The sequence below is a fragment of the Pseudomonas sp. FeN3W genome, from assembly GCA_030263805.2.
Classification (GTDB): domain Bacteria; phylum Pseudomonadota; class Gammaproteobacteria; order Pseudomonadales; family Pseudomonadaceae; genus Stutzerimonas; species Stutzerimonas stutzeri_G.
In genome coordinates this window covers 804,327-919,125 of record CP136010.1, presented here as the reverse complement: position 1 = coordinate 919,125, position 114,799 = coordinate 804,327, and the positions used below count along the sequence as shown (strand labels likewise).

At 62.3% G+C, this 114,799-nt stretch carries 107 protein-coding genes and 4 tRNA genes (2 of these 111 only partly in view); 66 read left to right on the top strand and 45 right to left on the bottom strand.

Translation table 11 applies throughout. The features are described from left to right. The 5 genes from P5704_004115 to P5704_004095 form a co-directional block, all read left to right on the top strand. Positions 1-809, top strand: partial view of a CaiB/BaiF CoA-transferase family protein gene (locus P5704_004115; GenBank protein ID WOF79693.1) — the 3' portion only. It extends 397 nt beyond the left edge of the window; the window shows 809 of its 1,206 coding nt (coding positions 398-1,206); its start codon lies off the left edge, out of view; the stop codon is at positions 807-809. A gap of 20 nt (positions 810-829) precedes the next feature. Further along, entirely contained in the window at positions 830-1,657 is an 828-nt protein-coding gene (locus P5704_004110) for a CoA ester lyase (GenBank protein WOF79692.1), read from the top strand. 53 nt (positions 1,658-1,710) lie between these two features. Further along, positions 1,711-2,715: a TRAP transporter substrate-binding protein gene (locus P5704_004105; GenBank protein ID WOF79691.1), complete on the top strand. Its 1,005-nt coding sequence runs from the start codon at positions 1,711-1,713 to the stop codon at positions 2,713-2,715. A 118-nt stretch (positions 2,716-2,833) separates the two neighbouring features. After that, positions 2,834-3,724 carry an alpha/beta hydrolase gene (locus tag P5704_004100; protein ID WOF79690.1) on the top strand — a complete coding sequence of 297 codons (891 nt, stop codon included), beginning with the start codon at positions 2,834-2,836 and terminating at the stop codon, positions 3,722-3,724. A gap of 1,793 nt (positions 3,725-5,517) precedes the next feature. Then, complete coding sequence (locus tag P5704_004095; GenBank protein ID WOF79689.1) at positions 5,518-6,102, top strand: hypothetical protein; 585 nt, start codon at positions 5,518-5,520, stop codon at positions 6,100-6,102. Between the two features lie 223 nt (positions 6,103-6,325). On the opposite strand, the gene P5704_004090 is transcribed toward P5704_004095, so the two are convergent. Then, positions 6,326-7,261 carry a hydroxymethylglutaryl-CoA lyase gene (locus P5704_004090; GenBank protein WOF79688.1) on the bottom strand — a complete coding sequence of 312 codons (936 nt, stop codon included), beginning with the start codon at positions 7,259-7,261 and terminating at the stop codon, positions 6,326-6,328. Between the two features lie 186 nt (positions 7,262-7,447). Continuing rightward, positions 7,448-8,650, bottom strand: coding sequence for a CaiB/BaiF CoA-transferase family protein (locus P5704_004085; protein WOF79687.1), 1,203 nt, complete (start codon positions 8,648-8,650; stop codon positions 7,448-7,450). Positions 8,651-8,826: 176 nt separating this feature from the next. Here P5704_004085 and P5704_004080 point away from each other — a divergent pair, with 176 nt between their 5' ends. The 3 genes from P5704_004080 to acs all read left to right on the top strand — a co-directional run bounded on the left by P5704_004080 (position 8,827) and on the right by acs (position 13,209). Then, positions 8,827-9,726, top strand: coding sequence for a LysR family transcriptional regulator (locus P5704_004080; GenBank protein ID WOF79686.1), 900 nt, complete (start codon positions 8,827-8,829; stop codon positions 9,724-9,726). Between the two features lie 145 nt (positions 9,727-9,871). Beyond that, entirely contained in the window at positions 9,872-10,870 is a 999-nt protein-coding gene (locus P5704_004075) for a TRAP transporter substrate-binding protein (GenBank protein ID WOF79685.1), read from the top strand. A 383-nt stretch (positions 10,871-11,253) separates the two neighbouring features. Further along, complete coding sequence (gene acs, locus P5704_004070) at positions 11,254-13,209, top strand: acetate--CoA ligase (protein WOF79684.1); 1,956 nt, start codon at positions 11,254-11,256, stop codon at positions 13,207-13,209. A 163-nt stretch (positions 13,210-13,372) separates the two neighbouring features. On the opposite strand, the gene P5704_004065 is transcribed toward acs, so the two are convergent. Beyond that, the gene (locus P5704_004065; protein ID WOF79683.1) at positions 13,373-13,735 is read right to left on the bottom strand and encodes a DUF2892 domain-containing protein; all 363 of its coding nucleotides are present in this window, start codon (positions 13,733-13,735) and stop codon (positions 13,373-13,375) included. A 295-nt stretch (positions 13,736-14,030) separates the two neighbouring features. Continuing rightward, positions 14,031-16,064: a S9 family peptidase gene (locus tag P5704_004060; protein ID WOF79682.1), complete on the bottom strand. Its 2,034-nt coding sequence runs from the start codon at positions 16,062-16,064 to the stop codon at positions 14,031-14,033. Positions 16,065-16,501: 437 nt separating this feature from the next. On the opposite strand from P5704_004060, the gene fadB reads away from it, so the two are divergent. The 5 genes from fadB to P5704_004035 all read left to right on the top strand — a co-directional run bounded on the left by fadB (position 16,502) and on the right by P5704_004035 (position 23,760). Then, the gene (fadB, locus tag P5704_004055; GenBank protein WOF79681.1) at positions 16,502-18,649 is read left to right on the top strand and encodes a fatty acid oxidation complex subunit alpha FadB; all 2,148 of its coding nucleotides are present in this window, start codon (positions 16,502-16,504) and stop codon (positions 18,647-18,649) included. A gap of 18 nt (positions 18,650-18,667) precedes the next feature. Then, positions 18,668-19,843, top strand: a complete 1,176-nt coding sequence (gene fadA / locus P5704_004050; GenBank protein WOF79680.1) for an acetyl-CoA C-acyltransferase FadA — start codon at positions 18,668-18,670, stop codon at positions 19,841-19,843. Positions 19,844-19,977: 134 nt separating this feature from the next. Further along, complete coding sequence (locus P5704_004045; GenBank protein ID WOF79679.1) at positions 19,978-20,211, top strand: DUF1653 domain-containing protein; 234 nt, start codon at positions 19,978-19,980, stop codon at positions 20,209-20,211. A 288-nt stretch (positions 20,212-20,499) separates the two neighbouring features. Further along, complete coding sequence (gene topA / locus P5704_004040) at positions 20,500-23,103, top strand: type I DNA topoisomerase (protein WOF79678.1); 2,604 nt, start codon at positions 20,500-20,502, stop codon at positions 23,101-23,103. Between the two features lie 138 nt (positions 23,104-23,241). Next, on the top strand, positions 23,242-23,760 hold the full coding sequence (locus P5704_004035) for a DUF6586 family protein (GenBank protein WOF79677.1): 519 nt from the start codon (positions 23,242-23,244) through the stop codon (positions 23,758-23,760). Positions 23,761-23,777: 17 nt separating this feature from the next. Here the strand turns inward: P5704_004035 and P5704_004030 are convergent, their stop codons facing one another. Beyond that, the gene (locus P5704_004030) at positions 23,778-24,617 is read right to left on the bottom strand and encodes a DMT family transporter (GenBank protein WOF79676.1); all 840 of its coding nucleotides are present in this window, start codon (positions 24,615-24,617) and stop codon (positions 23,778-23,780) included. A 208-nt stretch (positions 24,618-24,825) separates the two neighbouring features. Between P5704_004030 and P5704_004025 the strand changes: the two genes are divergently transcribed. Further along, positions 24,826-25,062 (top strand): hypothetical protein, encoded by a 237-nt coding sequence (locus P5704_004025; protein WOF79675.1) that lies wholly within the window; start codon positions 24,826-24,828, stop codon positions 25,060-25,062. A 74-nt stretch (positions 25,063-25,136) separates the two neighbouring features. Here P5704_004025 and sulA read toward each other — a convergent pair whose 3' ends face one another. Both sulA and lexA read right to left on the bottom strand, forming a co-directional pair. Then, a complete protein-coding gene (sulA, locus tag P5704_004020; protein WOF79674.1) occupies positions 25,137-25,613 on the bottom strand; it encodes an SOS-induced cell division inhibitor SulA in 477 nt (158 codons plus the stop codon). Positions 25,614-25,624: 11 nt separating this feature from the next. Further along, a complete protein-coding gene (gene lexA / locus P5704_004015) occupies positions 25,625-26,233 on the bottom strand; it encodes a transcriptional repressor LexA (protein ID WOF79673.1) in 609 nt (202 codons plus the stop codon). Between the two features lie 208 nt (positions 26,234-26,441). Between lexA and P5704_004010 the strand changes: the two genes are divergently transcribed. From P5704_004010 to P5704_003975, 8 genes are all read left to right on the top strand, one after another. After that, entirely contained in the window at positions 26,442-27,149 is a 708-nt protein-coding gene (locus P5704_004010) for a TetR family transcriptional regulator (protein ID WOF79672.1), read from the top strand. 39 nt (positions 27,150-27,188) lie between these two features. Beyond that, complete coding sequence (locus P5704_004005) at positions 27,189-27,713, top strand: L,D-transpeptidase (protein ID WOF79671.1); 525 nt, start codon at positions 27,189-27,191, stop codon at positions 27,711-27,713. Positions 27,714-27,728: 15 nt separating this feature from the next. Next, positions 27,729-28,727: a beta-N-acetylhexosaminidase gene (gene nagZ, locus P5704_004000; protein WOF79670.1), complete on the top strand. Its 999-nt coding sequence runs from the start codon at positions 27,729-27,731 to the stop codon at positions 28,725-28,727. A gap of 24 nt (positions 28,728-28,751) precedes the next feature. Continuing rightward, positions 28,752-29,489 (top strand): S-methyl-5'-thioinosine phosphorylase, encoded by a 738-nt coding sequence (locus P5704_003995; protein WOF79669.1) that lies wholly within the window; start codon positions 28,752-28,754, stop codon positions 29,487-29,489. Between the two features lie 175 nt (positions 29,490-29,664). Further along, positions 29,665-30,120, top strand: coding sequence for an LEA type 2 family protein (locus P5704_003990; GenBank protein ID WOF79668.1), 456 nt, complete (start codon positions 29,665-29,667; stop codon positions 30,118-30,120). A gap of 7 nt (positions 30,121-30,127) precedes the next feature. Then, positions 30,128-30,316: an SEC-C metal-binding domain-containing protein gene (locus P5704_003985; protein WOF79667.1), complete on the top strand. Its 189-nt coding sequence runs from the start codon at positions 30,128-30,130 to the stop codon at positions 30,314-30,316. Positions 30,317-30,323: 7 nt separating this feature from the next. Then, complete coding sequence (locus P5704_003980) at positions 30,324-30,785, top strand: DUF2489 domain-containing protein (protein ID WOF79666.1); 462 nt, start codon at positions 30,324-30,326, stop codon at positions 30,783-30,785. Between the two features lie 75 nt (positions 30,786-30,860). After that, the gene (locus P5704_003975; GenBank protein WOF79665.1) at positions 30,861-33,398 is read left to right on the top strand and encodes a penicillin acylase family protein; all 2,538 of its coding nucleotides are present in this window, start codon (positions 30,861-30,863) and stop codon (positions 33,396-33,398) included. A gap of 19 nt (positions 33,399-33,417) precedes the next feature. Here the strand turns inward: P5704_003975 and tsaA are convergent, their stop codons facing one another. After that, positions 33,418-34,125 carry a tRNA (N6-threonylcarbamoyladenosine(37)-N6)-methyltransferase TrmO gene (gene tsaA / locus P5704_003970; GenBank protein WOF79664.1) on the bottom strand — a complete coding sequence of 236 codons (708 nt, stop codon included), beginning with the start codon at positions 34,123-34,125 and terminating at the stop codon, positions 33,418-33,420. A gap of 111 nt (positions 34,126-34,236) precedes the next feature. Further along, entirely contained in the window at positions 34,237-35,445 is a 1,209-nt protein-coding gene (trpB, locus tag P5704_003965; GenBank protein ID WOF79663.1) for a tryptophan synthase subunit beta, read from the bottom strand. Between the two features lie 454 nt (positions 35,446-35,899). Here trpB and P5704_003960 point away from each other — a divergent pair, with 454 nt between their 5' ends. Continuing rightward, positions 35,900-36,022: a hypothetical protein gene (locus P5704_003960; GenBank protein WOF79662.1), complete on the top strand. Its 123-nt coding sequence runs from the start codon at positions 35,900-35,902 to the stop codon at positions 36,020-36,022. A gap of 108 nt (positions 36,023-36,130) precedes the next feature. On the opposite strand, the gene rimO is transcribed toward P5704_003960, so the two are convergent. Then, positions 36,131-37,456, bottom strand: a complete 1,326-nt coding sequence (gene rimO / locus P5704_003955; protein WOF79661.1) for a 30S ribosomal protein S12 methylthiotransferase RimO — start codon at positions 37,454-37,456, stop codon at positions 36,131-36,133. A gap of 384 nt (positions 37,457-37,840) precedes the next feature. Between rimO and P5704_003950 the strand changes: the two genes are divergently transcribed. From P5704_003950 to P5704_003940, 3 genes are all read left to right on the top strand, one after another. Beyond that, on the top strand, positions 37,841-38,176 hold the full coding sequence (locus P5704_003950; GenBank protein WOF79660.1) for a hypothetical protein: 336 nt from the start codon (positions 37,841-37,843) through the stop codon (positions 38,174-38,176). A gap of 10 nt (positions 38,177-38,186) precedes the next feature. Then, positions 38,187-38,429, top strand: a complete 243-nt coding sequence (locus P5704_003945) for a hypothetical protein (GenBank protein ID WOF79659.1) — start codon at positions 38,187-38,189, stop codon at positions 38,427-38,429. A 68-nt stretch (positions 38,430-38,497) separates the two neighbouring features. Next, entirely contained in the window at positions 38,498-38,728 is a 231-nt protein-coding gene (locus P5704_003940) for a hypothetical protein (protein ID WOF79658.1), read from the top strand. 47 nt (positions 38,729-38,775) lie between these two features. Here the strand turns inward: P5704_003940 and P5704_003935 are convergent, their stop codons facing one another. The 21 genes from P5704_003935 to P5704_003835 form a co-directional block, all read right to left on the bottom strand. Continuing rightward, on the bottom strand, positions 38,776-39,051 hold the full coding sequence (locus P5704_003935; GenBank protein ID WOF79657.1) for a hypothetical protein: 276 nt from the start codon (positions 39,049-39,051) through the stop codon (positions 38,776-38,778). A gap of 584 nt (positions 39,052-39,635) precedes the next feature. Further along, positions 39,636-40,706, bottom strand: coding sequence for an acyltransferase (locus P5704_003930; protein ID WOF79656.1), 1,071 nt, complete (start codon positions 40,704-40,706; stop codon positions 39,636-39,638). Positions 40,707-40,727: 21 nt separating this feature from the next. Beyond that, positions 40,728-41,801 carry a glycosyltransferase gene (locus P5704_003925; GenBank protein WOF79655.1) on the bottom strand — a complete coding sequence of 358 codons (1,074 nt, stop codon included), beginning with the start codon at positions 41,799-41,801 and terminating at the stop codon, positions 40,728-40,730. Positions 41,802-41,812: 11 nt separating this feature from the next. Then, the gene (locus P5704_003920; protein ID WOF79654.1) at positions 41,813-42,025 is read right to left on the bottom strand and encodes a hypothetical protein; all 213 of its coding nucleotides are present in this window, start codon (positions 42,023-42,025) and stop codon (positions 41,813-41,815) included. Positions 42,026-42,063: 38 nt separating this feature from the next. After that, positions 42,064-42,393: a hypothetical protein gene (locus P5704_003915; protein ID WOF79653.1), complete on the bottom strand. Its 330-nt coding sequence runs from the start codon at positions 42,391-42,393 to the stop codon at positions 42,064-42,066. A gap of 41 nt (positions 42,394-42,434) precedes the next feature. Continuing rightward, positions 42,435-43,643: a glycosyltransferase family 4 protein gene (locus P5704_003910; GenBank protein WOF79652.1), complete on the bottom strand. Its 1,209-nt coding sequence runs from the start codon at positions 43,641-43,643 to the stop codon at positions 42,435-42,437. A 48-nt stretch (positions 43,644-43,691) separates the two neighbouring features. Next, positions 43,692-44,726 carry an acyltransferase gene (locus P5704_003905; protein ID WOF79651.1) on the bottom strand — a complete coding sequence of 345 codons (1,035 nt, stop codon included), beginning with the start codon at positions 44,724-44,726 and terminating at the stop codon, positions 43,692-43,694. A 54-nt stretch (positions 44,727-44,780) separates the two neighbouring features. After that, complete coding sequence (locus P5704_003900; protein ID WOF79650.1) at positions 44,781-45,887, bottom strand: glycosyltransferase family 1 protein; 1,107 nt, start codon at positions 45,885-45,887, stop codon at positions 44,781-44,783. 178 nt (positions 45,888-46,065) lie between these two features. After that, positions 46,066-47,379: a hypothetical protein gene (locus P5704_003895; GenBank protein WOF79649.1), complete on the bottom strand. Its 1,314-nt coding sequence runs from the start codon at positions 47,377-47,379 to the stop codon at positions 46,066-46,068. A 24-nt stretch (positions 47,380-47,403) separates the two neighbouring features. Beyond that, on the bottom strand, positions 47,404-48,702 hold the full coding sequence (locus P5704_003890; protein WOF79648.1) for a hypothetical protein: 1,299 nt from the start codon (positions 48,700-48,702) through the stop codon (positions 47,404-47,406). Continuing rightward, positions 48,596-49,906, bottom strand: a complete 1,311-nt coding sequence (locus P5704_003885; GenBank protein WOF79647.1) for a glycosyltransferase family 4 protein — start codon at positions 49,904-49,906, stop codon at positions 48,596-48,598. Before P5704_003885 ends, P5704_003890 begins: the two co-directional genes overlap by 107 nt. A gap of 62 nt (positions 49,907-49,968) precedes the next feature. Continuing rightward, a complete protein-coding gene (gene rfaH / locus P5704_003880) occupies positions 49,969-50,478 on the bottom strand; it encodes a transcription/translation regulatory transformer protein RfaH (protein ID WOF79646.1) in 510 nt (169 codons plus the stop codon). 55 nt (positions 50,479-50,533) lie between these two features. Continuing rightward, positions 50,534-51,277, bottom strand: a complete 744-nt coding sequence (locus P5704_003875; protein ID WOF79645.1) for a WbqC family protein — start codon at positions 51,275-51,277, stop codon at positions 50,534-50,536. A 22-nt stretch (positions 51,278-51,299) separates the two neighbouring features. Continuing rightward, positions 51,300-53,510 (bottom strand): polysaccharide biosynthesis tyrosine autokinase, encoded by a 2,211-nt coding sequence (locus P5704_003870; protein WOF79644.1) that lies wholly within the window; start codon positions 53,508-53,510, stop codon positions 51,300-51,302. Positions 53,511-53,561: 51 nt separating this feature from the next. Then, positions 53,562-54,494 carry a glycosyltransferase gene (locus tag P5704_003865; protein ID WOF79643.1) on the bottom strand — a complete coding sequence of 311 codons (933 nt, stop codon included), beginning with the start codon at positions 54,492-54,494 and terminating at the stop codon, positions 53,562-53,564. Next, positions 54,463-56,025, bottom strand: a complete 1,563-nt coding sequence (locus P5704_003860) for an oligosaccharide flippase family protein (GenBank protein ID WOF79642.1) — start codon at positions 56,023-56,025, stop codon at positions 54,463-54,465. Before P5704_003860 ends, P5704_003865 begins: the two co-directional genes overlap by 32 nt. 3 nt (positions 56,026-56,028) lie before the next feature. Continuing rightward, positions 56,029-57,231, bottom strand: a complete 1,203-nt coding sequence (locus tag P5704_003855; protein WOF79641.1) for a DegT/DnrJ/EryC1/StrS family aminotransferase — start codon at positions 57,229-57,231, stop codon at positions 56,029-56,031. Positions 57,232-57,305: 74 nt separating this feature from the next. Then, entirely contained in the window at positions 57,306-58,079 is a 774-nt protein-coding gene (locus P5704_003850) for a hypothetical protein (GenBank protein ID WOF79640.1), read from the bottom strand. A 774-nt stretch (positions 58,080-58,853) separates the two neighbouring features. After that, a tRNA-Met gene (locus P5704_003845) sits at positions 58,854-58,930 on the bottom strand. Positions 58,931-59,099: 169 nt separating this feature from the next. Beyond that, positions 59,100-59,176 (bottom strand) — tRNA-Met (locus P5704_003840). A 65-nt stretch (positions 59,177-59,241) separates the two neighbouring features. Continuing rightward, a complete protein-coding gene (locus P5704_003835; GenBank protein ID WOF79639.1) occupies positions 59,242-59,424 on the bottom strand; it encodes a hypothetical protein in 183 nt (60 codons plus the stop codon). A 100-nt stretch (positions 59,425-59,524) separates the two neighbouring features. Here P5704_003835 and P5704_003830 point away from each other — a divergent pair, with 100 nt between their 5' ends. From P5704_003830 to P5704_003820, 3 genes are all read left to right on the top strand, one after another. Further along, the gene (locus P5704_003830) at positions 59,525-59,896 is read left to right on the top strand and encodes a hypothetical protein (GenBank protein WOF79638.1); all 372 of its coding nucleotides are present in this window, start codon (positions 59,525-59,527) and stop codon (positions 59,894-59,896) included. Between the two features lie 28 nt (positions 59,897-59,924). Beyond that, positions 59,925-60,224 (top strand): hypothetical protein, encoded by a 300-nt coding sequence (locus tag P5704_003825; protein ID WOF79637.1) that lies wholly within the window; start codon positions 59,925-59,927, stop codon positions 60,222-60,224. Positions 60,225-60,304: 80 nt separating this feature from the next. Beyond that, positions 60,305-61,279, top strand: coding sequence for a tRNA-dihydrouridine synthase (locus P5704_003820; protein ID WOF79636.1), 975 nt, complete (start codon positions 60,305-60,307; stop codon positions 61,277-61,279). Positions 61,280-61,284: 5 nt separating this feature from the next. On the opposite strand, the gene P5704_003815 is transcribed toward P5704_003820, so the two are convergent. Continuing rightward, positions 61,285-62,031, bottom strand: a complete 747-nt coding sequence (locus P5704_003815) for an SDR family oxidoreductase (protein ID WOF79635.1) — start codon at positions 62,029-62,031, stop codon at positions 61,285-61,287. A gap of 127 nt (positions 62,032-62,158) precedes the next feature. Between P5704_003815 and P5704_003810 the strand changes: the two genes are divergently transcribed. After that, complete coding sequence (locus P5704_003810) at positions 62,159-62,608, top strand: Hsp20 family protein (protein ID WOF81166.1); 450 nt, start codon at positions 62,159-62,161, stop codon at positions 62,606-62,608. Positions 62,609-62,665: 57 nt separating this feature from the next. Here P5704_003810 and P5704_003805 read toward each other — a convergent pair whose 3' ends face one another. After that, positions 62,666-63,541 (bottom strand): LysR family transcriptional regulator, encoded by an 876-nt coding sequence (locus tag P5704_003805; protein WOF79634.1) that lies wholly within the window; start codon positions 63,539-63,541, stop codon positions 62,666-62,668. Positions 63,542-63,694: 153 nt separating this feature from the next. Between P5704_003805 and leuC the strand changes: the two genes are divergently transcribed. The 14 genes from leuC (at position 63,695) to P5704_003735 (ending at position 80,229) form a co-directional block, all read left to right on the top strand. Further along, positions 63,695-65,122: a 3-isopropylmalate dehydratase large subunit gene (gene leuC, locus P5704_003800; protein WOF79633.1), complete on the top strand. Its 1,428-nt coding sequence runs from the start codon at positions 63,695-63,697 to the stop codon at positions 65,120-65,122. Between the two features lie 11 nt (positions 65,123-65,133). Continuing rightward, positions 65,134-65,781, top strand: coding sequence for a 3-isopropylmalate dehydratase small subunit (gene leuD / locus P5704_003795; protein WOF79632.1), 648 nt, complete (start codon positions 65,134-65,136; stop codon positions 65,779-65,781). A gap of 94 nt (positions 65,782-65,875) precedes the next feature. Continuing rightward, positions 65,876-66,958 carry a 3-isopropylmalate dehydrogenase gene (leuB, locus tag P5704_003790; protein WOF79631.1) on the top strand — a complete coding sequence of 361 codons (1,083 nt, stop codon included), beginning with the start codon at positions 65,876-65,878 and terminating at the stop codon, positions 66,956-66,958. Between the two features lie 54 nt (positions 66,959-67,012). Next, positions 67,013-68,125 (top strand): aspartate-semialdehyde dehydrogenase, encoded by a 1,113-nt coding sequence (asd, locus tag P5704_003785; GenBank protein WOF79630.1) that lies wholly within the window; start codon positions 67,013-67,015, stop codon positions 68,123-68,125. Between the two features lie 135 nt (positions 68,126-68,260). Beyond that, positions 68,261-69,271: an aspartate-semialdehyde dehydrogenase gene (locus P5704_003780; GenBank protein ID WOF79629.1), complete on the top strand. Its 1,011-nt coding sequence runs from the start codon at positions 68,261-68,263 to the stop codon at positions 69,269-69,271. 144 nt (positions 69,272-69,415) lie between these two features. Next, positions 69,416-72,166 carry a FimV/HubP family polar landmark protein gene (locus tag P5704_003775; protein ID WOF79628.1) on the top strand — a complete coding sequence of 917 codons (2,751 nt, stop codon included), beginning with the start codon at positions 69,416-69,418 and terminating at the stop codon, positions 72,164-72,166. Positions 72,167-72,168: 2 nt separating this feature from the next. After that, entirely contained in the window at positions 72,169-73,029 is an 861-nt protein-coding gene (gene truA / locus P5704_003770; GenBank protein ID WOF79627.1) for a tRNA pseudouridine(38-40) synthase TruA, read from the top strand. A gap of 89 nt (positions 73,030-73,118) precedes the next feature. After that, positions 73,119-73,742 carry a phosphoribosylanthranilate isomerase gene (locus P5704_003765; protein ID WOF79626.1) on the top strand — a complete coding sequence of 208 codons (624 nt, stop codon included), beginning with the start codon at positions 73,119-73,121 and terminating at the stop codon, positions 73,740-73,742. Positions 73,743-73,945: 203 nt separating this feature from the next. Then, positions 73,946-74,839 carry an acetyl-CoA carboxylase, carboxyltransferase subunit beta gene (gene accD / locus P5704_003760; protein ID WOF79625.1) on the top strand — a complete coding sequence of 298 codons (894 nt, stop codon included), beginning with the start codon at positions 73,946-73,948 and terminating at the stop codon, positions 74,837-74,839. Beyond that, complete coding sequence (gene folC, locus P5704_003755; protein ID WOF79624.1) at positions 74,836-76,140, top strand: bifunctional tetrahydrofolate synthase/dihydrofolate synthase; 1,305 nt, start codon at positions 74,836-74,838, stop codon at positions 76,138-76,140. The genes accD and folC overlap by 4 nt, the downstream gene beginning before the upstream one ends. Beyond that, positions 76,124-76,753, top strand: a complete 630-nt coding sequence (locus P5704_003750) for an SPOR domain-containing protein (protein ID WOF79623.1) — start codon at positions 76,124-76,126, stop codon at positions 76,751-76,753. Before folC ends, P5704_003750 begins: the two co-directional genes overlap by 17 nt. A 128-nt stretch (positions 76,754-76,881) precedes the next feature. Continuing rightward, positions 76,882-77,394, top strand: coding sequence for a CvpA family protein (locus tag P5704_003745; GenBank protein ID WOF81165.1), 513 nt, complete (start codon positions 76,882-76,884; stop codon positions 77,392-77,394). Between the two features lie 69 nt (positions 77,395-77,463). Beyond that, the gene (gene purF, locus P5704_003740; GenBank protein ID WOF79622.1) at positions 77,464-78,969 is read left to right on the top strand and encodes an amidophosphoribosyltransferase; all 1,506 of its coding nucleotides are present in this window, start codon (positions 77,464-77,466) and stop codon (positions 78,967-78,969) included. Positions 78,970-79,017: 48 nt separating this feature from the next. Further along, entirely contained in the window at positions 79,018-80,229 is a 1,212-nt protein-coding gene (locus tag P5704_003735; GenBank protein WOF79621.1) for an O-succinylhomoserine sulfhydrylase, read from the top strand. A gap of 68 nt (positions 80,230-80,297) precedes the next feature. Here the strand turns inward: P5704_003735 and gspD are convergent, their stop codons facing one another. Together gspD and P5704_003725 are read right to left on the bottom strand one after the other, a co-directional pair. Next, positions 80,298-82,235, bottom strand: coding sequence for a type II secretion system secretin GspD (gene gspD, locus P5704_003730; protein WOF79620.1), 1,938 nt, complete (start codon positions 82,233-82,235; stop codon positions 80,298-80,300). Between the two features lie 3 nt (positions 82,236-82,238). After that, positions 82,239-82,883 (bottom strand): type II secretion system protein N, encoded by a 645-nt coding sequence (locus tag P5704_003725; GenBank protein WOF79619.1) that lies wholly within the window; start codon positions 82,881-82,883, stop codon positions 82,239-82,241. A 257-nt stretch (positions 82,884-83,140) separates the two neighbouring features. On the opposite strand from P5704_003725, the gene P5704_003720 reads away from it, so the two are divergent. Next, a tRNA-Val gene (locus P5704_003720) sits at positions 83,141-83,216 on the top strand. A gap of 37 nt (positions 83,217-83,253) precedes the next feature. After that, positions 83,254-83,330 (top strand) — tRNA-Asp (locus P5704_003715). A gap of 162 nt (positions 83,331-83,492) precedes the next feature. On the opposite strand, the gene P5704_003710 is transcribed toward P5704_003715, so the two are convergent. Continuing rightward, positions 83,493-83,726 carry a hypothetical protein gene (locus tag P5704_003710; protein WOF79618.1) on the bottom strand — a complete coding sequence of 78 codons (234 nt, stop codon included), beginning with the start codon at positions 83,724-83,726 and terminating at the stop codon, positions 83,493-83,495. Positions 83,727-83,802: 76 nt separating this feature from the next. Then, positions 83,803-84,639 (bottom strand): isocitrate lyase/phosphoenolpyruvate mutase family protein, encoded by an 837-nt coding sequence (locus P5704_003705; protein WOF79617.1) that lies wholly within the window; start codon positions 84,637-84,639, stop codon positions 83,803-83,805. 352 nt (positions 84,640-84,991) lie between these two features. Here P5704_003705 and P5704_003700 point away from each other — a divergent pair, with 352 nt between their 5' ends. After that, positions 84,992-86,038: a low specificity L-threonine aldolase gene (locus P5704_003700; protein WOF79616.1), complete on the top strand. Its 1,047-nt coding sequence runs from the start codon at positions 84,992-84,994 to the stop codon at positions 86,036-86,038. Positions 86,039-86,142: 104 nt separating this feature from the next. On the opposite strand, the gene P5704_003695 is transcribed toward P5704_003700, so the two are convergent. After that, entirely contained in the window at positions 86,143-87,051 is a 909-nt protein-coding gene (locus tag P5704_003695) for a LysR family transcriptional regulator (GenBank protein WOF79615.1), read from the bottom strand. 101 nt (positions 87,052-87,152) lie between these two features. Between P5704_003695 and wrbA the strand changes: the two genes are divergently transcribed. From wrbA to P5704_003680, 3 genes are all read left to right on the top strand, one after another. Next, positions 87,153-87,779, top strand: a complete 627-nt coding sequence (wrbA, locus tag P5704_003690) for an NAD(P)H:quinone oxidoreductase (GenBank protein ID WOF79614.1) — start codon at positions 87,153-87,155, stop codon at positions 87,777-87,779. After that, a complete protein-coding gene (locus P5704_003685; GenBank protein WOF79613.1) occupies positions 87,776-89,005 on the top strand; it encodes an MFS transporter in 1,230 nt (409 codons plus the stop codon). Before wrbA ends, P5704_003685 begins: the two co-directional genes overlap by 4 nt. 271 nt (positions 89,006-89,276) lie before the next feature. Continuing rightward, entirely contained in the window at positions 89,277-91,412 is a 2,136-nt protein-coding gene (locus P5704_003680) for an EAL domain-containing protein (GenBank protein ID WOF79612.1), read from the top strand. Here the strand turns inward: P5704_003680 and P5704_003675 are convergent. Together P5704_003675 and P5704_003670 are read right to left on the bottom strand one after the other, a co-directional pair. Next, positions 91,409-91,738, bottom strand: coding sequence for a protealysin inhibitor emfourin (locus P5704_003675; protein ID WOF79611.1), 330 nt, complete (start codon positions 91,736-91,738; stop codon positions 91,409-91,411). The genes P5704_003680 and P5704_003675 overlap by 4 nt on opposite strands. A 9-nt stretch (positions 91,739-91,747) precedes the next feature. Next, on the bottom strand, positions 91,748-92,791 hold the full coding sequence (locus P5704_003670; protein WOF79610.1) for a M4 family metallopeptidase: 1,044 nt from the start codon (positions 92,789-92,791) through the stop codon (positions 91,748-91,750). 200 nt (positions 92,792-92,991) lie between these two features. On the opposite strand from P5704_003670, the gene P5704_003665 reads away from it, so the two are divergent. Genes P5704_003665 through P5704_003655 form a run of 3 tightly spaced genes read left to right on the top strand, consistent with a single transcriptional unit; the run spans position 92,992 to position 95,607 of the window. Then, entirely contained in the window at positions 92,992-94,431 is a 1,440-nt protein-coding gene (locus P5704_003665; protein ID WOF79609.1) for a cytochrome ubiquinol oxidase subunit I, read from the top strand. Between the two features lie 4 nt (positions 94,432-94,435). After that, positions 94,436-95,443 carry a cytochrome d ubiquinol oxidase subunit II gene (cydB, locus tag P5704_003660; protein WOF79608.1) on the top strand — a complete coding sequence of 336 codons (1,008 nt, stop codon included), beginning with the start codon at positions 94,436-94,438 and terminating at the stop codon, positions 95,441-95,443. After that, positions 95,443-95,607, top strand: coding sequence for a DUF2474 domain-containing protein (locus P5704_003655; GenBank protein ID WOF79607.1), 165 nt, complete (start codon positions 95,443-95,445; stop codon positions 95,605-95,607). The genes cydB and P5704_003655 overlap by 1 nt, the downstream gene beginning before the upstream one ends. Positions 95,608-95,891: 284 nt before the next feature. Here P5704_003655 and P5704_003650 read toward each other — a convergent pair whose 3' ends face one another. Beyond that, positions 95,892-96,929 carry an AraC family transcriptional regulator gene (locus P5704_003650; GenBank protein ID WOF79606.1) on the bottom strand — a complete coding sequence of 346 codons (1,038 nt, stop codon included), beginning with the start codon at positions 96,927-96,929 and terminating at the stop codon, positions 95,892-95,894. Continuing rightward, positions 96,926-97,939: a carbon-nitrogen hydrolase gene (locus P5704_003645; GenBank protein ID WOF79605.1), complete on the bottom strand. Its 1,014-nt coding sequence runs from the start codon at positions 97,937-97,939 to the stop codon at positions 96,926-96,928. The genes P5704_003650 and P5704_003645 overlap by 4 nt, the downstream gene beginning before the upstream one ends. A gap of 187 nt (positions 97,940-98,126) precedes the next feature. Between P5704_003645 and P5704_003640 the strand changes: the two genes are divergently transcribed. From P5704_003640 to P5704_003620, 5 genes are all read left to right on the top strand, one after another. Continuing rightward, positions 98,127-100,157: an NADPH-dependent 2,4-dienoyl-CoA reductase gene (locus tag P5704_003640; GenBank protein ID WOF79604.1), complete on the top strand. Its 2,031-nt coding sequence runs from the start codon at positions 98,127-98,129 to the stop codon at positions 100,155-100,157. Between the two features lie 115 nt (positions 100,158-100,272). Then, positions 100,273-100,695: a nuclear transport factor 2 family protein gene (locus P5704_003635; GenBank protein ID WOF79603.1), complete on the top strand. Its 423-nt coding sequence runs from the start codon at positions 100,273-100,275 to the stop codon at positions 100,693-100,695. Between the two features lie 196 nt (positions 100,696-100,891). Further along, entirely contained in the window at positions 100,892-102,250 is a 1,359-nt protein-coding gene (locus tag P5704_003630; protein ID WOF79602.1) for a chromosome partitioning protein ParA, read from the top strand. A 5-nt stretch (positions 102,251-102,255) separates the two neighbouring features. Further along, positions 102,256-103,206, top strand: coding sequence for a pyridoxal-phosphate dependent enzyme (locus P5704_003625; GenBank protein ID WOF79601.1), 951 nt, complete (start codon positions 102,256-102,258; stop codon positions 103,204-103,206). Between the two features lie 18 nt (positions 103,207-103,224). Further along, on the top strand, positions 103,225-104,328 hold the full coding sequence (locus tag P5704_003620; GenBank protein ID WOF79600.1) for a cyclic nucleotide-binding domain-containing protein: 1,104 nt from the start codon (positions 103,225-103,227) through the stop codon (positions 104,326-104,328). 27 nt (positions 104,329-104,355) lie between these two features. On the opposite strand, the gene P5704_003615 is transcribed toward P5704_003620, so the two are convergent. Next, positions 104,356-105,750, bottom strand: coding sequence for an MATE family efflux transporter (locus P5704_003615; GenBank protein WOF79599.1), 1,395 nt, complete (start codon positions 105,748-105,750; stop codon positions 104,356-104,358). 122 nt (positions 105,751-105,872) lie between these two features. On the opposite strand from P5704_003615, the gene pdxB reads away from it, so the two are divergent. The 8 genes from pdxB to P5704_003575 all read left to right on the top strand — a co-directional run bounded on the left by pdxB (position 105,873) and on the right by P5704_003575 (position 113,693). Continuing rightward, positions 105,873-107,018, top strand: coding sequence for a 4-phosphoerythronate dehydrogenase PdxB (gene pdxB, locus P5704_003610; GenBank protein WOF79598.1), 1,146 nt, complete (start codon positions 105,873-105,875; stop codon positions 107,016-107,018). A gap of 88 nt (positions 107,019-107,106) precedes the next feature. Further along, complete coding sequence (dnaX, locus tag P5704_003605) at positions 107,107-109,119, top strand: DNA polymerase III subunit gamma/tau (GenBank protein ID WOF79597.1); 2,013 nt, start codon at positions 107,107-107,109, stop codon at positions 109,117-109,119. Between the two features lie 19 nt (positions 109,120-109,138). Then, positions 109,139-109,465 carry a YbaB/EbfC family nucleoid-associated protein gene (locus P5704_003600; GenBank protein WOF79596.1) on the top strand — a complete coding sequence of 109 codons (327 nt, stop codon included), beginning with the start codon at positions 109,139-109,141 and terminating at the stop codon, positions 109,463-109,465. A gap of 164 nt (positions 109,466-109,629) precedes the next feature. Further along, complete coding sequence (gene recR, locus P5704_003595; GenBank protein ID WOF81164.1) at positions 109,630-110,229, top strand: recombination mediator RecR; 600 nt, start codon at positions 109,630-109,632, stop codon at positions 110,227-110,229. Positions 110,230-110,373: 144 nt separating this feature from the next. Further along, the gene (locus P5704_003590) at positions 110,374-111,363 is read left to right on the top strand and encodes an ABC transporter substrate-binding protein (GenBank protein WOF79595.1); all 990 of its coding nucleotides are present in this window, start codon (positions 110,374-110,376) and stop codon (positions 111,361-111,363) included. Between the two features lie 102 nt (positions 111,364-111,465). Next, on the top strand, positions 111,466-112,212 hold the full coding sequence (locus P5704_003585; GenBank protein WOF79594.1) for an ABC transporter ATP-binding protein: 747 nt from the start codon (positions 111,466-111,468) through the stop codon (positions 112,210-112,212). After that, complete coding sequence (locus tag P5704_003580; GenBank protein ID WOF79593.1) at positions 112,209-112,982, top strand: ABC transporter permease; 774 nt, start codon at positions 112,209-112,211, stop codon at positions 112,980-112,982. Before P5704_003585 ends, P5704_003580 begins: the two co-directional genes overlap by 4 nt. Positions 112,983-112,991: 9 nt before the next feature. After that, positions 112,992-113,693 (top strand): transporter substrate-binding domain-containing protein, encoded by a 702-nt coding sequence (locus tag P5704_003575; GenBank protein WOF79592.1) that lies wholly within the window; start codon positions 112,992-112,994, stop codon positions 113,691-113,693. A 28-nt stretch (positions 113,694-113,721) separates the two neighbouring features. Here the strand turns inward: P5704_003575 and P5704_003570 are convergent, their stop codons facing one another. Next, the gene (locus tag P5704_003570; GenBank protein ID WOF81163.1) at positions 113,722-114,330 is read right to left on the bottom strand and encodes an SCO family protein; all 609 of its coding nucleotides are present in this window, start codon (positions 114,328-114,330) and stop codon (positions 113,722-113,724) included. Positions 114,331-114,372: 42 nt separating this feature from the next. Then, positions 114,373-114,799 carry the 3' portion of an adenine phosphoribosyltransferase gene (locus P5704_003565; protein ID WOF79591.1) on the bottom strand. Its footprint extends 122 nt past the window's final position, so 427 of the gene's 549 nt are visible here — the last part of the coding sequence; its start codon lies beyond the right edge, outside the window — the gene reads right to left on this strand; its stop codon occupies positions 114,373-114,375.

Genomic DNA, 114,799 nt, shown 5'->3' with positions numbered 1-114,799 from the left:
GCGAGGGCGGCCCCTATGAACAGAAAAAGGCCTACGACCTGCTGATCCAGAGCGAGGGCGGCTTTCTCTCCGTCACCGGCGGGCCGGGCGAGACCGAGATGGCCAAGGCTGGCTGCTCCATCGCCGACATCGCCGCGGGCATGTACGCCTACACTGGCGTGCTCTCGGCGCTGATGCTGCGCGACAAGACGGGCGAGGGCAGCCGCGTCGACGTTTCCATGCTGGAAAGCCTGGTGGAGTGGATGGGCTACCCGTTGTACTACGCCTACAAGGGCGCGACGCCGCCGCCGCGTGCCGGCGCCGCGCACGCCACCATCTACCCTTACGGCCCGTTCCCTACCGGCGACGGCGGCACGGTGATGCTCGGCCTGCAGAACGAGCGCGAGTGGTTGGCGTTTTGCGACAAGGTGCTGCTGCAGCCGGGGCTGGCGCAGGACGAGCGCTTCTCGAGCAACGCCCGGCGTTCGGAGCATCGCACCGAATTGCGTGCGCTCATCGTCGAGGCGTTCAGCCACCTTAGCGCCGAGGAGGTGATCGCCCGGCTGGATGCCGCGCCTATTGCCAATGCGCATGTCAACGACATGGCCGGTGTCTGGGCGCATCCGCAGCTCAAGGCCCGCCAGCGCTGGAGCGAGGTGGACAGCCCGGCCGGTCGCCTGCCTGCGCTGCTGCCGCCGGGACGCAACAGCGCCTTCGCCCCGCGTATGGACCCGATCCCCGCGCTGGGCCAGCACACCGATAGCCTGCTGGCCGAACTGGGCTACGCCCCTGGTGACATTCAGCGCTTGCACGAGCAGGGCGCGGTATGAGCGCGCCGAGGAGTCAGCCCATGAACTCATCGATCATCCGCAGCGCACTGTTCGTCCCGGCGACCCGCCCGGAGCGCATTCCCAAGGCGCTGGCGAGCGGTGCCGACGCGGTCATCGTCGACCTCGAGGATGCGGTCGCGGAGAACCTCAAGGCTGAGGCGCGGGGCAACCTCGATGCCTTCCTCGCTGCCAACTCGGACGCGCGCGTGCTGGTGCGCATCAACGCGCCAACCCATGCCGAGCAGGCCGCGGACCTGGCGCTCTGTGCCCGTCATGCCGGCGTCGCCGGCGTGCTGCTGCCGAAGGTCGAAAGCGCGGTGCAGGTTGCGCTGGCGGCCAGCTGCGGCAAGCCGGTCTGGCCAATCGTCGAAAGTGCCCGCGGGCTGGCCAATCTGGCGGAAATCGCCCATGCCCAGGGTGTCGAGCGGCTGTCCTTCGGCGCGCTGGACCTGGGCCTCGATCTCGGCCTGGCCAATGGCACCGCCGGCGCCGAGCGCATGCTTGACCAGGCACGCTATGCGCTGCTGCTGCAGTCGCGATTGGTCGGGCTGGCAGCACCGCTGGACAGCGTCTTCCCCGACATCAAGAACCTCGAAGGCCTCGCCCGTGCCGCTGCCGACGCGCGTGACATGGGTTTTGGCGGCCTGCTGTGCATCCATCCGAGCCAGGTCGCCGTGGTGCACGAAACCCTGATGCCCAGTGCTGCGGAACTGGACTGGGCGCAACGTATCCTCGCCGCCGGAGCTTCCGGCGATGGGGTTTTCGTAGTGGACGGACAGATGGTCGATGCACCGGTCATCGGCCGTGCCCGTCGCCTGCTGCAACGTGCCGGGCAAGCGGTGCCCTGACCGCAACGCGTGCCCGCGAAACGTACCAACCGACAAAAACAAGAGGTACTTCCATGCTGAGTAACAAGCTCAAGGCACTCGCCTGCGCGCTTTCTTTCACCGTTGCCGGGCTGGTGCATGCCGCCGAGACGGCGTCCGCCCCCGTAACTATCAAATTCGCCCACGTGGTGGCGGACAACACACCGAAGGGGCAGGGCGCCCTGCTGTTCAAGAAACTCGCCGAGGAACGCCTGCCGGGCAAGGTGAAGGTCGAGGTCTACCCCAACTCCTCGCTGTTCGGCGACGGTAAGGAAATGGAGGCGCTGCTGCTCGGCGATGTGCACATGCTGGCGCCGTCGCTGGCCAAGTTCGAGCATTACGCCAAGGCCATCCAGATCTATGACCTGCCGTTCCTGTTCGATGACCTGGCGGCTGCCGATCGTTTCCAGAGCGGCCCGCAGGGCAAGGCGCTATTGCGCGCTATGGAGGACAAGAACATCACCGGCCTGGCCTACTGGCACAACGGGATGAAGCAGCTCTCGGCGAACAAGCCGCTGCGCGAGCCGAAGGATGCCCGTGGGCTGAAGTTCCGCGTGCAGGCTTCCGCCGTGCTCGACGAGCAGTTCAAGGCGGTGCGCGCCAACCCGCGCAAGATGAGCTTCGCCGAGGTCTACCAGGGCCTGCAGACCGGCGTGGTCAACGGCACCGAGAACACCTGGTCGAACTACGAAAGCCAGAAGGTGCACGAGGTTCAGCCCTACATGACCGCGTCCGACCACGGCCTGATCGACTACATGGTGATCACCAACACCGAGTTCTGGAACGGCCTGCCGGATGACGTGCGCGGCGAGCTGGAAACGATCATGGATGAGGTTACTGCCGAGGTGAACCGCCAGGCCGACGACCTCAACCAGCAGGCACGCCAGGCCATCGCGGCCTCCGGCAAGACCGAGATCATCGAACTGACCCCCGAGCAGCGCGCGATGTGGCGCGAGGCGATGAAACCGGTATGGAAGAAATTCGAGAGCGACATCGGCGCCGAACTGATCGAAGCGGCGCAGGCGGCCAACCGCTCCTGACACCTTGAAGGCGCCAAGCGCCGGAAAACAAACGGGCCTGTCCAATGCGACCGGCCCGTTTTTTATGCCTGGCACAGGCTTTATGCTGTCCGGCCAGAATGCGCAAGGAGACGCCGGCATGAGTCGTTACGCCATGGTCAGCACACCGGTGCTGGATATCGCTTATCTCGAATGGAACCCCCGTGGCCAGCAAGTGGCCGTGCTTGTACACGGCTGGCCGGATTGTGCCGAGAGCTGGACCGAAGTCGCCGAGCGCCTGGCCGCGGCCGGCTACCGGGTGCTCTGCCCGACGCTGCGCGGCTTTGGCCAGACACGCTTTCGCGACCCGCTGACCCCACGCAGCGGCCAACTGGCCGCACTGGGGCGCGATCTGCTGGATTTCATCGATGCGCTGCGCCTCGGCCAACCGGTGCTGGTCGGCCATGACTGGGGCGCACGGGCGGTGGCGAATGCCTGCGGACTGCGCCATCACGCCGCCGCACGACTGGTGATGCTCGCGGTGGGCTACGGCACCAATGACCCGAACCAGCACATCTCGCTGAGTCAGGCGCGCAACTACTGGTACCACTGGTACATGGCCACCCCGCGCGGCGAGCAGACGGTAATCGAGGATCGTGCGGCCTTGACTCGTTTGCTGTGGGATACCTGGTCACCGGCCGGCTGGTACAGCGAGGCGGATTTCATCCAGGCGCTGGACGCGTTCGACAACCCGGACTGGGCCGCCGTGGTATTGCATTCCTATCGCCACCGCTGGGGCTTCGTCGATGGCGATCCTGCCTATGCATCGGACGAGGCCCTGCTGCAACCGCCACCCGTGCTCGCCGTGCCGACGCTGGTGCTGCACGGCGAGGCGGATACCTGCAACGCACCGGAAACCTCGGCCGGGCGTGAGGTCTTGTTCAGCGGCCCATACCACCGACAGCTATTGCCACACGTCGGCCATTTTCCCCAGCGCGAAGCGCCGCAGGCAGTGGCCGAGGCGATTCTGCAGTTCTGTCAGGGGGATTGAGCCCGTTGCTATATGCTGCGGGCGGCGAGACCTAACTGTTTCTCTGGCCTGCAGTGGTTGGTTTTTCTTCGGCTCTGCTAGGCCTGCCGCTTGTGCTGGCCAGCTTTCGTTTGCCTGGTAGACGTTCGGCGATCTCGACAACTCATCGACGCAGCAATGGTGGAGCGTGTGCGGAAGGTCGCAGGCGAGGCAAGGTTTGATCACATCAATTACATGCCTCCCGGAGCTGGTGTATAAACACCCGGCATCCCTGAGAAGCGCGAGCTAGAAGCTCGGAGGGAAAAGCGAGCGAAATGTTAGGCACCGATCCCGTTCAGCGTCTTATATATCACTTGGTATCTAAATATAGTTAGGCCTCATGTCGAAAATATCTCTCAACTCGCAGCTCAAGAAAATATTGGAGCCGGCATATGCTCCATGCCCGGGCTTTTCTGATACGTGCTTTGATATGCGGTGGGACCCCAAGACTGGCCATGTACCACGAGGATTTCGCGGTGCAACTGGAACTATTGCCGAGATTGAGCTCGTATTGGTGTATGCGGAGCCAGGCGATCCTCAGCCTGGAGAAACGCACGAAGGCCTCGCATCAGCTTACGATTTCGCGAACCGTTCTTTCGCTGCAGGTACAGATCTCTTTCATCGCAACGTAACCTTCATTCTAGATTCGTGCTGGCCAGAATTGTCCCTCGAAGAGCAGCTCCGGAAGGTCTGGATGACTGAGTCAGTGCTGTGTTCTGCGGCTAAGGAAGGCGGGCACGTGAGAGGTCAGGTGGCAAAGGAATGTGGCAAGCGCTATCTACTGAAACAGCTAGAGCTAGTCCCAGATGCTCTCGTTGTAGCTCTGGGTAACAAGGCCCGTAATCGACTTGTCGCACTTGGGTTCTTCAATTTTCTAGCGGTCAAATCCGTTGCTCCACCCGGCTGTAACTTTCGTGGTGCACGCGAGTCTTGGGCACAGATAGCTGAACGATTGAAAGCCCGAGATAAGGCCTAACAATGCGTTCAAGCCGAAACCGCTTCCTTCCACCAACATAGGGCAGAAAAATCTTGCCCTATGTTTGGCTCCATTACACAGTTCGGCTTAAATTTAGGCGTTAGGTGTCTCAATGCCCACAACACCAAAAAATTGGAATTATTTCTTGGCCGTTGAGGCGGAATTACTTGCATGCGCAAGGTATGTTGAGTTTTCACATGCAAATTACCAATCGTACTCTAACGAATTTTCAAAGCTAATTGTGCTTGCAGCATCCGAGGTAGACTCAATATTTAATGAGCTTTGCAAACTTATTGATCCATTGTCACGGGCCGCAAAAATCACCGAGTATCACCCAATACTATTAGCAAAATTCCCCCTCTTATCTCGGTGCGAGGTTGCCATTCCTCGTTATCAGTTAATTCTCCAGCCTTGGAAGGAGTGGACGGAGGAGAAAAGGCCCGACTGGTGGAGCAAGAGCTACAACAAACTAAAGCATCAACGCCATGAGCATTTTTCTAGAGCGACACTAGAGGCCGTGTTAAACGCTGTTGGGGCCCAATTCTTAGCTTTACAGCTTTATCACTATGTGGCCACTGGCGAGCATGTCTCCGTAGACCTCTCAATGCGAAGTTCTTTGTTTAATCCACGACTGCCAGACACATACAAAGGAGGGGCGTTTTGGTGTTATGGAGACCCTTTCACCAACCTTCAACCGAGCACACCTAACTAGTGGTTCAAATCGTTCGCTTCGCTCACTGGAGCGGGCTAAAGCCCGCCCCTTAACCAAACGTTAGAAAGCGCAAAGGGAGTGGTCGCCATGCCAAACCTCACGGAGTTCCAGCAACGGCTCGAAACTATCATCGGTCGACCAACCGATCAGCGGCCTTTCGTCTGCGATGGCTCGCCCCTTGATTGTCGAGTTTTCATCGTCGGGCTGAACCCGGCGTCTGCTAGTGAGAGAGACTTTTGGGAGTTCTGGGATTGCGAGGCCGGCTTCAACAAGCGTGCCTGGTTTGAGAGCTATCTCGCCGAGCGAGCGAAACGCCCGCTTAAACCTGGCAAAACCCGTAGGAACCCCATCAGCAATACTCGTCGAGTCCTTGAGTGGGTCATATCCTCAGCGGGCGATACCCATATTCTCGAGACGAACATCTACGCATCGGCCACGGAAGACGCGAAGGATCTTGCTGGTAGCATGAGGCACTCGCGAGCATTCGATTTCTTGGTTGAAGCGCTCAAGCCGAGGCTAGTTGTGGCGCACGGTAACGATGCAGTTGAATATATGCGCACTAGGTATCCGACGGTGCAGACCATTGCTGTAAAGCACTTTTCACGGCGGTGGTCCCAGCAGGCTGCTCGGGATCTTGGGTTATCCATTACTCATGAGGCAGGCGCTTTCTAACAAATGCTTCAAATCGTTCGCTTCGCTCACTGGCACCGGCTAAAGCCCGCCCCTTAACCAAGCGTTCCGCAGCAGGATGCGTTTGTTCCGGCAGTCTCGCCTCTCACCACAAGCACTGGTCCACCTCATTGCTCATTCCCGCCGTAGGGCGGGCTTTGCGTTGTGCCTGTCGCCGCTGAACCGCCGCTCACGGCGCCACCATCCCGTAGAGCTCCGCACGCGGTCAAAGGCCAGCTTCCTCCATCCACTTCGGTTTCGGATGACGACGGTCGGCCTTGCCGGCCTTGAGTACCGCGCCCGGCACGTCGTGGCCGACCAGTTGGGGCAGGTCGGCGGCGCATTGCAGCAGGCGGTCGAGATCGACGCCGGTGTCTAGGCCCATGCGCTGGAACATATGCACGAGATCTTCCGTGCAGATATTGCCGCTGGCGCCTGGCGCGTAAGGGCAGCCGCCGAGTCCGCCGAGAGAGGCGTCGAAGCGGTCGATGCCGGCGTTCAGCGCTGCCAGCGCGTTGGCCAGGCCCATGCCGCGGGTGTTGTGGAAGTGTGCGGTGAATATTGCCTGTGGCCAGCTGTTCAGCGCTTCGCGGCAGATACGCTCGACCTGCGCCGGGTCGGCCATGCCGGTGGTGTCGCAGAGGGTGATGCCCTGCACGCCGATCTCCAGCAGGCGTTGCACCAGCTCATAGATGCGCCGCTCGGGCACGTCGCCCTCGAAGGGGCAGCCGAAGGTGGTCGACAGCGAGGCGTTGATGAACACGCCACTGCCGCGAGTGACTTCGATGATTTCGCGGAACTGCACCAGCGACTGTTCGGGCGTCATGCGCAGGTTGGCCAGGCCGTGGGTGTCGCTGGCCGACATCACCAGGTTGATCTCGTCCACCTCACAGGCCAGCGCGCGCTCGCAGCCCTTCACGTTGGGCACCAGCACGGTGTACTCGACGCCTTCCGCACGGCGGATGCCGCGCATCACGTCCTCGGCGTCGCGCAGGTTGGGGATAGCCTTGGGCGAGGTGAAGGAGGTGACCTCGATCTTCGCCAGCCCGGTCTGCGAGAGGCGGTCGATCAGGGCGATCTTGGCTTCGGTCGGCACGAAGGCCGCTTCGATCTGGAAGCCGTCGCGGGTGGCGACTTCCTGGATATGCAGGCGTTTGCTCATGGGGAGTCCTGGGGTTTCGTAGGGTGGATGACGCTTCATCCATCCACCTTTTCGGTTGCTTCGGAGGTGGACAAGCTTCGCGTTGTCCACCCTACGTATGGGCGTAGGGTGGATGAGCTCCATCCATCCACCGTTTCGGGAATGTCGTGGTGGATGAAAAAGGCGTCATCCACCCTACGAGAAGTGTCAGATGATCCCGCGCTCGCGCAGGCCCTGGCGTTGTTCATCGGTGAGGCCGAGGCCGGCCAGCACGTCGTCGGTGTGCTCGCCCAGTTGCGGGCCGCCCTCGCCGATGCGTCCCGGGGTGCGCGACAGCTTGGGCAGCACGCCCGGCACCTTGAGTGGGCCGGCGAAGGTCTCGACCCGCTCGATCATCTGCCGCGCCAGGTAGTGCGGGTCCTTGACGATATCGGCGGCGGTGTAGGGATAGCCGGCCGGCACGCGGGCGCCCTTGAGTGCTTCGATCACCGCGTCGCGGTCGTGGCGGAGGGTCCACTCGCCGATGGCCGCGTCGATCAGTTCGGCGTGCTGCGCGCGGCCGTCGTTGTGGGCGAAGCGCGGGTCGTCGGCCAGGTCCTGGCGGCCCATCAGGATCATCAGGCGCTTGTAGATGCTGTCGCCATTGCCGGCGATCAGCACGTAGGCGCCGTCGTTGCACAAATAGGAATTGGACGGGGTGATGCCGGGCAGGGCGCTGCCAGCCGGCTCGCGTACGTAGCCGAAGGCGTCGTATTCGGGCACGAGGCTTTCCATCATGGCGAACACCGACTCGTACAGCGCCACGTCGATCTCCTGGCCCTGGCCGCTGCGGTTGCGCTCCTGCAGGGCGAGCAATACACCGATCACGCCGTACAGCGAGGACAGCGAATCGCCGATGCTGACGCCAACCCGCACCGGCGGCTGGCCCGGATAGCCGGACAGGTGGCGCAGGCCACCCATGGCTTCGCCGATCACGCCGAAGCCCGGCAGGTCGCGATAGGGGCCGGTCTGGCCATATCCGGAAATGCGCAGCATGATCAGCCGCGGGTTCAGCTTCGACAGCTCATCCCAGCCCAGGCCCCATTCTTCCAGCGTGCCAGGGCGGAAGTTCTCCACCAGAATGTCGGCTTCGGCCACCAGCTGGCGGACGATTTCCTGGCCTTCCGCGGCCTTGAGATCGAGCGTCACCGAGCGCTTGTTGCGTGACTGCACATGCCACCAGAGCGAGGTGCCGTCCTTGAGCTTGCGCCACTTGCGCAGCGGGTCGCCGACCTTGGGCGGCTCGATCTTGATCACATCGGCGCCGAATTCGCCGAGCAGCTTGCTGGCGAAAGGGCCGGCGATCAGCTGGCCCATCTCGATCACCTTGAGGCCCTGCAGCGGCAGGTTCTTGTCTGTCTGTTCGCTCATCACGACACCTGTGCCGGTTGATTCATGGTGCCGAGCATGACCGACGCATCGGCAGCGGACAATTGGCCGTTGGCCAAGTAAGGTTTCGCGCCTCACGAAGGCTAAGACGAAAGGAGCTTTGAAAAGCTCAGGTCGGGCAGCGCATGCTTCGTCTACCGCGAATACGGGAATCCAATATGCGTCGCATCGATTTCGTCACCCTTCGGCTGTTCGTCGCCATCGCCGAGACCCGCAGTCTGACCCGCGCCGCCGAGCGCGAGCACCTCGCCCTGGCGGCGGTGAGCAAGCGCGTCAGCGATCTGGAAGGGCAGCTCGGTGTCAGCCTGCTCTATCGCCAACCCAAGGGCGTCGAGCTGACACCGGCCGGCCACGCGCTGCTGCACCATGCGCGCAACCTGTTGGACAATCTGCAACAGCTGGACGCCGATTTGAGCGAGTTCAGCCAGGGCGTGAAGGGCCATGTGCGCATCCACGCCAACACCTCAGCGGTGATCGAGTTCCTGCCCGAGGACCTGAGCGCCTTTGCCCACCAGCATCCGGAGGTGAAGATCGACCTGGAGGAGCGGGTCAGCAGTGACACCCTGCGTGCGCTGCGCGAGGGGCTGACCGATATCGGCATCTTCGCCGGGCACATGCCGGCCGAGGACCTGCAGGTGTTTCCCTACCGCGAGGATCGGCTGGTGCTGGTCACGCCACGCGAGCATCCGCTGGCCGGCCGCGAATGCATTGCATTGCGCGAGGCGGCAGGCTTCGACTTCATCGGCCTGCAGCAGGACGCCTCGCTGCATGCCCTGCTGCAGCAGTCGGCACAGCAGATGGGTACACCGCTGCGCCTGCGCATCCAGGTGCGCAGCTTCGAGGCGATCTGCCGGATGATCCATACCGGCATGGGCATCGGCGTGCTGCCCGAGCAAGTGGTGCGCAACTACCTGCCGGCGCTGGACGTGGCCATCGTGCCGTTGAGCGATGCCTGGGCGCGACGGGAGCTGAAGCTGGGCGTGCGCAATCTGGAAAGCCTGTCGGTGACTGCCCGGCAGATGCTCGAGCACCTCACCGCTCGCGAAGGCAATGGCTGAAGACGCGCGTCTCGCCGTGTGATTGCGCTGCTGCCTTCGTCAGGCACGAAGTCTCGCTTGGTCAAATAGCAATTCAGCGCGTGGCGATGCCGGGGTAGAGTCGGGTCAGCAATATGGCTCACACAACTACAAAACGGAGCTCCCCATGGCACGACTCACCCGTGGCATCACCCGCCTGCTCGCCGCTTCGGCACTGTTCACCGTGCTCGGCGCCCAGGCCGATCCGATCCTGATCAAGTTCTCCCACATCACCGCCGACAGCACGCCGAAAGGCCAGGGTGCGCTGATGTTCAAGAAGCTCGTGGAAGAGCGCCTGCCCGGTCAGGTGGAAGTGCAGGTGTTCGCCAACTCCTCGCTGTATGGCGACGGCAAGGAGATGGAGGCGCTGCTGATGAACGAGGTGCAGCTGCTGGCGCCGGCACCGTCGAAGCTCGAGCAGTACACCAAGCAGCTGCAGCTGTTCGACCTGATGTTCCTGTTCGACGACATGGCCGCGGCGCAGCGCTTCCAGCAGTCGGACAAGGGCCGCGCGATGCTCAAGTCCATGGAGGACAAGGGCATCACCGGCCTGGCCTACTGGCTCAACGGCATGCGCCACTTCACTGCCAACAAGCCGCTGCGCGAGCCGGCCGATGCCCGCGGGTTGAAATTCCGTGTGCAGCCGTCGGACCTGCAGGCCGCGCAGTACACCGCCCTGCGTGCCGTGCCGCGCAAGATGGCCTTCGCTGAGATATACCAGGGCCTGCAGACCGGCGTGGTCAATGCCCAGGACAATCCCTGGTCGAACATCTACAGCCAGAAGTACCACGAGGTGCAGAAGTACATCACCGAATCCGGCCACGGCATCGGCAACTACCTGCTGATCACCAACACCAGGTTCTGGAACGGCCTGCCCGCGGATGTGCGCGGCGAGCTGGAGACGATCATCGATGAGGTTACCGTGGAGGTGAATCGCCAGGCCGAAGCGCTGAACGAGAAGGCCAAGCAGGGCGTCATCGACTCGGGCAAGAGCGAGATTCTGGTGCTCACCGACGAGCAGCGCGCCCGCTGGCGCGAGGCGGTGCAGCCAGCCTGGAACAAGTTCGAGGACGAGATCGGCAAGGAGCTGATCGAGGCGGCCCAGGCGGCCAACGATGCGTCCTGAGGCAAGCCCGCCAATAGTCTGTTAGACCAATGTGCAGTTTCGGCCAGTGTGCCTGCTGCACAGAATGGCGGGGTCTATCTGCGTGATCGGACACGTGTGTATTCCAACCGGATGGTTGACCGAGCGGCCCCTGAGGCCGCTTTTTTTTGTCCGCAAAACGCATCCGCTGGTGTCGGGACTGAAGCATTCAGCTACGTGAAAGCTCTGGCGAATGGCGGCAGCGCGCACGCATGCGACGAGGCGCGGTCTATGCTTGAGCAAAGCCGATACGCCATGGGTGGCGTGCTTGGCTGGATTGCACCGTCTGACAGGCGCTGGGTTGGTTATTGGGTTCGCCTGCTGGACAGGGTTCTGCATACCAACAAGACAGACGAGGAACTGCCATGAGCGCTGCGTCCGTATATCCGGTTCGGCCCGAGGTGGCCGCTCAGTCACTGACCAACGAAGCCAGTTACAAGGCCATGTACCAGCAGTCGGTGATCAACCCTGAAGGATTCTGGCGCGAGCAGGCGGCGCGGCTGGACTGGATCCGGCCTTTCACCGAGGTCAAGCGTACCTCCTTCGACGATCACCACGTGGACATCAAATGGTTCGCCGACGGTACGCTCAATGTCTCGGCCAATTGTCTGGATCGGCACCTGGCCGAGCGCGGCGATCAGGTGGCAATCATCTGGGAGGGCGATGATCCTTCCGAGCATCGCGAGATCACCTATCGCGAGCTGCACCAGGAAGTCAGCAAGTTCGCCAATGCCCTGCGCGGGCAGGATGTTCACCGCGGCGACGTGGTGACCCTCTACATGCCGATGATTCCCGAGGCGGCGGTGGCGATGCTGGCGTGCGCGCGCATCGGCGCGATCCACTCGGTGGTGTTCGGTGGCTTCTCCCCGGAAGCGCTGGCCGGGCGCATCATCGATGGTCAGTCGAAGATCGTGATCACCGCCGACGAAGGCATTCGCGGCGGCAAACCGGTGCCGCTCAAGGAGAACGTCGACGAGGCGCTGACCAACCCGCAGACCAGCTGCGTGCAGAAGATCATCGTCGTGCGCCGCACGGGGGCCGACATCCGCTGGCACTCGCATCGCGACATCTGCTACGACGATCTGATGCACGTGGCCGGTGAGGTCTGCGCACCGAAGGAGATGGGGGCCGAGGAGCCGCTGTTCATCCTTTATACCTCAGGCTCCACGGGCAAGCCGAAGGGTGTTCTGCATACCTGCGGCGGCTATCTGCTCTATGCCGCGCTGACCCATGAGCGGGTGTTCGACTACCGCCCCGGGGAGGTCTATTGGTGCACGGCCGATATCGGCTGGATCACCGGGCACAGCTACCTGATCTACGGCCCGCTGGCCAACGGTGCGACGACGCTGATGTACGAAGGCGTGCCGAATCATCCGGACGTTACGCGCATCGCCCGGATCATCGACAAGCACAAGGTGAACATCCTCTACACGGCGCCCACGGCGATCCGCGCCATGATGGCCGAGGGGGCCGCGGCGGTGGAGGGGGGCGACGGCTCCAGCCTGCGCCTGCTCGGCACGGTGGGCGAACCGATCAATCCCGAGGCGTGGCACTGGTATTACGAAACGGTCGGACAATCGCGCTGCCCCATCGTCGATACTTGGTGGCAGACCGAGACCGGCGGCATCCTGATCAGCCCGCTACCGGGGGCTACTGCGCTCAAGCCGGGCTCCGCCACGCGCCCGCTGTTCGGCGTGGTGCCGGGGTTGGTGGACAACCTCGGCAATCTGCTCGAAGGCCCTGCCGAGGGCAATCTGGTGATCCTCGACTCCTGGCCGGGACAGATGCGCACCATCTACAAGGACCACGACCGCTTCGTCGACACCTACTTCAAGACCTTCCGCGGCATGTACTTCACCGGCGACGGCGCGCGCCGCGACGAGGATGGCTATTACTGGATCACCGGAAGGGTGGATGACGTGCTCAATGTGTCCGGGCACCGCATGGGCACCGCGGAGATCGAAAGCGCCATGGTCGCCCATGCCAGGGTGGCCGAAGCTGCAGCGGTGGGCGTTCCGCATGCGCTGAAGGGGCAGGCGATATACGTGTATGTGACCTTGGTCAGCGGTGTGGAGCCCACGGATGCGTTGCGTCAGGAGTTGCAGCAATGGGTGCGCAAGGAGATCGGGCCGATCGCCGTGCCGGATGTGATCCAGTGGGCCCCTGGGCTGCCGAAGACGCGCTCCGGCAAGATCATGCGCCGGCTGCTGCGCAAGATCGCCGCGGACGACTATGACGCGCTGGGCGACACCTCGACCCTGGCCGATCCTGGTGTGGTCGATCAGCTGATCGAGGCCCATGAGGCGGTGAAGATGCGCTGAAGGCAGAGGGCGACCGGAGCGAAGTCACGCATCCGGTCGCCTCCACCCCGCGAGCTTTGCCCTGCGGTAAAGGCTCGACTCGCCGGCACTAATTTCTCCGCGACATGGTGGGCCAGCCGCATTCGCGGACAAGTCTGCTCCCACAGGCCTGCCCGCGGCGCAATCAGACGCCGGCGGGCGGACTTTTCAGGCTGTCATTGCCGGTTACGCTGGTGCCGTTGGTGGCAGCCGCGGCATTGGCCTGCAGTTGCTGACTATCCTTTTCCGAGCGTTCGAACGGCATCTGGTGCGAGCGGCCTTCGGCCATGCCGGCCTGTTCGTTGATTTCATTGAACACGCGCTTGGCTTCGCAGTGCCCGGTTATGCCGCGCGACAGCGCCAGCCCGCCGATGCCCAGCTGCAGTAGTCCGCCCAGGCCGCCGCGGCTGAGGCCCTTGGCAAGGAAATACAGCCCGCCGGCCAGGGACATGGCGCGCTCCCAGCCGTGGACGTTCTGATTCTGGTGGTTCGAGGACTTGTTGTTCATGGGTGGCTCCGACGAGGACATTCTCAATGAATGACTCTCGCCGGCGCAGGCTGTTCGGTGCCGCAGGTCGGCATCTGGCGGCAACGCCGGTGAAATCGGCGTTGTAGGAAGCCAGGGGAATGTGATGGGGAGAAATCCAGGGGCTCGGTAATTCGTCGGAGTGACCGCGAATCGTAAAGCGCGACGGACGAACTTCGCGGCCAAGTCCGGAAGACCGACGTGACGCAGTCATGCTTCGCGGCTGGCCCCGAGGATGAATGTCTCGCGCAACCCGACCCGACAGGCCGCGCGCGCGTTAAGCGGCCATGCCGAATACCTTGAGCACGAAGGCGTACTCCAGCGCCACGTCCTTGAGTGCCTGGTAGCGACCGCTCATGCCACCGTGGCCGGCGCCGAATTCGGTCTTGAGCAGCAGCAGGTTGTCGTCGGTGCGGGTGGCGCGCAGCTTGGCGACCCATTTGGCGGCTTCCCAGTACTGCACGCGGCTGTCGTTGTAGCCGGCCACGGCGAGCAGCGCGGGGTAGGCCTGGGCGCGAATATTTTCGTAGGGCGCGTAGGCCTTGATCCGCTCATGCACCTCCGGCTGATTCGGATCGCCCCATTCGTCGTACTCGGTCACGGTCAGCGGCAGGTCGGCGTTGAGCATGGTGTTCAGCACGTCGACGAAGGGCACCTCGGCGACGGCTGCGCCGAACAGCTCCGGGCGCAGGTTGAGCACTGCGCCGATCAGCAGGCCGCCGGCGCTGCCGCCGCTGATGGCCAGGCGTGCTGAGGTGGTGTAGCCATCGGCCAACAGCTGCTCGGCGCAGGCGATGAAATCGCTGAAAGTATTCGGCTTGTGTTCCAGCTTGCCGGCGCGATACCAGGCTTCGCCGAGATCGCCGCCGCCACGCACATGAGCGATGGCGAAGACGAAACCGCGGTCGAGCAGCGACAGGCGCGCATGGGAGAACCATGGATCGAGGCTGTGCCCATAGGCGCCGTAACCATAGAGATAGAGCGGGGCCGGCTTGCCGAAGCTGTCACGCCGGCCGACCAGGCTGATGGGGATCTGCGTGCCGTCCTGCGCGGTCGCCCAGATGCGTCGACTTTCATAGACGTCCGCATCGAAGGGGCCTTCCACCGGGGTTTCCTTGAGCACTTCCTGCGTGCCGTCGGCCAGCGTCAGCTGACGGACTTGTGCCGGGCGATTCAGCGCTTCATAGCGCAGGCGAATCACCGTGCTGGTGTATTCCAGCGAATTCTGCACGTGCAGGCTGTAGGCCGCATCGGGCAGCTGCAGGCGATAGGGCTGCACGCCCTGCGGCCGCACCTCGATCACCGGCAGGCCGCTTTCGCGCAGGGTCAGGGTGATCGCCTCGGCGTTGAGGCTGACATCCTCGAGCATCACTGCGTCGTCATGGGCAACCAGTTCCTGCCAGCGCTCCCGCTCGGGCTGCGCCTCGCTGGCGTGATAGAGGGCGAAGTTGATGCCCGCCTGGTTGCTGCGGATCAGCCAGCTCCACTGACCCTCGTGAAGGCCATGATCGGGAAAGTACTCGTGGTCTTCCTGGCGTGGTGCCAGGCACGTCCACCGACCTTCCGGCTCGTCCGCCGACAGCACCCAGGCTTCGCTGGTGGTCTTGCTGTGGGAAAGAATCACCAGCTGGCGCTCGGAGCTGGTGCGGTAGCAATGCACGAAGAAGCGCCCGTCCGGGTCGTGATAAACCTCGCTGCTGCCCGTTTCCCCGAGGCGATGGCGGTAGATCTTATGTGGGCGGTGGGTGTCGTCCAGCTCACCGTAGAACAGCGTCCGGCTGTCGTTGGCCCAGGTCATGCTGCCGTCGCAATCGTCGAAGGGCAGGGCGGTCACGTCGCCGCTGGCGAGGTCCTTGACGAACAGGCGGTAGATCTCGTCGCCTTCGCGATCGAGGCTGTAGGCCAGCTTGGCGTGATCCTGGCTGACGCTGAACGCGCCCAAGGATAGAAAGCCGCCGCCCGCCAGCTCGTTGGGGTCGAGCAGCAGCTGTTCGGCGTTCTCGTCTACGGTGAGCGAGCCATCGACCGGGCGCGGGCAGCGATAGTGCCGCGGGTATTCGTCGCCAGCCGTGGTGCGCTGGTAATACAGCCACGGCCCCCAGGGCGACGGCAGGGACAGGTCGGTTTCGCGGATGCGGCCCTTGATTTCCTGGAACAGCGTCTCGCGCAGCCCAGCCTGGTCGGCGAGCTGTTCTTCGAGATAGGCGTTCTCCGCTTTGAGGTACGCCAGCACATCGTCGGCGTCGCGATTCTCCAGCCAGCGATAGGGATCGGTGCCAGTGTCGGCGCGGGCGATTGGGGCGTTGGGCATGCAGTAACTCCGGATTCTGTGGTGCGTTGGCCGCACATGGCGTGCAACGAAATGCGGCAGTGTACCTGCTCGACTGCGTCTAGGATTGACCCGGTTGGTGCAGTCCGGTTTCAGCCCGCCCGCCCACCGGGCAATGCGGCCATGGGCGCGGTGAATGGCGGCGAATCGGCGTTGTCGATGATGACTGGGTGGTCGCGAAATGTCCGCTTGCAGGTGGGCTTTCGGTTAGGCGAACCAGCTGATTGACAATGCTGAGCTTTTCCCCGAAGGTGTGCCGACCCAAATCAAACGGGCGTATGAATCGAGCGTTTGCCAGAGCAGACGCCGGTCACCCCGGATTATCGTGTCGGTGGGTGTCGTTCGCCGCAAGGCTCGGCCGAGTAGGGCCGAAGACGTGAGACACGTAACGTTCAGCTTCCATACCTGGAGATCAGTTGATGATTTACGAAGGTAAAGCCATCACGGTTAAGGCTCTTGAGAGCGGCATCGTCGAATTGAATTTCGACCTCAAGGGTGAGTCCGTCAACAAGTTCAATCGCCTCACTCTCAACGATCTGCGCCAGGCCGTCGATGCCATCAAGGCTGACGCGTCGGTGAAAGGCGTCATCGTAACCAGCGGCAAGGACGTATTCATCGTCGGCGCCGACATCACCGAATTCGTCGACAACTTCAAGATGGCCGACGAGGAACTGGTCGCCGGCAACCTCGAAGCGAACAAGATCTTCAGCGATTTCGAAGACCTGGGCGTGCCCACCGTGGCTGCCATCAACGGCATCGCCCTGGGTGGCGGCTTCGAGATGTGCATGGCCGCTGATTATCGTGTCATGTCCACCGCCGCCAAGGTCGGCCTGCCGGAAGTCAAGCTGGGCATCTACCCGGGCTTCGGCGGTACCGTGCGCCTGCCGCGTCTGATCGGTGTGGATAACGCCGTCGAGTGGATCGCATCGGGCAAGGAAAATCGCGCCGAAGACGCGCTCAAGGTGCATGCAGTCGATGCCGTGGTCGTCCCGGAAAAGCTGCAGGCCGCCGCACTGGATCTGGTCAAGCGCGCCATCTCCGGCGAGCTGGACTACAAGGCCAAGCGCCAGCCGAAGCTGGACAAGCTCAAGCTCAACGCCATCGAGCAGATGATGGCCTTCGAAACCAGCAAGGCGTTCGTGGCTGGCCAGGCCGGCCCGAACTATCCGGCCCCGGTCGAAGCCATCAAGACCATTCAGAAAGCCGCCAACTTCGGTCGTGACAAGGCGCTGGAAGTCGAGGCCGCCGGCTTCGTCAAACTGGCCAAGACCTCGGTTGCCGAAAGCCTGGTCGGCCTGTTCCTCAGCGATCAGGAACTGAAGAAGAAAGCCAAGGCCTACGACAAGCAGGCGCGTGACGTGAAACTGGCTGCCGTGCTCGGCGCTGGCATCATGGGCGGCGGCATCGCCTACCAGTCGGCCGTCAAGGGCACGCCGATCCTGATGAAGGATATCCGCGAAGAGGGTATCCAGATGGGTCTGGACGAGGCCTCCAAGCTGCTCGGCAAGCGTGTCGAAAAAGGTCGTCTGACCGCCGACAAGATGGCGCAGGCGCTCAACGCGATCCGTCCGACCATGTCCTATGGCGATTTCGGCAACGTCGATATCGTCGTCGAGGCCGTGGTCGAGAACCCGAAGGTCAAGCACGCCGTGCTGGCCGAGGTGGAAGGCCACGTTCGCGAAGACGCGATCATCGCCTCCAACACCTCCACCATCTCCATCAGTTACCTGGCCCAGGCGCTCAAGCGTCCGGAAAACTTCTGCGGCATGCACTTCTTCAACCCGGTACACATGATGCCGCTGGTAGAAGTGATCCGTGGCGAGAAGACCAGCGAAACCGCTATCGCTACCACCGTCGCCTACGCCAAGAAGATGGGCAAGAGCCCGGTCGTGGTCAACGATTGCCCGGGCTTCCTGGTCAACCGCGTGCTGTTCCCGTACTTCGGCGGCTTCGCCCGCGCCATCGCTCATGGTGTCGACTTCGTTCGCGCCGACAAGGTGATGGAGAAGTTCGGCTGGCCCATGGGCCCGGCCTATCTGATGGACGTGGTCGGCATGGACACCGGCCACCACGGCCGTGACGTGATGGCTGAAGGCTTCCCGGATCGCATGAAGGACGACACCCGTACCGCCGTCGACGTCATGTACGAGGCCAACCGCCTCGGCCAGAAGAACGGCAAGGGCTTCTATGCCTACGAGATGGACAAGAAGGGCAAGCCGAAGAAGGTCGTCGATGCCCAGGCCTATGAGCTGCTCAAGCCGGTCGTTGCCGAGACGCGCGAGCTGTCCGACGAGGACATCATCAACTACATGATGATCCCGCTGTGCCTGGAAACCGTGCGCTGCCTGGAAGACGGCATCGTCGAAACCGCTGCCGAAGCCGACATGGGCCTGATCTATGGCATTGGCTTCCCACCCTTCCGCGGTGGTGCGCTGCGCTACATCGATTCGATCGGCGTCGCCGAGTTCGTCGCGATGGCCGACAAGTACGCCGACCTGGGCCCGCTGTACCACCCGACCGCGAAGCTGCGTGAGATGGCTGCCAACGGCCAGCGCTTCTACGGTTAATCGAGGGAGAGAGAATTCATGAGCCTGAATCCAAGAGATGCAGTCATCGTCGACTTCGGTCGCACCCCGATGGGGCGCTCCAAGGGCGGCATGCACCGTAATACCCGCGCCGAAACCATGTCCGCACACCTGATCGACGGCGTGCTGGCACGCAACCCGAAGATCGACCCGGCCGAAGTCGAGGACGTGATCTGGGGCTGCGTGAACCAGACCCTCGAGCAGGGCTGGAACATCGCCCGCATGGCTTCGCTGATGACGCGTATCCCGCACACCAGTGCCGGCCAGACCGTGAGCCGCCTCTGCGGTTCGTCCATGAGCGCCTTGCACACTGCCGTGCAGGCCATCCAGACCAACAACGGCGACGTATTCGTCATCGGTGGTGTGGAGCACATGGGCCACGTCAGCATGATGCACGGCGTCGACCCGAATCCGCAGCTGTCGCTGTACGCTGCCAAGGCGTCCGGCATGATGGGCCTGACCGCTGAAATGCTCGGCAAGATGCACGGCATCACCCGCGAGCAGCAGGATGCCTTCGGTGAGCGTTCGCACCGCCTGGCGCACAAGGCCACGGTGGAAGGCAACTTCAAGGATGAAATCATCCCGATGGAAGGCTACGACGAGGACGGTTTCCTCAAGGTCTTCGATTACGACGAAACCATCCGTCCGGACACCACCCTGGAAAGCCTGGCTGCACTGAAGCCGGCGTTCAACCCGAAGGGCGGCACCGTGACTGCAGGTACTTCCTCGCAGATCACCGACGGCGCATCCTGCATGATCGTCATGTCCGCGCAGCGTGCCAAGGACCTCGGCATTCAGCCGCTGGCCGTGGTTCGCGCCATGGCGCTGGCTGGCGTTGACCCGGCAATCATGGGTTACGGCCCGGTGCCGTCCACCCAGAAGGTGCTCAAGCGCGCCGGTCTGACCATGGACGACATCAGCCACGTCGAGCTGAACGAAGCCTTCGCTGCACAGGCGCTGCCGGTGCTCAAGGACCTCAAGCTGCTCGACAAGATGGAAGAGAAGGTCAACCTGCATGGCGGTGCGATCGCCCTGGGTCACCCGTTCGGCTGCTCCGGTGCGCGTATCTCCGGCACCCTGCTGAACGTGATGAAGCAGAACAACGGTACGCTCGGTGTCGCCACCATGTGTATCGGTCTGGGCCAGGGGATCAGTACGGTCTTCGAGCGCGTCTGACAGACAGATGCAAATGACTGCGCTAGGCTGACAGCCAATCTCGCGACTGAGCGGGAATATGATTGTCAGCCGGTGCATGGAAGCCGGGGCCTGGTGCCCCGGTTTTTCTTTTTTGTATTTGTGTGGAGGTAGGCATGCAGTTGCAGCCGGGGCGTTATCGCCATTACAAGGGGCCGGAATATCGCGTATTCGCTGTTGCGCGGCACTCCGAGACGGAGGAGCCGGTAGTGTTCTACCAGGCGCTGTATGGGGAACGCGGACTCTGGGTGCGCCCGCTGTCGATGTTCACCGAGAGCGTCGAAGTCAACGGCGAAACGGTCCCGCGTTTCGCATTGATCGAAGTCGAAACGAGCGTTTTCGGAGGTTGAGCTGGCCAGCGGCCACCAGGTCCGCGCTTGACCTCACCTCCATCGCCACTATATATAGCGGTGCTTTTCGGACAGAGCTTAAACCTTGCTGTTCGCTGGATGGCATCGAGTGGCTGCTCTGATTCGCACCAGGCGGAGCCGGGCAGGGCGATTTCTCTGTCAGGTCGGCCCGTTCGCAAAACGCGCACTAACGTACGCTGATGCCTTGCCGTTTAGTGTCGGTGCGGGTATTCAAACTGTCGGAGGCGCCGCCTCTGTTCACCTCTAGATTCAGGAACTCTCCTCTCCATGGGTAAATCGCTGGTCATCGTGGAATCACCGGCCAAGGCCAAGACAATCAACAAGTATTTGGGCAACCAGTACGTGGTGAAGTCGAGTATCGGCCATATCCGCGACCTTCCTACCAGCGGCTCTGCCAACAAGGAGCCGGTCAAGCGCGGCAAGGCTGCGGCCGCCGAAGCGCCAGCGCTGTCTCCGAAGGAGAAGGCCAAGCGTCAACTCATCACCCGCATGGGCGTCGACCCGGAGCACGGCTGGAAGGCCAAGTACGAGATTCTGCCCGGCAAGGAAAAGGTCATCGAGGAACTGCGCCGCCTGGCCAAGGAAGCCGACACCATCTATCTCGCGACCGACTTGGATAGAGAGGGGGAGGCCATCGCCTGGCATCTGCGCGAGTCCATCGGCGGCGACGACAGCCGCTACAAGCGCGTGGTGTTCAACGAGATCACCAAGAAGGCGATCCAGGAAGCCTTCGCCGAACCTGGCGAGCTGGACCTGAACCGGGTCAACGCGCAGCAGGCGCGGCGTTTTCTCGACCGTGTGGTCGGCTACATGGTCTCGCCGCTGCTCTGGCAGAAGATCGCCCGCGGGCTGTCCGCCGGTCGCGTGCAATCGGTAGCGGTGAAGCTGGTGGTCGAGCGCGAGCGCGAGATCCGCGCCTTCGTCCCGGAAGAATACTGGGAAGTGCATGCCGACCTGGCGACGGCTCAGCAGGCCAAGGTGCGCTTCGAAGTCGCGCGTGAGAACGGCGAAGCCTTCAAGCCGCTGAACGAGGCGCAGGCCAACGCCGCGCTGGAGAAGCTCAAGGGCGCGCAGTACAGCGTCAGCAAGCGCGAGGACAAGCCGACCAGCAGCAAGCCCTCGGCACCCTTCATCACCTCGACGCTGCAGCAGGCGGCGAGCAATCGCCTGGGCTTCGGCGTGAAGAAGACCATGATGATGGCCCAGCGTCTCTACGAGGCGGGCTACATCACCTACATGCGTACCGACTCGACCAACCTCTCGGCCGATGCCATCGCCATGGTGCGCGGCTTCATCGAGGACGAGTTCGGCAACAAGTACCTACCCGAGAAGCCCAACGTCTATTCGAGCAAGGAGGGCGCGCAGGAGGCGCACGAGGCGATTCGCCCGTCCGACGTCAATCTGCGTCCGACTCAGCTTTCAGGCATGGAGCGCGACGCCGAGCGTCTGTATGAGCTGATCTGGCGCCAGTTCGTGGCCTGCCAGATGCCGCCGGCACAGTACCTGTCCACCAGCGTGACCGTCGCTGCCGGCAATTTCGAGCTGCGCGCCAAGGGCCGCATCCTCAAGTTCGACGGTTACACCAAGGTCATGCCGCAACAGAGCAAGGCCGGTGAGGATGACGTGTTGCCGGAGATGAACAAGGGCGACGACATGCAGCTGCTCAAGCTCGACCCGAGCCAGCATTTCACCAAGCCGCCGGCGCGCTACTCCGAAGCCAGCCTGGTCAAGGAAATGGAGAAGCGCGGCATCGGCCGACCGTCGACCTACGCCGCGATCATCTCGACCATCCAGGATCGCGGCTACGTCTCGCTGCACAACCGCCGTTTCTACTCGGAGAAGATGGGCGACATCGTCACCGAGCGCCTCTCCGAGAGTTTCAACAACCTGATGGACTACGGCTTCACCGCCGGCATGGAAGAGCACCTGGACGACGTGGCCCAGGGCGAGCGCGACTGGAAGCACGTGCTCGACGAGTTCTACGGCGATTTCAGGAAGAAGCTGGAAGTCGCCGAGGCCAGCGAGAACGGCATGCGCGCCAACCAGCCGACGCTGACCGACATCCCGTGCAAGGTCTGTGGCCGGCCGATGATGATCCGCACCGCCTCGACCGGCGTGTTCCTCGGCTGCTCCGGCTACAGCCTGCCGCCGAAGGAGCGCTGCAAGTCCACGGTCAACCTGATCCCCGGCGACGAGATCGCCGCCGACGACGAGGGCGAATCCGAGTCCCGCGTGCTGCTGGGCAAGCGCCGCTGCCCGATCTGCAGCACCGCGATGGATGCCTATCTGCTCGACGAGACGCAGAAGCTGCATATCTGCGGCAATAACCCGGATTGCTCCGGTTACGAGATCGAGAAGGGCCAGTACCGCATCAAGGGCTATGAAGGTCCGAGCCTGGAATGCGACAAGTGTGGCAGCGAGATGCAGCTCAAGACCGGCCGTTTCGGCAAGTTCTTCGGCTGCACCAATGCCGAATGCAAGAACACCCGCAAGCTGCTGAAGAACGGTGAGGCCGCGCCGCCGAAGATGGATGCGGTGAAGATGCCCGAGCTCAAGTGCGAGAAGGTCGATGACACCTACGTGCTGCGTGACGGCGCTTCCGGCCTGTTCCTGGCGGCCAGTCAGTTCCCTAAGAATCGCGAAACCCGCGCGCCGCTGGTGCGTGAGCTGATCCCGCACAAGGACGAGATCGATCCCAAGTACCACTTCCTGCTCGATGCACCGCAGAAAGATCCGGAAGGTCGCTTCGCGGTCATCCGCTTCAGCCGCAAGACCAAGGAGCAGTACGTGCAGACCGAAGTGGACGGCAAGCCGACCGGCTGGAAGGCGTTCTACGACGGCGGCAAGTGGAAGGTCGAAGACAAGCGCTGATTTCGTTGCGGTCGACCGCTCAGCGGATCGGTCGGATCGAGCGCATTCCCCCCAGACCGGCTGACGCTTCGTCAGCCGGTCTGGTGCGGCAACCTGGGAAGGTCCATTCTCTGTCCATCTTCTTTCGGAGAGCATGCCATGGCTCACGAGCTCTACACGCGCACCAACCAGAAGATCTTCTTCGCCGGCTTGTCACTGGAAAGCTGGCGCAAGGCCGAAGAGTCTGCCTCGATGAACTCACAAGGCTTGATCCAGGCTGAGCGCGAGGCTTGCCTGTTCCACCTTTACGGCGCCTTGCTTGGGCTGTGTCATGAGATCGCCGGTTACTACCGATCGCCCGGTGCGGATGCGCCGGTAGTCGAGGCATTTCTGACCCGCAGCGTGCTCGAGGCTGCGCCGAGCCCGGAACTCGCCGAACTGCTGGAGTTGTCCGAGCAGCCAAGTACCTGGCTCGGAGAGTTGCTTGCCGCCTACAAGCAGCTGTTCCAGCCGCCACGCGCTCCTGCCAAGACCAAGACCGATCCGCGGCAGCCGCTGATCGAGGCAGTCAGTGTCGAGGATGAGGTGCCGCCGCTGTCGCGCGTCGAGCTGGAAGCCTGGCGGCAGAACCTCAAAGGCCTGGCGTTACGTTTTCGTGAGTCGCTCACCGAGTGGTGACAGCGGGTGCCGTGGCGTCAGCTGCGGTGCCTGATGCTCAGGACCATGGCAATGCCGCCGAGAATCGCTGCGCCGGAGACGGTCAGCGTTGCCGTCAGCGCTTCACCCAGCAGAACAGCCCCAGCGATGGCTGTGAGTAGCGGAACGCTGAGCTGCACGCTCGCTGCCTGTATGGCCGCAAGACCGGGTAACGCCGTGTACCAGATGGCATAGCCGACGCCAGAGGTCAGCGCCCCGGAGAGCAGGGCGTACACGACTCCTGGCGCATCCCATCGTTGCTGGCCAAGCGTCACCAGACAAAGCACAGCGGCCAACGGCACGGCCTTGATGAAGTTGCCCGCGGTTGCTGCCAGCGGATTGCTCGCGCCCCGTCCGTGCAGCGAATAGATGCCCCAGGTGACACCGGACAGCAGCATGAGCAACGCGCCATCCAGTGCTGGCGTGCTGCTTCCCGGCAGTAGCAGGATCAACAATCCACTCAATGCCAGCAGCAGGCCGGCAATCTGTCCGCCGCTGAAGCGTTCGCCGCGCAGCAAGCCCCAGGTGAGCATGCTCAACTGCACTGCGCCGAATAGCAGTAGAGCGCCGGCTCCGGCATCCAGGCTGATATAGGCGTAGGAAAAACTGGCGGCGTAGCCGAACAGTGCCAGGGCGCTGAGCCAATCTCCGCCTGCCGATTGTCTGGACTTTCCGAATCGCAACAGCAGCCAGAGCGTGAGCGCTCCAGCAAGGATCCGCAGTCCGGTAAAGCTGGCGGGATCGATGGCGGTGTCACGCAAGGCGACACGGCAGAGTAACGAGTTGCCGGCAAACGCCAGCATGGCCAGCGCGGTTAGCAGCAGGGTACGGGCGGTCATACGCAGTCCTTATGGCGCACTGGCGCGCTTTTTTCGGCGCATGCTACGTGTCGGTTTCCTTGGGTGCATCGTTTTCTTTTCTGGCCGCGGATGCTGCTCGGCATCCTTGTCTACCTTCGTCCTGAGCCTGCTAGAGCACTGGGGCCGGCAAAGGCTGCCCTGAGGCTGGTCGGCTGTTACAATGGCCACCTTTCACGCGGAGCTGATCATGCCTACATCTTTTCTGGAAATCGTCGAGCTACCGGACGGGCGCATCGTGCTTCGTCGTGCCGAGGACGAAGAGGTGTTGGTCACGCTGGATTTTTCGGATGATGCCAAATTGTTCCTGCAGGGGCAGCACGTCGAGATTGCCAAGGCGATGTTCAATGTCGGCGTTCAGATGGCCGGGCGCATGTCAGAAGGTGATTTCGAGCGTGACGATGACGAACCGCGTGTTTTGCACTGACCGCGCCGTTACTCGAAGGCGGTAATTTCAGGATTACATCCGTGACCTGGCAGCACATCCCTGTGCTTCATCGCTCAACATCCCAGACGAATATTCAGGCTCTGAGCTTCGCCCAGACTGGCGGCGGCACGGAGTTTGTCGCGCGTTGCGCTCTCGAGCTGGCCAAACCAGCTGACCACGGTATGGCTGCAGCCTGAGGCCAGGGCCTTGCAGGTGAGCTCCAGTGCGCCCTCGGCGTCGCGTGGTTGCAGCAGGATGATGCGTTCGCGATTAAGGCCGCACGTGCGCAGCCAGTTCTGCGAGAGGAAGGCAGGAGGGGCGATCAGCGTCAGCCAGCGGCTGTCAGCTGCGTCGCCAAGTTCACGCAGGACCGGGGCGAGCAACAGGTGGCAGTGCTCGCTGCTGCCGCTCAGGCTCAACTCGCTCAGATACTCCTTGTCCTGCTCGGGTTTGCTGCGTGGTTTCAGGCTGCCAAACGGTGCCAGGCTTTGCGCAATGACGCCGTCGAACAACGAAAGTTGGGGCCGGGAAGTGCTGGTCTGGTACTGCATGAACCTTCTCCTTAGCGGCGGATGACGCCGACACTCAAGCCTTCTATCACCAGTTCCTGCTGTTCGAGATCGACCTCGATGGGCGCAAACTCGGGGTTTTCAGCCAATAGCCAAACCTTCTTGCCGTCACGCTTGAAACGCTTCACCGTGACTTCGTCACCCACGCGAGCCACCACGATCTGGCCGTTGCGGGCCTCGCGAGTGGTGTGCACGGCCAGCAGGTCGCCATCGAAAATGCCGATGTCCTTCATGCTCATGCCGTGGACACGGAGCAGATAATCGGCGCGTGGATGGAAAAAAGCGGGGCTGATCTGGCAGGATTCTTCGACATGTTGCTGCGCCAGAATCGGCGCGCCGGCGGCGACGCGGCCAATGATCGGCAGGCCATTTTCGGACGCGGCGGGTTCGAAATCCGGGATACGTATCCCGCGGGACGCGCCGGGCGTCATCTCGATAGCGCCTTTGCGGGCAAGTGCCTTGAGATGTTCTTCGGCAGCGTTGGGCGACTTGAAGCCGAGCTCCTGAGCGATCTCTGCACGAGTGGGCGGATACCCATTGTCTTCCAGGCAGCGCTTGATGAACGCGAGGATTTCCGTCTGGCGAGGCGTCAGCTTGATCATGTCGGTCTCTGTTCTTTTGTACAGTGACTGGGATTATATACAGTGATCCGGCCTTGGCAACGAATGATTAAGATGGGCTAGCAACCACATCCGGTTTGCCGCGTGGTCTGTCTGCGACAATGACGCTAGTGCCACCAGGCGTTTCGTGGTTGACTTGCCGGTCGGTGAAACGTAAGTTTCAAACAGTTGTTTGTCTTTCGGAGGGGGCATGGCGCAGTCGGAAACAGTTGAGCGCATTCTTGATGCAGCGGAACAGCTGTTCGCGGAAAAAGGCTTCGCCGAAACCTCGCTTCGTTTGATCACCAGCAAGGCTGGGGTCAATCTCGCGGCGGTCAACTATCACTTCGGTTCGAAGAAGGCGCTCATCCAGGCGGTGTTCTCGCGATTCCTCGGGCCGTTCTGTGCCAGCCTGGAGCGTGAGCTGGATCGACGCGAGGCGTTGACCGACAAGCAGGACACGCTCGAGGAACTGCTGGAAATCCTCGTCGAGCAGGCCTTGGCGGTCAAACCGCGCAGTGGCGATGATCTGTCCATCTTCATGCGTCTGCTGGGCTTGTCCTTCAGTCAGAGCCAGGGCCACTTGCGCCGCTATCTGGAAGACATGTACGGCAAGGTGTTTCGCCGCTACATGCTCAAGGTGCACGACGCGGCGCCGGCCATTCCACCTATCGAGCTGTTCTGGCGCGTGCATTTCATGCTGGGAGCCGCGGCATTCAGCATGTCGGGCATCAAGGCACTGCGCGCTATTTCCGAGAACGACTTCGGGGTCCGGACTTCGATCGAACAGGTGATGCGCATGATGGTGCCGTTCCTGGCAGCCGGCATGCGTGCCGACAGCGGCATCGACGACACGACGCTGGCCGGCGCACAGCCGATCGCGCGGCGCAACGCGGCTGCCATTCCGGCGAAGGCTTGAGCTACAAGCCCGCCGGACGATCGGCTAAGCTAGCCGCCCATGGCATCTCTCGATCTTCTGCATATTTCCATCGCTGACCAGCAACTCTACGGTTTTGCCCGCGGGCGGCTGTGTCTGCGTCTCCCGGTTTCTACCGCACGTAATGGTGCTGGCGAGCTCAATGGCTCCGGTTGTACGCCGCGCGGCCTGCACCAGGTGCGTGCGCGTATCGGTGAGGCTTTGCCTAAGGGGGCGGTGCTGCGCGGGCGGCGCTGGACTGGCGAGGTCTGGTCCGCTGAGCTCCACGAGGCTTTCCCCGGGCGCGACTGGATCCTGACCCGCATCCTCTGGCTCAGCGGCTGCGAGCCGGACGTCAACCGAATGGGGCGGGTCGATACCTTCCGCCGTTACATCTACATTCACGGTACTCCCGATTGTGAGCCGATGGGCGTGCCGCTTTCCCACGGTTGCATTCGCATGCGCAATGCCGACCTGCTCGAACTCTTTCCATTGGTGCCGCCCCACTGTGCGGTGCGTATCGACGAGGCGCCCTGTCCCGACTGGGCTGCCGCTGAACTCGAATAAGGATTCACTCTACATATGCACGGTTCACTGATGCTGGACATTGCCGGTACCTGGCTGACGGCCGAGGATCGGCACCTGCTGCGCCAACCCGAGGTCGGCGGGCTCATTCTGTTTGCGCGCAACATTGAGCACCCGCGCCAGGTCGACGAGCTATGCCGCTCTATTCGTGCCGTGCGACCAGACCTGCTTTTGGCGGTGGACCAGGAAGGTGGCCGCGTGCAGCGGCTGCGCCAGGGTTTCGTCAGGCTTCCGGCGATGCGGGAGCTGGCGCGCTGCGCCGATGCGCCGCGGTTGGCCGAGGCCTGTGGCTGGGTGATGGCGACCGAGGTGCTCGCCGTGGGCCTGGATTTCAGCTTCGCGCCGGTTCTCGACCTCGACCACCAGCGCAGTGCCGTGGTGGGAACGCGTGCGTTCGAAGGCGATCCACAGGCTGCTGTGGTGCTGATCGACGCGTTCATTAGAGGAATGCATGCAGCAGGGATGGCGGCCACTGGCAAGCACTTTCCCGGGCATGGCTGGGCCGAGGCGGACTCGCATGTCACGATCCCGGTCGATGAGCGAAGCCTTGAAGAACTGCGCCGCTGTGATCTGATTCCTTTCCAGGCGCTCAGCAATACGCTCGATGCGATCATGCCGGCGCATGTGATCTATCCTCAGGTCGATGAGCAGCCCGCGGGCTTTTCGCGGCGCTGGTTACAGGACATCCTGCGTAACGAACTGCGCTTCAAGGGTGTGATCTTCAGTGACGATCTGTCGATGGCGGGCGCTCACGTCGCCGGCGATGCGGCCGATCGCATCCAGGCTGCCCTGGTTGCCGGCTGCGACATGGGGTTGGTATGCAATGATCGGGCAGCAGCGGAACTGGCGCTGACTGCGCTGCAGCGTCTCGGCGTGACAGCGCCGCCTGTGCTTTCACGCATGCGCGCTCGTGAGGCATGCGTCGCTGAGTACAAGCAGGATCCGCGTTGGCTTGACGCCATTGGCGCGCTCAAGGCCGCCGACCTGATTGGCTGACCTTTCTTCTTTCAAGGAATACCCATGACTGTCCATGCCATCATCGGCGGCACCGGCCTGACCCAGTTGAGCGGCTTCAAGATGCAGCGCGCGCAGGTCATCGACACGCCCTACGGACGCCCGTCCGGGGAGATCCTGCGTGGCGAATACAGCGGCCGAGAGGTGCTGTTCCTTGCAAGACATGGCCATCCGCACCGTATCCCCCCACACCAGGTGAATTACCGAGCCAACCTATGGGCGCTGAAGCAGGCGGGGGCGGAGGCGATTCTTGCGATTAATGCGGTAGGCGGCATTCATTCGGCCATGGGCTCCGGGCACTTCTGCGTCCCCCATCAGATCATCGATTACACCTATGGCCGTGAACACACCTTCTTCGAAGGCGATATCGATCACGTGACCCATATCGACTTCAGCTTCCCCTATGACGAAACGCTGCGTGAACGCCTGATCGGCGCACTCGCGGCCGAGGGATATGCGTTCAGCGGCCATGGCGTATATGGCTGCACGCAGGGGCCGCGGCTGGAGACCGTGGCGGAGATCATCCGGATGGAGCGAGATGGTTGCGACATCGTCGGCATGACCGGTATGCCAGAGGCCGCGCTGGCTCGTGAACTCGACTTGCCTTATGCCTGTCTGGCATTGGTGGTCAATCCGGCGGCCGGCAAGGCGAGTGGAGTGATCACCATGACCGAGATCGAGGCGGCACTGGCTGCCGGTATAGGTAAGGCGCGGCAGGTGCTCGCAAAAGTGCTGGCGGCCTGACCGATCTGCAACGCGCTGCGCTTTGTCTGAAGCGTCGTTGTCATATTGCGGCCTGAGACTGGTATTTTTGTGGTGGCCCCCGTTGCGGCAAGCATGCTGCTTGCTACACTTGGCCGTCCTTTGGAGTACCGGAATGTTTTGCCAGGCACACACAATAAGAATTCTTAGAACCGTCGTGTTGCTCTGCCTGCTTGGCGGCATGGCCGGATGCTCGACCTGGTTTTCGGGCGATTTCAAGGACCCTACGGTCGAACTCACCAAGGTCGATATCATCAAGGCGCGGCTGCTGGAACAGCAATTCATGCTGCGCTTTCGTATCGACAACCCCAACGATCATAGCCTGCCGGTGCGCGGGCTGATCTACAAAGTCCATCTCAATGATGTGGAGCTGGCTAGCGGCGAATCCAGTGGCTGGCTGACGGTGCCCGCCAACAGCTTCGAGTACTACGAGGTGCCGGTTCACACCAACCTTTGGCGCCATATGAAGTACATCGTGCGCCTGCTTGAGAAGCCTGATCGCCCGATCGCCTACCGCCTGGCCGGTGAACTCAAGACCGGCCTGATGATGGGCCGGCGCGTGCACATTTCCAACAATGGCGAGATAATCCCGGGCAACTTTATTCCGGAGTAGTACCTAGATGAGTCAAGAACCGCACGTGCATGGCCCCGACTGCAACCACGATCATGACCATGATCATCACCACGTTCATGGCCCGCATTGCAATCACAGCCACGAACCTGTGCGCAATCCGCTGAAGGACGTTGGCCGCAATGACCCGTGCCCTTGTGGCAGCCAGCAGAAATACAAGAAATGCCACGGCGCCTGAGCCTGTCATGACCCTGGCAATCGGTCTGTTCGTCATCGCCGCGCTGCTGATTGCTGCGCTGGGCGGTTATGCGCTGTATCTCTGGCGCCGTGTCTGGCGCAACGAGCGTTTGCAGGCAGAGGCGCGGACGCAGCAACAGACCGCGCTGGCGGAGGATCTGCGAATCCTCGCCAGCTGCCTGCTGGAGGAGCAAGTCCCGCTTATCGAGGGGGCGATCCGTATCAAGGTGCTGCTCGACAACTATGATGTGGCGTTGGGGCAGCATCCTCGTTGTCAGGTGTTCCAGCAGCTGTTCGAAGCCACCGAGCAAGTGCCGACCCATGCGGCCTGGAAGGCGCTGGACAAGCAGGAGCGGCGCCGACATGAAGCGCAGTTCAGTGCGCTTGAGCTGCAACACAAGGCCGAGGCTCGGCGTTCGGCCCGTTGGCTGCTCGACGAAGCTCTGCCAAAATCCCGCGACGCGGCCTGATCGACCGATCTTCTTCGCCGCGCGCCCTCTAATCTGTCAGTACCATCCCTTGCCAAGCTCGCTCAGGAGTCTTCGATGTCTCTGCGTCTGCCGTTCGCCCTGGTTCGCCTGACGCTGGGGGCCGCGCTCGGCCTGGCCGGCCTTGGCGGTTGTCAGGCCTATCTCGACAATCGCTACAGCGCCAGCTTGCCGCCGTCACAGGGCATTCAGCCGCTGACCGGGCTGGCAGGCAGTGCGAGCATCCGGCGCAATTCGCTGGGCATGCCGCTGATCGAGACCTCGTCGTTTCACGATGCGCTGTTCGCCATGGGTTACGTCCACGCCACCGACCGGCTGAGCCAGATGGTCAGCCTGCGGCTGATGGCTCAGGGTAGATTGGCGGAGATGGTCGGCCCCGGGGTGCTGGAGACCGACCGCTTCATGCGCGCGGTGAATCTGCGCCAGAGCGCCGAGCTGCTCTATCGTGAATCCTCGCCGCGGATGAAGAAGTTCTTCGAGGTCTACGCCCGCGGCGTCAACGCGTACCTGTATCGTCATCAGGACAAGCTGCCAATGGACCTTGCCGAGTCCGGCTACAAGCCTGAGTACTGGAAACCCGAGGATTCGGTGCTGGTGTTCTGCCTGCTCAACTTCGGGCTGTCGCAGAACCTGCAGGAAGAGGTTGCCGCACTGCTGCTGGCGCAGAAGGTGGGCAGCGACAAGCTGGCCTGGCTTCTGCCGATCTATCCCGACGAGGCATTGCCGTTCGATGAGGCAGACAAGCTCAAGGGCCTGAAACTGGGGGGTAATTTGCCTGGGCTGGCGGCACTCGAACGTGCTACGCAGCCGCTGGCGGCACTGACGCCCTCTGGCATGGCCGCCTCCAACAACTGGGCTATCGCCGGTAGCAACAGTCGCAGCGGCAAGCCGATCCTGGCCAACGACACGCACCTGCCGTTGTCCATGCCTTCGTACTGGAATTTCATGCAGGTTCGCGCACCGAAGTTCCAGGCCGCGGGCGTCACCATCGCCGGGGTACCCGCGGTGGTGGCCGGTTTCAACGGCAAGCTCGGCTGGGGCATGACGATGGTCATGGGCGATAATCAGGACCTCTATCTCGAGCAGGTGCGCCGCGAAGGCTCGCGGCTGATGTACCTGGCCGATGGCAAGTGGCTGCCGGCCCGCGAGCGCCACGAGACCTACTTCGTCAAGGGCGAGCGGCCGATTCGCGAAACCATTTATGAAACCCGCAACGGCCCGCTGCTGAACACGGCGCTGGGCGAGCGCAAACATCCCTTGCAGCCGCTGCAGCTCACCAGCGGCTATGGCCTGGCGCTGAAAACCACGCAACTGGAGGCCGATCGCACGCTGGACGCGTTTTTCGATCTATCCCGCGCGCAATCGGTGGATCAAGCCTTCGAGGCGACCCGTGAAATTCGTGCAACCGCACTGAATCTGGTCTTTGCCGACCAGCAGGGGATCGGCTGGCAGGTTACTGGGCGCTTCCCAAATCGTCGCGAGGGGCTGGGCTTGGTGCCGTCGCCGGGATGGGACAATCGTTACGAATGGGACGGCTTCGCCGATCCGATGCTGCATCCCTACGATCAGGACCCCGTGCAGGGCTGGCTCGGCACCGCCAATCAGCGCAGCGTGCCGCGCGGTTACGGGATGCAGCTTTCCAGCTCCTGGTATGGCCCCGAGCGTTACGAGCGCCTGGCGGAGCTGGCGGGGCACGGCAAGCACGACACCCGCAGTACCATCGCGATGCAGTACGACCAGGTCACGCCGTTCGCCGCCAAGCTCAAGGCAATGTTCGAGGCGCCGGGCATGGCCGAGCCGTTGCGCAAGGCGATCGATGCACTGCCGGCCGCCGAACGCAGCAAGGCGCGAGAAGCGCTGGACCGGTTGATGGCCTTCGACGGCAAGCTCGCTGCGGATTCGGCCGATGCCGCGCTGTATGGCGCTTTCCTGCACGAAAGCGCGCAGCAGATCTTTCTAGATGAGCTGGGGCCGGAAGATACGCCGGCGTGGCGAGCGCTGGTGCAAACGGCCAACACCTCCTACTCGGCCCAGGCCGACCATCTGCTCGGGCGCGAGGACAGCCCGTTCTGGAATGACCAGCGCACCGCGCAAGCCGAAGACAAGCCAGCAATCCTCGCGCGCAGCCTGGCAGCAGCGGTGACCTTGCTGGAAAGCCGGCTGGGCAACGAGCGCAGCGCCTGGCAGTGGGGCAAGTTGCACACTGCCAGCTGGACCTCCGGCGCGACGCAGTTGGCGCCGCATATGCCGGCCAGCCAACGGAGCAAGATCAACGCTATCGGCAGCTACCTGGACCGCGGCCCATACGCCATGGGCGGCGATCACAGCACGCTGAACGCTTCGGCCTATCACCTGGGGACGGACTTCGAGACCTGGCTGATCCCGGCGATGCGCATCATCGTCGACTTCGGCCGTGATGAGCCGATGATCGGCCTCAACAGTTCAGGCCAGTCGGGCAATCCGGCCAGCCCGCACTACGCCGATGGCATCGACGCGTGGATGAAGGCGAATTACCTGAGTTTCCCGTTCAAAACGGAGAATCTCGACAAGGTCTATGGCAACCAGCGTCTGTTGCTGACGCCCGCCGGCAAGTGAGGGGCGCGTCGCGCCGGCATCAGGCCGGTTGCGGCGCTGCTGGCGCGACTTCCAGAACACGGATCACGCCTGGCGTCGGGTAATGCCAGCGCACGTCCACATCCCAGAACTGCGCGCCGTACCGTCGTTCCGGTTCGGGTTTCTGATAGGCCGGGCGTGGGTCCTGCGCCAGGCATTGCTCGATCAGTTCCACCAGCGGTTCGCCGAGGCGCGCCGCTTGGCTGCGAGCTTGTAGCAAGCCGGAGTCCGACCACTGAACTCCGATGGCTATCGGTGCTTCGGCGGCCATGTCGTTGCGCGCATCCGGTAGTGAGTCGGCGTAGGGCACGTAGGGTTTGATATCCAACACCGGAGTGCCGTCCAGCAGGTCGATGCCGGAGATGAACAGCCGATCCGCTTCGACGCGATCCAGCCTAACGACCGATTGACCGATGCCGTTGGGTCTGTGGGTCGCGCGGGTGGCGAACACGCCGACCATGCGATTGCCGCCGAGGCGAGGCGGGCGAACCCTGAGGCGCGGTTTGTTTTCCAGGGCCTGGTGGAACAGAAACAGCAGCCATACGTGGCTGACCTGCTCGAGTCCGGCCACTGCATCAGCACTGTCGAACGGCGGCAGCAGTTCCACCACGCCGCGTGCGGCTGGCGCCAGGCTGGGCTGGCGGGGGATGGCGAACTTCTCCTTGAAGCAGGAGCGGACGTAGCCGATAGGCGAGACGCTGTGATCCATGAAAGCGGCCTGGGAAGCAGTCGGGCGGCTGCGCATCTTACTCGCTATGGCGGTCGGTTGCGCTTGCGGCAGGCCGACGCGCATATGCGCTGCCGGGCCGCCGCCGATGTGTTACAGGCCGAGCAGGTTGGCGACGTAATCGGCATCCTTGTCGCCGCGGCCGGAGAGATTGACGAGGATGTGGCTGTCCTTGCCCAGTGTCGGTGCGCTGCGAATCGCCCAGGCCACGGCATGGGCACTTTCCAGCGCGGGGATGATGCCTTCCACACGCGACAGGGTCATGAAGGCGTCGAGGCATTCCTGGTCGGTCGCAGTCTGGTAGTTCACCCGGCCTAGATCCTTCAGGTAGCTGTGCTGTGGGCCGACGCCTGGATAGTCCAGGCCGGATGCGATCGAATGCACCGCAGACGGATTGCCATCGGCATCCTCCAGCACGTAGCAGGCCATGCCATGCAGTTGGCCTGGCTTGCCCTTGGACAGCGTCGCCGAGTGGCGGCCGGGCTTGTCCAGGCTCTCGCCGGCTGGCTCGATACCGACCAGCTCGACCGCGGCATCTTCGAGGAAGGCGGTGAACATGCCCATCGCATTCGAGCCGCCACCGACGCAGGCAACCACGTGATCGGGCAGGCGGCCGTGTTTGGCGAGGAACTGCTCACGGGCCTCGGTGCCGATGATCGACTGGAAGTCGCGGACCATCTTCGGGAACGGGTGCGGGCCGACCACCGAGCCGATGGCGTAGATGTAGCTGTGCGGGTCCTTCAGGTATTCCTCGAAGGCGCTATCCACCGCTTCCTTGAGCGTCGCCGCACCGCGGGTGACGGCTACCAGCTTGCAGCCGAGGATCTTCATCTTGGTGACGTTGGGGTGTTCCTTCTCGATGTCCACCTGGCCCATGTGAATCTCGCAGGGAATACCCACCAGTGCGCAGGCGGTAGCCAGGGCGACACCGTGCTGGCCGGCGCCAGTCTCGGCGATCACCTTCTTCTTGCCCATGAACTTGGCCAGCAGCGCCTCGCCCAGGCAGTGATTGATCTTGTGTGCGCCGGTGTGGTTCAGGTCTTCGCGCTTCAGATGGATCTGCGCGCCGCCGAGCTGCTCGGACAGACGTCGTGCATGGAAGATCGGACTTGGCCGACCCACATAGTCGGCGAACAGTGCTGCCAGCTCCTGCTGGAAGTCATCGCGCTGGCGAATTTCCTCGTAGGCGAGGTTGATGTCATCCATCGCTTGCTTGAGGTGCGGTGGGACCAGCTGGCCGCCATAGGGGCCGAAATATCCGTTGGTGTCGGGCATGGCGGTGAAGCGAGGATCGGACGACATGGCTCATCTCTGCAGGTGAAATGGGGGCTGCTACGCGGGGCCGATCATAAGTCAGCGCAGAACCGCTGAAAACGGCGAGCGGGGCGGGGACGCTTGGCCGCTCGTGGCGAAGCGATTTGCATGACCGATGGATCGAATCAATGCTTCCGGAAAGGCCCCGGTTCCGAAGCGATTCGAAGAATCGCCATTTATCGAGCAGGATGCGCGCCGACTTAGGCATTATGGGAGCATGATTCAACTTTTTTTTCGGCAGCAGCTCGCCGACGGGCATGGCTGTCATCAGTACGGTTGCTATGCATGCCCATCCCGCTCTTGGTGCGCAGCCATTTCAAGAGATTTGCCCGCCACCTGCCGCAATACGTCGCACCTTGATGTCGTCTCGGTATCGGCCTCGTCACATCTTCGGCATACCGGAAGGAGTCTTCACCCAGGCGGTGCTGTAGAGGGCACGGTAGTGATCATGGGGCTGCCGTTCTCCATCGTGCTGCTGTGCATGATGTACGGGCTGTTCAAGGCATTGACGGGCCGACAGCTACCGGAGCCTGTCGGGCGCGCCACGCTGGGCACACGCAGTTGAACCGGAGTCAGCGCCTTTCGCGGGCGATGACCTCCCGCTGCCGAGGACTCGTCGCGCAGAAATGAAAACGCCCCGCAGAAGCGGGGCGTTTTCGTGTAGCGGATCAGCTCAGATCACTTCGGCCCAGAGGTCGTACTCGTCGGCGTTGGTAACGCGTACGCGAACCTTGTCGCCCGGCTGCAGCGGTTGCTCGCTGTCGATATAGACCATGCCGTCGATCTCTGGAGCGTCGGCCCAGGAGCGGCCGATGGCGCCGTCCTCGTCCACTTCATCGATCAGCACGTCCAGTTCCTTGCCGACCTTCAGCTGCAGACGCGCGGCGCTGATGGCCTGCTGGTGCGCCATGAAGCGGTCCCAGCGTTCCTGCTTGATCTCGTCCGGAACCGGCTCCAGGCCCATCGTTTCGGCGGGCGCACCGTCGACTGGCGAATACTGGAAGCAACCAACGCGGTCGAGCTGGGCTTCGGTGAGCCAGTCCAGGAGGTACTGGAAGTCTTCTTCGGTCTCGCCAGGGAAACCGACGATGAACGTCGAACGGATGGTCAGCTCTGGGCAGATCTCGCGCCACTGCTTGATGCGCGCCAGGGTCTTGTCTTCGAAGGCCGGGCGCTTCATGGTCTTGAGCACCTTCGGGCTGGCGTGCTGGAAGGGGATGTCCAGGTACGGCAGGATCTTGCCGGCGGCCATCAGCGGGATCACGTCGTCGACGTTCGGGTACGGATAGACATAGTGCAGGCGCACCCAGACGCCCATCCTGCCCAGCTCCTCGCACAGCTCGAGCATGCGCGTCTTGACTGGCTGGCCGTTCCAGAAGTCCAGCTTGTACTTGAGGTCGACGCCATAGGCGCTGGTGTCCTGGCTGATCACCAGAACCTCCTTCACACCGGCCTTGACCAGGCGCTCGGCTTCGCTGAGCACATCGCCCACCGGACGGCTGACCAGCTTGCCGCGCATCGACGGGATGATGCAGAAGCTGCAGGTATGGTTGCAGCCTTCGGAAATCTTCAGATAGGCGTAGTGGCGCGGGGTGAGCTTGATGCCCTGCGGCGGCACCAGATCGACGAAGGGATCGTGCTCGATGCTCGGCGGCACCACTTCATGCACCGCGTTGACCACCTGCTCGTACTGCTGCGGGCCGGTGACGGCCAGCACGCTGGGGTGCACGCCACGGATGTTGTTCTCGTCCACGCCCATGCAGCCGGTGACGATCACCTTGCCATTCTCGGCGATCGCCTCGCCGATGGCGTCCAGCGATTCGGCCTTGGCGCTGTCGATGAAACCGCAGGTGTTGACCACCACCACATCGGCGTCCTCATAGGACGGCACGATCTGGTAACCCTCCATGCGCAGCTGGGTGAGGATGCGTTCAGAATCGACCGTTGCCTTGGGGCATCCTAACGAAATAAATCCTATACTTCCGACTTTCTTCGACATTGCGGGCCGCCTCGGCACTACGACATGAAAAAAATAGCGCGCGAGTATACAGCTATCTGAGGTTTTCCGATCCCCGGCAAGCGACTGGCAGCGGCGCCGATCGTCAGCTGCTCTACGCGCAGAAGTGGGCCGCGGAGCGGGGGCTTGTGTTGGATGAATCGCTGTCCATGCGTGATGAAGGGTTGGCGTGGGCATCGGGCCTACGAAGACCTTGGCCAAGCTGGCCAACTGGACGGCGAAGACGTGGAGAAAGTCCGGCGGGGTGATCGACCTGCGCGACCCGGACCGTCGCGACAAACTCTTGCAGATGACCGAGGTAGGCGAGGTGTGGGGTGTCGGCCGGCGGCTGACTGCTCGCCTGCGACCGCTGGGCATCCAGACCGCTTGGGACTTAGCGCAGTACGATTCCGCAACGCTGCGCCGCCAGTCAGCGTGGTGCTGGAGAAAACCGCGCTCGAGCTGCGCGGCATCTCCTGTCTCGAGCTCGAGGAGGCGGTACCGCCGCGGCAGATGATCTGCTCGTCCAAGATGTTTGGCAGCCGCGTGCGTGATATCGCCCCCATCCGCGAAACGGTTGTGGCCTACGTCACCAAGGCCGCCGAGAAGCTCCGTGCGCGGCAGAGCCTGGCCGGCGCGCTGCAGGTGGCTATCCGCACCGGCATGCACAACCCCAACCAGCCGCGCTACGCCAATGCCATCAGCTGCCCGCTGCTGTGCTGAGGATACTCGCGTGCTGGCCTCTGCGGCCGTGCGCGGGCTTGAGGCTATCTACCGGCAGGGTTACGCCTACAGCAAGGCGGAGGTGCTGCTGATGGATCTGCGACAGCGAGGCGAATTTACTGGAGACCTGTTTGCCGCAGCCCCACGGCCTGATGCCGATCGGCTGATGGCCGTGGTGGATCAAATTAACGCGCGTGAGGCAGGGGAACGGTACGGCTTGGACGCATTCCCGCCACAGCGGAGTGGTCGATGAAGCGGGAAATGATGAGCCAGCGATATACGACGCGGTGGGATGAGTTGATGGTGGTGCGGTAGGGGCCGGTGGCGGGAGGTGCGGGCGATCCGGTTGAGCCAGAGCCGCGCATTGTTCAGGTCGAGGTGCCGGTACAGGTGCCGTGCCGTGCCGTACCGGTGGCGGTGCCGCCCTGGGCAGCGGAGGGGTTGCGCAAGTCGGACAGCCTGGAGCTGAAGGCGAGGGCGCTGCTTGCGGAGAGACGCCAGCGGATCGGCTATGAGCGCAAGCTGCTGGCGGCCAATGAGGTCTGTCGGTAGGAAATTACATTCCACAGCCAAGCCTCTGTGGGTCCACGCGCGAGGTATTAGAAAACCTTCCTTCCCATGCAGGCATTGCCGAAGGCCTTGGCATAAGCCTCTATCTCTTTTTGTGCAAGCTCAGGACGACTTTCATCTTCTGCCGCCATGCCAACGGCACAGAATGCTGCATCTACTTTTATACCGTTGTTCCGCCCGTCCTGAGCGTAGCGTTTGCCATCTCGCTCACCCTCCTTCTGAAGCGCTTCAAGACTTGGAGCAGCAAGTACTGCTGTACAAAAAAGCACACTGCTTGCAACGGAGAGGATTTTGATCAGGCTCATTTTTCTTCCTTGATTTGGCTGTATGAGGTTTGTGTAAAGGAAGTCAAATTTATGCAAACTCTCTAGCCACGTCCAATTATATTGAACTGACAGATTGTCAGGCCGCGGCTCGGATCATGATGGAAAGTGGCCATAGGCCCAGCGGGCCACTACGGCAGCTTACAACGCTATGATGGGCTGTAAGCCGCGCCGTCGATCGCCTCGACTCCAGTCACGACAAAGCCATTCGGTGCCATTGAATGAACGTCCGCATCGTACAGCTTGGGCAAAGGGTCATTGACCGGGGATGGACTGTTGACGAAAACGATCCTGGTGGGTCTTCCCATTTCAGGTGATGGTTGATGCTCAATACGCAGGTCTTCTCCAGTCGGCGTGGCGCGTTTCAGGCCTTCCTTGTCCGCCGCCTGCCTCTCTCTCGGAGCGGGGTGATCAGGAAGTACATGGCTATATCACCGGATCGCTAATCGGCTGTATCAGATGGGCACCATCGTTGCGCACTATGTCGAGTGAGGATCTAGACCTGCCACCGGCAGCCCTGTGGTATACGCTGAGACTCCATGCCGGGCGAGTGGTGACGTGACCGTTCAGCGGTTCGCTGAAGCCACGCTTATGGCGTTGCGGCTTTGGCTGCGTGGCAGGTAGCGCTTGAGCCGAAGCGCTGGCGATTCGACGAGGTGCCAGGACAGCACCGCGAGCGCCAGGCTGGCAGCGAAGCCAAGGAGCATGAAGGGAATCAGTGGCAACTGGCCGTCGGTCCAGTGCATCAGAAGCTGCTGGACCGGGAAGCTGAAGATGTACAGGCCGTAGGAGAAGTCGCCGGCCTTGCCAAAGCCGGCCAGCTTCGGAATGCGCAGCTGTGCGAGGTAGAGCGTCAGGTAGGGCAGGGTCAGCACGTGCACCAGCTCCCAGTGATTGGTGCGGGCACTCACCAGGTTGGCCGCAACCAGCAGCGCTGCGATTTTCCAGTTCCAGCGAACAAGGTGCCGATACAGATACAGCAGCACGCCGGCGTAGAAGAACATCCCCAGGCGAGTGGCCTTGCGCAGCAGGTCGCTCTGCATCTCGTAGATCGGCATCAGGTGGAGGTGCACGCCCACCATCAGAATCAGGCCGATTAGCGCGCTGCTGCGGCCGAATACCTTGACGACTCCGAGCGTCAGCACGGTGGCGTACATCAGCACTTCGTAAGGCAGTGTCCAGAGCGAACCGTTGACGCTGTGGGGAAACGGGTTGGCCTCGAATACGCCGGGCAGGCGGAACTCGGTGATCAGCGCGGCATTGGCCAGGTAGGCGAGCGTGCCGGGGGCGGTGAAGTAATCGCCAAGCGGCAGCTCGGTGGCCAGCGGGCCGATCAGCAGGACCACGAACAGCACCGAGACGATCAGTGCCGGCATGATGCGCAGGGCTCGCTTGGCGGCAAAATCCAGCACGCTGCGGCTGTTCAGCCAGGACGCCGCAATGAGGAAACCGCTCATCACGAAGAACACGTGTACGGCGATATCCGCCGAGTCGTAGCTGCCGCTGAACAGGCGCAGAGGTTCCCGGTCCGCCTGACCGGATAGGCCGTAGCTGTGGCCGAACACGACCATCGAGGCGGCAAAGAAGCGCAGGAAATCGAAGTTGTTGTCTCTTGGCGCAGTGGTTGGCGCGTGCATCGGCTCCTCCTTGGAATGGGTTCAGCGCAACGGAAAGGTCTGATGCATCCCCAGCGAACGGTTCTCGCCGTCACGGATGGCCTGCTCGATCAGTTGCAGCCGTTCCGGAACCTGCTGTCGCCGGGCCACGTGCCGCAGCAGGCCGAGGAAGATGCTTCGGTTCAGCCGATACAGCCAGGGTGAGGCAGCCCAGACGTAGGTGTCGAACCAGGCCTGGTTGCGGGCGGTGTAGTACGCACGGAAGTCGGAATCACCGAGCAGGAAGGCTTCGTAGATGTTGCGGGTGTGCGCCTTGATGTTCCAGGACAGCTCCAGCTCGTCGATCAGCGCATCGGTCACCAGACGCAGACGGCCACCTTTGGCGGTGATGCGACGGGTGTACTCGGTGTCGTCGGCGTAGAGCACCAGCTCGCGCAATGGCACCCCGATCGCCTGGTACAGGCTGCGATGGGCGAGCATGCCGCCATAGGGAGCGAACGGCAGGTCGATGGCCCGCGGCGGCGTGCCTTTTGGCCGGCCCCAGGGCAGACGGCGCCAGACCTTGTACGGTAGCTGCGCGACGTGAAAGCCGAAGTAGCTGGAGCGCGGCTGGATGGCGAAACGGCTCGGTACGCCGCGGGCGATGTCTTCCTGCTGACTGGGGCGAAAGCCCAGCACGGCGGCACGATGCAGCCCTACCTCGTCGGCCATTCGCGCAAGTTCTTCATGCAGCAGGCGCACCGCGGCCGCGGTGGGGGCGTTGTCGTCATCCATCATCCAGATGTACTGCGCGCCTTCGGCCAGCGCCGCTTCCAGCCCCACGGCATAGCCGTTGGCCGAGCCGGTGTTTTGCGCCAGCGGAATGATGCGCACCTGACCGGGCCAGCGGCTGGTCAGTTGTTCGAGTGGTGCGGTCGAGGCATTGCTGACCACCAGTACGCGGGTGATCTGTTCGAAGGCGAAGGCCTGCTCGATCAGTCGGCGCAGGTAAACCAGGCGGTCGCCGTAGGTCACTGTGACGATGGTGGTTTGCCGTCGCACCGGCATCTCGCCGGCGCTGGCGGCGGCTGCCTGTGCACTCTGCTTGCAGGGTTCGACGCGCGCGGTGTTCTGCACGGAATATCTCCTCAGCTCTGTTCCGGGGCGGCCAGCGGCAGGCAGTTAGGCTGCTGCACGTCGACCGTCGAGTCTTCTTCATTGGGGCTGAAGAAGGCGTGGAAGATGCGGATGAATCCATTGCCCGACGGTCCGTCAGGCGCGTCGGGCGCGGGAATGAGTTCGGTGTAGGAATAGCCATCGGCCAAAATCAGCGAAATTCTGGATGTTTCTTCTGTGCTCATGTCTGTGCTCCTGCATGACCCGGTGCTGCGACGCCGGATCAGAATGAATAGCGCCTGCTGTCTGCCGGCGGACTCCAGAACGAACCGGACGCCGGTTCCGCGAATCGATACGGTTGATGACCGGATGGGCTTTCCTGCTGACCGCCGCCATTGGAGCCACAGCGTGGCGTGGCGTCGGTTGACGAGTCGCTGTAGGCGATGACGCTCGCACTGCCGGCGCTGGTGCAGGCAGGCAACTGGCTGGACGGGTTGGTCGGTTCGGTGATCAGCGTGTCGGCGTTCACCGCAGCGCTGGCTGGCTCGATCACTACAACGAGAGCGAACCCGAGCGCTCGGGTCACTCTCATCCACTTCTTTACTGTGTTCATCCTTGAAACCTCGTAAGTGAATGGGTTGATGGGTAAACGCATCAGGCGTGCTTGATCGGCACCACGGCTGCCGGGTAGAGCGGCGTGCTGGGGGCCGGCAAGGGCGCCGAGCTCTGCTGAAGGTCGAGCGCCCTGGCTTCGCGCAGGCGCGCGTCGACGAAGGCGCGGATTTCCTGCTGGAAGCGTTCGCTGGAGAAGCGCTCGGCATTGCGTCGGCAGTTTTCCGGTGTGATGCGCGAGCACTGGGCCTCGAACTCGCCGATGGCGGCGATGAGCGAGGCGGTGGTCTGCTCCGGGTAGAACACGCCGGTGGGTTCGGCATGTTCGAGCCCGCGCACGGTTTCCAGTACGCCGCCGCGCCCGTAGGCGACCACCGGCGTGCCACAGGCCTGGGCCTCGATGGGCGCGATGCCGAAATCTTCTTCGGCGGCGAAGACGAACGCTTTGGCGCGCTGCATGTGTTGCAGCAGCACCTCAAAACTCTGGTAGCCGAGCAGGGTGACATTGGGCCCGGCCGCTTCACGGGCCTTTTCCATTTCCGGGCCGGTGCCGATGACGATCAGGCGCTTGTCCGGCATGGCCGCGAACGCCTCGATGATCATCGGCATCTTCTTGTAGGGCACCATCCGCGAAGCGGTGAGATAGAAGTCTTCCTTGGCCTCGTGCAGGGTGAACTGGCGGGTGTCGACCGGCGGGTAGATCACCGTGGATTGGCGCCGGTAGCTCTTGTTGATGCGCCGGCCGATGAAGTGCGAATTGGCGATGAACTCGTCGACGCCGCTGGCGGTGCGCTGGTCCCACATGCGCATGTAGTGCAGCAGCATGCGCGCCAGCTTGGCCTTGATGCCGCGCTCCAGGCTGGCTTCGTGCAGGTACTGGTGCTGCAGGTCCCAGGCGTAGCGGATGGGCGAATGCACGTAGCTGATGTGCAGCTGGTTGGGCCCGGTCAGCACGCCCTTGGCCACTGCGTGACTGCTGGAAATGATCAGGTCATACGAGGACATGTCGAGCTGCTCGATGGCCAGCGGCATCAGCGGCAGGTACTTCTGGTAATGGGTGCGCGCCTTCGGCAGTTGCTGGATGAAGGTGGTGGTGGCGCGCTTGCCGCCGAGGTGGGCACGGTCGGCGTCGGAGAGAAAATCGATGACGGCGAACAGATCGGCGTCCGGCCAGACGGCGCACAGCCCGGCGAGCACGCGCTCGGCGCCGGCATACGTCACCAGCCAGTCGTGAACGATGGCAACTTTCATGGCATGACATCCTTGATTGAGAAAGAGTGAGCAGCGAGGCGGTGAGCCTCAGCGGCTGTGCAGGCGTGCCAGTGGCATCAGGTCGTGTTGTCTGGTCAGGCGCCTGCCGGCGTGAGCCAGCGGTAGATCCAGCAACTGTCGGCAGAGCTGGGCGCTGCCGAGGGCCAGCAGCAGGCCGAACACAGCGCCAGCCAGGCTGGCGGTCGGGCCGGTCAGGCCGAGCGCCTGGGTCAGCAGTTCGCTCAGGCGCTGCATCGCTGGCAGCAACAGATAGAGCGAGTAGCTGAGGCTTCCAAGCCAGACGAGCGGCGGTGCCCGTAGCGGTAGCCGGCTGGTGACCAGCAGGAAGGTCACGATGGCCAGGGCATAGGTGAGCAGGTCCCGGGGCCAGGCGGTTGCGTCCGCAGACCAGCCGGCGAGGAAGATGATCGGCAGCACCAGCAGGTAGATTCGCAGCGTGTAGCGCGCATATTCACGGGCTCGTCTGCGGGCGTAGCTGCTGCTTTCATGCTTGGCCTCGTACCTGAGTGACGCGAAAAACATCAGTGATAGCGCCAGCGGCAGCGTGACCGGTAGCTCTGTGCCCAGCAGCTGCCGCGCCAGGGCGAGCAGCAGCGCCACCGCCAGCAGCACGAGCGCGCAGCTGGTCCGCAGACTGACGCTGTGCAAAAGGCCGAGCACCTGCAGCAGCAGGCAGAACCCGTAGAACAGCAGGATTGGCGGCAGCGCTCCGTAAGCGCCGATGACCTCGAACGCCATAGCGCTGCCTGGAGCGGCCACACCCGGCAGCCAGGCCGGTGCCGTCGGCAACAGAATGGCGGTCAGCAGCACCGCCAGCAGGTAGACCGGCAGCAGGCGCAGCAGGCGGCGGACGACGAAGCCTCGCCCGCCGTCGACGCTGGCGTGCAGGCTGGCCGGCACGATGAAACCGCAGCACAGCAGGAACCAGAGCACCGCCAGCAGTCCGGGGTCCAGGGCGTGCTGCAGTGCCCAGCCGTCTGACAGTGGCAGCAGCAGGGTCTGGAAAATCAGGAGTAGGGCTGCGCTGCCGCGTAGCGCGTCGATATGCGCCAACCGTTCCATGGTCTGCCTCGCTTGATTGATGGAGTTGAATGTCGGGACTGCATTCGTCGGGCATCAGGGGCGGTCCGATGACCAGGCGATAAAGGACGGCGGGCTGGGCTTGCCCATCAGTGCCTTGTCGATCAGCTGCGACACGGTTTGCGCCGAGCGCTTCCAGGAGTAGCGCTCGACGTTGGCCAGGCCGAGGGTGCGCAGGTCATCGCGCAGGCGCGCGTCCTGCAGCACGTGGCGCATGCAGCGGGCAATGTCCTCGATGTTCAGGGGCTCGAAATAGAGCACGCTCTCGCCGAGCACTTCGGGTATCGACGCGGCCCGGGCGGCGATCACCGGACACCCGCAGGCCTGGGCCTCCAGCGGCGGAATGCCGAAGCCTTCGTAGAGCGAAGGGAACACGAAGGCGGTGGCGCCCTGGTATTCGCGCACCAGCTGATCGTCGTTCAGCCGGCCGAGAATGCGTACGCGTGGATTGCCATCAATGCTGGAAGTGGAGCCTGAGAAGACCGAGTGCGAGTCGCCGACGATGTGCAGTTCCACGTCATCGAAGCCTTCCAGGCTGAGGAAGGCCGCGACCATCCGCGCGAAGTTCTTGTGCGCGTTCGGGGAGGACACCGCCAGCACGTATGGCCTGGCATTGCCGCTGCGATCCGCGCCACTCGGCGGATGGAACTTGGCCGCCACCGCATTGGGGACGACGCAGATCTTCTCGCTCGGGTAGCCGTAGTAGCGGGCGATTTCCTTGCGTGAGAAGTCGCTGACGGTGATCAGTGCCTTGATGCGCTTGAGCAGCAGCGGCGTGAGCCCCTTGTAGACGCTGCGGAAGGCGCGCGAATAGCTCTCCGGATGGCGCACGTAGGTGATGTCGTGATGGGTGGCGATCTGGTTGCGGTAGATCAGCGGTGCCGTGTTGCACAGTGATACCAGCGGCGGATAGCCATGGCGCGCCAGCCACAGAGGCAGGTCCAGCTGTTCCCACAGATGCCCGTGGTTGCGGCCGATGCGCCGCACCTGCAGGCGCTCGGCGCTGGCGTGCATGCGGATGTCGTCCGGCGCAATGAATGTCAGGTCCTTGCGCATGGCGGCAAGCTCCAGGCAGACCTGTTCGGCAAAACGTTGCACACCGCGGGTTTCCTGAGTCAGGAAACGGGCGTTGATGGCGATCATGTAGGGCTCTCCTTGCGGGGATGGTGTGCGCCGCCGACCGCTGGCAAGCGGTGACGGTCTGTCGGTGGCGGCTCGCGAAGCGGTGCGTCGGTTCAGTCGGGCTCGCCGGCGAGTGCTGCTGCGGTTGCGTTGCGCCTGGACGTTCGGGGCGTGCGGTCAGCGCATGTCACGACAGGGCTCAACCGTCGTTCTGTACCGCGCGCATGCTGATGATTTTCGGAAATCCATCGAGCTCCACCCTGGTGCTGCAGGCTTGGCCTTTGCCGGAGCATCTCCACTCGGTGCTGGTGACCACCCGCCCGTGCTGGGGCTGGGCGGTATCGATCATCGCCACCTGGCCTGCCGAGCCATTGGCATTCTGCAGTTCCACGGTCCTCGGCTTGCCGGTGCTCCAGGCCACCATCAACTCATCGTCGTCGCGGGCGAATCGCAGCATCACCACGTCGCTCGGGGTTTTTTCTTCGCGGTTCGTAAAGTTGTACTGGCTGACGATCTGGCTGATGGAGGCGAGCACCGAATAGGCCGGCTTGAGGGTGAAGTCCTGCCGCACCAGGCCGAAGTTGTGCTCGCGTTCGGTCTTGTCGGTGCCATCGTTGCGGAAGTCGTACCACCACATGCCCTTGATGCTGGGCAGCGTCTTGGCCAGGAAGAAAGCGCGGGCAAGGTAGGCCGCCTGCAGGCTTTCATCGATGCCGCATGCGCCCTGATGGGCGGGCCAGGCCATCTCCGTCAGGTAGAGCGGTACTGGACGTCCGGCGGCGCGGGTCAGGTCCTTGTCGACCTCGCTCATCCATTCGATCCAGGCCTCCGGTGTGTTGCGTCGCCAGCCACGGCAGTGCACGTAGGGGTGCAACGACAGGCCGTCGACCGATTGCATCAGGCCGTTCTCCAGCAGACGCAGGGCGAAACCTGAGTCGATGCCCTGGCTGGTCACGGCGCCGGCGAGCACCTTGGCGTTGGGCGCGCGCTGGCGGATGATCCCGGATGCATCGGCGATCAGCCGTGCGTAATCCTGGGTGAACTTGGGGTCGCGCGGGTCCTCGACGTCCCATTCGTTCCAGATCTCGTAATAGGCGACCTGGCCTTTCAGTTCTTCGGTGATGAACTCGACATAGCGGTTGAACGCCGCCCTGACCGGCTCGCTGCGGGGCTTTTCACCTCCGCCGTAGTGCGAGTTGCCGTAGCCGAGGATGAACTGGGTGCTCAGTCCGTGAGCGGCGGTCGCCTTCAGGTACCGGTGCCAGGATGGCTCGATCTTCAATTGTCCGGGCCGGCGCTCGACATAGGCCCAGTGGGCGTCGGTACGCACGGACGTGATGCCGGCATCGCGCATCATCGCGTAGGCGCGGCCGCTGGGATCGCCCTTGTGCAGTTCATGGGCACAGACGCCGACCACGAAAGGCTCCTCGGTGGTCTGGGCCGACGCAAACGGGGCAAGGCCAAGCAAGCCGCCCAGCAGCAGGGCGTTGAGCGGGGTAGAGCGCTTCGTCATGTGGATCATCCGTGAAGGTAGGTCTCAGGTCAGGTGCCGCAACTCGGGCAGCCGTTGCGCCGCCAGGTTGCTGCTCGGGGCGCGGGCCGGGGTCAGCACATGGGAGATCGCCAGGCCCAGGAACAGCGTGGCGATGGACACCTCCAGAACATCCGTGGCCCAGGCCACCAGGCACATGCAGAAGACGATCGGCAGCAGCGCGCTACGCAGTCGCGAGCCCCGTTCATGCAGGCGCAGCATGAGCGGAAAGATCAGCAGATAGAGCAGCACACCGAACACGCCAAGCATCCCCCACAGGTACAGCGCGGTATTGTCGGCAACGCTCAGCAGCTCGAGGCCCGGTACGGGATAGACCTGTCCTGCGCTGCCCACCGCACCGAATCCTGCGCCCCACCAGCCCCATCCCTCACGGGTGATGACCTCGATGAAGTTCGGCCAGCTGTTGATCAGGCGGTCGGCGAACGAGGCCAGCAGCGAGCCGTTGTTGGCGGCGTTGGGGTCCAGGCTGAGCACCAGACTGAGCATCGGCAGCATCAGGCCGACCAGCACGGCGACGAGAAAGGCCGTGGCGCTGGCGAAGCGGTAGGCCGTGACGATCAGCATCAGCAGGGTCAGCACATAGGCCGCCGCGGTGGATTTGTTGGTGGTCAGCACGATGCCGACCAGCGCGGCGATGTAGAGCAGTACCCGCAGCAGTCGCGAGCGTGTGAATGCGGCGAGGAACAGGCTGTAGATGGCGATCATCACCGACAGCGCGGTGGACATACGGGCGAAGCCGCCGATGCGGTCGATGTCGTCGAACGCCCAGGAGCGGTTGGCGCTCAGTTCCACCTCGCCGACCATGTAGCTGTAGCCCTTCCACGGCACGCTGGTCATCAGATCCAGGGCGATGCCGACGAATGAGGCGATCAGGCAGAAGCCGATGATTCGCCGCAGCAGCCCTAGGCGCAGTTCCACATGCCGGCCGCAGATCAGGCCGAACAGCAGTGGAATGTAGATGAACAGGCTGAAACCGATGTTGGCCAGCTCCGCGCCATGCATCAGCGCCAGCTGGGTGGACGTGACAAGTCCCAGCAGCACCAGCCAGAACGCCGGCCAGCCACGGTATCGCAACAGCTCCAGGCCCAGTGCGATCAGGCAGGCAACCTTGGGCAGGTACAGCAGCCAGGAGACTCCGGCCATGTCGAAGTAGTAGCGCAGGGCGCCGGAGAAGGTTTCAGTCAGCAGCAGCGAGGCGACGACCAGCGTCAACAATGTCGGCTTGTCGAAGGCCAACGGATTCGAGTCGCGTCGCCGCGGGGTAATCAGCAGGCTCTGGTTCATGGTGGATTCTCGTTCCCTGAAGTGTTTCACGCAGGATGGTCTGGTATTGATCCAGCATGCGTTCCATATCCAGCAGCGGCAGCACGCTGGCCCGTGCCTGGCTGGCGAGCCGCTGCCGCAGTGCGCCGTCGATGTAGAGCCAGAGCATGGCGATGCCGAGTGAGTCGGGATCATCGGGCGAGCAGAGCAGGCCGTTGCATTCATCGCGGATGATCTCCGGCAGCCCGCCCATGTTGCTGGCGATCACCGGCAGGTTGTTGGCGCAACCTTCGACGGCCACCAGGCCGAACGGCTCGCCCCACAGCGACGGCACCACCAGCACGTCGATGCTCTGCATGAACTCGTCGCTGTCGCAGTAGCCGAGAAAGCTGACCTTTTTCGGATCGGCCATGGCCTTCAGCCTGGCTTCGTAGTCCAGCTTGCCGCGCCCGGCGATATCCAGCCGCGCATCGATGTCCAGCCGCTGGAACTGCTCGATCAGCCAGCCGACGCCCTTGTTCTCCGACAGCGTGCCGATATAGCCGAAGCGCAGTGGATGGTTGCTGCGCTGCCTGGGCTTGCTGCCCTGACCGGGGTTGGCCGGCGTGCAGTTGTGCACTACATGCTGGCGCGCGCCACTGAAATAGCCCTGTGCGGTGATGCGTTCGAGCACGAAGTGGCTGACGCCGATCACTGTGGTCACCTGCGCTGAGGCGCCGGCGTGGCGGAGACGGAACACCGAACACATACCGCACTGGCGCTGGCAGCTCTTGCCGTGGTTGAACATGGTGTCCTTCGGGCAGAGCAGGTACAGGTCGTGCAGCACCTGGACGATCGGCAAGCCGGCGGCGGTGATTTCGTCCCAGGCGGAAATCGACCAGCCGGTGAGGTTGTTGCAGACCACGATATCCGGCTGCTCCCGCGCGATCACCTCGCACACGTGACAGCGCATGTCGCGGTTGTAGCGGTCGCGGTAGTGCCAGCCGAGGCGGGCGACGCGACTCGGGCGCTGCTGGGTGTAATGCCAGTAGCTGTTCGCCAGGTTGGCGCGATAGACCCGCACACCGTCCTGAATCTGCATGTTCAGCCCGGCATCCGGGCCGGTCGCCAGCACTGCCACCTCACAACCACGCCGCTGCAACCCTTCGGCCAGGTGCCGGAGGATGACTTCTGCGCCGCCGCCGACATGCGGGGTGTAGAACGCATTGAGGAATAGGATCTTCATCGGTTGGCTCGCTGATTGAACCTGTCAGGCTGCTCGCATGGCCCTACGGGCACTCGCCTGGCTCAGGGGTAGCACTGGAGATAACGGGTGGGTACCCGGACCTTCTGCTCACGCTGCAGCAGGTTGAGCAGGATGACGGAGCGTTCTTCGCCATCGCTGCTGACGAAGATCGCCTCGATGTCGCTGAAACTGCCCCCGCTGACCTGGACCCGTTCGCCGGGTGAGAACGGCGCCGCCGCCATGGTCTGCGGCTGGGCCAGGCGCTGTCGCAACTGTTCGATCAGCTCGTCGCGTACCGGCGTCGGCTGGCCGCCGAAGCTAACTACGCGGCTGACACCACGGGTGGAGCGGATCGGGTACCAGTTGTCGTGAATGCAATCGAGGCGGATGAACAGGTAGCCCGGAAACAGCGCCTCGCCGGACTTGGTCCCCTGTGAGCCGCGCAGGGGCGCAGGCGCCTTGAGCGGGCGGTAGCACTCGAAGTGCTGGCGCAGCAGGTGCTCCTCGGCGCGGGCTTCCTGGCGTGGCTTGGTCTGTATCAGGTACCAGCGTGCGGTAATGCTCGGTGTCATGGGGATGTCCTTCCCTGATTGGCCTGCCCGAATCCCGATGGCAGGCGGAATGTCGTCACGCCAGTGTCAGCGTTGCCCTTTTTTCCTGTCCCTCGACCACGCTGACGCGCTGCAGCAATTCCTTGATCTCTTCGCGGCTGTTGAACATCAGCACGTCGATGATCGACAGCGACGGCACGAACGGATGCTTGAGCTGCGTGTAGGTGACCTCATCCATGCGCAGGAAGCGCAACAGCAGGCCGTCGGCGCGGAAGCGGGCAGGGCAGTACAGCTCCATGCCGCCGATGGGGTTGAGGTAGAGCTCGCCGTCCATCCGGTGGGTGATCTGGATGACCCGGTCCTGCATGTCCATCTTCGCTGGCAAATCGAGGCTGGAGCCGCGGTAGATCGGTGTGCGGATGTTCAGGTAAGCACAGAGGCAGCGCAGGGAGTTTTCGGTGAACAGCGCCAGATTGCGCTCCGGGCATTGCAGGATGCTGCGGATCAGCGGCAGCACCGCATCGCGCTGGGGTGCCTTGGCGTAGCAACGCTCGAGGGTCAGCATCAACCCCGCGGCTTCCTTGTCGAAGTCGTCGCAGAGCCAGCGCTGGTTGATGCGCTCGGTCTGATGGCCCTTCTTCAGCGGAAAGCTGATGAGCTTGGGTTGGCCATTGACGAGAATCCGGTTGCGGTTCATCCAGGAGCCCCTGACGAATTGCAGGTCGTCACCCAGCACGAATACGTCGCTGAGCGCGATCAACTGAAAGTAGCCCAGGTACGGAAATAGGTAGGGCTGCATCATCGAGACGGTTCTGAGCACGGTGCACCTCCTTGTCTGGCGATCAGGCTTGCTGGGTGTAGGTGTAATAACCGTAGGCGCCGCTGTCGTACGGCGAGGTCGAGGCCTTGCGCTTCACGGCATTGAGGATCACGCCCTTGAGCAGCACGCCGTTTTGCGCGAGCCGCCGCTTGGATGCATCGATCTGCGAGCTGGTGCTGAGGCCGAAGCGGGCCACCAACAGGTTGGTGCCCGACTGCTGGGCGACCAGTACGGCGTCGGTCACCGCGAGCACCGGCGGCGTATCGATGATGATGAAGTCGTAGAGCTTTTCCGCTTCACGCAGCAGGCGGGAGAAGTTGTCGTGCATCAGCAGTTCGGACGGATTCGGCGCGGAGAACCCGGCGGAGATGAAGTGCAGGTTTTTCTGCTCGGTGCGGTTGGTGATTTCCGCCAGGTTCAGGCCACTGGCCAGCGCGTCCGACAGCCCGTGACGCGGTGCCATGCCGAACAGGGTATGCAGGTAGCCGCGGCGCATGTCGGCATCGATCAGCAGCACGCGCTGGCCGGTCTGCGCGATCACCGCAGCAAGGTTGCTGGACACGAACGACTTGCCAACCGAAGGGGTCGGGCTGGTGATCATCAGCACCTTGTTGCGCGCCTCGAGCATGGCGAACTTGAGGCTGGTACGCAGGCTGCGTAGCGATTCGACCGCCAGATCGGTCGGTTCGGTGAGGCTGAGCAGTCGGGTCTTGCCGTCGCGGCTCTTGCGGCTGCGATTGAGCTGATCCTGAGAGGCGCTGTAGGGCAGGCCGGCATAGACCGGTACGCCAAGCTTCTCGATCACGTCCGGGCTTTCCACACCGCGGTAGAAGGCCTGGCGCAGCAGGATGACTGCCGCCGAGACGAGCAGGCCGACGAAGATTGCGATGGCCACCACCAGCGGTTTGACCGGTTTCGACGGCTTCTCGATCATCGAGTAGGCGTTGTCGATGATGCGCACGTTGCCGATGGTGCCGGCGCGAAGGATGTCTTGCTCCTGTGCCTGGTTCATCAGCAGCGTGTAGGTCTGGGTCGTGACTTCCATGTCACGTTGGAGGCGCAGCAACTCCTGCTGCGTCATGGGGAGGGCGTCGACCTTCTTCAGTAGCTGCGCCTTTTGCGCCTGCAGCTCGTTCATCTGGGTGATCAGCGTGCGATAGGTCGGGTGCTCGCGGGTATAGAGGCGGTCGTACTCCACGCGCTTGAGCGACAGTTCGGATATCTGCGTTTCCAGCGCGACGATCTGGTCGAGCACGCCCTTGGTCTCGATGCTGATATCCACCGACTTGGAGCTGGTCTGGTAGGCATTCAGCGCGGCTTCGGCCTTCTCCAGCTCCTTGCGCACCTGAGGTAGTTGCGAGCGCAGGAAGTCCAGGCGCTGGGCCGCTTCTGCCGAGCTGCGCTGGATGTTCTGGCTGACGTACAGCCGGCTGATCTCGTCCAGCACATGGCTGGCCAGCTGCGGGTCCGGGTCTTCCAGGGACATGTAGATGATCCCGGAATCCTTACCGGCCTCGCCGACCTTCAAGCGGTTCTGGTAATCCAGCGCGGTGGTCTGCGGGCGGTTCCTGACTAGTTGGAATTCGGTGCCAGGACGCGCTTCCAGCTGGGCGATCTGCACCTTGAAGCCCTGGTTCTCCACAGCTTCATTGACCTGGCCGCGCAGAATCAGCTGCTGCTCGTCGTCATGCAGCGTGAAGCTGCCGGCCGTGCCGGCGATCAACGTCAGCTCCACGCCCAGATACGCTTCGGGCACATCGAGCTGGAATACTTCGAGCTTTTCCCCACCCCACGCATAGCCGGTCAAGCCGAACAGCGGGGTGGCCAGCGCGCCATCAGTCGCCGGGTCATGCTTGCGCGCCATGAAGGCGCCGAACACCGGGAAGTGATGGGGTTTGGCGACGATGTAGAGCTTTAGCTCCTCGACGGCTCTGCCGAGCACGGCGCGGGATTTGAGCAGGGAGATTTCAGTGACCGCCTGGGACACCGAATCCGGCCGGGCCGATATTTCCGGCACGCCGGTGATCGCGGCTTTTTTCGGTTCGATCTGGATCATCGCGGTCGCCTGGTAGATCGGCGTGGCGATCAGGGCATAGAGCACGCCCAGTGCAGCGAAAAAGCCGGTAATGGTGATGATCAGCGCCTTGTGATCGTAGGCGGTGCGCATTATTCCGGCGAGGTCGATGCGGTTGTCCGCGTCATATTCCAGCGAAGAGCGGGTCAAGGCAGTCATTGGGAATCCTTCCTCATGGTGCGTTTTTGCAAAGAAGCGGGGTCGGGCTGATCAGCTCCTGGCCAGCCGTGGGCTCAACCGGCGCAGCAGGTTGAGGCTGATGTTCTGGGCGATGGTTGAAAGCGCCTGAATCTTGCTGAACGGCGAGATCAGCGACAGGCACTCGCCGAACACCTGGATCAGGAAGTACTCGTAGAGCGCGTTGTTGCCGATGCGGTTGTAATAGCTTGCCAGCGAATAGTGGGCGTGCATGGCCATCTGGATGCGCTGCCGGCTCGGCTGCATGGAGAAGATGCCACCCTCGTGCACCCGGTAGGCGGCGGGGCTGATGCCTTCCATGAACTTGCCTTTGCCGTAGGCGCCGAGCAGCGACCACCAGCAGATATCCAGCACTTTCACGCCGAGCAGTTCCGGCGGAAGTTCCTGAATCAGGTTGCGAAAGCACACCGTCAGCGTCGACAGCGGACGGCCCTGCATCAGTTCCAGCGCAGTGGCGTCCTTGCGCAGCTTTCCGGTCAGCTGCGGGCTCTGGATGATGCCCTGGCTGTTGAACATGAACGCATCGTGATAGGTGATCACGTAGTCACGATGCTGCTCGAGAAAGTCCACCTGCTGCTGCAGCTTGGTCGGATCGGTCCAGTAGTCGTCGCCTTCGCAATAGGCGATGTATTTGCCCCCCGCACGGGCGAACAGCCGCGTGCTGAATGGCACGCCGAGGCTGAACTGATTCTGCGTCTGGTAGATCGGCTTGATGATGCTGGGGTAGCGCGCCGCGTAGTCGGCGATGATCGCGGCGGTGGTGTCAGTCGAGGCGTCGTCGTGGACGATCACCTCGAAAGGGAAATCCGTTTCCTGCTGGAGGAAGCTCTCCAGCGCCTTCCTTATAAAAGATGCGTGGTTGTAGGCCAGGCAGACGACGCTCAGCAGCGGTTCGGTCTTGCCGCCCCAACGTTCAATCAAGGCTTGCTCGCTCTTCAATTCCATTTTTGGATGCTCGCTTGGTGATGAGTAGATGAAGCTTGAGTAGCAGTGATTTCGAGGTCGCCGCGACCAGCAGCAGGCAGATGAACCCGCTTACGGCCAGCGCGATCAGAATGTCGAAGCGGTTGTCGCTGACGATCAGCAGGAACAGCGGCTCGCCCAGTGCCACGCCGATCACGGTCGCGGCGGTAATCCGCAACATGTCTCGTGCCCAGACGCCCTGCAGGCCCGGAGCAAAGCGCCGGTGCACCACCGGTGGCCAGATCACGAAGGTCGCCAGGCGCAGGAAGAACCACGCCAGTGCGGCACCGTAGGCACCGTGGGCAAGCGCTGCGTAGATCACGATCGGCATGCTGATGGCGGTGGAAACCACGCTGTACCAGATGTGCAGGCGCAGCTGGCCGTAGGCGTACTGCAGGTAGAACTGGAAGGCACCGACCGCCATCAGTGCGCTGCCCGGCACGTACCAGAACAGCATTCGTTCGCTCCATTGGGCAGCGGCAGCATCGCCAGTCCAGGCGTAGATCAGCGCCTGACCGTGCCAGGCGATCACCGCAGCGATGGGAAACAGCACGCTGCAGACGAAGCGGGTGGCGTTCAGGTACAGCCGCTCCATCTCGGCGATTCGCCCTTCGGCCACGAGCATGGTCATGCGCGGCAACAGCGTCTGCACCAAGGGGTTGGTCAGAGTCATGATGCCGGTGGTGATCAGCGCCACCAGCGAGAAGTAGCCGTACTCCTTGAGCAGCAGCACCTTGGAAAGCAGCACTTTGTCCAGCTGGGTCAGCACGATCCACAGCAGCGAGGTGAAGAACATGCCGCCGGCAAATGGCAGCACCGGCTTGACCACGCGCCAGTCGATGCCGGTGAGCAAACGTGGGCTGGCCAGTTGCACATAAGCCTTGCTGGCGAAGGCGAGCGTTTCCACCAGGGCGACGGCCGTCTGGAACAGGAAGAAGTCCAGCGGATCTTGCGACACGAGGGCGACCAGAATCAGGCCACCGAAGTAACGCAGGGTAGCGATCAGTACGTTCGCTGCGTTCAGCCAGCCGTGCAGCTCGACGCCCTGCAGTCCGCTTTTGTACAGGGTTGCATAGAGCCTCAGCCCGACCATCAGGCCCATCAGGCTGATGCATTGCATGATGGTGCCGGTACCCAATTCGCGGGCCTGCAGCCAGGTTCCAGCGATCCAGCCGCTGCTCAGGTAGATCGCCACGCAGGTCGCCAGCGCAATCGGTAGCAACAGCAGCTCGAACGAGCGCAGAAGGCGCCCGGCGGGGCCGGGCGCGGCGGACAGGTCGCCCTGCCCGCGGTACTGCGCGACCTGTCGGACCAGTGCAGGCGACATCCCGGCATCGAGTAACTGCAACCAGGCCTGGAGCACCGCGAAGAAACCAATCAGGCCGTAGGCTTCGGCGCCGAGGTGCTTCAGGTAGAACGGCAGGATCATAATGCCGACAAGCAGGGCATACGCCTGCCCGAGGTAGTTCAGGCTGGTGTTGCGGATCACCGATAACCGCTTGGGATCTGACATGGGTTATTGCTGGCCTCCGGATGTCAGGGGCATGCGCGGGTAGTCGGCGCCCGGCAGGCGCTCCGCGGCGTTGAACAGCCCGAACGCTTCGGCAAGGGGCTGGAACAGCGTGCGGCTCGACTGCTCGCTGTGGATTGCCTCCTGGATCAACGTCTGCATGACCTTCTCCTGCACCTTGCGCGGCAGCCCGGGATAGATCGGCAGGCACAGGACCTTGCGACTCAACGCTCGCGAGCGTGGTTGTGGTACCTGCGGCTGCAGATGGTCGAGCGTGTCCAGCGAGGGGTAGAAGTAGCGGCGGGGGTTGATGCCGTTCTCGTTCAGTTGCGAGCGGCAGCGCAGCAGCTGGCTTTCGTCGGCAAGGGCAACAGGAAAATAGCTGTAGTTGCACTGGGATTCGGGCTGCGGTCGTTGCAGCTCGAAATGCTCGCCGAGGCGCCGCTCGTAGCGATGGCCGATCTCCGCCCGGCATTCGAAAATCAGCTCGATGTCGTCGAGTACGCACATGCCCATCGCGGCAGAGAACTCGTTGAGCTTGGCGTTGATGCCGATGCCTTCGATCTGGTCGGTGTCGACGATGCCGAAGTTGCAGAGCAGACGGATGCGATCGGCCAGCGCGTCGTCGTTGGTGACGATGGCGCCACCCTCGATGGTGTGAAACAGCTTGGTCGCATGGAAGCTCAGCGTGCTGATATCGCCCCAGTCGTAGACCGACCGCCCCTTGTGACGAACGCCGAACGCATGGGCGCCGTCGTAGACGACCCTCAGATTGTTCTTGCGCGCGATCTGCTCGATGCGTTCGACATCGCAAGGATTGCCGAATACGTGCGTCGCGACGATGGCGGAGGTGTTGGGCTGGATATTTCGCTCGATCTTTTCCGGGTCCAGATTCCAGGTCGCCGGATCGATGTCGGCGAAGATCGGCTTGATGCCTTCCCATTGCAGCGAGCTGGTGGTGGCAACGAAGCTGAAGGGGGTGGTGATGGCGCTGCCGGTCAATCCCAGCGCTCGATAGGCAATCTGCAGCGCGATGGTGCCGTTGTTGGTGAGGATGATGTTCCTCACCCCGAGGTAGTCCTTCAGCCGTTGCTCGAGCGCAGTCACTAACGGTCCGTTGTTGGTGAGCCAGCCGGTGTTGTAGATCCTGTCGATGTAAGCCTTGAACTTGTTTTTGCTGCCCATGTACGACTTGGTCACGTTGATCATGGTGATTTCCTTATCGAAGCTCAGCCGCCCCCGAATGCATTCGGGGGTTATCGCTGGGTGCTACAGATGGGCGCTCAGACAGGTTGATGCGCGCCGATCGCGCTAGCCCGCCGTGCCCTGCGTTGGTTGTGTCTGAGGATCATTCGGGTCATCAGGCTGCCGGCGTGGGGATCGCCGTAGTGGAAGATCGCGGTAGCGCGCAGCTGCGCCGGATCACAAGGTTCGTTGGCATGCAGGGATCGGTAGCCCCAGAACAGGTAGAGATTGCCTGGAACCAGCTGCAGGCGCTGCGGCTTTAGCAGCCCGAGGCCTATCGCGCGGCTAATCAGTTTGCGGCTCAACTTGTTCTGCAGCAGTGCTTTCTCCACCACGTTGACCAGCACGTACTTGCGAAGCTTGCGCAGGTTGGGAAACACCAGCAGGTCGCCGCGCTGGTCGCCGTCCTGCGGGATTTCCACCGGCAGCAGTGCCGTAACCAGCGAAGCGTCGTAGTGGAAGCAGTTCGACTCCTTGCGTCCTGTCTGCCCCTGCACGCATCGCATCACCAGGTAGATGCGCTTGCTTGGCGCCGCCTTGCCCGCGCCGAGCTGGTAAACGTCGTCCAGCAGCGACTGGAACTCCGGCGCGCTACTCAACGTGGCAAGTAACGAGCCCGCTACCTGTTCACCGTCATGATGAGCAAAATATTCACCATGATGCTGTCGAGCCTGCTCGTGAACCTGCTCGCGCAGTTGAGTTAGTTGCAGATTGTTCAAGTAGCCGGGTATGCAGGCGTAGCCATTCTGATTGATATCCCGCGCAATCAATGCCTTGTCCTGATCTTCCGTTCCATAAAAGATTGTTGACACTGTAGTTCTCCCTGCGCAAAGGCGAGGCGAAACGGTTTGTCGAACCGCAGCTACTGCGCGCCGCTGCTGGTCGGCGTTCTGAGTGGAAATAAAGAATTACGGCGTAATGCCTGGGCAGTAGGTTTTAGCCTGTGGCAAAAGTTAATACCGATCTAGAATATTTTTTATTAGACAAAGCTACCGCCATCGACTTGTTTATATGTCGAGTTGAATAACTTATACGTAATTCCCCGTCATCTGCGATCGGTAGCGTCCGCGTGCGGCTTTGAAAGAATCGGGCATGGCTACCGCACTCCGGGCACTCTGCGAGCCCCGATTCTCTCAATGCTTGTGGCGAACGAGCCTGCATCGCTTTACTAAAAGCGATACTAATCAGGCAGGGGATTTAACTCTTGCGCCGCAAAACTTGACCTGTCCAGTTGGTCTTAAACTGGTCTGCAACGTATTGCTCCCTGTTGCGACTACATATCCGTCATAACGTGAACCAAGTCAAGCCAGGGAGCCAAAAAAAAGTTGCGGATGGGGGTCGCGAGGTGTTTAGGAGAGCCAACTTATTGAGTTGAAAAGAGTTTTGTTTTTGACGCGGGCTGGCCTAGGGCTATCATGAATGGTTATAGCGAATGTGGTAATTAGCTTCGGATAAAGAGTTAATTCTACGGACCCGTTGTTACAAGACGCGGCTGACTGGCCGAAAGAGGGGGGCGCTTGTCTGTACGTGACAGAAAAGACGCGCAAACGAAAAAGGCCACTCGTCTGAGTGGCCTTTTCGTGATTTGGTTGCGGGAGCCGGATTTGAACCGACGACCTTCGGGTTATGAGCCCGACGAGCTACCAGACTGCTCCATCCCGCGTCTGTGGGGCGCATTCTACAGCCCGATTACTCGATGTCAATCAAAAGGAAGGAAAAAAGCGTATTTCATTCAAAAGGTTAGCGATTCATGCGAGGTCTGGTGCCAACACGAGCGCCTCAGAGTTTTGCGCGCACAAAAAAAGGCCACTCATCTGAGTGGCCTTTTAAATTGGTTGCGGGAGCCGGATTTGAACCGACGACCTTCGGGTTATGAGCCCGACGAGCTACCAGACTGCTCCATCCCGCGACGCGCATTCTACAGCTTTAAACGCGGCTGTCACGGGTTTATTTGAAATCAAATGGAAATACCGGTCAGGCGTGCCATGAGGGCAGGGTGCCGGGAGCTGCTGGCTGGTGTGGCAGACACTGTTTGATTGCCGGGCGAGCCTGCGGCGGGTGATGGCGACGAGCGATCCTCGTCATGCCCCAGAGCATGGAGAGCGCTACCGACAGCCAACCCAGGATCATCATCAGGAGTATCAGCGCAGGTTCCATCTGGAGCTTCCTCTTTGAATCCAATATTCGTCCTTGTGGTTGTTACCCCGCTCGCTGAAAGCGGTTCCGGCATGCCATCGGTCGCTCGCCGGCGCACTCGTTGGAATCGCCGCTGCCCAAGTATCAAGTGGATGATGCGGAGGTGTCGGACATGCGTATTCAGCTTGGTGTGCTGGTTGCAGCGCTTGCTTCAACAGTCAGCGCGCAGGATCTGGAATTACCGTTCGCTGATATCCCGTTGGCTCAGAACACGGGCGCGGCGGATCGCGGCGCCGCCGGCAATGGCTCGATGGGCATTGGCGACGGTATCGACTATCTGGAGGATGACCAGGGTCAGTCTGAGGCAGGTGACGCATCCTCCAAGAAGCCAGCGGCGGAGCAGTACGACGACACGGCCGAACCCGGCCATGGTGGCAATGAGACTGACATGGAGCACCGTCGCCGTCCCAAATTGGAAAGACGTAGTGATTAACGCAGTCGTTCATCGATAGGAGGTAGCCATGAATCGGGCACTCACAGCGGTAACAGTATTGCTTCTGGCGGGTTCTGCGGGGGCGTACGCCGGTTCGGCGGAGAACGCCGATGACACTCGTCGTCCGGGAGCTGCAAACGAAAGCTCAGTTGAATCGAGCGAGCGTTCCGACCAGCACAGGGAAAAGTCGGAAGGCCACGACAGTCGGGACCACAAGGCGCAGCAGGGCAGTGACCTGGGTACCATGGGAACGGGTAATACCGGAACCACAGGCGGCATGGGTGCTACCACGGGCACCGACACCATTGGTGGGACCATCGAAGAATAGCCCGCTACCGGCCACGCAACATTCATAAAGCGGTCGGGCATCCGTACAATGCCCAACCTTTCAACATCTATTGGCCTGGTATGCAGATCGCTTTGGCGCCCATGGAGGGGCTGGTCGACGAAATCCTTCGCGACGTTCTGACTCGGATGGGTGGGGTGGACTGGTGCGTCACCGAGTTCATCCGAGTCTCTGATCGTCTGCTGCCGCAAAGCAGCTTTCGCAAACTTGCACCCGAATTGCAGACTGGCGCCATTACTCGCGCCGGAACCGCTGTGCGCGTTCAATTACTGGGCTCCGATCCTGCCTGTCTGGCTGATAACGCTGCCTATGCCTGCTCACTGGGTGCGCCTGCTATCGATCTGAATTTCGGCTGCCCGGCCAAGACGGTAAATAAATCGCGCGGTGGGGCCATCCTGCTCAGGGAGCCTGATTTGCTGCACGCCATCCTCTGTGAGGTACGGCGAACTGTGCCGGCGCACATCCCGGTCACCGCCAAGATGCGCCTGGGTTTCGACAGCCCGGACGGTGCACTCGATTGCGCTCGGGCGCTGGTGGACGGCGGGGCGGGTCAGTTGGTGGTGCATGCGCGAACGAAGGTCGAAGGCTACAAGCCGCCGGCGCATTGGGAATGGGTGGCTCGCGTGCAGGAAGTGGTCGCGGTGCCGGTGTACGCCAATGGCGATATCTGGTCGCTGGAAGACTGGCGTCGCTGTCGAGAAGTCAGCGGTGCGGAGAATATTATGCTGGGCCGCGGCCTGGTTTCGCGGCCAGACCTGGCACGGCAGATCGCCGCCGCTGAACAGGGGCAAGGCATCGCCGAGATGAGCTGGGCAGAGTTTCAACCCACGCTGGTGGACTTCTGGCAGCAGGCGCGGGGCAAGATCGCACCACGCTATGCGCCCGGCAGACTGAAGCAGTGGCTGGCCTTGCTTACGCGCAACTACCCCGAGGCGGTGGCGCTGTTCGCCGCACTGCGCCGGGAGAATGATTGCGCGCGGATCGACGCGATGCTCGGCGTCGATACCGTCGGAATTCCGGTGGCGGCGCTGGGTTAGGCCGATCAGCGTCCGCCGCTGACGTCTAGCAACGCGCCGGTGGTATAGCTGGCGTGCTCACTGGCGAGCCAGAGTATGGCTTCGGCAACTTCCTCGGCTTTCCCGCCGCGCCCCATGGGCACGCTTGCCTTGACCCGCTCGATGCGATCCGGCTCGCCACCGCTGGCGTGAATCTCGGTATCGATCACGCCGGGTCGTACCGCATTGACCCGAATGCCTTCGCCGGCGACTTCCTTGGCCAGCCCGACAGTCATGCTGTCAATGGCGCCCTTGGCCGCGGCATAGTCGATGTATTCCCCCGGCGCGCCTAGCCGCGCGGCGATCGAGGACAGGTTGATGATCGAACCACCCTGGCCGCCATGCTGATTGGACATGCGCTTGATCGCCTCGCGGGCGCATAGAAAGCTGCCGATGACGTTGGTGCCGAGCACGCGCATCCAGCGAGCGGCATCCATCTGCTCCAGACGCATCTGTTGTTCGAGCATGCCGGCGTTGTTGACCAGCACATCGAGGCGGCCGAACTCGCGATCAATCATCTCGAACATCTGCAGCACCTGACCCTCGTCGGCGACATCAGCCTTGACCGTAATTGCCGATACGCCCGCAGTGCGGACCTGTTCGAGCACCTGTTTCACCGCGTCTTCGCGTTGGTGATAGTTGAGGCACAGTGCGTAGCCCTGGTGGGCGGCCAGCCGCGCAGTGGCAGCGCCGATACCGCGACTGGCACCTGTGATCAGCATGACTCTGGACATGGTGTTACCTCTTGTCGGCAGGCTTGTTTCATACGCCTTGAAATCTGCAGAACGGTTCCTATCTAAGGCTCAGCGGGATGCCGAAGGCGGGTCCCGCCTGTTTCAACTCGCTGATTTCAGGAGGTTTATCATGAGTTCGTTCCCCATGGCCCCTCTGTTCCGGCAATCCGTGGGCTTCGATCGTTTCAATGACCTGTTCGAGTCCGCCCTGCGCAACGAAACCGGCAGCTCTTATCCACCCTATAACATCGAGAAGCACGGTGACGACCAGTATCGAATCGTGGTCGCAGCCGCCGGCTTCGAGGAGTCCGACCTCGATCTGCAGGTCGAGCGCAGCGTGCTGACCATCAGTGGCGGGCCGCGCGAAAGCGAGGCCGAGAATGTCACCTATCTGCATCAGGGCATCGCTCAGCGGGCGTTCAAGTTGTCGTTCCGGCTAGCCGACCACATCGAGGTGAAAGGCGCTGCGCTGAACAGTGGCCTGCTCAACATCGACCTGGTGCGCGTGGTGCCGGAAGAGGCCAAGCCCAAGCGCATCCCCATCAATGCCGATCAACGGCCCGCGCTGGAGGGTTGATCTGCAAGGAAGAGAAGGGCGCCATAGGGCGCCCTTTCTTGTAGTTGTCTCGTCTGGTCAGTCACCGCGTTCAGCATCCAGTAGCGCCATGAAAGCCCTGGCCGCATTGGACAGGGTGCGTTCCCTGTGCACGATGTAGCCAAGTTGCCGGGTCAGCTGAATGCCCGGCAGAGGCAGGCTGACCACCTGTTCGTCGAGCATGCTGCGCGGCAGTACGCTCCAGGCGATCCCGATGGAGACCATCATCTTGATGGTTTCCATATAGTTGGTGCTCATGGTGATATTGGGCGTCAGGCCCTCACGCTCGAACAGTCGCTGGGCGATGTGGTGAGTGAAGGTGTTGCCGCCGGGAAAGACGGCAGGGTGGCCGGCGACATCGGCCAGACGAATATCCGCCTTGCCCGCCAGCGGGTGTTCGGGCGCGACAACGAAATCCAGCGGGTCGTCCCATACCTTCATTGCCCGGACCGGCTCGGCAGTCTGCGGCGCCAGGGTGATGACCGCCAGTTCGGCGCGGCCATGCAGCACTTCGTCGTAGGCGACTTCCGAATCGAGAAAACGAATATCCAGGCTGACCTGCGGATAAGCGCGGGTGAACGCGCGTAGCAAGGGCGGTAGGCGGTGCAGGCCGATGTGATGGCTGGTCGCCAGGCTCAGCCGGCCGCCAATGTCGCCGTTGAGGTTGGTCAAGGCGCGGCGGGTGTCGTCCAGTACATTCAAAATCTGATAGGCCCGCGGCAGCAGGGCTCTTCCTGCCTCTGTCAGGCCAATCTCGCGGCCGAGCCGGTCGAACAGGCGCACGTCCAGCTGCGATTCCAATGCGGCGATGCGCTTGCTGACTGCAGGCTGGGTCAGATGCAGGCGCTCCGCGGCCAAGGAAAAGCTGCCCGTTTCCGCGATGGCGATAAAGGCATTGAGGTTGGCCAGGTCCATGAACGATCTCTATCCGGTGATGATCCGGATTCCTGTAGGGAATGCTTGGGATGAAAAATATGAATTTGAGTAATTGAATGCAAGTCCTTAGCATCGTCCCCATAAGCGCAAGGGCTATTCGCCCCGCATAGAAAGCAGATGAGGAAAAGTCCGATGGCCGGCAAGACGCTCTACGACAAGCTCTGGGAAATGCACGAGGTGAAACGTCGCGACGATGGTTCGTCGCTGATCTACATCGACCGCCACATCCTGCATGAAGTGACTTCGCCACAAGCGTTCGAAGGTCTGCGTCTGGCCAATCGCAAGCCATGGCGTATCGACGCCAATATCGCCACGCCGGACCACAACGTGCCGACCACCAAGGGCGAGCGTCAGGGCGGCCTGGAAGCCATCGCTGACGAGGTCTCGCGCATCCAGGTGCAGACGCTGGACGAGAACTGCGACGATTTCGGCATCCTCGAATTCAAGATGAACGACGTGCGTCAGGGCATCGTCCACGTCATCGGCCCGGAGCAGGGCGCGACACTGCCCGGCATGACCGTGGTTTGCGGTGATTCGCATACCTCCACCCACGGCGCCTTCGGCGCGCTGGCCCACGGCATCGGCACCTCCGAGGTCGAGCATGTGCTCGCCACCCAGTGCCTGGTCGCCAAGAAGATGAAGAACATGCAGGTGCGCGTCGAAGGCAAGTTGCCGTTCGGCGTCACCGCGAAGGACATCGTGCTGGCTGTGATCGGCAAGATCGGCACCGCTGGCGGTAACGGCCATGCCCTGGAATTCGCCGGCAGCGCGATTCGCGATCTGTCCATGGAAGGGCGCATGACCATCTGCAACATGTCCATCGAAGCCGGTGCCCGCGTAGGCATGGTGGCGGTGGATGAAAAAACCATCGCGTACGTCGAAGGGCGTCCGTTCGCGCCGAAGGGCGACGACTGGGACAAGGCGGTCGAGCTGTGGAAAGGTCTGGTCTCCGATGGCGACGCGGTGTTCGACACCGTCGTCGAGCTCAAAGCCGAGGACATCAAGCCGCAGGTCAGCTGGGGCACTTCGCCGGAAATGGTGCTGGCTGTCGATCAGAGCGTGCCGGACCCCGCCGCCGAAGCCGACCCGGTCAAGCGCGATTCCATCGTTCGTGCGCTGAAGTACATGGGCCTGGCGGCCAACCAGCCGATCACCAATATCAAGCTGGATCGCGTGTTCATTGGTTCCTGCACCAACTCGCGGATCGAGGACCTGCGTGCCGCGGCTGAAGTCGCCAAAGGGCGCAAGGTGGCGGCGAACGTGAAGCAGGCGATGGTTGTGCCGGGCTCCGGCCTGGTGAAGCAGCAGGCCGAGGCTGAAGGGTTGGACAAGATCTTCGTCGAGGCTGGCTTCGAGTGGCGCGAGCCGGGTTGCTCCATGTGTCTGGCGATGAACCCCGACAAGCTGGGCAGCGGCGAGCATTGCGCCTCGACTTCCAACCGCAACTTCGAGGGGCGTCAGGGCGCTGGTGGACGCACACACCTGGTCAGCCCGGCCATGGCCGCCGCTGCGGCGGTAACCGGCCATTTCATCGATGTACGCGAACTGGTCCAGGCCTGAGGAGATAACGGATGAAAGCCTTTACCCAACACACCGGCCTGGTCTGTCCGCTGGATCGTGCCAACGTCGATACCGATCAGATCATTCCGAAGCAGTTTCTCAAGTCCATCAAGCGCACCGGCTTTGGCCCTAATCTGTTCGATGAGTGGCGCTACCTGGACGTCGGTCAGCCGAATCAGGATTGCTCGCAGCGTCCGGTGAACAAGGACTTCGTGCTGAACTTCCCGCGCTACCAGGGCGCCAGCGTGCTGCTGGCGCGTGAGAACTTCGGCTGCGGCTCCTCCCGCGAGCACGCGCCGTGGGCCCTGGAGGAGTACGGTTTCCGTACGATCATCGCGCCGAGCTTTGCCGACATTTTCTACAACAACAGCTTCAAGAACGGCCTGCTGCCGATCGTGCTGAAGGAAGAGGAAGTCGATGAGCTGTTCGCACAGGCCGAAGCCAACGAAGGCTACCAGCTGACCGTGGACCTCGCTGCGCAGGTCGTGACACGCCCGGACGGCAAGCAGTACGACTTTGAAGTCGATGCCTTCCGCAAGCACTGCCTGCTCAACGGTCTCGACGATATCGGCCTGACGCTGCAAGACGCGGACGCGATCAAGGCGTTCGAGACCCGTCACCAGCAGAGCCAGCCATGGCTGTTCGGCGCGATCAAATGACACGAGCTTGAAGCCGGAAGCCGAAAGCTGGAAGTAACAGCGCTCGGCTTCCAGCTTCTGGCTTTCAGCTTCAAGCTTTTCCGAAGGAAACGTTATGTCCAAAAATATTCTGGTATTGCCCGGTGACGGTATCGGCCCGGAGATCATGGCCGAGGCGGTCAAGGTTTTGCAGCTGGCCAATGACAGGTTCCAGCTGGACTTCGAGCTGAGCTATGACGAGCTGGGTGGTGCAGCGGTCGACAAGTATGGCGTGCCGCTGGCGGACGAAACCCTTGCGCGTGCACGTGCTGCCGATGCCATTCTGCTTGGCGCGGTGGGAGGCCCGAAGTGGGACAAGATCGATCCAGCCATTCGTCCCGAGCGCGGTCTGCTGAAGATTCGCTCCGAGCTGGGGCTGTTCGGTAACCTGCGTCCGGCACTGCTCTACCCGCAACTGGCCGATGCGTCGTCGCTGAAGCCTGAGATCGTGGCTGGTCTGGATATCCTCATCGTTCGCGAGTTGACCGGCGGCATTTATTTCGGCAAGCCGCGCGAAAGCAAGGTGCTGGAGAACGGTGAGCGCATGGCGTACGACACGCTGCCGTACAGTGAAAGCGAAATCCGTCGCATCGCCAAGGTCGGCTTCGACATGGCGATGGTGCGCAACAAGAAGCTCTGCTCGGTGGACAAGGCCAACGTACTGGCGTCCAGTCAGCTGTGGCGCGCCGTGGTCGAGGAAGTGGCCAAGGACTATCCCGAGGTTGAGCTCAGCCACATGTACGTTGACAATGCGGCGATGCAGCTGGTGCGTGCACCGAAGCAGTTCGACGTGATAGTCACTGACAACATGTTCGGCGACATCCTCTCCGACGAGGCATCGATGCTGACTGGTTCCATCGGCATGCTGCCGTCCGCCTCGCTGGATGCGGACAACAAGGGCATGTACGAGCCATGCCACGGTTCAGCGCCGGATATCGCTGGCCAGGGCATCGCCAATCCGTTGGCGACCATCCTGTCCGTTTCGATGATGCTGCGTTACAGCTTCAATCAGGTGGCGGCAGCCGACGCCATCGAGCAGGCGGTCAGCGATGTGCTGGATCAGGGCCTGCGTACCGGTGACATCTGGTCCGAAGGCTGTACCAGAGTCGGCACTCAGGCGATGGGCGACGCAGTAGTCGCGGCCCTCGCGAAGTTGTAATCTTCTGGCCCGCCTTAATCTGCGCGGGCCACTTTTTCTATAGGTGTAGTTGCGATGAAACGTGTAGGTCTGATCGGTTGGCGCGGTATGGTCGGTTCCGTGCTCATGCAGCGGATGCTGGAAGAGCGGGATTTCGACCTCATCGAGCCCGTGTTCTTCACCACTTCCAACGTTGGCGGCCAAGGCCCCGATATTGGCAAGGAAACCGCTGCGCTGAAGGACGCCTACAGCATCGACGAGTTGAAAGGCCTCGATGTGATCCTGACCTGTCAGGGTGGCGACTACACCAATGAAGTGTTCCCCAAGCTGCGTGAAGCTGGCTGGCAGGGCTACTGGATCGATGCGGCTTCCTCTCTGCGCATGCAGGACGATGCGGTGATCGTGCTCGATCCGGTGAACCGTCGCGTGATCGACCAGCAACTGGATGCCGGCACCAAGAACTACATCGGCGGCAATTGCACGGTCAGCCTGGCGCTGATGGGCCTTGGCGGGCTGTTCGAGGCTGGTCTGGTGGAATGGATGAGCGCGATGACCTATCAGGCAGCCTCCGGCGCCGGCGCGCAGAACATGCGCGAGCTGATCAAGCAGATGGGTGCCATCAATGCGGCTGTAGCCGATGACCTGGCCAATCCCGCCAGCGCCATCCTGGATATCGACCGAAAAGTCGCTGAAACCCAGCGCAGTGAGGCTTTTCCTGTCGACAATTTCGGCGTGCCGCTGGCCGGCAGTCTGATTCCTTACATCGACAAGGAGCTGCCGAACGGACAGAGCCGCGAAGAATGGAAGGCGCAGGCTGAGACCAATAAGATCCTCGGTCGCTTCAAGAGCCCGATCCCGGTTGACGGCATCTGTGTGCGCGTCGGCGCCATGCGTTGCCACAGCCAGGCGCTGACCATCAAGCTGAACAAGGATGTGCCGATTTCCGATATCGAAGGGCTGATCAGCCAGCACAATCCCTGGGTCAAGCTGGTGCCGAATCATCGTGATGCCAGCATGCAGGAGCTGAGTCCGGCCGCAGTCACCGGAACACTGAGCGTGCCGGTCGGCCGCCTGCGCAAGCTCAACATGGGCTCGCACTACCTGGGCGCGTTCACCGTGGGTGACCAGCTTCTGTGGGGCGCCGCGGAGCCGCTGCGGCGCATGCTGCGTATCCTTCTAGAGCGTTGATGCGCTCTCGATGAAGTGCCAGACGCCGCGACTTGTTCGCGGCGTTTTCGTTTGTGCGATATGCCGCTCGGCGGCGCTGGTTGCAGTGGTCTGCCATTTCGCTACAGTGCCGGTCCTTAATGCGTGGAGGTGACGATGCCTACAGGTGTCGGTGTTGCGGTCGTAGGTGCGGTCAGCCTGGTAGGCGAAGCACTGATCGAGGTGCTCGAGGAGCGGGCGTTTCCGGTTACCGAGCTGCATCTGTTGGATGACAGCGAGGGTGTCGGGCATACGGTGCCATTCAATGGCCGGAATCTGCGTGTAGGCGAGGCAGATCGCTTCGACTTCAGTCGAGTGCAGCTGGTGTTTCTGGTCGCTGCCTCGGCATTGCTGAGCGAGTGCCGCATCAAGGCATTAGCAGCTGGCTGTCGAATTGTCGATCTATCCGCCTCGATACCCGTCGAGCAGCAGCTGTGCATGGTGCCAGAGGTTAACGGCGTGCTGCTCGACTCGTTACCCGAGCCGCGCGCCATTGCCAGTCCACTGCCTGAATCGGTCGCGCTGGCCATTGCTTTGACGCCGATCCGGCAACAGCTGGATTTGCATCGAGTGACTGTTACGGCCTGTCTGCCAGTGTCCAGCCGTGGTTCGGCAGGCGTGAAGGAGCTTGCCCGGCAGACATCCGAATTGCTCAATGCACGACCTTTGGAGCCTCGAGTATTCGGTCGACAGATGGCATTCAATATGCTCGCGCAAGCGGAGGCGGTCGACGCACAAGGATATGGAGTGCAGGAGCGGCGTCTGGTTGAAGAGCTTCGTCAGCTCCTGGATATGCCGGAACTCGCCGTCTCTGTTACGTTCGTTCAGGCTCCGGTGTTCTTCGGGGAGAGCCTCATCGTCTCGTTGCAGGGGGGCGTCGAGGCGGATATGCAAGCGCTGTCTGCGGCTCTTGAAGCGGCGCAAGGGGTTGAGCTGGTGGAGCCGGACGACTATCCGACAGCGGTTGGTGACGCGCTCGGGCAGGATGTGATCTATGTCGGAAGGCTTCGTCGAGGCATCTGCGATCCACGGGAAGTCAATTTGTGGATTGTGTCTGATAACGTGCGAAAAGGCGCGGCACTAAACGCTGTGCAGTCTGGTGAGTTGTTGATAAAAGACTATCTGTAAAAGATACTTACTGGTAATTCGAAGAATATTTCTAGCCGATGCGCTGAACGGCTTATCGCTGATGGGGAGCCACCGCCAGGTGGCGCGGGCAGTGACATAAGACCCTCTCGTAGTTCGAGAAAAAGATAAACAAGGGATTAAATAATGGTTCGGGTTCGCAATCTGGTGCTGGCAATCGCGGCTGCTACCGCGCTGACTACAGAAATGGCCCACGCGCTTGGGTTGGGAGAGGTCACGCTTCAGTCGTCATTGAATCAACCGCTGATCGCGGAAATCGAGCTGCTGGATGCAAACAGCCTGGCCCCGGGGGAGGTGATTCCGGTACTGGCCTCGCTCGAAGAGTTCAATCGCGCCGGTATCGATCGCCAGTACTTTCTGACGGACCTGAAATTCACTCCAGTACTGCGTCCGAACGGAAAGAGCGTCATTCAGGTTTCGTCCAGCAAGCCGGTACGCGAGCCCTATCTCAATTTTCTCGTAGAAGTCCTCTGGCCCAGTGGTCGCCTGCTTCGTGAATACACTCTGCTGCTCGATCCGCCACTCTATTCACCGGAAACCGCAGCGGCCGCAGCACCGCAGTTGCCCATTTCCGCTCCGTCCCGAACAGTAGAACCAGTGCGTTCTGCGCCAGCTCGTCCGTCTGCAACGCGCTCGACCGCAGTTCAGTCGGTAAGCGCCCCGCAGAGCGGCGGTAGCGAATACAGGACTTCCGCGCGCGACACCCTGTGGGAGGTCGCGGAGCGCAATCGTCGCAATGGGACGGTTCACCAGACGATGCTGGCAATTCAGGATCTCAACCCTGATGCCTTCATTGGCGGCAATATCAACCGGATGAAGAGCGGTCAGGTACTTCGTCTGCCGGATGCCGAGCAGATATCTACTCGCTCTCAGGCCGAGGCGATCGCTCAGGTCGCGGAGCAGAATGCGGCATGGCGTCAGGGTAGTGGTGGCGCGGTTGCAGGCGCTCGCCAGCTGGATGCAACCCGTCGTACCGAGGCTGGAGCAGCACCGTCGCGTAGCGAGTCCCGTGACAGCCTTCGTCTGGTCGCGGCCGATGCGGGCAAGGAAACTGCCGGCTCCGACACCGGTTCTGCCGAAGGCGGCCAGGCCTTGCGCGACAAGCTTGCGGTGACTCAGGAGAGCCTTGACTCCAGCCGTCGTGAGAACGACGAGCTCAAGGATCGTCTGAATGATCTCCAAGGGCAGCTGGAAAAGCTGCAACGGCTTATGCAGCTCAAGGATGACCAGCTTGCCAAGCTGCAGGCCCAGGTCGGCGCAGAAGGTCAGGCACCGGCTCTGGATGAGAACGTCGCCAGTCAGCCTACAGCTGCAACAGAACCCCAGGTAACTGAAGGTAATGCGCAGGAGTCGGCCCGCGCTGACGGGGACGCCCAGACCGATTCTGCTGTCGAGACCCCGCAGGAGCCTGCGCCAGTCGCTGCTCCGGCACCGGCCGAGCAGCCCGCGGCGTCCAGGCCTGCTGCAAAACCAGCCAGCCCAGCGAAACCGGTCGCGCCTGTTGTCGAGCCCGAGCCCAAAAGCCTGATTGATGATCTACTGTCCAACACCTTGCTGCTCGGTGTCGTCGGTGGCAGTGCTCTGTTGCTGTTACTGCTGGGGCTGATGGCTCTTTCCCGTCGCAATGCGATGAAAGAGGCAGAGCTGCAAGAAAGCCTGATGGCGGATGACACGGTTGACGATCTGCGAGTTGGATCGCCAGCGTACGTTGATTTGGGCCAGGAGCATCAACCGGAGTCGACTTCCTTCCATGCCGATACTCCGGCTGCGGCGGATGAACTGACCTCTACTACAGGTGATGCGTTGGCCGAGGCGGACATCTACATCGCATATGGCCGCTTTAATCAGGCTGCAGAACTGCTGCAGAACGCTCTCAATGACGAGCCTCAGCGGAGCGACCTGCGGCTGAAACTGATGGAAGTGTATGCGGAGCTAGGCAATCGTGATGGCTTCGCCCGTGAAGAGGCTGAACTACGTGAAATTGGTGGTGCTACCACCGAAGTCGAGCAGCTCAAGTACAAGTATCCCGCCATGGCTGCGGCGCTCGGAGGTTCGGCAGCTGTCGCCGCCACTCATGTGGACATGGATAGCCTAGATCTTGATGACCTGCAGCTCGATGAGCCGGCAGCCCCGGCCGCAGGGCAGGATCTGGACGATGCGTTCGATCTCAGCCTGGATGACCTGGATATCGATCTGAACGAAGAGCGTCCGGCTGCATCTGCGGACGACTCTTTGGACTTCGCCGACCTGACATTGGATGAGCCGGTCACCGAGCGCGATGCCTCGCCTGCAGCCAGCGATTTCTCCTTCGATCTCGAAGAAGATAAGGCCGCGCAAGAGGCCGAGTCGGACGACCTTTCCGATTTCTCGTTCGATCTGGACGGCGACAAAGGAACGGAGCAAGCCCCCACAGAGTTTTCGCTCAATCTCGACGAAGAGCCGGTTGAAGGTCCTGCCACGTTTGAAAGTGATGATCTCGATTTCGAACTGTCGGAGCCTGTAGCGAGTCCGAGCGACGATTTGCCTGAAGGGTTCGATATTTCGCTGGATGAGCCCGAGTTCGAGGCGCAACCGGAAACCTTTGCCGACAAGCTGAATGAGGTGGAGGCTGATCTGGAGGATCTGTCCAAGGAACTGGAGGAGCCGACCATTGCTTCTGCTGACGCCCTGGCTGAGACTGACGCCGACGGCGGTACGGACGACGACTTCGATTTCTTCTCCGACACCGACGAAACCACCACCAAGCTGGATCTCGCCAGAGCCTATATCGACATGGGCGACGCTGAAGGTGCACGCGACATCCTGGATGAAGTGATCTCCGAGGGTAGCGATGTCCAGCAGCAAGAGGCGCGAGAGATGCTCGCCAAACTAGCCTGATCATGACCCAAGCAGTACCCCAAACGGCAGCCGAAATGGCTGCCGTCGGCGTTTCCAGGATCGCACTCGGTGTTGAATACAAGGGATCCCGCTATCGCGGATTTCAGCGCCAGCGTGCCGGTGTGCCATCCATCCAGGAATCACTCGAGACCGCGCTGACCAAAGTGGCGGGTGGCCACTCCGTCACGCTTAGCTGCGCCGGTCGCACAGATGCGTTGGTCCATGCCAGTGGACAGGTCGTGCACTTCGATACGCCGGTCTCGCGAACCATGCATGCATGGGTGATGGGCGCAAACATGAATCTGCCATCGGACATCAGCGTCACCTGGGCGAAGGAGATGCCGCGTCATTTCGATGCGCGCTTCAGTGCGATGGCTCGCCGTTATCGCTATGTGATCTACAACGATCAGATTCGGCCAGCGCACATGGCCGAAGAGGTTACCTGGAACCACCGCCCACTCGACATCGAACGTATGCGTTCCGCTGCCGCGGCGTTTGTGGGAACACATGATTTCAGTGCTTTCCGGGCCAGGCAGTGTCAGGCCAAGTCGCCGATTAAAACCATTCATCACCTGGAGTTGCTCGAACACGGCCGGCTGATCGTCATCGATGTTCGGGCCAATGCCTTTCTGCATCATATGGTGCGCAATTTCGCCGGCGTTCTGATGACCATCGGTGCAGGCGAGCGACCGGTGGAGTGGGCTGCGCAAGTGCTGGAGTCTCGTGTACGCCGAACGGGCGGAGTGACGGCGCATCCGTACGGGCTCTATCTCATCGAAGTCGATTATCCCGAGGAGTTCGAGTTACCCGAGCGCTATCTCGGTCCGCACTTTCTGTCAGGTTTACCGGATGTTCGTCGCTGACGCATTCGGCAGGTGCCATTTGCCTATTCGCTTGCAGCCAGCAGGTCTTTTGTTACCATCCGGTTTCCCTTTTGACAGGTAAGCATCCGTTGTCAGTCGTTCGCAGCAAGATATGCGGAATCACTCGCGTCGAGGATGCCTTGACGGCAGCCAAGGCGGGTGCCGATGCCATTGGTTTGGTCTTCTATGCCAAGAGCCCACGTGCGGTCGGCGTGCGGCAGGCGCGCGAGATCGTTGCGGCATTGCCGCCGTTTGTCACGACGGTAGGCCTGTTCGTCAACGCCAGTCGCTGCGAGGTCAACGAGATTCTCGACGCCGTTCCGTTGGATATGCTGCAGTTTCATGGCGACGAAACGCCGGCGCAGTGCGAGGGTTTTCATCGGCCATGGTTCAAGGCGCTACGTGTAGGGAACGGCGAGGATATCGAGGCTCAAGTCGCGGGCTATGCAAATGCCAGCGGCATCCTTCTGGATACCTTCGTGGCGGGCGTGCCGGGCGGAACGGGCGAGCGCTTCGATTGGTCGCTGATCCCACCGACGCTGACCAAACCACTGATTCTCGCGGGCGGACTGACCGCTGAGAACGTTCAACAAGCCATTGCTCAGGTTCGGCCGTATGCAGTGGATGTCAGCGGTGGGGTGGAGGCGAGCAAGGGCATCAAAGATGCTTCCAAGGTGATGGCCTTTGTCGATCACGTTCGATCGGCCATGTGACGCCTGGACAGCCTTTGCCGTCCAGTAACGAGTCGCTGGTGTTACCAGCCGCGTGATTCCTCGCCTGAAGGAGTCGGAGTTTCGCGAGTGCGCCTTTTGGCGCATCGCTCACGCGACCAAGAGTGCCTGATACGTCTGGTCGCAACGATGAATCTGCCTGCAGCGCGAGTGCGCTCGGGACTGAAGCTTTGGAGAACAAGAGCATGAGCAACTGGCTGGTAGACAAACTGATCCCTTCGATCATGCGGTCGGAGACGCAAAAGAGCTCGGTCCCCGAAGGCCTGTGGCATAAGTGCCCCTCTTGCGAGGCGGTTCTGTACCGCCCCGAGCTGGAAAAGACGCTCGATGTTTGCCCCAAGTGCCAGCATCACATGCGTATCGATGCCCGTAGCCGGCTCGACATCTTCCTCGATGCCGAGGGCCGCGAAGAGATCGCTGCCGAGCTGGAGCCGGTCGATCGCCTGAAGTTCCGCGATAGCAAGAAGTACAAGGATCGTCTCTCCGCTGCACAGAAGCAGACCGGCGAGAAAGACGCACTGATCGCAATGAGCGGAAAGGTCGTCAACATCCCGGTCGTGGCTTGTGCCTTCGAGTTCTCGTTCATGGGGGGCTCCATGGGTGCGATCGTTGGCGAACGTTTCGTGCGGGCCGCCAATGTTGCTCTGGAAAAGCGTTGCCCGCTGGTGTGTTTCTCCGCGTCGGGCGGTGCCCGGATGCAGGAGGCGCTGATCTCCCTGATGCAGATGGCAAAGACTTCAGCGGTGCTGGCCCGCATGCGTGAAGAGGGCTTGCCGTTCATCTCCGTGCTGACCGATCCGGTCTACGGTGGCGTGTCTGCGAGTCTGGCGATGCTTGGTGATGTGATCGTCGCCGAGCCTAAGGCATTGATCGGCTTTGCCGGTCCGCGAGTGATCGAGCAGACCGTACGAGAAAAACTGCCGGAAGGCTTCCAGCGCAGCGAGTTCCTGCTGGACCATGGTGCTATCGATCTGATCATCCCTCGCTCCGAACTGCGTACTCGCTTGTCGCGCTTGCTGGCCCAGATGCAGAAATTGCCAAGCCCGGTGGAGCCTGCCCAGGTCACGGCTACTGCATGACCGCTTGGAGTCTGGCCGACTGGCTCGCCTATCTCGAGCAACTGCATCCCACTGCCATAGACATGGGCCTGGACAGGGTCCGGGCGGTGGTGGGGCGGCTTGGTCTGACACGGCCGGCTCCGCTGGTGATCACCGTCACGGGTACGAATGGCAAAGGCTCTACCTGCGCATTCATTGCTGCGCTGCTGAGTAGTCGGGGATACAAGGTCGGTAGCTATAGCTCGCCGCATCTTCTGCGTTACAACGAGCGCGTTCAGTTCGACGGCCGCGAGGCCAGCGATGATCAGCTCTGCCAGGCCTTTTCTGCGGTGGAGGCGGCGCGAGGCGAAGTTTCGCTGACCTATTTCGAAATGGGCACTCTTGCAGCCTTCTGGCTTTTCGAGCGGAGCGGGCTCGACGCCGTGGTGCTGGAAGTCGGTCTTGGTGGTCGTCTCGATGCCGTCAACGTCATCGACGCGGATCTAGCGGTGATCACCAATATCGGGCTCGATCATGCCGATTGGCTGGGCGATACCCGCGACAGTGTTGCGTATGAAAAGGCCGGGATCATGCGCGACGGCATCCCCGCGCTTTGTGGCGATCTGGATGTTCCGATGCCATTGCTCGAACACGCAGAGTCGCTGAAATCACCGCTGTTGCTGCGCGGAAGGGATTTCGACGTGGCGCTTGATCCTCACGCCTGGCATTGGCGGGGCGTCGGGCCTGGCGGTGAGCCGTTGGAGCTGCATGACCTGCCGCTGCTGTCATTGCCAATGGAGAACGCTGCCCTTGCTCTACAAGCCTATGCCACGCTTGGCTTGCCATGGGAGCCGGCAGCTTTGACTGCGGCACTTCAGCGGACACGCGTCGTAGGGCGTCTCGATAGGCGGCAGGTCTGCTGGCGCGACCGCGAAATCGCGCTGCTGCTGGACGTTGGACATAATCCTCATGCCGCAAGCTACCTCGCGCAACGTCTTGAGCAGCGGTCAGTAGATGGTCGTCGTCTGGCTGTTTTTGGTCTGCTGGCGGATAAGGATCTCAACGGTGTGCTCGAAGCGATGTCCTCCAGCATCGCCGATTGGGCCGTCGCTCCGCTGCCTACGCCGCGAACGCAATCCGCTACACAATTGGCTGCAGCACTGCTTGAGCGGGGCGCGTCGGTCAGCCAGTATGCGAGCTTCGAGCAGGCGCTCGATGCTCAATGCGCGAAGGCCGAAGCCGGTGATGAAGTAGTGGTTTTCGGATCGTTCTATTGCGTGGCGGCTGCGCTTGACTGGCTGGAACAACGGGCGGGGGATAGTTGGAATGGCGATGCTGGATAAGGGATTGCTGCAGCGCATGGTTGGCGCTCTGGTGTTGATTGCGCTGGCGGTCATATTCGTGCCGATGCTGTTCAATCGTGAGGACGATCTGCGCCACGTCACCGTCGATGCGCCCACCATCCCTGCAGCACCGGCTCCGGCTGAAATCGAGATGCAGCAGGTCGAGGTGCCGGAGCCGGCGTCGGTGCCTGAGGGTTTCGAGATCATCGAGGAAGGTGCCGAGGCAGAGGCGGCATCAACAACCGATGAGCAGGCTCCGGCGCCGATCGAGCCCATCGAGCCGGTCGCTCCGAGCGAGCCAGCGCCAGTTGCGCAGCCGCCGGTGGAGCAACCGCAGCCAGCCAAAGTCGAGCCACGGCTGGATAACGACAACCTGCCGGTCAGCTGGTCGATCCAATTGGCCAGCCTGTCCAATCGCGCCAGTGCCGAAAGCCTGCAGCAAACGTTGCGTTCGCAGGGCTACAACGCCTACATCCGCACCGCCGATGGCATGAATCGCGTCTTCGTAGGACCGCTCGTCGAGCGTAGCGAAGCGAATCGGCTTCGCGATGTGTTGCAGCGCCAGCAGAAACTCGATGGCTTCGTCGTTCGCTTCAAGCCGGAAGGAAGCTGATCGTCGATGCGCTGACCGGGTGCTGACGACAGGCCCCGACCGCGGAGTGCCGTCGGGTAGCCAGCGCGTATTCCTGGCGCTCCTGCTCTGCTAAAATGCGCCGCCTTTTCCCCATTGCAGAAGACATCGTGGCATTCACCTGGGTCGATTGGGCCATCATCGCCGTCATTGCAGTATCGAGCCTGATCAGCTTGAAACGTGGTTTCGTGAAAGAAGCGCTTTCGCTGGTTACCTGGATCGTTGCCGGTGTGGTCGCATGGATGTTCGGTGGTGCGTTATCCCACCATCTCGCGGAATACATCAGCACGCCTTCGGCGCAAGTCATCGCAGCCTGCGCGTTGCTGTTCGTGGCTACCTTGCTGGTAGGGGCACTGGTTAATTTTCTGATTGGCGAGCTGATCAGGGTGACGGGTTTGTCCGGCACCGATCGCTTTCTCGGCATGGTGTTTGGTGCGGCACGGGGTGGTCTATTGGTGGTGGTGCTTGCCGGATTGCTGAGCCTGGCGCCGGTCGAGCAGGACCTCTGGTGGCGCGAGTCAGCGTTGTTGCCGCACTTTCTCCTGATCGCCGACTGGTCGAAGAACCTCATTCTAGGGTTCAGCGGCCAGTGGTTCGCCGGATCACTCAACCCGCCCGGTTGAGTCTTTTTTCTACGGATGTTCGGCTGCCGCCGTATCCGGTCTGCCTGTAATAACTGAGAGGTTCCTTGCATGTGTGGCATTGTCGGCATCGTCGGTAAGTCGAACGTCAATCAGGCGCTGTATGACGCGCTTACCGTACTGCAGCACCGCGGCCAGGATGCAGCCGGTATCGTTACGAGCCATGACGGCCGGCTGTTTCTGCGCAAGGATAACGGCCTGGTTCGCGATGTCTTTCAGCAGCGCCATATGCAGCGCTTGGTCGGCAACATGGGCATCGGCCACATCCGCTACCCCACCGCGGGTAGCTCCAGCTCCGCCGAGGCACAGCCGTTCTACGTCAACTCGCCTTACGGCATTACCCTGGCGCACAACGGCAACCTGACCAATGTCGATCAGCTGACCAAGGAAATCTACGAGTCGGATCTGCGCCATGTGAATACCAGCTCCGACTCGGAAGTGCTGCTCAACGTGTTCGCCCATGAACTGGCGGTACGCGGCAAGCTGCAGCCGACCGAAGAAGACGTCTTCGCCGCAGTGAGCAAGGTTCACGAGCGCTGCCGTGGCGGCTATGCGGTCGTGGCGATGGTCACCGGTTACGGCATCGTCGGCTTCCGCGATCCCAATGCGATCCGCCCGATCGTGTTCGGCCAGCGCCATACCGACGAAGGCGTCGAGTACATGATCGCCTCCGAAAGCGTATCGCTCGACGTGCTCGGCTTTACCCTGATTCGCGACCTGGCGCCGGGCGAAGCGGTTTACATCACGGCTGACGGCAAGCTGTTCACCCGCCAGTGCGCGGATGCGCCGAAACTCGCACCCTGCATCTTCGAGTACGTTTATCTGGCGCGTTCCGACTCCCTGATGGATGGTGTTTCGGTTTACAAGGCGCGGTTGCGCATGGGCGAGAAGCTGGCCGACAAGATCCTGCGCGAGCGTCCAGAGCACGACATCGACGTGGTCATCCCGATTCCCGACACCAGCCGCACCGCTGCGCTGGAGCTGGCCAATCGCCTCGGTGTGAAGTTCCGCGAAGGCTTCGTCAAGAACCGCTACATCGGTCGTACTTTCATCATGCCCGGCCAGGCGGCGCGGAAAAAATCGGTTCGGCAGAAGCTCAACGCCATCGATCTCGAGTTCCGTGGCAAGAATGTGATGCTGGTGGATGACTCCATCGTTCGCGGCACCACCTGCAAGCAGATCATTCAGATGGCCCGCGAGGCAGGGGCGAAGAATGTCTACTTCTGCTCCGCCGCGCCGGCGGTGCGTTATCCGAATGTGTACGGCATCGATATGCCCAGCGCGCACGAGCTGATCGCGCACAACCGTACCACCGAAGAGGTCGCCGAGCTGATCGGTGCCGACTGGCTGATCTACCAGGATCTGGAGGACCTCATCGACGCGGTTGGGGGCGGCAAGGTCAAGATCGACAACTTTGATTGCGCGGTTTTCGATGGCAATTACATCACCGGTGACATCGACGAAGCCTATCTGCACAAGATCGAGCAAGCCCGTAATGACCTGAGCAAGGTCAAGACCAACGCGGTCAGCGCCATCATCGATCTCTACAACAACTGATTCATGCCGGCGTGGCAGCCTAGGCTGCCCGCGGCCGAGGTAAGAGCTATGACGACTGAATGGGATGCCGGACGGCTGGACAGCGATCTTCAAGGCGCCGGGCTCGATACGCTTGCGGTACGCGCCGGGCAACGGCGCACACCGGAAGCCGAACACGGTGAGCCACTGTTCTTCACTTCCAGTTATGTGTTTCGTAGTGCCGCCGATGCGGCGGCGCGCTTCGCCGGTGACGTGCCGGGCAATGTTTATTCGCGTTACACCAATCCCACCGTTCGCGCGTTCGAGGAGCGCATGGCGGCGCTCGAGGGTGCAGAGCAGGCGGTTGCCACGGCATCCGGCATGGCGGCCATCCTCGCCACAGTGATGAGCCTGTGCTCGGCAGGCGATCATGTGCTGGTATCGCGTAGCGTATTCGGCGCTACCGTTTCCTTGTTCGAGAAGTACTTGAAGCGTTTCGGTGTGCAGGTCGACTATGTGCCGCTCACCGATTTCGCTGCGTGGGAGTCCGCGTTCAAGGAGAACTCCAAGCTGGTGTTCGTTGAGTCGCCGTCCAACCCATTGGCCGAGTTGGTGGACATCGCTGCGCTGGCGCAGCTCTGTCACGCCAAGGGCGCGATGCTGGCCGTCGACAACTGCTTCTGCACACCGGTGTTGCAGCAACCGCTGGCATTGGGTGCCGATATCGTCATTCATTCCGCGACCAAGTACATCGATGGCCAGGGCCGTTGTCTGGGTGGTGTGGTTGCAGGTCGTAGCGAGCAGATGAAGGAACTGGTCGGTTTTCTGCGTACCGCCGGTCCGACGCTCAGTCCGTTCAACGCCTGGGTCTTCCTCAAGGGGCTGGAAACGTTGCGGCTGCGCATGCAGGCGCACTGTGTCAGTGCTCAGGAGCTTGCCGAATGGCTGGAGCAGCAGCCCGGTATCGAGCGCGTCTACTATGCGGGTTTGTCCAGCCATCCACAGCACGAGCTGGCCAAGCGTCAGCAGAAGGGGTTCGGTGCGGTGGTGAGTTTCGAGGTTGCTGGAGGCAAGGAGGCCGCGTGGCGCTTCATCGATGCGACTCGCCTGATCTCGATCACGGCCAATTTGGGCGACAGTAAGACCACAATCACCCATCCGGGCTCGACCACCCATGGTCGGCTGTCCGCCGAGGATCGCGCGACCGCAGGCATCTCTGACAGCCTGATTCGGGTAGCGGTCGGGCTGGAAGATGTTGCTGACCTCAAGGCCGATCTGGCTCGCGGTCTCTCAGCGCTCTAAGCCAAGTCATGAGGATGCCGTGCCGGGCCTGCGCAAGCAGGTCGGGCACGAGTGCTTGTGTCCTTTTTTCACTGACGCAGATCGATGGCCGGTGCCGGCTCGCCTCGTCCGTCGAACAGTTGTGCAGGATTCGCCGGCAGGATGCTGGGGTTGGCCGAATCCGTTTCGATGACCCGAATATCGCTGTATTTCTTCCCTGAAAGAGCGGCCAGACCGGCACGGTCGCGAATGACCGTAGGCCGCAGAAACACCATCAGGTTGCGTTTGACGTGGGTTTCCTGAGTCGAGCGGAACAGTGCGCCCAGAAAGGGAATGTCTCCGAGCAGCGGCACCTTGGCGTTGGTGCGGGTGACGTCGTCCTGAATCAGGCCGCCGAGCACGATGACCTGGCCATCCTCGGCAAGGATGGTGCTCTTGATTGCGCGCTTGTTGGTCACCAGGTCCACCGCCTGGGCCGTCAGGCTGGCGCTGGGCGCGATCGAGGAAATCTCCTGCTCGATCTGCAGGCGTAGCGTGGCGCCTTCGTTGATGTGCGGCGTCACCTTGAGGGTCACCCCGATATCCTGGCGCTCGATGGTGGTGAAGGGGTTGTTCGCGCCCGCGGCATCGGTGGTGTAGGAGCCTGTCTGGAACGGGACGTTTTGGCCGACAAGAATCTCGGCTTCCTGGTTGTCCAGCGTCAGCAGGCTCGGCGTCGACAGCAGATTGCTCTTGCTGTTGGACGACAGCGCGGTAATCAGTGCGCCGAAACTGCGAGTTCCAACGCCGATGATCGCGCCGTCGGGCAGGTTCTCCGGGATCTCGTTCTCGTTGATCGCATTGAGCACGCTACCGACCGAAATGCCGGTGTTGCCGAAACTGACGCCACCGGCTCCGCCAGTACTACCGCGCGCGTCGACCGCCCACTGCACGCCGAGGGCGTCGGTGATGTCACCGGAAACCTCGACGATGGCCGCTTCGACCATCACCTGCGCGCGGGGAACATCCAGCTGGCGAACGATGCTCTCCAAAGTGCCGATCAGCTCAGGATCGGCGAGCAGGACCAGGGCGTTCAGGCTTTCGTCGGCGCGGATGAGGATGTTCTGCGGCCGGGCAGTCGTGGCGGACTCGCCGCTTTCGGGGTTTTTCAGGCCCTCGGAAATATCGCCCAGGGTTTCGGCCAGGGATTTTGCATCGTTGTGACGCAAGCGAATGACGCGCGTATTGGCCGAGCGTGTGGTCGGCGTATCGAGGGACTGGGCCAGCGCTGCCAGCTTGCCGCGGGCCTCGCTGGGGCCGATGAAGATCAACCGGTTGGTGCGTGAGTCGGCGATGATCTGTACGCCGGAGGTGGTTTTCGCATCACCGCGCATCAGCGAGTTGCGCAGCACTTCGGCGATATCCATTGCCCAGCCGTGCTGCAGATTGAGCACGGCATAATCGTTGCTCTCAGCCCGATCGAGTTGCCGCACCAGATCCTCGATGCGCGCGATATTGGCGCTGCGATCACTGATGATCAGTGCATTGGCCGACGACACCGCAGCAAGATGGCCGAATTGCGGGACCAGCGGGCGGATCAGAGGTATCAGTTCGGCCGCAGAGGTGTGCTGCACCTGGATCACCCGGGTTTCCAGCTGATCGCCGCCGGTAGGCCCGCCGCCCGCTTCGGCCTTGGCCTCGGCGTTCGGAACTACCCGGGCGACATCGCCCTGAGTCAGCACGCTGAATCCGTGCGTGGCCATGACCGAGAGGAACAGCTGGTACACCTCGCTCAGCGACAGCGTGGCATTGGATACCACGCTGACTTGCCCCTTCACTCGCGGATCGACGATGAACGTCTGCCCACTGAGCTGACTGATCTGATCGATGAAGGCGCGGATGTCCGCATCCTTGAGGTTGATCGTCCAGCCGTCCTGTTGATTGGGGCTCGGCTCGATACCGGGTTCGACGGCAAGCAAAGGCAGCGGGGCGGCCAGCAGGCCGGTGGCGAGCAGGGCAAGCAACGGGCGCGAAAAAGGCTTCGGCATCGGTCAATTGTCTTCCGTGGGCTGGTCGTTGGCGGGGGCGGCACCGGGTTGGTTGACGGCTTCTTCCAGCTGCTGACGCAAGGCGTCCATCTGCTGCTGCATCAGCTGTGTCTCCTCGTCCGGTGGCTCGGCATAGGTTGGTTGATCCTGATAGGGCGCTTCGGTCATCTCTTCGGGAATGTAGCTTGGCGAGCGTACCTGAGGAAAATGCAGCACTTCGACGGTGCCGTTGCGCAACAGCTCCACGCGATCAGGGTAGACCTGATGCAGGCTCACGCCACTGGCCAGCTCTTCGCCCTGCCAGTAGAGCCGTGGCGGTTGCCCGTCGACCTGGACAATGGCACTGGAGCGCTGCGGATCCATGTGCACGAAGCTGCCGCGCAAGGTAAAGCCACTGGCAGCCGCAGTAGGCGCATAGGATTCAGAGGGGGGCGCCGAGCCGAACAGTATTTCCAGCCGCTGCATATCGGGCTGGCCCAGGTTGCCGGCTTGCTGCTCGTAGATGTCGGATGGAGCAGGGGCGCGAGACAGCTTCATCCATTGCTCGATCTGCATCGCGAGGTAGACCGCGAATACGCAGAGCAGCAGGGTACTGATGATGAGTGGAACGTAGCGGCGGTAGTTGTCCAGTTTTCCCGGTAGTGGCAAGCGAAATACTCCGTGGCGCTTTTGTTGTTCGGTTCCCTGTACACGGGTTGCCTCTGTCAGGCGATACAGCACTTTTTAGAACAATTTCGCGGATGCCGCAGCGAATTTACAGGCACTCTTGGCGAAACGATGGTGAAGGACCAAGGTTACAAAGCGACGTGGCAGCTCCAGTTGACCACAGTTCAGTAAAAAAAATTCAATGCTGTTGTTGACTTAGCTTAGGGGGGTGAGTAAATTGCGCGCCTCGCAAGGCGATCGGCTGATTAGCTCAGCTGGGAGAGCACCTGCATCACACGCAGGGGGTCGGCGGTTCGATCCCGTCATCAGCCACCAACCTTTGTGAGATTTCGGACGAAAGTCCGGCCGACGCGCAGCGGTAGTTCAGTCGGTTAGAATACCGGCCTGTCACGCCGGGGGTCGCGGGTTCGAGTCCCGTCCGCTGCGCCATATTACTCCGCTCACTTCCTTTGGAAGTGATGAGGCAAGAGAAGCTGCCCAAGGGCAGCTTTTTTTTGTGCCTATTGAAAAGCGCTGCCACCCCAGCATTGGTGGGCCCGGAGTTGGGCGCAGTCGGCAAAAACGAGCCGGCCTTGCGCCGCCAGTTCGCCGCTAATCAATCATAGGCAGCCCGACGACGGCAGTTGTGATCGCCCGGTGCCAGCGATTGGCGTGAAAAACAATGCGCTGCCTCGCTGCAAGTCCGCTAGGCTGGCCGTGGTCTCTACCCACAGTGATAGACGAACTCGCTGGCCGGGTTGGCGTAGACCCCGCCGGAATGCCGATCTGCTCGATCATGCCCTTGTTCATCACCACGATGCGATCGGCGCGGTACATCAGCTTCATCAGGCCCCGCCGTGCTGGCGGCCGAGCGATCACACAACCTTCAGCGCTCTGTCGTGAACGCATCACCCGTTGCTCGTCATGGCCTATCGCATTTGCCAAAGAGCGCGTCGAGCTCCGCTCCAGAGGCCGCGTTGGCAAAACCATCGAATCGTCCATGCTCGGCGATGGACCGTGCTGCTTGCAGAAAACCGGCCCATGCCGCTCGCGCCAAGGCCCCGCCGACGCTGATGCGCCTGACGCCGAGGTCGGCGAGGTCCTGAACGGTCAGGTCGCTGTTCCAGCCAATCAGTACATTGACCGGCTTTGGCGAGACTGCCGCGACGACGGCGCTGATCTGCTCGCGGGTTCTCAGGCCTGGTGCGTAAAGGCAGTCGGCGCCTGCGTCGGCATAGGCTTTCAGGCGTGCAAGTGTGTCGTCGAGATCAGGGCGATCCACGAAGAAGTTCTCGGCGCGCCCGATCAGCAATGTTTCGCCTCCGGTAGCGTCGATCGCCTCCCGTGCCGCGCACATTCGCTCGGTTGCCTCGGCAATCTCGCGTAACGGCTCGCGCGGGTCGCCTGTGGAATCCTCGATGGAAATACCCGCCACGCCGGTCCCGACCGCCATTTGCACGCTTTCGGCAACGCCTTCGGGCGTATCGGCGTAGCCACTCTCGAAATCGGCGTTCACCGGCAGATGGGTGGCTTGGACCATATAGCGCATATGGGCCAGGACCTCGTCGCGCGGCATCTGTCCGTCGGCACGGGCACACGACCAGGCGTAGCCAGAGCTGGTCGTCGCCAGCGCCTTGAAACCGAGACCTGCGAGGACGCTCGCGCTGCCGGCATCCCAGGGATTGGGCAGGACGAAGCAGCCCGATTGGTGCAGTGCACGAAAGGCGGCACGTTTTTGCGACACACTGGGATGGACCATGAACCCTCCTGGTTGGTGATATGGGTGGGGCTCGACGCTTTTCGATTCGCCGCAGCGCGTCGTCAAAGACTAGATGGGATAAGGCGTGCCGTGGTTGTCAGAACATGCGCTGCAGGAACCACAGCGCCAGTCATCCTCCTTGTGGAACGGTCGTGCCTATCGCGCCTTCGAGGTGTGCACTTATCTGTGCTAAGACGGTGCGTGGAGGCTGAAGAGGGTGGGTTTGATGACATGCGGCGCCAGCTTCACCCTGCACCTGCCTGTCTTACGCTCCGTTTGCGCTCGCGTACCCTGGCTTCTACAACGTAACGTGCAGCTACCAACCGCCCGGCAAAGCCATAACGAGGATTTGATGACGACCGACAAGCAGCAATTTGCCAGCGACAACTATTCCGGCATCTGCCCTGAAGCCTGGGAAGCCATGGCGAGGGCGAACCAGGGCCACGACAGGGCATACGGCGATGACCAATGGACCACCCGCGCGGCTGACCACTTCCGCGCATTGTTCGAGACCGACTGCGAGGTGTTCTTCGCCTTCAACGGTACGGCGGCCAATTCCCTGGCGCTGTCGTCCCTTTGCCAGAGCTACCACAGCGTGATCTGCGCCGACATTGCGCACATCGAGACGGACGAGTGCGGCGCGCCGGAGTTCTTCTCCAACGGCTCCAAGCTGCTGCTCGGCAAGACCGAGCAAGGCAAGCTGACGCCCGCGGCCATCCGTGAGATCGCCCTCAAGCGCAAGGATATCCACTACCCCAAGCCGCGCGTGGTCAGCCTGACCCAGGCCACGGAAATCGGTACCGTCTACCAGCCCGCCGAGCTGCGTGCCATCAGTGATACTTGCAAGGACCTTGGGCTGCACTTGCACATGGACGGCGCGCGCTTCGCCAATGCCTGTGCTCATCTGGGCATGTCGCCCGCCGAACTGAGTTGGAAAGCTGGCGTCGACGTGCTCTGTTTCGGCGGCACCAAGAACGGCATGGCGGTCGGCGAGGCCATCCTGTTCTTCAATCGCGAACTGGCCACCGATTTCGAGTACCGCTGCAAGCAGGCTGGCCAGCTCGCCTCCAAGATGCGTTTTCTTTCGGCACCGTGGGTCGGGCTTCTGGAAAACGGCGCCTGGCTCAGGTACGCCGAACACGCCAACCATTGTGCCCAGCTGCTGGCCGAGTTGATTCAGCAGTTGCCGGGCGTAGAGCTGATGTTTCCGGTGCAGGCCAATGGCGTCTTCGTCAGCCTGCCGCCATCGGCGCTGGAGGCACTGAGAAACCGCGGCTGGATGTTCTACACCTTCATCGGCGTTGGCGGTGCACGCTTCATGTGCTCGTGGGACACCAGCGAAGCGCGGGTACGCCAACTGGCCGATGACATACGTGCGGCCGTAACCGACGCCCTGTAGCCGCGGACGATGTGGTGGCCGTTCGAAGTGTCCTCGGAAATGTGCGGGCAGCGGCTATTTGAAACCTTGCGCGTTTGGAAGGTCGGCGCAGTGATGTCGCGAGGCTAGATTCTGGTTTGTTCGAGCAAGGCGTTGCGAAACGCCTGTGCCACAGGCCCGAGTGGCTCGTCCAGCCGGTGCGCTAGGTAGGCTTCGGATTGCACTTCGCTGTTTCTGCCAAGGTCGGGAATGGCGACGCGCGCCAGCCGCCCTGAAGCCAGATCATCCTCGACCAGCCATGCCGGGAGCCGTCCCCAGCCGAGCCCGGCGCGAATCAGCGCGGCCTTCGCCTCCTGGGTGTTCACCCGACAGGTGAAGGGCGACAGAACGCCGAATGAGCGGCCCTCGGAGAGTGGCGTGGGATCGGTAAGCACGATCTGCAGATGACCGGCGAGATCCGGCACGCCGAGTGGTGCTCGGCTGCCGAGTTCGGCCAACGGATGATCGCTGCGTATGACGGCGATCTGGCCAATCGAGCCGATCGCCTCCAGCGCCAGCCGGGGATTGTGAAAATCCTCGCCGACGATGATCGCGAGCGTGCAGCGCCTCTCATCCAGCGCTGCGATGGGGCCACCCAGGGCCTGTGAATCCAGGCGAAAGCTGGTGGAAGGAAAGTCGACGCTGGCCCGGGTGATGGCTTGCGCCACCGATTCGATCGGAAACAGCGTGTCCACCACCAGGGTTAGTTCCAGCTCGACGCCGGCACCCAGCGCGTGCGCCCGAGCACGCATGGCATCGGCGCGCAACAGGATGTCGCGAGCGTGGGCCAGCAGTGCCTGACCTTCCTGAGTGAGGACGGGGCGGTAACCGCTGCGATCGAACAGCTGCAGACCCAGTTCCATCTCCAGATTCGCGATGGCGTGGCTGATGGCCGATTGCACGCGCAGCAGTCGTGCCGCGCCGGAGCGAAAGCTGCCGCTGTCGGCCACGGTCACGAAGGTACGAATCTGATCCAGTGTCATGCCATCGAGCATGATCTACTCCATAGATCGAGTTGATCGAAATTTAATCACTCCGCGAGAGCGTTTTTAGTCATTAGCCTGACTCCAGTCAATGCCATCGGAGGACTGCAGCAATGACGAACGTACTGGTGCTTTATTACTCATCCTATGGGCATGTCGAGGCGCTTGCCCATGCCGTCGCCGAGGGCGCGCGCGAGGCAGGTGCGCTGGCAGATGTCAAGCGAGTGCCCGAACTCGTTCCGCAAGAGGTCGCGCGGAATGCGGGATACAAGATGGACCAGCCCGTGAATACGGCGACCGTGGCGGAGTTGCCGAACTACGACGCCATCGTGATCGGCACGCCGACCCGTTTCGGCAACATGGCCGCGCAGATGAAGAACTTTCTCGATCGATGTGGCGGGCTATGGGCCGAGGATCGGCTGGTCGGCAAGGTGGGCAGCGTCTTCACCTCGACCGGCAGCCAGCACGGGGGCCAGGAAAGCACGATTCTGGCGACGCACACCGTACTGCTTCATCTGGGGATGGTCGTGGTCGGTCTGCCCTACAGCTTCAAGGGGCAGCTGCGGATGGATGCGATAACCGGTGGCACGCCCTATGGCGCCTCGACACTGGCCGATGACGGCAGCGGCGGTGACCGCCAGCCGAGCGAAAATGAACTGCAGGGCGCCCGCTACCAGGGTTGGCATGTCGCTCGCGTGGCCGCCGCACTTGCCGCCAACCCGGTCGGGGTGCCTGAATGAATGCCGCCAGGCAGCTGCGCGTGAGCCTGGTCGTCTGGATCGTGCTCGGCTGTGGAATCGTGGCGGCTCTGCACCTGGGCAAGGCTGCCATTGCCACGCCGTCGCTACAGGCGGACCTTGGGGTCGATCTCGCCGGGGCCGGCTGGCTGACCGGCATATTCGCGGTGCTTGGCTTGCTCGGGGGGGCGGCGTCCGGTGCGGTGGTGGCAGCAGTCGGAGATCGGCGGGCCCTGCTGTTGGGCCTTGGGATCACGGCAGTTGCCGGCGTCGCGGGCGCCACGGCGCCGTCATTCGCGCTGTTGCTGATTTCCCGACTGCTGGAGGGGCTCGGATTCCTGCTCATCATCGTCGCCGGGCCGGCGATTCTGCAGCGGCTGACGACCGGCTCGGCGCGGGACAGCGCCTTCTCGCTGTGGAGTTGCTTCATGCCGAGCGGGATGGCGCTGGCCATGGTCGCCGGGCCGCTGTTCCAGACGTGGCAGGGGTTATGGTGGTCGGGTTCGGCGCTGGCGGTGGTGGCTGCGGCCGCGGTGGCCTGTTGCATACCCGCCGGCGTTTCGCCCGGCGTACCCGGACGGATATTGGTAAATATTCGACGCGTGCTGTTTTCCCGAGTCAGCGTTTTGCTGGCGATTTGTTTTGCGCTGTACAGCCTGATGTTCTTTGCCCTGTTCAGCTTTCTGCCGGTTCTGCTGATGGAGCGCATGGATATCTCATATCGGAGTGCGGGGCTGTTGAGCTCGCTCGCCAGCGTGATCAATGTCAGCGGCAACCTTGCCGCGGGCTATCTGCTCACGCGCGGGGCCGGGCGTGGTTCGCTGATTCTGTTTGCCAGCGGCGTCATGGGGGCGGCGGGGCTTGGCATATTCCTGGGCTGGTTCGAACCGCAGACGACCTTTCTGCTGTGCCTGCTGTTTTCAGCCGTAGGTGGGTTGATCCCGGCCACGCTGCTGGCATCCGCACCGTTGGCCGCACGGGATACCTTTCTCGTTCCGATTGCGGTCGGCCTGATGATGCAGGGCAGTAATCTGGGGCAGTTGCTGGGCCCGGTACTGGTCGGCGGCGTGACCGCGGCTTTCGGCTGGAACGCCGCTGGCCCGGTTGTGCTGCTTGCGGCGCTGGCCGCTGGTGTGACCGCACTTGTTTTGCCAGCAGCACTGCGGCGCAGCGAGCCGGCGAAGAAGGGCATCCTTGGGCGTTCCAGAAGCGGCGACGTGCAGTGCTGATCCGAGATGCGTGCCGAGCCTCGCTTGGGAAAGGGGCACCCTCATTGCAGAGGCGCCCTGAAACAGGGCTCGGCTGTGAACCGTGAGCCGTAATGGTGCATGGTTGCAAGCTGTAGGCAGGGCAAAGGTCCGCCTCATGGCTATGTGCTATGTATGGAGCGTTTCTTGCTGAGCATCGCTTTTCTGCCTTTTTCTGCTGACCCGGGCGTCAGCCTCGGCATTGTCGCGGCTCCAGGGTCATTGCAGGATCACCCATGCCAAGCCCAGATCAATGACCCAAGAACCCTCTGCCAGAACCAACCGTCGGAGCAGCCTGCTCACCTGTGAAGTGCTGGACCGCTCGCGCGTGCTCGACACGCTGGTCAACAACCTCGAAGGCATGGCCTACCGCTGTCGCAACGACGCGCCCTGGACGATGATCTTCGTCAGCCAGGGCTCGCAGGGCTTGTGCGGCTACAGTGCCGCAGAGCTGGTCGATGACAACGGCATCTCATGGGAGCGCATCACCCGCCCTGATGACCGGCTTCGCGTCCGTCGCTGCATCGATAATGCCGTCGCCGGAATGGGGCGATTCACCGTGCATTACCGGATCCTCACCGCCGCAGGTAACCTCAAATGGGTCATCGAGCGCGGCGTCGCGGTGCCGGACGAGCAGGGCGAGATCGTGGTGGAGGGCTTCATCGAGGACATCACCGCCCAGAAGGCCGTGCTCGAAGCGCTGGAACAGGCCGAACTGCGTTATCGCAGCATCTTCGAGAACGCTTCGGAGGGCATTTTTCAGTCCACGCGCGATGGCCGTTACCTGGCCGCCAATCCTGCGTTGGCGCGCATTTACGGATACGACAGTGCGTCCGAACTGGTGGCCGATCTCGCTGACATAGAGCGTCGCCTGTATGTCGAGGGCGGGCGTCGCGAAGTGTTCTGTCAGCTGATGGAGCTGCAGGGCGAGGTGCTCAACTTCGAATCCGAGGTCTATCGGCGCGACGGCACGCGCATCTGGATATCCGAGAACGCGCACGTGGTGCGAGGCGCCAGCGGCGAGTTCATCTGCTACGAAGGCACCGTGCAGGACATCTCCGAGCGCAAGCATTATCAGCAGCAGCTCGAGCGTCAGGCCAACCATGATCTGCTGACCGGCCTGCCCAATCGCATCCTGCTCAACGACCGCATCGACCAGGGCCTGGCCCGTGCGGCCCGCCTGGGCTACTACCTGACGCTGGTGTTCATCGATCTGGACAACTTCAAGTTCATCAACGACGGCCTCGGGCACGTCGCCGGTGACGAGCTGCTCAAGAGTATTGCGGCGCGGCTGGCCGGTAGCCTGCGTGGCTCCGATACCGTGGCGCGGGTCGGCGGTGACGAGTTCGTGCTGGTGCTCAGCGATCACTACCGCATCAGTACGGTGATTTCGTTATTGGAACGTGTGCTGAACGAGATCCGCCGGCCGGTCATGCTCGCTGGCCGTGAATTTCAGGTCGGTGCCAGCCTCGGGGTGGCGATGTTTCCCGATGACGGCGAGGACGCGCAGACCCTGCTCAAGCACGCCGATATCGCCATGTACGCGGCGAAGAAGCGTGGGCGCAATAATTTCCAGTTCTTCACCCATGATCTCAACCGGATCGCCGATGAGCGTCTGAATCTCGAAGCGGCCATGCGCATGGCGCTGGAGCGCAACGAGTTGTCGGTGCATTACCAGCCGAAGGTCGATGCGTCACGGCGGATCGTCGGTGTCGAGGCACTGGCACGCTGGACCCACGCGGAGCTGGGGGTGATCGGGCCGGATCGCTTCATCCCGGTGGCGGAGGAGAGCGGACTGATCATGCCGCTGACGTTAGCCATCCTGCGTCGTGCCTTCACCGATGCGCGTCAGTGGAATGAGGGGCGCGCCACGCCGCTGCTGGTCGCGGTGAATTTGTCACCGCTGTTGTTTCTTGGCGACGATGTGGTCGAACGCATCCTCGCAGTGCTCGACGAAGTAGGGCTGCCACCGACTCAGGTGGAATTGGAAATCACCGAAACCGTGTTCCTCGGGGATGGCACCCGCGCGGTATCAATTCTCGCCGAGTTCAAGGCGCGGGGCTTTCGCTTGGCGATGGACGATTTCGGTACCGGCTACTCGGCGCTCAGCTATCTGCGGCGTTTTCCGCTGGACATCATCAAGATCGATCGCTCGCTGGTCACCGGGCTCGAACAGGAGGAGGAAGTGGCGATGATCGCCCGTGCCGCCATTTCGCTGGGCAAGAGCCTGCACAAGACGGTGGTCGCCGAAGGGGTCGAAAACGCCGCGCAGTTCGATTTCCTGCGTTGCAACGGTTGCGACGAGTTCCAGGGCTACCTGCTCTCACGCCCACTGCCGGCGGCGCAGATCACCGCATTGCTTGCGGCCGATGGCGTGATCCGCTTCTAGCTTTTGCCGGGGATGGCACCGTTCTGCCAGAGCTGCATCAGTTCCTGTGGCGCTCGATCCTCGGCGATCTGCAGGATCAGCTCGGCGTCGGTGTCTTCGCGGCGGTAGTGCAGTTCGACCCGGAAGAAGCGCTGATCGCCGGCGCCGACATTCTTGCTGGCGACCGGCAGGCAGCGTTCGACCACCGAGCAGAGGCCGCGGCGCTGCTCGGCATCGCAGTCGGCGAATTCGATCTGTCGGGTTCGCGCCAGGCCTGGCGCCGCGACGAAACCGCCCTGGCGCGATACGCGCAACGAGGTTTCCGGTCCCAGTGCTGGCATCTTCATCCTGCCTCCTCAGCGCAGTGTTACGCCCACTGACGTCCAGGCTTCATACAGCGCCTGAACCTGAGGCGACTGACGACCGTACAGCTGCGCCGCATGGCTCAGCGTCACACCGGCAAAGGTTGCGAAGTCCGCATCATTGGGCAGTTGTGGATCACAGATGGTGGCGTACCAGATTCGTCCGGCCTGCTCCCAGGCGTAGCCACCCAGCGCCATGGCCGCAAGGTAGAAGGCGCGGTTGGGGATGCCGGAATTGAGATGCACGCCACCGTTGTCGTCGCGGGTCTCGATGAAGTCACGCATGTGTGCAGGCTGCGGATCGCGACCGAGCAGCGGGTCGTCGTAGGCGCTGCCCGGGTTGGCCATGGAACGCAGCGCAACGCCGTTGACCTTGTCGGTGAGCAGCTCGGCGCCGACCAGCCAATCGGCCTCCGCCGCGGTCTGGCCGAGCGCGTGCTGCTTGGTCAGCACGCCGAACACATCCGAGACCGATTCGTTGAGCGCCCCGGGCTGGTTGAAATAGACCAGCCCGGCTTCGCTCTCGATCAGGCCGTGGGTCAACTCGTGGGCCACCACGTCCAGCGAGCGGGTGAAGCGCTGGAACAGCTCGCCGTCGCCATCGCCGAACACCATCTGTTCGCTGTTCCAGAACGCGTTCTCGTAGCCCTGGCCGTAGTGCACGGTGCCGATCAACGGCATCCCCAGGTCATCGATCGAGTCGCGCTGGAAAACCTGCCAGAAGAATGTGTAGGTCGCGCCAAGCGCGTCGTAGGCTTCGTCCACCGCTGCATCGCCGGAGGCCGGCTGGCCTTCGCGACGTCGCAGGGTACCCGGCAGTTGCATCTGCTGCTCGGCGTCATGGATTCGCCGGTTTGGGTGGCCGGGCGTGCGCAGCTCGCCAAGCTCGGCGATGGCCGTGGGCCGCGGCGGGCCGGGATTGGGCAGCAGGCTCTGCACGTGATGCAGCGTCTGTTGAGCGCAGCCGCGCTGGTAGGGCGAGCCGCGATCGATGATGCGGTCGAGAATGTATGGCGGGATGAAGGCATGGATCGGCACCGGCGGTACTCCAAGGCTGACGCGGCTACGACCAGCATAGACCGCTGGCGCGCGATGGCTCGACCGCCGATCCAGAGGGCGCGACGAGATGGCACGGCATACGTGGTGCACCCTTGGCGCGTTCTGCTGTCACTTGTGCTGGACCCCGTTTTTACCGTCATAGACGACGCGGGCGCTCATTTGACGAGGAGTTGTTGCCCATGTTCGGATTGGAAGCACTAGAACTGGCGCGCGTCCAGTTCGCTTTCACCATCACCTTTCACATCATCTTTCCGGCGATCACCATCGGGCTCGCCAGCTTTCTCGCCGTGCTCGAGGGGCTTTGGCTGAAGACCCGGCAGGAGGTCTATCGCGACCTCTATCACTTCTGGCTGAAGATCTTCGCGGTCAATTTCGGCATGGGCGTGGTGTCGGGAATCGTCATGGCGTACCAGTTCGGCACCAACTGGAGTGCCTACTCCGAGTTCGCCGGCAGCGTCACCGGGCCGCTGCTGGCCTATGAGGTGCTGACCGCGTTCTTCCTGGAAGCGGGTTTCCTCGGGGTCATGCTGTTCGGCTGGAATCGGGTCGGCGAACGCCTGCATTTCTTCTCCACGCTCATGGTAGCCGTGGGCACGCTGATTTCGACCTTCTGGATTCTGGCGTCCAACAGCTGGATGCACACGCCCCAGGGCCACGAGATCATCGACGGCATCGTGGTGCCGGTGGACTGGCTGGCGATCATCTTCAACCCGTCGTTCCCTTACCGACTGGCGCACATGGCTGTCGCCGCGTTCCTCGCCACGGCATTCTTCGTCGGCGCGTCGGCAGCCTGGCAACTGTTGCGCGGCAAGGACAACCCGGCGATCCGCAAGATGCTTTCGATGGCCATGTGGATGGCTCTGCTGGTGGCGCCGGTGCAAGCGGTGATCGGCGATTTTCATGGGCTGAATACCCTCGAATATCAGCCGGCGAAGATCGCCGCGATGGAAGGGCACTGGGACAACTCCGAAGGTGGGCCTACGCCGCTGTTGCTGTTCGGCTGGCCGGACATGGAGGCCGAGGAAACGCGCTACAAGATCGAGATTCCCTATCTCGCCAGCCTGATCCTCAATCACAGCCTGACCGAACCGATTCCGGCGCTGAAGGACTTCCCGCCCGAGGACCGGCCGAACTCGACGATCGTGTTCTGGACGTTCCGCATCATGGTCGCGCTCGGCCTTCTGATGATCGTCACCGGTATCTGGAGTCTGCTGTTGCGGCGGGGCGACCGGATGTACAGCTCACGCGCGTTCCTGCGGCTGGTGTTGCTGATGGGGCCTTCCGGGCTGATCGCCATCTTGGCTGGCTGGTACACCACCGAGATCGGGCGTCAGCCCTGGGTGATCTACGGCCTGATGCGCACCGCCGATGCCGTATCCAATCACGGCGCCGGCCAGCTGGGGCTCACTCTGGCGATGTTCGTGATCGTCTACTTCGCCGTGTTCGGGGTGGGCATGGTGTACGTCCTGCGCCTGGTGCGCAAAGGCCCGGTGATCAGCGAAGGGCGTGGGAAAGGTACCGGTGGGCCCGGCGAGGCGCGCACGCCAATGCGTCCGATATCCGCAGCGGACGAGGCGCTTCCACACGAGCACGGCGACCAACTGGGCGAGAGGAATTGAATCCATGGGTATCGATCTTTCACTGATCTGGGCGGTGATCATCATCTTCGGCATCATGATGTACGTGGTGATGGACGGTTTCGATCTCGGCGTCGGCATCCTCTTTCCCTTTGTGCAGGACGCCTCGGAGCGCGACGTGATGATGAACACCGTCGCGCCGATCTGGGATGGCAACGAAACCTGGCTGGTACTCGGCGGCGCAGGGCTGTTCGCCGCGTTTCCGCTGGCCTATTCGGTGGTGCTGTCCGCGCTCTATCTGCCGATCATCTTCATGCTGATGGGGCTGATCTTTCGTGGCGTGGCGTTCGAGTTCCGCTTCAAGGTGGCTCGCGAGCGCCAGCATGTCTGGGACAGGGCCTTCATTGGCGGCTCGCTGGTCGCGACCTTCTTTCAGGGCGTGGTGCTTGGCGCGTTCATCAGCGGGTTGCCGGTCGAGGACCGGGCCTATGCCGGCGGGGCGCTGGACTGGTTGACGCCATTCTCGCTGTTCTGCGGACTGGCGCTGATCGTTGCCTATGCGCTGCTCGGCTGCACCTGGCTGATGATGCGTACCGCCGGCGACCTGCAACGGCGCATGCACGATATCGGCATTCCGCTGGTGTGGGCGGTGCTGGTGGTTACCGGCATCGTCAGCTTGTGGACGCCGCTGACCCATCCGGATATCGCCGAGCGCTGGTTCAGCATGCCGAACCTGCTGTATTTCATGCCGGTTCCGGTGCTGGTGCTGCTCTGCGCATTCGGACTGCTGCGCTCGATTCAGCGCTACGCCAACTACACGCCATTCCTGCTGACGCTGGCGCTGATCTTCCTCGGCTACAGCGGTCTGGGCATCAGCCTCTGGCCAAACATCATTCCTCCGTCGGTGAGCATCTGGGAGGCGGCCGCACCGCCTCAGAGTCAGGGCTTCACCCTGGTCGGAGCACTGCTCATTCTGCCGCTGATCCTGATGTACACGGCCTGGAGCTACTACGTGTTCCGCGGCAAGGTCAGTGCCGAGGATGGGTATCACTGATGGCTGATCTGGATAACAAGCCGCCCGTACAGCCTGAGCAGCGCCCGCTCTGGAAGCGCATGAGCTGGCTGGTGCTGATCTGGAGTGGAAGCGTGCTGGCGCTCGGCATCGTCGCCTGGCTGCTGCGCCTGGCGATGAATGCGGCGGGGTTGTCTTCACCCTGAAGGCGCGCCCCGGTTTGGGGCGTGCCACTCGCGCGTGCCCCGTGATCTGGCCGCGGGCGGGACTCGAAGCACGTCACGATTCCTTCATTTGCCGGTTGTAGCCTGCTGGCATGAACCTTGATGCACAGACAGGCATCAGGCCTTGGGCAACCGCCGACAATTGAGGAATCTAGCGATGGACGACTACCAGGACGAGCTACTGGAATGGCATGCCGCTGAGCAGGATCACCCGGACTGTGCCGAGGATGCGGTCGAACTCTGAGCGCCGCTCGCGTATGCGCCGTTCACGCGCCGCGCCGCTGCGCCCGGCGATAGTCTCCCGGCGTCTGCCCGCTCCAGCGCTTGAAGGCACGCTGAAACGCTTCGGCTGAGGAAAAACCAAGCAGCCAGGCGATCTCGCCGAAAGCGGATTCGGTGTCGCGAATGTAGGCCATCGCCAGGTCGCGGCGGGTGTCGTTGAGGATCGCGCGATAGCTGCTGTCTTCCTCGGCCAGCTTGCGTCGCAGTGTCCAGGCCGGCATTTGCAGACGTGCAGCGATCTGTTGCAGGTCTGGCTCCTGGCCCTTGAGCATCGGCCCGAGAATCTGTGCGACCCGCTCGCGCAGACTGCGGGTGCGGGTGCGCCGTTCCAGTTCGGCTTCACACAGCTCCAGCAGATGCCGCCAGGTGCCGGGGCAATGATCCGGGTTGCGCAACGCCAGGCTGCGCTGATCCAGCTGCAGCTGATTCGCTTCGGCGCTGAAGATTACCGGCCGGCCGAACTGCTCGTCGTAGCGCGAGGCATAGTCAGGGGCTTCGAACTCGATGTGGATCGCCATCGGCACCAGCGGCTGACCGCTCAAGCGGCTGAGCTGCGAGATCCAGCTGGCGAGCACGGTATCGACGACGAAGCGGTTGTAGGCGTTGTAAGGACTGATGGAATAGAAGCGCAGCCAGGCGCCTGACGCATCTTCGTGAAAACTCGAACTGCCGCGGTAGTTGGATGCGTACAGCGCCTCGTAGCGGATCAGTGCCCTTGCCGCTTCGCGCACGGTGGGCGCCTGAGCGGCGGTCAGCCCGGCGAGGCCGAGGTGCCCGGGCTTGCGCAGGCGGCCCATCTCCAGGCCCAGAGCTGGATCGCCAGCCAGCTGGATGGCCGAATGCCCGAGCCGCATGTAACGGGGGATCGAGAGGCGGGCATGCGGCTCAGCGAGCCGCTCGCCATCCAGTCCGTAGGCCAGCAAAAGCGGCTGAGGGTCATGGCCGTACAGCTGCAACGCATCGTTGAGGCTGTGCAGAAAACCGACCGACAGATCGCCCAGGCGCACCCGTTGCGCATTCATGGGGTGCTGCCGAGCCATTGATTGCGTACCTGGACCGGGACGCCGTGGCCCGGGGGCGCCGGGCGGCGCGGCGAGCCGAGCAGATTCCAGGGCAAGGCGAGGGTACGCACGGCCATGTGCGGTCTTGCGCTGAGCGCGTCGGAATGTGTACTGCCACAGCTCGCATGCGGATCTGCCAGCGCGCCGGGTACAGCCAGCAGTTTCGCTTCGGCAGGCGGTTGCTCGAGGTAGGCATCGCAGCCCAGCAGCACTGCCAGCGAGCCCGCCGGTGTTTCAATCAGCCGTCGACGCTCGGGGATGGGGGCAACGCTGAAGCGGCGTTCGTAACGGCTCAACGCCTGCTTGTACTGCAGCGTTCCGAGGGGCTTGCCGCGACCGTCAAAGGTCAGGCTTACCTGGCGCAGCGGGCCATCGCCGATCATCAGTTGATCGTTCTCCAGATAGGGCTCCGGCAGCACGATCGAGCCAGCCACCAAGGTAACGCCGAACTCTCTGGCGAGGCCGCCGAAGACGTTCTGGTATTCCTCTGCCATCTGTCGGGCCTTGAGTCGCAACACCGCACCGGTACGCCGATCGTCGCCCTGATTATCCGGCAGTGCGCGCAGATAGCTGCCGGGATTGCTGAGCGCCATCCACTGCATCGCATCGCGCAGGGTGCGGGCCTGCTGCACTTCCGGCTTCTCGCCCAGGGCGAACAGGCCAGTGCCAACGTGTTCGGGGAGCACCACGACGGTTCGCTCGCTGAGCATTCCGGCTTCGGCCGCCTGCTTGAGGTAGGTGCGAAACTTGAGTTGCAGCCGCTCGCGGCTCTGGTAGTCGGCTGGCTGCAGCCGCGTCTCGATGCCCAGCAGGTTGCCTGCGCTTCCGGCCTGCCCGTGGTCCTCGATGGGTAGCGTACGCAGATCGGACAGCAGTGGGCCGCTACGACGGTCTTGCGTCCAGTCGAGGTAGACGGCAAATGAGGCTGCGGCGAGGACGAGCAGCAGCACGATATTGATTGAGGTGCGCATGTGAGGCAGGGCAGTGAGGGATTGCGTCAGCGTAGGTAACGCGGCGCCTGTTGCCAAGCTTTTTGCGCAGAAGGATCAAAAAGTTGTCACTTTGGATCATTGAGTGCAGCACCTTCGCTGTTTATCGTCGCTGCATACCGACCGTAGCCCCATGAGGCTCGGCACTCGTCATGATGAGGATGCTTCGATGACCGCTTTCCCGAAACTGCTGGCTCCGCTCGATCTGGGCTTTACCACCTTGCGCAACCGTACCCTGATGGGATCCATGCACACGGGCCTGGAGGAAATGCCCAACGGCTTCGAGCGGATGGCGGCATTCTTCGCTGAGCGCGCTCGCGGTGGTGTCGGCCTGATCGTCACCGGTGGCGTCGGCCCCAATGAGGAAGGCTCGGTACGCGCCGGGGCGGCCAAGTTGTCCACGCCGGAGGAGGCCGAAGAGCACAAGATCGTTACCCAGGCGGTTCACGAAGCTGGCGGCAAGATCTGCATGCAGATCCTGCATGCCGGGCGTTACGCCTACAGCCCGCAGCTGGTGGCGCCGAGCGCTATCCAGGCGCCGATCAATCCGTTCACCCCGCGCGAACTGGACGAGGAGGGCATCGAGAAGCAGATCCGCGACTTCGTCAACTGCGCAAGCCTGGCCCAGCAAGCCGGTTATGACGGCGTCGAGATCATGGGTTCGGAAGGCTACTTCATCAACCAGTTCCTGGTGGCGCACACCAACCACCGCACCGATCGCTGGGGAGGCAGCTACGAGAATCGCATGCGCCTGCCGGTGGAGATCGTGCGCCGCGTGCGCGAAGCGGTGGGCAGCGACTTCATCATCATCTATCGCCTGTCGATGCTCGACCTCATCGAAGGCGGCAGTGTCTGGGAAGAGGTGGTGCAGCTGGCCAAGGCCATCGAGCAGGCGGGGGCCACGCTGATCAATACCGGCATCGGTTGGCACGAGGCGCGGATTCCGACCATCGCCACCAAGGTGCCACGCGCCGCGTTCACCAAGGTGACCGCGAAGCTGCGTGGCGAGGTGAGCGTTCCGCTGATCACCACCAACCGGATCAATACCCCGGAGGTCGCCGAACAGGTGCTGGCCGAAGGCGATGCGGACATGGTCTCCATGGCGCGGCCGTTCCTCGCCGATCCGGAATTCGTCAACAAGGCCGCCGCCGGTCACAGCGAGCGCATCAACACCTGCATCGGCTGCAACCAGGCCTGTCTGGACCACACCTTCAGCGGCAAGCTGACCACCTGCCTGGTCAATCCGCGTGCCTGCTACGAAACCGAACTGAACTACATCCCCACTACCGCGGTGAAGAAGATCGCCGTCGTCGGTGCCGGGCCTGCGGGGCTCGCCGCTGCGACCATCGCGGGCGAGCGCGGTCATGAGGTGACGCTGTTTGATGCGTCCGCTGAAATCGGCGGGCAGTTCAACGTTGCCAAGCGGGTGCCGGGCAAGGAGGAGTTCTACGAAACCCTGCGCTACTTCCAGAACCGCCTCGAAGAAATTGGTGTCGAGGTTTGCCTGAATACCCGCGCGACGGTGGAAACGCTGCTGGCCGGTGGCTTCGATGAAATCATCCTGGCGACCGGGATCGCGCCGCGCGTGCCGGCAATTCCCGGGATCGACCATCCGAAGGTGATCGGTTACCTGGATGCGATTCTGGAGCGCAAGCCGGTCGGCCAGCGTGTCGCGGTGATCGGCGCAGGCGGCATCGGCTTCGACGTGTCGGAATACATCACCCATGACGGCGAATCCACCAGTCTGGATCGTGAGGCCTTCTGGAAAGAGTGGGGCATCGATCTCGGGCTGTCGGTGCGCGGCGGTATCGCCGGCATTCAGCCGGCTCCGCATGCGCCGAAGCGTCAGGTCTATCTGCTGCAGCGCAAGAAGTCCAAGGTGGGTAACGGTCTGGGCAAGACCACTGGCTGGATCCACCGCACCGGCCTGAAGAACAAGCATGTGCAGATGCTCAATTCGGTGGAGTACCTGCAGATCGATGACGCCGGCCTGCACATCCGCGTGGGCGAAGGCGAGCCGCAGGTACTGCCGGTGGATACGGTGATTCTCTGCGCGGGGCAGGAGCCGTTGCGTGAGCTGCAGGAAGGTCTTGAAGCCGCTGGCGCTCGGGTGCACCTGATCGGTGGCGCCGACGTCGCCGCCGAACTGGACGCCAAGCGCGCGATAAATCAGGGCTGTCGCTTGGCTGCGGCGCTCTAAGGTCTGTTTCCGCTTCGTCGCAAACCGCGTTGTTGCGCCAAATGGCTCCGGCGCGGCCGCGTACGAAACGGGAACAGACCCTGGGTCATCGATACATCCGCAAAGAGGATCACGCATGGACACTGCAATCGCGCTGCAACCGGGGGCTGCCAACAGTCTGCAGGCCTGGCACCGAATGATCGCTGAGCGAGACCTGAGCCGGCTGCCGGAGCTGCTGCATCCGCAGGCGGTGTTTCGCTCGCCGATGGCGCACAAACCGTACGAGGGGGCAGCGGCGATGAACCTGATCCTCAACACCGTGCTGCAGGTTTTCGAGGATTTCCGCTATCACCGTGAACTGGCCAGCGCCCAGGGCATGGATGTGGTCCTCGAGTTCAGCGCCCGGGTGGGCGATCGTGAGCTCAAGGGCATCGACATGATCCGCTTCGATGGCGAGGGGAAAATTGTCGAATTCGAGGTCATGATCCGGCCCATGAGCGGCTTGCAGGCCTTGGGTGACGAGATGAAGCGACGTCTCGCTGCCTACAGCGGCAAGTGATTTAGCTAAGCTCATCGCAAATCCGCTGGGCGCCTGCTCGAACGGCGCCCGATGCGGCGACTCCCTGCCAACCCAGTCACATTGCCTGCGCGAACATTTCCCCTAAACTTGCGGCACCGACGGGACGACGGCATCGGATGGCCACTCGTTTCGCTAATCGCTGGCTCGCAGTTGCGGGCGATAAAGGAAATCGAGCATGCAGAACAAACCGCAGATGGTCGAAGCCGTCCTGTTTTTCAATGAGGGCTCCATCTGCAAGGAAATGCTGTATCCCGAATTCGAAGCGGTGCTGGATGGGGTGGTCGCGCTACCCGAATTCGCAGACCTCCAGATGCATGCCGTCTACGTAATGATCAATCCGCGGCTGCAGGTGCGTGCCGCGGTATTTTTCTGCCTCGACTTCAATGACGACGGCTCTGCCGACGCCGGTTGGAACATTCCTCTGCGTCAGTTGGCCGAGCGTACCGGGCGTGGTCCGGACATGGGGGCCGGGCCGATTCGCCTGGCCTGCCGCAGTCAGTGCCCGGTTTCCTGGCACCAGATGCACATGTGGGACCCCAAGTTCGGTCCCGAACGCAACGATCTGGTTGTGTTGCGCGAGACCATCAAGCGCAACCAGCTCGGCCTGCTGGTCGAAGAGGAGACGCCTCAGGCTGTACCTGCGGAACGTCTGCAGATGGTCGCCGAAGACACCTGGTATGCAGCCGAGGCCGGCAAGGACGCAGCCGCGAAACGCTCCGAAAGCCATGAGCGTGAGCAGCGGCAGAAGGCTGCGCTGCTGATCAAGCAACAGCGCCAACGCATCACCAACCTCGAGCGTCTGCGCGAAGAGGACGTCCTCAAGCTCACAACTGCCGCGGAGAAGGAACGCAAGGCGCTGCAGGAGGAGATCCGCACGCTGCAGCAGCAACTGCAACAGCAGACCGAGCTAAACGCTAGCCTGCATGCGCAGATGACCGCTCAGGGCGAGAGTTTCCAGAAAGCGCGCGAGGAAATGAGCAAGCAGCTGCGTACGCTTGAGGTCAGCGGTCGGGTCGAGATCGGCGCCGCCCGGGAACAGTTCGAGCATGAAGCCCAGGCCCGTATCGCGGCGGCGATTGCGGAGTACAAGGAGCAGGTGGCGATCCGCGATGTCGAGCTGGCCTACCGCAACGAGCTGGATGCGCAGTTGGAAGAGGAAATCCAGCGGCTGAAGACCGAGTGCGAAACGCTGCGCCACAGTGGTGACCGGGTGCTGGAGGAACTGTCTCGCCAGGGGGTTGTGTTCATGGCCTATCACCCGGGTGCCGGGCATCTGACCATCGCGTTGCAGGATCTGGCCCGCTACCGCGCGAACCCTCTGGCTTATGCCGCTGCCAAATGCTTTGTCTCCGAGGAGCAATACCGACAGTGGCTGGAGCATTACCAGAAGCCGGCCTGCGTCGCGACGCTCTCCAGTGGTGAGCGTTGCGCGATGCCTCTGGACAAGATCGATGCGCCGAGTCGTTTCGTGATCGGCGAATCCAACTGCTGCGCCCGGCACCGCAAGGAAGACCGGCAGCGCACCGGCAGCTGAGCGGGTTGTCCTCCATTCAATCCGATCTCGGCTTCGATGCTCCGCTGATCCTGCAGCCGTTGTCATTGGACTGGCTTGCTCGCAGCGGGGTCGAGGTTGCGGTGCTGCGGCTCGATCTGCTGGATCCCGAGCTGTCCGGCAACAAGTGGTTCAAGCTGGTAAAGCACCTCGATGCGGCGCGTTCTGTCGCTGCACCGGGGCTGATCAGTCTTGGCGGCCCGCACTCCAATCATCTGCATGCACTGGCTGCAGCCGGCTGTCGACTCGGCCTGGCAACTGTCGGCCTGCTGCGCGGCCACGAACAGCTAACACCAACGGTCGCCGATCTACGTGCCTGGGGCATGCAACTGCATTGGCTCGGCTATGCCGGCTACCGGGAGCGCAATCAGCCAGCCTTCTGGACGCCATGGCGAACTCGATATCCAGGTTTCTACTGCATCCCTGAAGGCGGCGGTGGTTTGCCCGGTGCTCTGGGGTGCGCCGAACTCGTTCCGAGAGTGGCGTCGGCGCTCGCGTCGCTTGGCTGGGATGACTACGACGCACTCTGGCTGGCCGCTGGCACTGGGACGACGCTGGCGGGCCTGGTCATCGGCGAGGCAGGTAGGCGTCCGGTGTTCGGCGCGCTGGCTGGGCCGCCTTCCCATGCCGTCGACGCCGGTGTGGCCAACTTGCTCGCACAGGCCGGCGTACCCGATACCGGCTATGAGCTGCTGGATGCCAGTCGCGGCGGATTTGGTCGCTTTGACAGGGAGTTGGCGCAGTTCATCCTCAATACCGAGCGCGAGGCTGGCGTGCCGCTTGATCCGATATACACTGCAAAGACCATGATGGCATTGCGCCTTTATGTCGAACACGGTCATTTTTCCGCCGGCACGCGGCTGATATTCGTCCATACCGGTGGGCTGCAAGGGCGCCGTGCTGCTCAGGGCCAGCTGCAGAAGCTGATGGACGAATAGACGTTTGGATTTTCTCGGATGAATAAACCGCTGCACCCCGATCAGCTACGTAGTCTGGTCCCGCTCAATGGCTTGTCGCCACGCCAGTTGTGGGAGCTTCGCGTGCAGATAGTGCCGCTCGCGCTTGCGGCTGGGCAGTTGCTCGACCTTGTTGATGAGCAGGGTTCGAAACGTCATTACCTGATGTCGGGTAGCCTGCTGTTGACCGATCACGACGGGCAGCAAACGCAGCTGGGGGCGGGCACGTCGGCTGCTCTGCACAGCCTTGCTGCGGGCCGCCTGAGGGAGGCGCGGGCTCTGGACGACTGTCAGCTGTTGATGGTGGACAGCGCTGAGCTGGAGCGGTTGCTGTCCTGGCGCCAGGCCCTTCAAGATGTGCTGCTGCAGCTGTCGATGGAGGGGGAGGACGGCGAGTGGCTGGAGCGCCTGCTGGAGAATCCGCTGTTCGCCCAGGTTCCACCGGCAAATATTCGCAGCATGCTCAACCGGCTCGTGGAGATCGAGGTATCCGCCGGGCAAACCCTGCTACGTGAAGGGGAAGCAGGTGATTGCTGCTATTTCCTCAAGAGTGGTTGCGCGCAGGTTCTTAAGGCCGCCGACGGTGGCGAGCAGCTGTTGGCCGAGCTGGAACCGGGAGCCTGTTTCGGCGAAGAGGCGCTGCTCGAGGAGCGACCGCGTAATGCCAGTGTCGCGATGGTCGAGGACGGTCGGGCGCTCCGTCTGGCACGAGCGGATTTTCTCGAACTGCTCAAGGCACCGGTGGTTGGCGAAGTCGATCTCGAAGGCGTGGCTGATCTGCTGGCCTGTGGTGCGCAGTGGCTGGATGTGCGCCTGCTCGATGATTACGAGCAGGGCCATGCGATGCAGGCGTTGCACATGCCGCTGCACCTGCTGCGTCTGAAAACCCGTCTGCTGGACCCACAGCGGCCCTACCTTTGCTATTGCGAAAGTGGCAAGCGCAGCGCCAACGCGGTGTTTCTGCTGACGCAGCTCGGTTTCACCGCCTATGTGCTGCGTGGCGGGCTCGACGCACTTGGTGCCGAGGACCGCGCTGCGCTGCTCTGGGAATGTGGCACGGGTTATCTGGCGCGCTCCGACGGTCGAATCGAACGTAGTCTCTGATCCGCGCCCGCCCCATCCCGGCCTTTATTAGACGACCGCCCTGCGCAGCGCGGTGTGCCGACGAATCTCGCGTCGGGCGCTGCGGACCAGGCGCACGCTGAGCAGCAGGGCTGCGCAGCTCAGGCCGGCTATCAGGCCTTGCCATAGGCCGGCAGGGCCACTGGCGGCGCCCAGGTGGTCGGTCAGGCCGAGCAGATAACCCAGCGGCAAACCAATCCCCCAGTAAGCGAAGAGGGTGTAGACCATTGTAATGCGAGTGTCCTGATAGCCGCGCAACGCGCCGGCAGCCGTGACCTGAACCACATCGGAGAACTGAAACAACGCGGCGTAGAGGAACAGGCTGGCGGCGACGGCGATTACGGCCGGATCAGGGGTATAGATTCTCGCGATCTGCTCGCTGAACAGCAGCATGGCGCTGGCGGAAAAGCAGGCGTATACCAAGGCGGCGCCGATCCCGACGCCGGCGACAAAGCGAGCGTCGCGTGGGGCGTTACGGCCCAGCTCCTGACCAATGCGCACGGTCACCGCCATCCCCAGCGACAGTGGAATCATGAAGATCAGCGAAGTGAAGTTCAGTGCGATCTGGTGACCGGCGACGACCGTTGCCCCGAGGGCGCCGATCAGCAGGGCGATCACTGAGAAAATGCTGGCCTCGGCGAACACCGCGACGCCGATTGGCACGCCGACCGAAAGCAGATGACTCAGCATCGGCCAGCGTGGCCATTCGAAGTGGGAAAACAGCTGACTGGCCTGATAGGCCGGTGCGCGCTTAACCCAGACGCTCATCGCTATAAGCATGAACAGCATCACCAGTGCCGTGGAGACGCCGCAACCGACGCCGCCCATGGCCGGCACGCCGAACTTGCCGTAGATGAACACATAGTTCAGCGGAATGTTCAGCAGCAGGCCGAGGATACCGATCACCATACTCGGCCGAGGATGGCCCAGCCCGTCGCTGAAGCAGCGCAGCACCTGATACAGGGCGACAGCGGGAAATCCACAGGCGACGGCGCGCAGGTAGGCCATGGTCGGTTCGACCAGGGCCGGTTCGACACGCATCAGATGCAGGACGGGCTCTGCGTTCCACATCAATGATGCGCTGAGCACACCGATGCCGCCGCCCATCCACAACGCCTGACGAACCAGCGGGCCGATTTCGCCATGCCGCCCTGCGCCGAAGCGCTGCGCGACGTTCGGTGTGGTCGCCAGGGTGATTCCGCAGACGAGCAGATAGACCGGCACCCAGATCGAGTTGCCTAGCGCCACCGCGGCCAGGTCCTGCGGGCTTACGCGTCCGGCCATAACAGTATCGACGAAGCCCATCGCCGTGCTGGCCAGCTGGGCGATCATCATGGGTAGGGCGAGGGCAAAGAGGGTGCGCAATTCGAGGCGGACCCGTCTGAGTCTGAGCTCAGTGGGCATTACAGGGCGTTCCGGTTGTATACAAGAAGCGCGCTAGTCTACGCCGCGTGGCTACGCACAGGAAGGCGGTAAAGCAGTGGCAAGCCGTCTAGAATGTTGTCCCCCCCAACCGGAGCCGTGCAATGCCTATCCTCGCCGATGAAAACATTCCGCTGGTCGATGAGTTCTTTGCCGGTTTCGGCGAGATTCGTCGCATGCCGGGCCGCAGCATCAATCGAGCCGCGCTGGAGAATGTCGACGTGCTGCTGGTGCGCTCGGTGACGCGGGTCGACCGCGAGTTGCTGGAAGGCAGCGCAGTGCGATTCGTCGGGACCTGCACGATAGGCACCGATCATCTGGATCTGGATTATTTCGAGCAGGCCGGCATCGCATGGGCCAGCGCGCCGGGGTGCAACGCGCGGGGCGTGGTCGACTATGTGCTGGGCAGCCTGCTTGCTTTGGCGGAGGTGCGCGGCGAAGTGCTGGCCCGGCGGCGTTTCGGAGTGGTCGGTGCCGGTGAGGTGGGCGAGCGGCTGGTCGAGGTGCTGCGGGGGCTTGGCTGGGACGTGCGCGTCTGCGATCCACCGCGGCAGGGCCGAGAGGCGGGCGATTTCGTCTCGCTGGATGAGATTCTCGCGGAGTGCGACGTGGTCAGCCTGCATACACCGCTGACCCTGGGGGGCGACTGGCCGACCTTTCACCTGTTCGATCAGGCGCGGCTGTCGAGGTTGCGACCCGGTACCTGGCTGATCAACGCCAGTCGGGGTGCTGTGGTGGACAATGCCGCGCTGCGCGACCTGCTACTGCAGCGGCCAGACATGGAAGCCGTGCTGGATGTCTGGGAAGGCGAGCCTCAGGTCGACGTCGCACTGGCCGGCTTGTGCCGTATCGCTACCCCGCACATCGCCGGGTACAGTCTGGACGGCAAGCTGCGCGGCACGGCGCAGATATACGCGGCGCTTTGCGCGGCGCGGGGTGTCGAACCGGCTATCGAACTGGCGCAGCTGACGCCCGGCCCAGCACTCACCGAGCTTGCATTCGCGTCGTCCGCAGAGTCCGCCGAGATGCTGGCCACACTGTGCCGGGCGGTCTACGACCCGCGGCGCGACGATGCCGATTTCCGCCGCAGCCTACTTGGCGATGAGGCGCAGCGTCGGGCCGGGTTCGATCTGCTGCGCAAACAGTATCCGCCGCGGCGCGAGATCGATGGCCTCAAGGTGCGGATCGGCGGGCACAACCCGGCGCTGGCTACGATAGTCGAAGCGCTTGGTGCGCGATTGCAAAGCTAACCGGCAGTTCGAGCGCAGCCCGGATGCAATTTCCATCCTGCTCCGCTAGCATTACCCGTCCTCTGCCTTCTCCCCCCGCGATGGTGTTATGAGTTATCAGGTTCTTGCACGTAAATGGCGTCCGCGCTCGTTCCGCGAAATGGTCGGCCAGACGCATGTGCTCAAGGCCCTGATCAACGCGCTGGATAACCAGCGCCTGCACCACGCGTACCTGTTCACCGGCACGCGAGGCGTGGGCAAGACGACCATTGCGCGGATCATCGCCAAGTGCCTGAACTGTGAAACCGGGGTCAGCTCTACGCCCTGTGGCGAGTGCTCGGTATGCCGCGAGATCGACGAGGGGCGTTTCGTCGATCTGATCGAGGTCGACGCCGCGAGTCGTACCAAGGTCGAGGACACCCGCGAGCTGCTGGACAACGTGCAGTACGCGCCAAGTCGCGGACGCTACAAGGTTTACCTGATCGACGAAGTGCACATGCTCTCGTCGCACTCATTCAATGCGCTGCTCAAGACCCTCGAGGAGCCGCCACCCCACGTCAAGTTCCTGCTGGCGACCACCGATCCGCAAAAGCTGCCGGTCACCATTCTTTCGCGCTGCCTGCAGTTCTCCTTGAAGAACATGCCGCCGGAGCGGGTAGTCGAACACCTCACTCATGTGCTGGGCGTCGAGAACGTTCCCTTCGAAGACGACGCGTTGTGGCTGCTGGGGCGTGCCGCCGATGGCTCGATGCGCGACGCGATGAGCCTGACCGATCAGGCGATCGCCTTTGGTGAAGGCAAGGTGCTGGCCGCCGATGTGCGCGCGATGCTCGGTACCCTTGATCATGGCCAGGTCTATGGCGTGCTGCAGGCGCTGCTCGAAGGTGATGCCCGGGCGTTGCTCGAGGCCGTTCGCCACCTGGCGGAGCAGGGACCGGACTGGGCCGGCGTGCTGGCCGAAGTCCTCAATGTGCTGCACCGAGTCGCCATCGCCCAGGCGCTGCCAGAGGCGGTAGACAATGGTCAGGGCGATCGTGATCGCGTGCTGGCGTTGGCCCAGGCGCTACCTGCCGAAGACGTGCAGTTCTACTATCAGATGGGATTGATCGGCCGGCGTGATCTGCCGCTGGCGCCTGACCCTCGCAGCGGTTTCGAAATGGTGCTGCTGCGCATGCTGGCATTTCGTCCCGCGGGCAGTGATGACGCGCCGCGAACACCGCTAAAGACACTGGGAATCAGCCCGGCCACAGCTGATTCCAAGCCCGCAGCGGTGGCCGACTCCGCTCCCGCTGGCGTGTCGTCCACTCCATCCCCTGCGATCGTCGCGCCTGCTGCGCCAGAGCCTGCTGCCGTTGCACCAGCCGTTACCACGTCAGCGAATGTGCCAGCCACCGCGCCCTCGACGGAGCCTTCGGTCGCCACTCAGCTGGTGGAAGCGCCGCCGGCAGCGCCTGTCGTCGATGTGCCGTGGAATGAGCCGCCTGACGTACCGCCTGTCGCGGTCGAGGCTGATGCCGTTCTGCCCGAATCTGTCCCGGTCGACGGCGCTGCCGATCACGTGGCGTCCGTGGTGCAAGTCGAAGAGCCGGATGATGACGAGCCGCCGCTGACGGACGAGGACTACTTCGAGGTCGAGAACCAGGCCGAGGCCTATCTGGACGAGCTGGAACACTCGAGGGATGAGCCGGAGCCTGTCGAGCCTCTGCCCGCGGTAGAGCCTGCGACCGGGCTGGCTGCCGAGTGGCTGGAGCTGTATCTCAAACTCGGCTTGTCCGGTCTTACCGGCAGCATTGCCGCCAACTGTACGTTGATTGCCGTGGAAGGCGACCGTTGGCTGATGCATCTCGATCCTGCGCAGAGTGCACTATTCAACCCCACGCAACAGCGGCGATTGAACGATGCCCTGAATCAATACCACGGGCGTACGCTACAGCTCGAGATCGTGCTGCAGAAGCCGGAGCAGGAAACTCCTGCGCAGGCCGCTCAGCGTCGCCGTGCCGAGCGGCAGCGCGCAGCAGAACAGTCGATTCACGCCGATCCTCTGGTCCAGCAGCTCATGCAGCAGTTCGCCGCAGTGATCCGCGAAGGCACCATCGAACCCGTAGAACACTCCGAAACCTGATTGAATTGAGGTGATTCCCATGATGAAAGGTGGCATGGCCGGCCTGATGAAGCAGGCGCAGCAAATGCAGGAAAAAATGCAGAAGATGCAGGAGGAGCTGGCGAACGCTGAGGTGACGGGCCAGTCTGGCGCCGGTCTGGTCAGCGTGGTGATGAACGGTCGCCATGACGTCAAGCGCGTCAGCCTCGACGACAGTCTGATGCAGGAAGACAAGGAAATCCTCGAAGACCTGATCGCTGCCGCCGTCAATGACGCGGTGCGCAAGATCGAGCAGAACAGCCAGGACAAGATGGCCGGCATGACCGCCGGCATGCAGCTTCCGCCGGGCTTCAAGATGCCGTTCTAAAAGCAGCTGAAAGCTTGAAGCCTGAAGCTGGAAGAAAGCGCTTGACCGGCGTGAGCCGCCGTTTCGCACACTGGCTTCCAGCTTCCAGCTTCCAGCTTCCAGCTTCCAGCTTCCAGCTTCCAGCTTCCAGCTTCCAGCTTCCAGCTTCCAGCTTCGAGATTTCCATGAGCTTCAGTCCCCTGATCCGCCAACTCATCGACGCCCTGCGCATTCTTCCCGGCGTGGGCCAGAAAACTGCACAGCGCATGGCGTTGCAGCTACTGGAGCGGGATCGCAGCGGTGGCTTGCGCCTGGCGCAAGCGCTGACCAAAGCGATGGAAGGGGTCGGCTACTGCCGGCAGTGCCGTACCCTGACCGAAGACGATCTATGTCCGCAATGCACCGACCCGCGGCGCGACGATTCGCTGCTCTGCGTGGTGCAGAGCCCAGTGGACGTTTTCGCTGTCGAGCAGACGGGATTTCGCGGGCGCTACTTCGTGCTCAAGGGGCATCTGTCGCCGCTCGATGGTTTGGGTCCTGAAGCGATCGGCATTCCTGAGCTTCTGGCGCGTGTTGCAGACGGTGCGTTCACAGAAGTCATTCTCGCGACAAATCCGACCGTGGAGGGCGAGGCGACGGCGCATTACATCGCGCAGATGCTGATTCCAAAGGGGCTGACCATCAGCCGAATCGCTCACGGCGTACCGTTGGGCGGCGAGCTGGACCTGGTTGATGGTGGAACCCTGGCCCATGCATTGGCTGGCCGCAAGACAATCAGCCTATAACCCGCAGTACTGACGATATGCCACCTCGGTAGTGCCGTTTCCTGAGTGATTCAGGTAAAGTTCTAAGCCGTCAATGTTAAATAACTAAAGCGAATATTGTCCTTCGTTCTGGTTATATGTACTGCTATCCGAATCGAGGTCGAAATGAAAGCGAAGCACTGGCTGGTTCCAGCTCTGCTGCTACTGAGCGCGTTTGCCCAGGCACAGGAGAAGTTCAAGGTAGGCTACATCCGCGTGATGGACGATGCCCAGGCCATGGTTGCACACGAGGCCGGTCTATATAAGAAGCATGGCCTTGACGTCGAGCTGATCGAGTTCAGCTCCGGTACCGACCTGATCAAGGCGATCGTCGGCGGGCAGTTGGATACCGGCGTCCTCGGCTTTACCAATGCGGTGGCGTGGGCCTCCAAAGGTGCGGATCTCAAGGTGGTAGGTGGTGCTCAGCAGGGCTACCACTCCATCGTGGCGCTTGAGAGTTCGGGCATCGAGAAGGTTGCCGACCTCAAGGGCAAGATCCTCGCCTCCCAGAAAGAGGGGAGCACTGCCGATGCAGTGCTGCGCGGCGTGACATTGAAGAATGCCGAGCTCAAGCCGAGCGACGTCAACATCATGGGTGTCAGTCCGGCTGTTGCGGTGCAGTCGCTGGTGTCTGGACGTGTCGATGCGGCGTTTCTGTTCGAGCCATATGACCGCATCGCACAGCTGGTTGCGCCGGTTCGGCAGGTCTACGAGATCGGTGAAGTCTGGCCATTCCCGTGCATGGTGGTGATCACTTCCGGCGACACCCTGACCAAGCGCAAGGATGTTGTCTGGAAGTCGCTGGACGCTCAGCGCGATGCCATCGAGATGCTCGACAAGCAGCCTGCCGAGGCAGCCAAGCTGATCGCCGATTACTTCATCGCTGAGCCGACACTGAAGACGCTCAAGCGTGGTGAGCTCGCTCGCGAGGTTGTCATTGAAGAGGCGATAGGCACCCAGACCTTCAGCGCCAAGCTTGGCGAGGACGATCTGGCGCGCATCCAGGAGCTGGCGGACATTCTGCAGGAGCTCGGTTCGCTGAAGACCCGCGATGGCAAGCCGTTCGACACCAGCGCCATCGTCGATCTGTCCTGGCAGGAAGCTCGCGAACTCTGATCGCTTGACTCTGGTTTGAAACTACACGGGCCCGGCCTTGCGCCGGGCCGTTTGCATCGCCCGCATTGCCGGGCAATTTCGTTTCTGGATTTGCGGATTTTTATGCAACTCAGGTTTGAAGAAGTAGACAAGCGCTTCGGGCAGCTCGAAGTCATCAAGGGCTTCAGCGGTGAGTTCGCCCAGGGTGAGCTGGTGGCTCTGGTTGGACCTTCGGGGTGCGGCAAGTCGACTCTGCTGCATCTGGTTGCCGGGCTGGAGAAGCCCAGTGCGGGCCGCGTGCTTGCCGATGAAAAGCCGATCACCGAGCCTAGCCCTCGACGTACGCTGGTGTTCCAGGAGCATGCCCTGTATCCCTGGCTCAGCCTGCAGGGCAACGTTGCCATGGCGCTGGAGTTGCAGGGCGTGGCCAAGTCCAGCGCATTCGAACAGGCACAGGCCTGGCTCGAGCGTGTCGGGCTCAATGGATTCGAGCATTACTACCCGCATCAGGTGTCCGGCGGCATGCGCCAACGCACGGCCCTTGCCCGTGCGTTCATCGCCAAACCGGAGGTGCTGTTGCTGGACGAACCCTTTGGCGCCCTCGATGCCCTGACCCGAATGGCCTTGCAGGATGTGCTGCGTGAATTGATCGAGGAGCACCAGCCGACGGTGCTACTGGTTACCCATGATGTCGATGAGGCCCTTTACCTGGCCGATCATGTTCTGGTGTTCAGCGCGCGGCCGACTCGCGTGCTGAAAACCTTCAACTTCACCCATTGCGAGAAGAGCCACGACCTGTCCGACTTCGCTGCCGAGCGTAAGGAAATTCTCAGTCTGCTGGGTATCAAGACGGAGGTAGCGCATCCATGAGCCAGGCACGACGTCTTACTGGCCCGAAGAAGTACCTTGCGGTCGTTCTGGCTATCCTGTTCATTCTTCTGATCTGGCAGGCTGCGGCATGGAGTCTGCCGGCCTTTCTGATGCCGGGTATCCCTACCGTCTTCGAGCGTCTGTTCAGCACTATCCAGGAGCCGGATTTCCGCGAAGGGCTTTACGGCAGCATGAGTCGCCTCGGCAGCGGCTACAGCTTCGCGCTGTTGTTCGGTATCGGTTTCGGCCTGGTGGGTGGGGTGCTGTTCTTCTTCCGCGAGATCTTGCGCTCGGCCATCGTCATCCTGCAGTCGATTCCGTCGATCGCCTGGGTGCCGCTGTTTCTGATCGTGATGGGTTTCGGCAATCTGCCCATCATCGTGGTGGTCGCCCTGGCGGCTTTCTTCCCGATGGCGCTGTCGGTGATGAATGCTACCGAGAGCGTGCAGCCGGTGCACGTCGCCGCGGCGCGGGTGATGGGTGCATCGCGCTGGCAACTGCTGCGCCGCGTTTATCTGCCCGCCGTGATGCCAGAGCTGATCACCGGCGCGCAGCTAGCCTTCGGTAACGCCTGGCGTGCGCTGATCTCTGCCGAGATGCTGATTGGTTTCGGTCAGGGGCTCGGGCGATCGCTCGCATACTCGGGCGAGATTGCTGACATGGTGGGCGTGATGATGAACATTCTGGTGATCGCCATTCTCGCCACGCTGATCGATCAGGTTGTACTGGAGAAGTTCAAGCAGCGCATGCTTCGCTATCAGTACGTCTGAGGCCATTACATGTCTGTTCCCTCGCGCATTGCCATATGGCTCGTCCTGTTGATGCCGGTGGCGTCGATGGCAGAGTCGCTGCGGGTGCAGCTGCCCGAACATCGGGTGCTGTCCAGCAGCGAAACGGAGAGTTTCGAATCGGCGTTGATCGAGCAATTGGCGAAAGCGCTTGGGCGTTCCGGGGCTGCTGTCGCTCGCGCCGATGACGCCGAAGTGCGCCTGGTCGCAGGCGATCGGGTCGGTCCGGCCACCTACTATCATGCTGTGCCTGCCGCGCTAAGCGCGACGGAAGGTGGCTTGGTTGCCTGGTCCGATCTTCAGGGGCAGACGGTTTGCGTCAATCATGCGAGTCCATACGGAGCGTTGCTGAGCGAGCGCTTCGCGGCGCTGCCTCGGGAATATCCGAGCGCGGCGCATGCGCTGATCGGACTCAAGCTTGGTGAATGTGTTGCGGTTGTCGAAGACGACCTGCTGCTGATGGAGATCGCCACTCTGCCGGAGTGGCGGCGCTACAAGCACCTGTTGCCGTCGCTTGCCGATGTCGGGAGGCCGCTCGGCCTGAACGCCGATGACGCTAATCTGCAGCAGCAGATCAATGCGCTCTTGGCGCAGTGGTCAGCAGAGGGGCGGTTGGCGGGGCTGATTCAGCAATGGGTCGATGAGGTGGCGTTTCAGGCATACGTGTTGGCCGATATGCTGGACTGCCACTGATTCGGTGGTTCGGCTTCGATGGCCGGTTTCAGCGTTCGTTCTTGAGTATCTGCGGTAGCATCCGCTGCAAGCCATCCAGTTTCAGCGGGGCACGGATATGCCCGCGCAGGCTGCCATCCGGTGCGACCAAAGCCAGATTACCGCTGTGACTGACACTGTAGTCACCCTCTGTTTCGAGCGCCGGAACGAAAGGGAGGCCCAGGGCCTTCGATAGCTTTTGCAGCTTCTCCATTTCACCGGTCAAGCCGCTGAAGCCGGCGCGGTAATAACTCAGATAGGCCTTCAGTTGTTCCGGCGTATCGCGCGCGGGGTCGGCACTGACCAATACCACCTGCAGTTGTTCGCGTGTCTCGGGCGGTAGCTGGTTGAGTAGCCGACGCATGTCGCTCAGCGTGGTCGGGCAGATGTCGGGGCAGGCGGTAAAGCCGAAAAACAGGATATGCCAGCGTCCCTGCAGCGACGAAGTGCTGAAGGGCTGGCCGTTCTGGTCGATCAGTTCGAGCTGCGGAATGGGCCGTTCACGTGGCAGTAGAAGGATATTCGCCTGGTCCAGCAGTGCATCGCGATCGAGCGCGAACCCGGGGGGAGTACAGGCCAGCGCTAAGATAAGCAGGCTGCGTCTTAGTGTCATCAACACGGGCAGATCCTTCACCTAGCAGCGGCGCGGAAAGTTTCGCCGTCAGCGGTCGCTTAGGGCGAAGGCGGTCAGTGTGAACGTGGGAATGCCGATGTCCTGAAGCTTCTGCGATCCGCCCAGTTCGGGCAAATCGATGATGGCAGCGGCCTCATGAATGCTCGCGCGCATGCGTCGTACAAGCTGCGCGGCGGCTAGCAGGGTTCCGCCAGTGGCGATCAGGTCATCGAACAGCAGGACCGAATCGCCTTCGCAGAGGCTGTCGGCGTGAATCTCCAAGTGAGCTTCGCCGTATTCGGTGCAATAGGACTGCGACAGCACGTCCGCGGGCAGCTTGCCTTGCTTGCGAAAGAGCACCAGCGGCTTGTTCAGCTCGTAGGCCAGGATCGAGCCGACCAGGAAGCCTCGCGCATCGAGCGCGCCGATATGCGTGAAATCGGCCTCCACATAGCGCTGGATGAAGCTGTCGGCG

Bases quoted from the DNA above. Each gene is read 5' to 3' on its own strand.
- P5704_003985 (WOF79667.1), top strand. From the start codon at position 30,128: ATGAGTCAAGAACCGCACGTGCATGGCCCCGACTGCAACCACGATCAT.
- tsaA (WOF79664.1), bottom strand. From the start codon at position 34,125: ATGGATCACAGCGTCTCGCCTATCGGCTACGTCCGCTCCTGCTTCAAG.
- leuD (WOF79632.1), top strand. From the start codon at position 65,134: ATGAAAGCCTTTACCCAACACACCGGCCTGGTCTGTCCGCTGGATCGT.
- P5704_003870 (WOF79644.1), bottom strand. From the start codon at position 53,510: ATGACTGCCTTGACCCGCTCTTCGCTGGAATATGACGCGGACAACCGC.
- leuB (WOF79631.1), top strand. From the start codon at position 65,876: ATGTCCAAAAATATTCTGGTATTGCCCGGTGACGGTATCGGCCCGGAG.
- P5704_004105 (WOF79691.1), top strand. From the start codon at position 1,711: ATGCTGAGTAACAAGCTCAAGGCACTCGCCTGCGCGCTTTCTTTCACC.
- P5704_003835 (WOF79639.1), bottom strand. From the start codon at position 59,424: ATGGAACCTGCGCTGATACTCCTGATGATGATCCTGGGTTGGCTGTCG.
- P5704_003980 (WOF79666.1), top strand. From the start codon at position 30,324: ATGACCCTGGCAATCGGTCTGTTCGTCATCGCCGCGCTGCTGATTGCT.
- P5704_003855 (WOF79641.1), bottom strand. From the start codon at position 57,231: ATGATCAACGTGACCAAGTCGTACATGGGCAGCAAAAACAAGTTCAAG.
- P5704_003620 (WOF79600.1), top strand. From the start codon at position 103,225: ATGAATAAACCGCTGCACCCCGATCAGCTACGTAGTCTGGTCCCGCTC.
- P5704_003680 (WOF79612.1), top strand. From the start codon at position 89,277: ATGACCCAAGAACCCTCTGCCAGAACCAACCGTCGGAGCAGCCTGCTC.
- P5704_003910 (WOF79652.1), bottom strand. From the start codon at position 43,643: ATGAAAGTTGCCATCGTTCACGACTGGCTGGTGACGTATGCCGGCGCC.
- P5704_003700 (WOF79616.1), top strand. From the start codon at position 84,992: ATGACGACCGACAAGCAGCAATTTGCCAGCGACAACTATTCCGGCATC.
- P5704_004045 (WOF79679.1), top strand. From the start codon at position 19,978: ATGCAGTTGCAGCCGGGGCGTTATCGCCATTACAAGGGGCCGGAATAT.
- sulA (WOF79674.1), bottom strand. From the start codon at position 25,613: ATGCAGTACCAGACCAGCACTTCCCGGCCCCAACTTTCGTTGTTCGAC.
- acs (WOF79684.1), top strand. From the start codon at position 11,254: ATGAGCGCTGCGTCCGTATATCCGGTTCGGCCCGAGGTGGCCGCTCAG.
- folC (WOF79624.1), top strand. From the start codon at position 74,836: ATGACCGCTTGGAGTCTGGCCGACTGGCTCGCCTATCTCGAGCAACTG.
- fadA (WOF79680.1), top strand. From the start codon at position 18,668: ATGAGCCTGAATCCAAGAGATGCAGTCATCGTCGACTTCGGTCGCACC.
- P5704_003920 (WOF79654.1), bottom strand. From the start codon at position 42,025: ATGAGCACAGAAGAAACATCCAGAATTTCGCTGATTTTGGCCGATGGC.
- P5704_004010 (WOF79672.1), top strand. From the start codon at position 26,442: ATGGCGCAGTCGGAAACAGTTGAGCGCATTCTTGATGCAGCGGAACAG.
- P5704_003590 (WOF79595.1), top strand. From the start codon at position 110,374: ATGAAAGCGAAGCACTGGCTGGTTCCAGCTCTGCTGCTACTGAGCGCG.
- fadB (WOF79681.1), top strand. From the start codon at position 16,502: ATGATTTACGAAGGTAAAGCCATCACGGTTAAGGCTCTTGAGAGCGGC.
- P5704_003900 (WOF79650.1), bottom strand. From the start codon at position 45,887: ATGATCGCCATCAACGCCCGTTTCCTGACTCAGGAAACCCGCGGTGTG.
- gspD (WOF79620.1), bottom strand. From the start codon at position 82,235: ATGCCGAAGCCTTTTTCGCGCCCGTTGCTTGCCCTGCTCGCCACCGGC.
- leuC (WOF79633.1), top strand. From the start codon at position 63,695: ATGGCCGGCAAGACGCTCTACGACAAGCTCTGGGAAATGCACGAGGTG.
- P5704_004025 (WOF79675.1), top strand. From the start codon at position 24,826: ATGCCTACATCTTTTCTGGAAATCGTCGAGCTACCGGACGGGCGCATC.
- P5704_003585 (WOF79594.1), top strand. From the start codon at position 111,466: ATGCAACTCAGGTTTGAAGAAGTAGACAAGCGCTTCGGGCAGCTCGAA.
- P5704_003995 (WOF79669.1), top strand. From the start codon at position 28,752: ATGACTGTCCATGCCATCATCGGCGGCACCGGCCTGACCCAGTTGAGC.
- P5704_004085 (WOF79687.1), bottom strand. From the start codon at position 8,650: ATGAGCGAACAGACAGACAAGAACCTGCCGCTGCAGGGCCTCAAGGTG.
- P5704_003815 (WOF79635.1), bottom strand. From the start codon at position 62,031: ATGTCCAGAGTCATGCTGATCACAGGTGCCAGTCGCGGTATCGGCGCT.
- P5704_003805 (WOF79634.1), bottom strand. From the start codon at position 63,541: ATGGACCTGGCCAACCTCAATGCCTTTATCGCCATCGCGGAAACGGGC.
- P5704_003675 (WOF79611.1), bottom strand. From the start codon at position 91,738: ATGAAGATGCCAGCACTGGGACCGGAAACCTCGTTGCGCGTATCGCGC.
- P5704_003580 (WOF79593.1), top strand. From the start codon at position 112,209: ATGAGCCAGGCACGACGTCTTACTGGCCCGAAGAAGTACCTTGCGGTC.
- P5704_003575 (WOF79592.1), top strand. From the start codon at position 112,992: ATGTCTGTTCCCTCGCGCATTGCCATATGGCTCGTCCTGTTGATGCCG.
- P5704_003640 (WOF79604.1), top strand. From the start codon at position 98,127: ATGACCGCTTTCCCGAAACTGCTGGCTCCGCTCGATCTGGGCTTTACC.
- P5704_004095 (WOF79689.1), top strand. From the start codon at position 5,518: ATGCCAAACCTCACGGAGTTCCAGCAACGGCTCGAAACTATCATCGGT.
- P5704_003905 (WOF79651.1), bottom strand. From the start codon at position 44,726: ATGGAACGGTTGGCGCATATCGACGCGCTACGCGGCAGCGCAGCCCTA.
- P5704_004080 (WOF79686.1), top strand. From the start codon at position 8,827: ATGCGTCGCATCGATTTCGTCACCCTTCGGCTGTTCGTCGCCATCGCC.
- P5704_003750 (WOF79623.1), top strand. From the start codon at position 76,124: ATGGCGATGCTGGATAAGGGATTGCTGCAGCGCATGGTTGGCGCTCTG.
- lexA (WOF79673.1), bottom strand. From the start codon at position 26,233: ATGATCAAGCTGACGCCTCGCCAGACGGAAATCCTCGCGTTCATCAAG.
- P5704_003695 (WOF79615.1), bottom strand. From the start codon at position 87,051: ATGCTCGATGGCATGACACTGGATCAGATTCGTACCTTCGTGACCGTG.
- rimO (WOF79661.1), bottom strand. From the start codon at position 37,456: ATGTCGAAGAAAGTCGGAAGTATAGGATTTATTTCGTTAGGATGCCCC.
- P5704_003645 (WOF79605.1), bottom strand. From the start codon at position 97,939: ATGCGCACCTCAATCAATATCGTGCTGCTGCTCGTCCTCGCCGCAGCC.
- P5704_003705 (WOF79617.1), bottom strand. From the start codon at position 84,639: ATGGTCCATCCCAGTGTGTCGCAAAAACGTGCCGCCTTTCGTGCACTG.
- P5704_003885 (WOF79647.1), bottom strand. From the start codon at position 49,906: ATGAAGATCCTATTCCTCAATGCGTTCTACACCCCGCATGTCGGCGGC.
- cydB (WOF79608.1), top strand. From the start codon at position 94,436: ATGGGTATCGATCTTTCACTGATCTGGGCGGTGATCATCATCTTCGGC.
- P5704_003820 (WOF79636.1), top strand. From the start codon at position 60,305: ATGCAGATCGCTTTGGCGCCCATGGAGGGGCTGGTCGACGAAATCCTT.
- P5704_003890 (WOF79648.1), bottom strand. From the start codon at position 48,702: ATGAACCAGAGCCTGCTGATTACCCCGCGGCGACGCGACTCGAATCCG.
- asd (WOF79630.1), top strand. From the start codon at position 67,013: ATGAAACGTGTAGGTCTGATCGGTTGGCGCGGTATGGTCGGTTCCGTG.
- P5704_003865 (WOF79643.1), bottom strand. From the start codon at position 54,494: ATGGAATTGAAGAGCGAGCAAGCCTTGATTGAACGTTGGGGCGGCAAG.
- dnaX (WOF79597.1), top strand. From the start codon at position 107,107: ATGAGTTATCAGGTTCTTGCACGTAAATGGCGTCCGCGCTCGTTCCGC.
- rfaH (WOF79646.1), bottom strand. From the start codon at position 50,478: ATGACACCGAGCATTACCGCACGCTGGTACCTGATACAGACCAAGCCA.
- P5704_004030 (WOF79676.1), bottom strand. From the start codon at position 24,617: ATGACCGCCCGTACCCTGCTGCTAACCGCGCTGGCCATGCTGGCGTTT.
- P5704_003975 (WOF79665.1), top strand. From the start codon at position 30,861: ATGTCTCTGCGTCTGCCGTTCGCCCTGGTTCGCCTGACGCTGGGGGCC.
- P5704_003860 (WOF79642.1), bottom strand. From the start codon at position 56,025: ATGTCAGATCCCAAGCGGTTATCGGTGATCCGCAACACCAGCCTGAAC.
- P5704_003710 (WOF79618.1), bottom strand. From the start codon at position 83,726: ATGAAGCTGATGTACCGCGCCGATCGCATCGTGGTGATGAACAAGGGC.
- P5704_003650 (WOF79606.1), bottom strand. From the start codon at position 96,929: ATGAATGCGCAACGGGTGCGCCTGGGCGATCTGTCGGTCGGTTTTCTG.
- P5704_004035 (WOF79677.1), top strand. From the start codon at position 23,242: ATGGCTCACGAGCTCTACACGCGCACCAACCAGAAGATCTTCTTCGCC.
- P5704_003735 (WOF79621.1), top strand. From the start codon at position 79,018: ATGACGACTGAATGGGATGCCGGACGGCTGGACAGCGATCTTCAAGGC.
- accD (WOF79625.1), top strand. From the start codon at position 73,946: ATGAGCAACTGGCTGGTAGACAAACTGATCCCTTCGATCATGCGGTCG.
- P5704_004110 (WOF79692.1), top strand. From the start codon at position 830: ATGAACTCATCGATCATCCGCAGCGCACTGTTCGTCCCGGCGACCCGC.
- P5704_004005 (WOF79671.1), top strand. From the start codon at position 27,189: ATGGCATCTCTCGATCTTCTGCATATTTCCATCGCTGACCAGCAACTC.
- truA (WOF79627.1), top strand. From the start codon at position 72,169: ATGACCCAAGCAGTACCCCAAACGGCAGCCGAAATGGCTGCCGTCGGC.
- P5704_003665 (WOF79609.1), top strand. From the start codon at position 92,992: ATGTTCGGATTGGAAGCACTAGAACTGGCGCGCGTCCAGTTCGCTTTC.
- P5704_004075 (WOF79685.1), top strand. From the start codon at position 9,872: ATGGCACGACTCACCCGTGGCATCACCCGCCTGCTCGCCGCTTCGGCA.
- P5704_003915 (WOF79653.1), bottom strand. From the start codon at position 42,393: ATGAACACAGTAAAGAAGTGGATGAGAGTGACCCGAGCGCTCGGGTTC.
- P5704_003615 (WOF79599.1), bottom strand. From the start codon at position 105,750: ATGCCCACTGAGCTCAGACTCAGACGGGTCCGCCTCGAATTGCGCACC.
- recR (WOF81164.1), top strand. From the start codon at position 109,630: ATGAGCTTCAGTCCCCTGATCCGCCAACTCATCGACGCCCTGCGCATT.
- P5704_003825 (WOF79637.1), top strand. From the start codon at position 59,925: ATGAATCGGGCACTCACAGCGGTAACAGTATTGCTTCTGGCGGGTTCT.
- P5704_003935 (WOF79657.1), bottom strand. From the start codon at position 39,051: ATGAGCCTGATCAAAATCCTCTCCGTTGCAAGCAGTGTGCTTTTTTGT.
- P5704_003685 (WOF79613.1), top strand. From the start codon at position 87,776: ATGAATGCCGCCAGGCAGCTGCGCGTGAGCCTGGTCGTCTGGATCGTG.
- pdxB (WOF79598.1), top strand. From the start codon at position 105,873: ATGCCTATCCTCGCCGATGAAAACATTCCGCTGGTCGATGAGTTCTTT.
- P5704_003635 (WOF79603.1), top strand. From the start codon at position 100,273: ATGGACACTGCAATCGCGCTGCAACCGGGGGCTGCCAACAGTCTGCAG.
- wrbA (WOF79614.1), top strand. From the start codon at position 87,153: ATGACGAACGTACTGGTGCTTTATTACTCATCCTATGGGCATGTCGAG.
- P5704_004065 (WOF79683.1), bottom strand. From the start codon at position 13,735: ATGAACAACAAGTCCTCGAACCACCAGAATCAGAACGTCCACGGCTGG.
- P5704_003655 (WOF79607.1), top strand. From the start codon at position 95,443: ATGGCTGATCTGGATAACAAGCCGCCCGTACAGCCTGAGCAGCGCCCG.
- purF (WOF79622.1), top strand. From the start codon at position 77,464: ATGTGTGGCATTGTCGGCATCGTCGGTAAGTCGAACGTCAATCAGGCG.
- trpB (WOF79663.1), bottom strand. From the start codon at position 35,445: ATGTCGTCCGATCCTCGCTTCACCGCCATGCCCGACACCAACGGATAT.
- P5704_003895 (WOF79649.1), bottom strand. From the start codon at position 47,379: ATGACGAAGCGCTCTACCCCGCTCAACGCCCTGCTGCTGGGCGGCTTG.
- P5704_003780 (WOF79629.1), top strand. From the start codon at position 68,261: ATGCCTACAGGTGTCGGTGTTGCGGTCGTAGGTGCGGTCAGCCTGGTA.
- P5704_003600 (WOF79596.1), top strand. From the start codon at position 109,139: ATGATGAAAGGTGGCATGGCCGGCCTGATGAAGCAGGCGCAGCAAATG.
- P5704_003775 (WOF79628.1), top strand. From the start codon at position 69,416: ATGGTTCGGGTTCGCAATCTGGTGCTGGCAATCGCGGCTGCTACCGCG.
- nagZ (WOF79670.1), top strand. From the start codon at position 27,729: ATGCACGGTTCACTGATGCTGGACATTGCCGGTACCTGGCTGACGGCC.
- P5704_004060 (WOF79682.1), bottom strand. From the start codon at position 16,064: ATGCCCAACGCCCCAATCGCCCGCGCCGACACTGGCACCGATCCCTAT.
- P5704_003930 (WOF79656.1), bottom strand. From the start codon at position 40,706: ATGCACGCGCCAACCACTGCGCCAAGAGACAACAACTTCGATTTCCTG.
- topA (WOF79678.1), top strand. From the start codon at position 20,500: ATGGGTAAATCGCTGGTCATCGTGGAATCACCGGCCAAGGCCAAGACA.
- P5704_004090 (WOF79688.1), bottom strand. From the start codon at position 7,261: ATGAGCAAACGCCTGCATATCCAGGAAGTCGCCACCCGCGACGGCTTC.
- P5704_004100 (WOF79690.1), top strand. From the start codon at position 2,834: ATGAGTCGTTACGCCATGGTCAGCACACCGGTGCTGGATATCGCTTAT.
- P5704_003630 (WOF79602.1), top strand. From the start codon at position 100,892: ATGCAGAACAAACCGCAGATGGTCGAAGCCGTCCTGTTTTTCAATGAG.